Origin of the sequence: Clostridium tetani (genome assembly GCF_900167265.1) — a bacterium.
GTDB lineage: Bacteria > Bacillota > Clostridia > Clostridiales > Clostridiaceae > Clostridium_G > Clostridium_G tetani.
On the sequence record NZ_FUWT01000007.1, the window covers coordinates 1 to 115,343 of the forward strand.

Here is a 115,343-nt window from a genome sequence, read left to right on the forward strand (position 1 = left end):
AATGCTGCACGCCATCTTTTTCCACATGATTGAACACGCTTTAAACCTAAAATATCTATATTAAATCCACATTCTTCGAATATTTTTCGTGGAAATTTTCCATTTTTATTTTCCATAATAAATAATCTTTTAAATTCATCAGTATATGTAATTCCTTTACAACTAACCTTTTTTACAAATTTATTTTCAGATAGTATCGCTATTTCATTTTCAGTAAATATTTTTTTACTCATTACAGTTCTCCTAATATCAATTATTCTTTATTTAATTATACACAAAAGTACCCTACGGGATAGACTTTTTTTAGAGTGTCTATTCTATAGGGTACATTTTATTTTAACATAGTCCTTCTAGCTTTTTTATATTAACTTACTAATCAAGCGGATTTATCTTCCTTCAGATGCTTGCTGAAATTCCCAAAGACGAGCATAAAGTCCTTTTAATAAAATTAAATCTTCGTGTTTTCCCTGTTCTATGACCTTTCCATCTTCTAATACAACAATAGTATCTGCTGAGCAAATAGTTTTTAATTTGTGGGCAATAACAATTACAGTTCTTCCTTTAATTAATTGGTTTATAGCCCTTTGTACATCCATTTCATTCTCTGGGTCAAGGGATGCGGTGGCTTCATCCAAAAGTACTACTGGTGAATCTTTAAGTATAGCCCTTGCAATGGATATACGTTGTTTTTCACCACCAGATAAAGTGCAACCACCTTCTCCAACTGGAGTATCATATCCCTGTGGTAATTTCATTATAAAATCATGACAACAAGCTTTTTTTGCAGCTTCTTCTACTTCTTTTTGAGTTGCATTCTCTTTTCCGAATCGGATATTGTTTCCTATAGTATCCTGAAACAAATACACATCTTGAAAAACCATGGAAATCTTTTTAAGTAAGCTTTCTGGATTCATGTCTTTCATATCTTCATTACCTAAAAGTACCTTTCCCCTTTGTGGATCATAAAATCTTGCAATCAATTTAAGTATGGTGCTTTTACCGCTACCAGAAGGTCCTACCAATGCTGTTAATGTACCTTCTTTCATTTTAATTGATACATCCTTTAGTACCTGTACATTGTTATATGCAAAGTCAACATTTTGTAGTTCAATATCATTGGATTTAGGTGGAATTTTTTCTCCTGACATAATAGGCTCTTTCATGAATTTTATAATCCTTTCACCAGCTTGGGCATCATAACGAAGTTCTGCAAAATTTATAATGGCTTCAGAAAGTGGATCAAATATTCTTGTGCCTATAACTAAAAATGTTGCCAGTGTAATAATATCAAGATTTCCATCCATTAAAAGATAACTAGCTACATAAACCATAATTGTAAGTCCTGACCTAAGTAGTGGAGTTACTGTTAATACAATAGATTGTAAAAGCCCTTCCATTTTAATACTTTTTTTCATCAGATTATAAAAAGAACCCTCTAGATGCTCAAATTGTTCTCCTGTCATGTTGCAGGATTTAATTACACGAATACCTGTTAAATACTCCTGTAGACGGTTTGATGCATCTACCTTTGCCTCTGTTAACTGTCCTCCCAATACTTTTTGTAGTTTAGAAGTACCAACAATTATAAGCAATGCTACTGGCATTGCAGCAAACATAGAAAGAGACATACGCCAATTTATAAAAGCTAGTCCTACAAAAGCTAATATTGGTGTTACTAATGCTCCTATTAAACCTGGAACTACATGACTCATACCATGCTCTACCATAGTAAAATCCCCCATCATCATATTTCCAAGCATTCCAGCATCTTGACAAAATAAATATCCTAGTGGTAATTTTCTCATATGTTCTGCAAGATTTGCCCTTCCATTGGCTGCTGTCATATAGGCATCCCTATAGGCATGTCTATAAGCTGGAATTTCTGCTATAAACATAATTGTCATGGATAAAACAAGTCCTAATACAATCATCCATAACTTTGATATATCAAGGCTCTCTTCCGGATTTACAAAGGGTTTAAAAATAACTTGTATAGCTACTATGGAAAAACCAAAGGGTAACATACCTATGATATTTGCCAAGATTGTATACATAACAGGTTTTATAAGTTTTTTTGGATGTCCCGCTGTAATGTTCGTAAAAATTTTCATGCTAAAGCCTCCCCTTTCTTTATACCCCAATCTGATGACACAGTGTATGCATCCCAAAGCTTTTTATATAATCCTTCTTTTTTCACAAGAAAATCATGAGTTCCCTTCTCTACAATACTTCCATCTTTTAAAACAATTATATTTTCAGCATCTTTAATAGTTGTTAATCTATGTGCAATCATAATAACAGTTTTATTTTTCATAAGTTCTCTTAAGGCAAGTTGCATATGGTGCTCATTTTCTGGATCTGAAAAGGCAGTAGCCTCATCTAAAACTAATATAGGAGAATTTTTTAGGATTGCTCTTGCCACACAAATTCGTTGCTCTTCGCCACCAGAAAGATGAACACCTCCCTCTCCAACAATGGTATTGTATCCTTTTTCAAGGCTTGTAATAAACTCATGGCATTGAGCTGCTTTTGCAGCTTTGTATATTTCTTCCTTTGTAGCGCCTGGTCTACCTACACGAATATTTTCATATAGGGTATCATGGAATAAAAAGGTATCTTGAAAAACAAAGGAAACCAAATTCATCAAATCCTCTGTGGAAATTTCTCTAATATCTACACCACCAATTCTAATATGTCCCTTTTGAATATCCCAAAAACGTGGAATAAGGTTGGCAACTGTAGATTTCCCTGAACCTGATGGCCCTACAAGGGCTGTAAGTGAATCTTTTTTTGCTTTAAAACTAATATTAGATAGTGCCTCTTTTCTTGTGGATGCATCTAAAGCATTATAAGAAAATGACACATTGTTAAATTCAATATCATAAGATGAAGGAGCTTTAGGATTTTTTGATTCACAAATAGTTTCTTCTTCTAAAATATTATCAATACGTAAAACTCCTTCAGAAATATCCCCTAAGGAAGATGCAAAGGTCATAAAACGTGTCATGGGTGATGCAACTCCTGGTGCTAAAATAATAAAAAATAGTAGAGTTTGTGCAAATGAAAAATCTTTTAAGTTTTGGCTCATTAGTAGAATTCCTATAGGTAATATAAATGTTAAAGTTGAATTTAATAATATCTTTGAACTTATATAAGTATTCTGATACTGATCTGTGTATTTCACACAATAATCCCTGTAGGAAATCATATCATCATAAAATTTACGAAAGGAATATACGGTTCTTCCAAATATCTTTACAGCGGGAACTCCCTTTACATATTGAATAGTTGATGAATTAATTTTTTCTAAGGCATTATAGTATTTTTTAGCACTTTCCTCCGCCGCTTTACCACTTCTTTTCTTCATTTGTATTAAGAATCCTAACATAAGTGGTATCATAGCTCCTAGTGTAAGCCATGGATTTAAGCTAAGCATTATAATTATTGTTACAATCATTGTTACAAACACATTTACCATGTCTGGCAATTGATGAGCAACAAAGGCTTCAATCTTTTCTACATTTTGCTCAAAGGTTTTCTTTACTATACCTGTTGATGTGTTGCTTAAATAACCTAAAGGTAGTTTCCCTATATGCTCTGACATACGAACTCTTAGACTATATAAAATTCTATAGGCCGCCATGTGGGACATTAATCCAGATATATACATTGCAACAATTCCTCCTATAAGTCCTATAAGAGCAATAGTTCCCCAGTATAACATCTGTGTAGAATCAACATTTTGGGGACTTGCAGCATTTTTTAAAAGCTCAGCTATTATAAAATAAACTGCTATATATGGTAATAACATAAAAATTGCACTAATAGCTGATAATATAGATGATGCTATAAGTAATCCTCGTTTTTCTCCAGCTATTTCTAAAAGTCTTGGAATGCCTGTTTTTTTCTTATTCATTTATCTCTCCTTCTTTCCTTTGTATTTCCATAATAATACCTCCAAATTAAAAATAAAAACTTATAATTGATTACTATTATCAATTATAAGTTTTTATTTATAGCTTCTCTACTCAAATTAGGATTGTATTAGCTCAGATCAGGATTTTTTTATTTTATGAATTCACTGGGGTTTACCCCATATTTTTTTCGAAAGGCTGTTGCAAAGTGACTCATGTTTCCGTAACCAACAAGGCTTGCCACCTCACTAACACGAAGTTCTTTCTTTTCTAAATATAATCTTGCAAGTTCTAATCGTTTATCTAATAAATAAGTATATACAGGCACTCCAAATAATTCTTTAAATCCTTTTTTTAGTTTAAATTCATTAAGACAAACTTCCTTTGAAAGATAACTTAATGTAACTTTTTGGTTAATACTTTTATCTAGTATATCCCTTGCTTTATAAATACTTTTTATATCATCTTTTGATAAATTTATGTTATTTGATCCTCTCTTAGTTTGATTCATAATCTCATTTAGATATACAGCAACAAGTTCCATAAGCTTTCCTTCCATGTATAAACACTTTAAGGATTCTTCATAGGGACATTTTAGCATTTGATGTAAAATCACATTAACGGAAGGTGTTATTTTTAAATTATCACACCATACTTTCTTTGAAAAATCGCTATGACAGCCATAATCTTCACAAATTTTATAAATGGTATCCTTCATTTTCTTTAAGGGCATTTTAATTTCAATTAATTTAATATCACACTTTGCTGGATAAACACATCTTTTTATAGTTTCTTCACTAGTACCCATATAACCTTCACCAGAAAGCATTTCAAACTTCTTACCTGTTTGGGGCAACTCCCACTGTATATCATCACCAAGACAAAAGAGCATGTCTATATGAGGCGTCTTTGAAGTCCCATTAATTTCTATCTCTTTTAATAAGTTGATGTCAAATTCCATAATACGAGCATTTTGAGAACTGAATAATTGTTTTAAATGTCCATTGCCAAACTCCCGTGGGATTTGATAATTGTATTCATCATAGATTCCATTGTAGGTTTTATTAAATCCATCGCAAATACAAGAATTATTAGATTTTAAACTTTTTATTTCATATTGTTTATCCCTACACAAATTCATCCAATTACTCCTCTCTTATTTATTTTATCTATAACTTATTTTAATTACTTCAATATTGAATTTCATTTTCAATTATATGGTTGTAGGGATTACTTGTCAATCCATAAATACTTATACAGTAGTAATTTATGCATTTGCTAAGAATAAAATAGCTAAGAATATAATCATCAATACAGTAGCTAGAGCTGCACAAATAGTAATGAACTTTAGTGTTTTTTCCTCAGTTTTAAATATTTTACTCATGATGATGTAAACACCTATTCCTATAATTCCTCCTAAAGTGTTTTCTATAACATCTGTTATATCTGAACGACCAATGGCTAGTATAAATTGAAATACTTCATAAAATAGACTAATACCTATAAAAACTAATAGTTTTTTTAAAAAAGACCAGTTCTTAAATAATGAACAAAAATAAATACCACAAGGTATAAAAATAAGTGCATTCCAGATTATTTCACTTATATCAACATGTCCATTTATTATAACGGAATCATGAAATGGAATTAAATTAATACTTCTCCCGTTATCCATAGTGTTAATTGAAAATTGCATTTTAAACAAAATAATCCATGTCATTGCTAATAAATATACCACAAACAAAATCATTAATGGCTTATGATACTTTGTTTTTTTTATATTCATTTTTCTCCTCCTTAAATATATACTTCCACTATTATACAAATACTTTCTAAAGAATCCCTTATTCCTTTATTAATAAATTCTTAAATATATACTTTTCTAATTATTCATTTTAAAAATATAGTATTATATATATAAGATAAATAATGAATATTGGGAGGTACGCCAAATGAATAGCATATATTCCTACCAAACTGAAATAGGCAAAATTTATATAGTTGAAAATGGCATTGCAATTACCCATTTATATTTTAATGAATGTCCTATATTAGATAATTTTAAGAAAAAGGAAACTGAATTGATTAAAAAAGCTTATAACCAACTAAAGGAGTATTTTTTAGGAAAGAGAAAAGAATTTGATCTTCCCCTTTTGCCTAAAGGTACAGATTTTCAACAAAAGGTTTGGAAAGCATTAAGAGAAATTCCCTTTGGAGAAACTAAAAGTTATGGAGAAATTGCTAAAAATATTGGGAACCCTAAAGCTGCACGTGCAGTTGGTATGGCTAATAATAAAAACCCTATCTCCATTTTTATTCCCTGTCATAGAGTAATTGGTTCAAATGGAAAATTAGTAGGATATGGTGGTGGACTAAAAATTAAAGAATACTTATTAAAAATTGAAAAAAATATAAATAGTTAATAAAAAGGAGATAAACATTGAATAAAAAAATTAGAGAGGAAATTTTTGAATTAATAGATGAAGATTATAAGAAGTTTTCTTCTTCTCTTTTACCTAATATAGATAACATTTTAGGAGTTAGATTACCTGAACTTCGTAAGCTTGCAAAGAAAGTAGCAAAGGATGATTGGCGGAAATTCATAGACACTGCTGATAACCAGTATTTTGAACAAATTATGCTTCAAGGAATGGTTTTAGGTTATATAAAAACAAACATTGAAGAAATTCTTCTATATGTTGCTGAATTTATACCGAAAATTGATAACTGGTCTGTGTGTGATAGCTTTTGTGGTGGTTTGAAATTTACTAATAATAATATGGAACAGGTTTGGAACTTTATACAACCATTTTTATCTTCTAAAAAAGAATATGAGGTTCGTTTTGCCGTTGTAATGCTACTTGATTTCTATATTAACGATGAATATATAGATAAAGTACTTAAATTATTAGATAATGTAAATCATCCTGGCTACTATGCAAAAATGGCAGTTGCTTGGGCAGTTTCTATTTGTTATATAAAATTTCCGGAAAAAACAATGGATTATTTAAAAAATAATAATTTAGATTATTTTACATATAATAAATCACTTCAAAAAATTTGTGAGTCTTTACGGGTGGATAAAGAAACAAAAAAAATTATTAAAGCTATGAGGCGAAAATTATAAATTATTTTATAAAACATTAATAGTGCAACAACTTGTTGCACTATTAAAAGTAATCTTATTTAAAACTTATATATATCTATTTTTTTGATATATAGCTTCATCTTTGATTTCACTTCTCATACCCTTAAGTGCTTCTCTTCTTCTTTCATTTTTTTCTTCTAGTGTTTCTTTCATTTTTTCATCGCTTGTTTTTGCAATCATTTCATTGGCACGATGACAATTTTCAATAGTTTTATCAATATTATATTGGATTTTATCTACATTATCTCTTCTATCATCTGGCTTATTTTTCATAGTATCTATCTCCTTTTTAAACTTTTTTTAATGCCTTATTTTAGAAGAATGTCGCTTTTCTTTCTGCTTTCTTTTTTAGTATGGCGGGAAATAGAGCTTGCTATACAACCAGATTTTTATAATGATTTTTCCTATTTTAACATTGAATATAGAATTTTCAGATATTATATGTTATAATTTTCTAGTACAATTCAATATAGTTCATTGTGGGCTACTGGTATCACATTATCCCTTTTGAAGGGAGGTGATGCCTATGGGTAACGATGTTTTAATGTTACTATTTCAGGCAGGAGTATTCTTGGTTGCACTATTAACATTTATAGTGCTTCTTATAGAGAAAATGTCAAAAAAATAGTAGCCCCACTCGCAATTGGATAGCTACTATTTTTAATTTAATATTAAATAGTGATGCCAGTTGCCTAAGCAACTAGAATTGTATACTATAGGGTGCTACCAACACCCTATTTTTATTTCTCATATCTTACTTATATTATATCAAATAATCAGTAAAAATAAACATGTATTTTTATAACTATTTAATTTATTATATGATATTCTGATGTTTTTATTCAATTAACAGTTATTCACTAAGTATAATTGTATAAAAAATTAATAATTGTTATACTAAATATACAAAAACTATTTAGGTAGGTGATACAATTTTGTTAGATGACAAATTAAAAACTCAGCTAGAAAAAATCTTTGCAAAGTATCCCCAAGTTGAAAAAGTAGTATTATTTGGCTCACGTGCTAGAGGAGATAATAAGTATAATTCGGATATAGATTTATGTATATTTGGTGAAGAACTAAGCCATTTAACATTAGCTAAAATTACTTTTTATATAGAGGATTTAGATACATGCTTAATGTTTGATATATTAGCATTCAACGAATTAACTAAAAAAGATTTAATAAAAAATATATTAAATGAAGGAGTTGTTATTTATCGTGGCAAAGAGGTTGAATGAAAGAATAAGTGATTTTGCAAATGCATTCTCTAGACTACAAGAAGCTTTTAAAAAAGATATTGATGATGATATAATAATAGATGGTATTATCCAAAGGTTTGAATTTACATTTGAACAAAGTTGGAAGGTTATGAAGTTATATCTAGAAGATCAAGGTATATTAGATGAAGCCTTGTCTCCTAGAAGCACTATCCGATTAGCTTTTAAATATAAAATAATTTCTGATGGAGATATATGGATTCAAATGATGTTAGATAGAAATAGGACATCTCATATGTATGATGAAACTATAGCTAAGAATATAGTTAAAAGAATTAAGGATACTTATATGAAAGAATTTACAAAATTACAAGATTTTTTACAAAGGTAATATTTCATACACATCCAAGTTCTACAAAGCTATTTTTATGTAATGAAGAGGACGTAGAGTAATAGGGATATCAACCCCTATTACTCTTTACTTTCCCATCTCCACACTAAAACAGCATTACACTTATTATCCTCTGATATCCACAAAGATAATGTTGCCTTATCTTCTTTAACTAATTTTTCCAACCATTCTTTTGTAGTTTTTCCATATGTGACGAAAGTTTTTTGCACATTACCATTTGGAGAATATTGAGCTCCTATGGTTTTAGTAAAAAATTGTGTATCCTCATCTACCATAAATTTAAGCTCCTTTGGATTGTCAGTATTAACAGTTTGAGTAAATAAAATGTTATCCTTTATATCTTTGCACAATACTTTAATATCAGGCTTATCTGTATTTATGCCTCCCATAACTTCCTGATTGATAACTTTTATTTGAGGTGGTAGTATGTTGGGTTGATATAGCCATAAAGACAATACTCCAGTTATTCCAAATATAGAAAGAAAACTTAATGAGGCGATACTTGCTTTGGCTTTATTATCAATCTTTTTTAATAACTTAAAATATAGTAATACACCAACTGCACCACCCAATGTATTAAGTATTAAATCATCAATATCTGTTATGCCAAATCCCACAATATATTGAGCAACTTCAATAGTTAAACTTATAAAAAAGCATATGAAAACTACCTTTTTCCCATGGATGTTTTTAACTAGTGCTGGCAAAAGAATTCCCATTGGAATAAATATTGCAAAGTTACCAAAACAATTTTTTAAAAGAACGTCAATGGATGTATCCATGGTAAAAAAATCTGAAATAAATTCAAATGGTATAAGACTAAGTGATCTAATCTCTGTATTAAAACCATTTTTTAATACCACTATCTTTGCTAATGCTAATATATATAGCACTGCAACACACCACAACCCAATTGAAACAATAACTGAAAATCTATCTTTCTTCTGAGATTTTCTTTTTATTACATTCTTCTCCATTACTCTGCCCCTCTAATATTCTCAATTATATTTTCCTTATTTATTTTTCTTAATGGTATATAAGTAGATATAAGAGAAATAATTATAGCTCCAATTACAGCTATTAAAATTTCTTTTATAGGAAATACCCATTGAAAATCTCTAAAATTTGTCATTATTTTAAACAATTCATAAGATAGTGCCGTTCCAATAATTCCTCCATATATAGACGCTATTATTCCATAATATATTCCTTCAATACAAATCATTTTGCTCATTTTGCCCCTGTCCATACCTACTGCCCTAATCATAGCTAATTCTCTTTTTCTAAGTATTAAGTTTGTGCTTATGGTATTTACAATATTTAAACATCCTATTAAAGTTATTACTCCTACAAAACCATATAAAAATATATTAATTGCTATAGCCTTATCTCTGTTTCGTTTTGAATCCTCTTGAAAATCAAAATATTGATATCCAGGATCTTTTTTACTTAAATTCTTAAAATACTCTGCTAAATTATCCTTATTACTACCTTCTTTTAGCTGAATGAACATTCTTCTAATATCATTATTTCCAGTAATATTTGTGTATACTTTTTCTGAAGTTATTAAAGTCACTGATTCACTAACGTTATACTCATTATCCAAAATACCTTTATCCAAAATACCTACAACTTTAACCCTTTTAATATTACCTTCACCAATATATTCATTATCTTTCAGTTTCTTCTTATCAATAATTTTAATTTCATCTCCAACTTTATAATCTGCTATATCAAATACAGAGGACTTTTTGGTTTCTTCATTGTGTAAACTATTTGTTTTTATAAGGATTACTCCATTTTCGTTATTTAATTTTTCTTTATTTATACTACCTTCCCTAAGATATTTTTTAAGCTCAGGTAATATATTATCTCCATAGGAAATTACTCCATTACTACGAAGAACTAATTGTTCATCTTTTATTCTTTCTTTTAAATTTGGTCTTAACTGAAATATTTTAGGATTTACTTTTTCCTTAGGGATTAAAATAGCTCTACCATCATACATAACTTTATATACTTTTTCTACATCTTTAAAATTTGTAATTTCATTATAAATAGAAAGACTTATTCCTATATTTGAATTTCCCTTTTTCCAAAGCATAAAATCTTTCATATCTTTTTCTTTTACTACTCCCATTTTAAATACAAGACTTGCAAAACTACCAAAAACTATATAAAGTACTATACTTATAGTCAATGAAAATACAGTAATTCTAAACTTTTTTCTATTCCTTTTAAGATTTTTATAGGCAATTTCTCCTTCTATTCCAAAAACCTTATTAATTATTCTAAATCTTTTCCTCTTTTTAAATTTTTCCTTCTTTAAACTTCCAGTATTTCTTACTGCCTCTAATGGTGAAACCTTAGAAGCCTTTCTGGCTGGCCCTATTGCAGATAGATAAATTGTAATTAATCCTATTATCGCACTTATTATGAATACAACTGGTGATATAACTACCTTTATCTCATCTTTTAATAAAACTTTAACCACACTAATTACTATTTTCATAGCTAGTACTCCATTAGCGAGTCCTAATGGAATACCTATGAAACTTAAAATTAATGCTTCCTTTAAGACTAATTTTTTTATTTGATTTGGTGCAGCTCCTGTACATCTAAGTATCCCAAATTGTGAAACTCTCTCTAAAACTGATATGTTAAATATGTTATATATAACTGCTATAGTACTTATAATAATTAATCCTACTATAAATGCCACTAAAGCTGTTAACCCTTCATTTATAGACTTATCTAAACTTTGAGCGTATAATCTTAAAAGCTGCTCATTATACTCAATGTTATACCCATAGATACCTTTTGATGTTTTTTCTTTTTCCATTCCTAAATTTTTAGCTATATTCTCACACTTTTTATAAACATCTTTCGCAGAATTCAATTTTACATAAACATTGTATTTTTTATCACTTGCTAGTTTGTTTTCATCTAAAAAAGTTATTCCCTGGGTAATGTATACACCTGGCCATGAAAATTTAGGAGCTGTAACACCCACTATTGTATATTCCCTTTTTCCTGTTTTATTAAAAGTTTCCTTAGTTTCTCCTTCTCCATCTTTACTACCCTTTTCTTTAACTATTCTTTTTCCAATATCTAATTTAATTTTATCTCCAATCTTAGGTTTTCCAGATAAATAATCAGGTACCCAATACTCTAATACTATTTCATTTTCTTTTTGTGGAAGCCGTCCTTCTTTTACGTTAATAGGAATCATACTTAGTGCACTGCTACCATAAGCTTTTATATTTAAATATCTATGCAAAGGAGCTGAAGGGTTGGCGTCTCTTTCCTCCTTACTTATATTTGATATTATTGCTGTTGTATCGTTGCTAGTAACAGATATATTATCTACATCCACATTGTTATTTATTTTGTTAACATCTTTCTTATTGATTCCCACAAATTCCCCATGATAATGTCCCTTGTCTTTTATACAATCACTTATAAATTTTGTTTTTATGCTTACAAGCATTGTTCCTATAGCAGTTACAAGTGCAACAGAAAGTACTATACCTAATATTGTAAGTATAGTTCTTTTCTTTTGCTCCTTTAAATATCTATATGTTAGATGACCATACTTTTTCATGCTCTCATCACCTCATCTTTAACTACAGATCCATCCTCTATCGTTATTATTCTGTCTGCCTGAGATGCAATATTTAAATCATGGGTTATAATTATTAATGTTTGATGATATTTTTGCACTGAAAATCTAAGTAGCTCTATTATTTCCTTACTATTTTTACTATCTAAATTCCCTGTAGGTTCATCTGCTAATATTATTGAAGGTTTATAAGCTAATGCTCTCCCTATAGACACCCTTTGTTGCTGTCCCCCTGAAAGTTCTGAGGGAAGGTGATTTCTTCTATTTTGTAATCCTAAAATATTAATTAATTCCTCCTCATATTTTTTATCAACCTTCTTATTATCTAAAAGTATTGGAAGAGTTATATTTTCTTCTGCTGTTAATACAGGTATTAAATTATAAAATTGAAATATAAAACCTATCTTTCTTCTTCTAAATACAGCAAGTTCTTTTTCGCTTAAGGCATATATATCTGCTCCATCAACTATTACCTTTCCTGATGTAGGTTTGTCCACTCCTCCTAATAGGTGTAATAATGTACTCTTTCCAGAGCCGCTAGCCCCTACTACAGCTACAAACTCCCCTTCATTTATAGATATATTTATATTTTTTAGTGCGTTAACCTTAGTATCTCCTAAACCATAACTTTTACTTAAATCAATGGTCTTTAAAACTTCCATTATATCTTCCTCCCTATTTTGTACTATTACTTCATATTTTTTATTTGTTGTGTGTTTCTATTATCATTATAAAATTTGAAACTTACAGGAAGGTGATTTTTATCTTACTAAATAGTAAGTTTTCTATATTATTCCTTTTAAAAAAGTAATAGTAAACTTACTTCCTATTCCCTTTTTACTGTTTACTAATATAGTTCCTCCTTGTCTTTCTATAATCACTTTAGTTAAAGCAAGTCCAATACCTACACTTTCTGCATTAACAGAATTGCTTCCTTTATAAAATCTTTCAAATATATGTGGTAAATCCTTTTTATCTATGCCTTCTCCATTATCCTCGATTAAAATTCTACTAAACAAAGGAGTTTCAGAAATATGTACTTTTATTTCTCCTCCTTCTTTTGTATGTTCAATACAATTTTTTATAATGTTTAATATTGCTTCAATTGTCCACTGTTCATCCACATAAAAATATACATTATCCAAATTACCACTTACCATTATCTTTTGATGCTTTGCATCACTCTTAAATTTTAAACTGCTTAAAGCATCTTGGATGAAGTTTATTCCAAGAGTATTTCTCTTTTCAAAATTTATAGCTTGGGCTTCTAACCTAGCTATTTTTAATAGACTTATAATTAACCATTCCATCCTATTTAATTGGGATCCACTTTTTTGTAAAAAATCTATTCTTACATCGTCTTTCATTTCCTTACGAGTTAGTAAAAGCTCATTAATTGTAAGTAAAGATGTTAGTGGAGTTTTTAATTGATGGGATATATCTGAAATTATATTTTTTAGAAAAATTTTATCTTCTTTTAGTTTATGTAAACTTAGTTTTAATATATTGGACATTAAATTAAAATTATGTGCTAATATTGCAAAGTCTCCTTCTCTATCCTCCCTTAGTATTAAGCTATAATCCCCTTCTATAACTTTTTCAGAAGCATGGGATATTTCTTTTACTTTTTTAAATATGTTTTTATATTCTAATAAAACTATACCTATTAAAGGTATTAGTCCTAATATAAATGCTAAAATAAACTTTACTTGGAAACTTTCATAAAAACTTTTAAGTAATGGCTGAGAGGTTATTTTCATATCTTCATAGTATCCATACTGTTTTAGTATTTCTTTTCCTTTAATTATCTGTTCTTTTGTAGCTTCTTTTGTTACATATTTTATAATGTTATTTTCTAATTCAGGATGGTCATATAATACTTTTCCAATTATCATAGAATTTTGATTTACTATATTTTCATTTAATTTATGAAACTGATGATTAAAGAAAAAATATATACTTCCTGCAAATATACTGTGGACTATTAAAAGCTTTATAATTATGCTCTTTATCTCAGGATTTTTTAAAATTGAATCCATAATACGCCTCCTATTTATTAATTTCGTAGTTCCACCTATATCCTAGTCCTCTATGAGTGGTAATATATTTAGGTTCTCCTGCATTATCCTCAATTTTTTCTCTAAGTCTTCTTATATATACAGAAAGAGTATTATCATCTACAAATTCACCTTCAGCATCCCATAATTCTTCTAATATAATATTTCTACTTAATATCTGCTTAGGATGATTTATAAAAATTAGAAGCAATCTATATTCTAATGCTGTAAGTATTATTTCCTTGTCATTTTTCTCAATTTTCCCCTGTAAAGTTTGCACTTTTATATCTCCAGAAATTAACAAATCTAAATCCTTTGAAAATGTTTTGCTACGTCTAAGTATAGCTCTAATTCTTGATATCAACTCTTTTATTCTAAAGGGCTTAGTGATATAATCATCTGCCCCTATATCTAATCCTATAACCACATTAGCCTCTTCATCACAGGCAGTCAAAAAAATTACAGGAACTTCTGATGCCTTTCTTATTTCTTTACAAAAATCATATCCATTTCCATCTGGAAGCATTACATCTAAAATTATTAAATCAAAACTATTTTCTTTAAAATTATCCCTAGCTTTTTTTATACTATCTGCACACTTTAAATTAAAACCTTCACCATTTAGTGTGTATTCAATGCTATATGCTAATATACTGTCATCTTCAACTAACAATATGTTGTTCACAAAATCTCCCCCTTACCTAGGTTTAATTTTACCATAAAATACAGATGGTAATTAAAAAATCAGTTTATACCTTTATTACCTACATATAACTCAATCTGTGTATAAAAAACACCTTATTTCATATCCAATTTAATTTGGTATTATAAAATAAGGTGTTCTATTTTATTTAATCACTTATATATTTGCTTTATAGCCAAAGCATTCAGTTACTGGTATTACGAACATAAAACCTATACCTGGTTTGTCACATATACCTAATTCTTCTACTAATCTTTTAGCTATCTTATTCTTTTTCTCTTCGGTTTTTACAACCCCTACTATGGTTTTATTGTAAGGATTATCCCCTTCTACAAACTTTCTAATGCCTGCAAAGAATGGTACATCTGAGTTATTTTCAAGAAGTATTTTACCAAGTCCTCTACTATTTACGTTAGTTGCACCACAATTTTCTTCGTAAAAAATTTCATTAACATGGTTAAGTTTTTTTAGGTCATTAAGTATTAACACAATGGCATACATAAAAAATTCCCCCTTTATATATTATATATTTGCTTCCTTAGCTTTTATTATAGCTTGTTTTGTAAAAATCGGCCCTATTATTTCTGTAATAATTGTAGTTGCTAAAAGAATGGTTATAACTTTTAAATCAAGTCCTGTACCTTTAAATTCTCTGCCTACTACAATGGCAAGACCTATGGCTACACCGATTTGTGAGAATAGTCCATATCCTATATACTTTTTAACAGTTTTAGGTGCTTTTGAAATTATTCCTCCCACATAGGCTCCTGATATTTTACCTATTATTCTAAATATTAGATAGCATATACCAAGTAATCCTATTTTAGGAATTAGACTTATATCAAGTTTTGCACCTGCTAAAACAAAGAATGCTGTTATAATTGGAGCATCAAATTTTTCTATAGTAGCAAAAACATCATTACTATGAGCACATAGATTTGATACAGCTACACCTAAACTCATACAAGATAATAGTGGAGATAAATGATATTTCATGGATAATCCTGTAAGAGTTATAATAAATCCTAATGCTACAATTTGAATTTCCGATTCTTTATGAAGTTTATTGACTATATATACAAGTATAATTCCTAATACAAAACCTGATAATATAGAAAGAACTATTTCTTTAATTGGTAAATATATTAAAGAATATACATTGATAGATGTATGCTTAATGAAAACTTTTGCCAAAGATGAGGCTATTGCATATATCATAAGACATATAGCATCATCCACTGCTACTACTCCAAGTAGGGTTGAAGTTAAAGGTCCTTTTGCCTTAAGCTCGTTAAGTACCATTACTGTAGCTGCTGGAGCTGTTGCTGATGCTACGGCTCCTAATATTAAAGCTGTATATATTTTTTCTCCTAATAATATTGTAACTAAAGTAACTAAAATAAATGCAAAGGTAGCTTCAAAGAATGCAATTATAAAAATAGGTTTACCTAATTTTTTAAGAACGGAATATTCTAACTCACTACCTATATTAAATGCTATAATACCTAAAGCAAAATCTCCTATAAAGGATAGCTTTTCTGACATTTCACCGCTTATTACATTAACGCCAGAAATACCTAAAACAAGTCCTGCAATAACATACCCTGCTACTGCGGGTATTTTAAATTTGTTCATTATTTTACCAAAAAGTACGCCTATAATAATAGCCATACCAACACTTATAAATGGATTCATAAACATCACTCCGATTGTATTTTTTTTACTTAGTGTAATAAAAAACATTACATCAAATAATTACATTTCTTATTATAAAACCTAAAAGTTTACAAAGTCAAATGACTATATATTTACACATTTCATAAAATACATTATAATGAATTGCAAATAATAAAAAAGGCAGTCCTAAAATTTAGGACTGCCTCCACTTAGTGATATAATGGTTATACAGTAAGAATATGAAACTACTATATTTTTATATTTAGAAGATAGATATAAATCTTCTATACTTTTATACTATACACTTAATCCTTAATTCGTTCTTTTTCTACTGAAAAATTAATCAATACAACAATTATTAGCGGTTCTTATGGCCTCTTCTAATGTTTTTATAAATCTTCTTTCCCCTAGTCTTGATACCATGCCCATGTTTTTCATAACTTTCATAGGCTGCTTTTGTACTTCAGACATAATTAATTTTATTTCTTCATCCATACATAATTTTTCTATTTTCTTTAATTCACCGTAGGCTGTAACATCTAGTACAGGCATATTTTTCATTCTAAGTATTACTACTTTTGATTCTGTATTTAAGCTTTCTATTGAGGATATAAAGCTATCTATACCTGCAAAAAATAGTGGCCCCTTTATGTCATATATTAATATTTCATCACCTATTTTATTTGTGTGAATTCCCTCTAGTCTTAATTTTTTAGAGCAATAACTTCCATCCAATTCATTAACTTCTATAGCTAAAGCCATTCTTCTCATAAATAAGCACATGGATATTATTATTCCTACTTCTATGGCTATTACTAAATCAAATATAACTGTTATAAAAAATGTAGCTAACAATATTAGAACATCACTTTTTGGTGCCCTTAGCATATCTCTAAAGGTTCTCCATCCGCTCATATTATAAGATACAACTATTAACACAGCTGCTAGAGTAGTTAATGGTATATACTTTGCAAGAGGCATTAGAACTTTCATTATTAAAAGTAATGTTATAGCATGTACCATTCCAGCAATTGGTGTTCTTCCACCACTTTTAACATTAGCTGCTGTTCTTGCAATGGCTCCTGTAGCTGGTATTCCTCCAAATAAAGCTGATGTAATGTTTCCAACGCCTTGTGCTACAAGTTCCATATTTGAATCATGTTTTTCTCCTATCATTCCATCTGCTACCACTGCGGATAACAAAGATTCTATAGCTGCTAAAATGGCTATGGTAAAGGCTGGTTTTATTAATTTTTGTAAAGTAATAATATCTACAATTGGAAGTTTGGGCACTGGTATTTTTGATGATATTTCCCCAAATTGTGTTCCTATAGTTGCTACATTTAATTTGAAAAAATAAGCTATAAAGGTAGAAAGTATTAATGCAACTAAAGCTCCTGGTATTTTTTCATTAAATTTAGGCCAGACTATTATAACTGCTAGGGAAAAAATACCCAATGCTAAAGTTACCCAATTTATCGTCCCCATATTTGATATATACATTGACCATTTAGGTAAAAATTCTGATGGTACTTTGTTTATAGAAAGTCCCAAGAAATCCTTTACTTGAGTAGAAAATAAAGTAACAGCTATTCCCGCTGTAAATCCAACTGTTATGGGATAGGAAATATATTTAATTAAGGAACCGAACTTTAATAATCCAAAAATAACAAGCATTATTCCTGCCATTAATGTGGCAACTATAAGTCCATCTATACCGTATTTTTCTATAATACCATATATAATAACAACAAAGGCCCCTGTAGGTCCTCCTATTTGAACCCTACTTCCTCCTAGAAAAGAAATAAAAAATCCTGCTATTATAGCTGTAATAAGTCCTTTTTCTGGGGAAACTCCTGAAGCTATTCCTAAAGCTACCGATAGCGGTAGAGCAATTATTGCAACTATTATACCTGCAATAAAATCTTTTATTAGCCCCTCCTTAGTTAAATTCCCTTTTTCATTTTTTAATATGGATAAAAATTCTGGTTTTAACATTTTATGACCTCCTTATGTGCAATTACTATTATACTTCTTTAGCATAATAAAATCCTTTTTATAAAATGTCGTATTTTAGTAAAAAATTGAGCATACAGGAGGTATTTAAGGCTATTCAATTTTGTTAACAATCTATTAATTTTTTATTCGATGGTAAATTTATGCGGATTCATTTTATTATATGGGACATTTGTCAGTTACTTTTTAAAAAACATATGATAGAATAATATCTAAAACTACTAATTACTAAAGGAGAACGCTATGGAATATATTGATTTTAATAATTGGGCAAGAAAAGAACACTTCGAATTTTTTAAAGGTGCTAATAATCCTCAATTTAATATTTGCATGAATCTAGATATTACACACTTTCTAAAGTTTGTAAAAGACAATGATTTATCCTTTTATTTTAGTATGGTTTATGCATCTACATATGTTATGAATGAAATGGAAGATTTTCGATATAAGATTAGAAAAGATGGTATAGTTCTTCATGACTATTTAATACCATCCTTTACTGATATGAGTAATAGGGATAATTTATATAAAATTATTACATTACCTTTAAGCGATGATATAAAAAGCTTTTCAACTATTGCAAAGAAAACTTCTAAATCTCAACAGAAGTTTTTTCCTAAAATAGATTTTGATCAAGACAAATTAATTTATTTTTCATGTATACCTTGGATTTCATTTACTAGTGTTTCAAATGAAATGGTTATGGACGAGAATGATTCTATTCCTAGAATATCCTTTGGAAAATACTTTACTAAAGATAATAAAGTGTTACTACCATATTCTATACAGGTAAATCATAAGCTTTTAGATGGGTACCATGTTGGATATTTTATAGAAAAATTACAAGAGTATATTAATAAAATAAAATAAAAAGGGTAGATTAAATTTACTCTTGATAAATTTAATCTACCCTTTTTATTTCCTACGCATTACTCTTCTATTTTCCTTTATTAAACCTTTTACAAATCTTTTAGAACCTACTATCTCTAAGCTATTTTCATATATATTTACAACTAAATATTCTCTCCTAAATGTTTTGAACAAAGGAACTTTAAAAATCATTTGTTCCTCACTAATTTTTTCCGCATCCCAATTCTCATTTTGCATTATTTCCTGAATTTGCCCTATTATATCTTCCTTTGATAAATTATTATACATAATTTCTTTTGAACATTCTACATAATCTCTAATACTTAATAAACCATAAAAAGTTGCAAACATTAGTATACCTTTAGAATCCATAGGAAAACTTATATTAAATAAATTATAGATTAACTTTAATATCATAGTAGCTATAATTGTTTTACCAAATATGCAACAAAATATCTTGAAATATATTAAAAGTTTATTTGACTCTATGTTAATCATTCTCCTCACTCCCCATTAAATATTTAATTTATTTTTGCATTAGGTTCATAATCTACATTTACCAATACATCAGGTAGCTTTTCATTTAAAAATTTTATTATTTTATCACTGTCTTCATTTTTAAAATACATGCTATTGCTAAAGCTACTTCCAGAATAGATTATCTTTGTACTTTTTCCTATATTTATTTGAACCTTATCTATTTTATTCCAAGAAACAAATTTTGCACCTCTATACAAAGATGCAATTCCACTTGAGGTTATACCAGTTGTTAAATAACTAACCACATATAAAGTTATTCCTAATACTCCTAATAAATAATGTATTGGAGTTTGGGCATATTTATAAGTAATATAAAAAAGAACTCCTATTCCCGCTATAAGAAATATTATTTCCATGGCGGTTTTCTTTGTTTTTATTACAAGTTTTATTAAAATTCTAATCTCTTTTATAATCATTATAATCATTAAAATAAATAGAATCCAATTCTTCATGGGTCATATCCTCCTAAGTTGGCATATTTACTTTTGCTTTTGTTTTTTATATTCCTTAGTAAATAGGAATGGTAAATAAACTATACACATACAAATTAAGCTTCCTAATACTAATTGTATGCTAAGAACAATATCTGATCCAGTACTGCCATAAATTATAAAAGCAAGACTATTATTTAGGAAATGAATCATGGAAACTGTCCATACATTTTCTGTTTTCATATACACAAATCCAAAGAATATGGCATAGGCAGTACAAACAATTAATTGGTTTAGAATGGAATAAAAGGATGTTTTGGGACTATAAAAAAACATATTCAATGGTAAATGCCATATACCCCATATAAATCCTAAAAATATTACTCCACCTTTTTTACCTATACGCTCTTGAAGAGCTGTTTGGAGAAAATATCTCCATCCATATTCCTCTCCTAAAAATGCAAGGAAAGACAGTGGAAATAAAAGAGGTAGCCAGAATATATTAATTAATGTTTTTAAATTTTTAAACGGTGCTATACTTTCTTTAAAGCCACCAAAAATAAGTGATTCTAAAAGGATTGTACATATATACAGAATAAGAAATAAGAAAATATAAGCAATGGATTTCTTTACATTTTTTCCACCTCTTAATCCAAAGTTATCTATTCTCTCTTTCTTCTCTGTAAAATACATAAGAGCTACAATAATACTTCCAAACATGGTCCAGTATTGTATGCCCATATCTGCATCTTTGTGAAATACAAATATACTTACCAAAAGATATATAATTGAGGTTATAGTAAAAAACAAAAACGACACATAAAATTTTATTGGTAACTCCTTTCGCTTTTCACTGTTTAAAAGTAAGGCTATCATTACACCTATTGATGGATAATACATTTGTATCAAGGCAAAATTACCCATTGTATCAATACCAAATCCATAGGATGAAGCTATTGCCATGACAATTCCCATGGATATTGTAAGTCCAAAGGTTATTATAAAAAATAGAGTAAGATCTTTGCTTGAAATATTATATTTATTCATTTTTCCTCCCTCCCTACTTATAATAAGTGTATCATATTTTTATGGAAAGTTATGAACAGTAAATCACTTTATACTATCTTTCTAATATTATTAAACATATATTTATCTGAGTATTTGTTTTCTATCTCTACACATCCCATTGCTTCAAGTTCCTTAATTCTCCATACAATAAACCATTTAGATAAACATGGTTTATCCAGTCCAATAATTTCACCAACTACCCTCACTATTTTCACACTTTCTTTTGGAACTATTTTTAGAATTAAATCATCATAATAACTTTCATGAACCGTTTTAATTCCTTTAGATATTTTAGCACGTAATAGTCCATTTTCATAAACCAAATTATTCCAATGATAACTCAAATTTAAATACTATTACAGCACTTCCTGAAATTTTAACTTCTACAGGTTCATTATTTTCTATAATTACTTCAAGTTTCAATAATACCTGAACGTTTTATAGCTTCCCCTTGTTTAGCCTTAAATTTAAATAAAAAATTATTATGATTAATCAATTTATGATGAACCAAATATGCACCCAAAGGACCGTTTGCATTGCCAGTTACAGGATCTTCATTGATCCCTATTACAGGAGCAAACATTCTACCATTGAAGTGTTAAGTTTATTTTCAATAGTACAGGCATAGTGAGCAGCAATAGTAGCATGTCCACAAATTGGTACTTCATTTGTTGCCGTAAAGAACCTGATATGAACATCATACTCATTATTATTGGAAGAAAAGATAAACGCTATTTCAAAATTATTAAGTTCTCTGGCTATTTTCTGCATTTCATCTGGAGTTAATCCATCAGCATTTGTTACAATTCCAGCTGGATTTCCAAGAAATTCTTCCTTAGTAAATGAGTCTATTTGATATAAATTATATTTTCTTGCCATGCTTTTTTCCCTTAATCAATTATAAATTTGTAGATTGTAATCTATTCTTTTCATATATAATACCGCTTTTCTTTATTATTCACAATACGCTTTTAACGCCCTGTCAATAAAATTATATGCTCCTTTACCATATCTTTTATCGGTTGCTTCTATAACTACAAGTTTTGATTACATAATATTCTGATTAGTTTTTACATTATGATAATTAATGTTATAATAGAGTTGTGTTGGAAATAAATTGAAAGGGGGTTTTATCTGTGATAGTTTCTTTATATCTTCATAAATAGCTAGCTGTTTAAAGGAGGTCTATTTTATGAAAAAGACTAAAAGAAGAAACTACATTGTTAAAAATTGCAGAATAATAATAAAAAAATTTACAAATAATGTGACTAAATATATTGTTCCCACTATAAGTAGCTTGATAAGTAATATATTAACTGCTTTAATAACCAAAAGAGTATTTTCAAAAAATACTCTTTTTAAACCAATGGGAAGTAATATCAAAAAATCTACGGACATATATTTTTTGATTTTATCAGCAATGCTTCTTCTTACTTATTATTATTTGCATAAATGTTAAAATAATTAGAGTTTTTAATTCCAACACAAAATTCTAATTATATTACTTTCAAAATAAAAGCCTGATAATTCTTTTATCAGGCTTTTGCCATTTTCACCATATCACTATTTTATAATATTCTATTGCATTTTAGAACACCTAATAACTCACTTCCATTAAATTTACTAATAACCTTGCTATTATACTTATTTTTCCTCATCACGTTTAAATGAAATTTGTTCAAAAGAAACAGCAAATTCTATTAAATCCTTATTCTTATTTTGAAGTAGAACATGATATTCATATATTACCATGAATTAATTATAATGGGTAGTTTTATGAATTCAAATAAATATTTTTTTATGCTATTGACGAAATAGAATCTAAGTGATATATTTATCTCATGAAGAGATAAATATATCACTTAGAAAGGGGATTTATAATGATAAAAAAACAGTTTTATATGGGTTTTATAGGCTTCTTGGGGTTTATGAGCATTCGTTACTTTTATTCTGGTAATTTATTAGATTTATCGTATTTTGGATGGTTTGCCTTCTTTGCAAACTTTATTATTTCAAAAATTAGTGGAAGCAAGGAAGATGAACGATATATTGAAGATAAAAAAGCAGCATTAGCGTTTATTGGTCAATTTGCTATTATTGAACTGTTTATTATATGGTGTGCCACAATGATTATGAAAAATATTAACTTTATTTGCGTATTGCTCTCATTTGCATATGCAATTACGCTAAATGCATATGCTATAAAACTATATATATTAGAGGAAAAATAATATGGCTGAATTTATTTGTAATCTAAAAAAATATAGACAATTGAAAGAACTTACACAAGAACAGCTTGCAGAAATTGTTGGTGTACGAAGAGAAACAATAATGAGACTTGAAGCTGGAAAATATAACCCTTCATTAAAACTTGCTGTAGATATTTCGAGAGCGTTAAATACTCCTATTGAAGAAATATTTATATTTGATTAGATTAACTTTAGTGTAATAATACGGTGTTAACACTCTTGAAGATATGCTATGATTATTTCAGAAGTGTAACACCTTGTTGCTACTAATTTTTTGGTTTAATTATTATCCATATCACTTTTGGAGGTGCAACAAATGGACTTAACAAAATGTAACCAATATTTAAGATATATTGAATTATGCAGAGAAAAAATACAGTCATTTTCTCAATATCCATATTGCTTATCAGCAATAAAAAATTTATCTAAAATAGAGTTTCATCCTAAAGTAACATATATTGTAGGTGAAAATGGTACTGGCAAATCAACAATACTTGAAGCCATTGCAATAGCTTGTGGATTTAATCCAGAAGGTGGAACTAGAAATATTAACTTTTCAACAAATGATACCCATTCAGATTTACATAAAAATCTTAAATTGGTTAGAGGAGTTAAAAGACCATATGATGGATTTTTTCTAAGAGCAGAAAGCTTCTATAATGTAGCCACAAATATAGACGAAGTGGATGCTTTGGGCTCCTATGGAGGAGTATCACTACATTCACAGTCTCATGGAGAATCTTTTTTATCAGTTATTAGAAATAGATTTAACGGAAATGGTTTATATATTTTGGATGAGCCAGAAGCAGCATTATCGCCATCAAGGCAAATGTCTATGCTTGTTATAATGCATGAATTAATACAGAAAAATTGTCAATTTATAATAGCTACTCATTCTCCTATAATAATGTCTTATCCTAATTCAATCATTTATGAATTAGGCAATGGTATAAAAGAGGTTATGTACAAGGATACTGAACATTATACAATTACGAGAAATTTTCTTGATAAACTTGAAAAAATGCTAAAAATACTTTTATCTGAAGATTAAACAATATCACCAAAATTCATTAATATACATTTAAATAAGATGATGTATACAAATGTGAACTTTTAATATGATGATGACCTTGATGGCTTTCTTTATAAGGGATGAGTTCCCCGAAGTTGATATGGATAAGGTTATCAGAATGTGCATTATTCACGACTTGGGAGAATGTTTTATTGCAGATTATATTAATTATAACATGTTATTATATTACTAAATTACCATTAGTTGGGGTTAACATTACTCTTATTATTTTGCATAAAAAAGATAGCTCAAAGCCTAAGCTAAGAGCTATCTCTGGGGAATTTATTTAAAATATAATGAGATTACCATCTTTTATGACAACAACACTTTATATCTAAATAAACATTTTTAGCGAATATATTAACTTTACCACAGTTCTTACATTTATCGTGTTTGTCTTTTTTTCTTTCACCGTCTTCAATACACTCTTTCATTTTTATTAATTCTTCTATATTAATATTATCCATTTCCATTAATCATTCACCCCCCATCATGTGGAAGTAAAAATCTATACACAGCAATTTAAATGCGCATTTTGTAAATATTCTTTTATTGATGGTGTATACTTTTATAATATGCAGCTACTCCTTATTCCGTTCCCATTTTTATATAATTTTCTATGTTTTTCTACATATTATTACAGATTATCTGCAAGTATATCAATTTTAGATAATCCCTTTAATATAGCATTTATTTATAAAGAGTACGGTTAAGATTTTATTTTTATATGATTTAGTTAGTTATAAAGAAAGTCTTATAATAGGCTTGCTCTCTTTATATTTAACAATGTAAAGGAAGCTTGACAAAAAAGTTATCTCAAGTTATAATAAACGTAAAGTAAGCTTTACAAATAACTTTTGGAGGTGTTAAGCATTTGAAAAATAGAGTTGAAGAGTTGCGGAAAAAGCTGAATATAAATCAAGAGGAATTAGCAAAAACACTAAGAGTATCAAGGCAGACCATTAGTTCAATTGAAAATGGAAGATATAATCCTTCCCTAGAGTTAGCTTTTCAAATTGCCGAATTTTTCCAAAAGACCATTGAAGAAATATTTTTATATAAGGAGTGAAAAATATGAAAAATAAATTAAAAGGTTATGTATTATCTATTTGTGGGTTAATTTCCTTGGGAGCCTCTATTTTTTTAATTGGAGATAGTAATAAAGGAGCCTCTGGATTATTGCTAGGTTTGGGAGTGGTGTTGTTAATATTTGGCATTTATAGAATATTTGAGTCCCTTATATATACCAAGGAAGAAATTTTTCATCGAAAGGATCAGGCTTTCGTAGAAGAAAATGATGAAAGAAATCAAGCTATATTAAACCAGGCTTCTTTTATCACATCTAAGATTATCACAGGAATTGCAATTCTTTTGATTGTAATACTATCAGTATTAGGATATGACACTAGGTTTATTATGATACTTGCTGGAGTTATAATAATTAAAGTTCTTTTATTAATCTTTTTTGCAGACTATTACTCCAAAAGAATGTGAGGTGTATTTAAGTGATTAAAATATCAAATGTAGTTTTTTACTACATTTTCATATGATATAATAAACCTATAATGGATATTTTAACATTTTAAGGAGATGTTTTTAATGTTAATTGCTTGGATTGTAGTTGGAATATTCGCCATATTATCAATTACTTTACTTTTAGGAAAAGGAAGCTTTCTAATTGCTGGATACAATACTTCAAGCAAAGAAGAGAAAGAACAATATAATGAGAAAAAGCTATGTAGAGCTATGGGAGTTATGTTATTGTCCCTTACCATTGCAACTATTCTTCTAATTACGAATAAAATTATGTCTTCATACTATGGAATTTTTGTAGTAATATCCTCTATAGTTGTTACAATTTATATAAACACAAAATGTAAAAAATAAAAGATTTTCTGTAGCAAAGCGAGGGAAAACCTTCCTAAATTATTCATTGTTAGTTATTCACTAAATAAAGCCCTCACCCAAAAGTGAGAGCTTTATTTTTAAGCTTTATAAACTTCATTAACTTTTCTTTCTACTATTTGAGCAGAATCCTTTAAAACTAATGCATCCTCCAATTTAAAAGCAGTCTTTTTAGCTAATATAACATCCATAAGATCTTCTATTTCTTCAGAAGTTAAATCATCCTTTATTTCGCTTACAGACATGTTTACTTTTTTACCTTTTTCATCTATAAATTTCATAGTCAGTGTCTTTTCCATTTATATTCCTCCCCTTTTATCCTAATATTAAATTCTTATTTACCCTAGATATAGATATCATGGGATATTTTAAAACCTTTGATACAGCTTCCCCTATAGCATATAAATCCTCATTGCCTGCAAGTACATCAATTTTAAATACTGCCTTGTTTTTCCTCTTTTGCTTCCCTTTTTCGTCTACTCCTAAGTCCAGTTCTAAAACCAGATTGGTTGCGTAAGTATCTGTTGTTACAGCCATTTTTTATTACCCCCTTTTATTTGTTTTTCACTTATATATATGACATGCTAGTAAAATTTGTAGTAGAAATTGAAAAATAATTAATATTTAGCAAAACAGGCACAGTTTCGCCTCAAAGTTGTTGTTATAATAAAATTACCATACTAAGAAAAATCAGGTGGAGGTAAACATTGAATTATAGGAAAGATATTGAAAAGTGTATTAAATTCATTGAAGACCATATCAAAGAAAATATTACTATTAAAGAAATTGCTAATGAATCTGGGTACTCTCTTTATCATTTTTGTAGAGTTTTTAGTTTATGCAAGGGTATGTCCCTTATGGAATACATTAGAGATCGCAGATTGTCTTTAGCAGCTACAGAATTATTAAAAGGCAGAAAAGTTATTGATATTGCCTTAGACTATGGATTTGAAACACCCAGTGGCTTTACCAAGGCTTTTCGTAAAATTTTTGGTTATAGCCCCACACAGTATATGGCACGAATGGCTGGATATGCTGATACAAAAAAAGCATTTAAAATTGGAGGTTATATTATGAATCCTGTTATTATAAATAGACCTGCGTTTAAGGTTGCAGGTTATGGAATTAAAACCAATATTACTGATGGCACATATACAAAGGATATTGCGTCCTTCTGGAGCAATTATAATGGTGAAAATTTAGAAAGCAAAATGTACAAAATTTTAAATCCACCTAAGCATGGTGAAGTGGGATTGTGTGTTCCATTATCTGAAGATGGAAATGCAATATATCTTTTAGGTGTAATTGTTGACGACTTTTCAAAGGTAGAGGAAAATATGCTAACAGTAGAAGTTCCAGCAGCAGAGTACGCAGTTTTTACAACCACTCCTGTTGATACTACAAATGACAAAGAACAAAAGGAGTTTGCAAAGATTATTAAAGGTACATGGAAATATATTTTTGAAGATTGGTTTAAAGACAGTGGATATGTTTATGATGAAAATAAACTTGATTTTGAATTTTACGATGAACGCTGTCATTACAGACAAGACACTGTCATGGAGATTTATGTTCCTGTTAAAAAAGTAAAATGATGATATCTTATGAAATTGGGGAGGATCACTTTTTAAAGTTTTCCTCCCTTTCTTAATGTTCTAAGGCAGCTTCTACAACTCTTGTAAGTTCAATAAAGGCTTTGGTTAATTCCTCAAATTGCAATAAAAACTGTCATTCCTATCATAATATTATTTCCCGAAGAAGTATGGTTAGTTTTATTTTTTTTAGTGACATGTTATACTTAGTTTACAATGGTAAAATTTATAAAACTAATAAGTATTTGTAAAGGAGTTTTTAAATGATACTAAATAGAAACAAAAATAAGGATAAATCAAAACGCTTTAACCAGTTAATCTCTATGATATGGCCAGATGTCGTTAAATATATATTTTCTATTACCAGAAACGAAACATTAACAGAAGATGTCCTTCAAAATACTTTAATTATTGCTTACAAAAATTTTTCAAAATTAAAAGATATAGATAAGTTTAAATCATGGGTTTTTACCATAGCTAGAAGAGAATCTATTACTCTTATAAAAAAATACAAAAGAGAAGTAACCATAAAGAATAATATAATTCAGATTATGCCAGATGAAAATTTTTCACTGCCTGAACAGTGTATTTTAAAAGAAGAATTAATTAATTATGTTATAAAAGCTATTAATACATTAAGAAGTGAATATAGACAAGTTATAACATTGAGATATTATAATAATTTATCTTTTTATGAAATAGCAACTATATTAAATATTAAAGAAAGTACAGTGCGGGTGTGGCATATGAGAGCTAAAAAAGAAATTTATAATTGGATAAATTATAATTACTTTCAAATAAACACTAATAAAATGCACACTTAAAAGGTATAGTCTATAAAAAAGATACCATAAATAAATTATTTAAATGCATATTCTTCTTTTAGAGTTTTATAATATAAGGGTAAACTTTAGAAAAACATTTCAAAAAATATAAAAAATAATCATTTTTTTATACTTTTTGAAACATTTTCAATACCTGTCCCCTCTTATATAGTGTAAAGCATGTGATCACATGTTAAAATTAATAAACTATGAAGGGGGAATTATAAATGAATAAAAAATTAAAAATTATGTCAACAATATTATGTGGAGTTTTAATAAGCTCTGGTTTAGTGACAACAGGTGTTCATGCAAAAACTATAACAAATAATAATTCTAATCAAATTAGTGAAAGTGTCAAAAATCAAACTGAATTCCAAGCTAAAATTTATCAAGAAAAAGATGGAGAATTTATAGAGCTAACAGATGAAGATTTAGCAAAAATGAATTTAAAAATTGATAGAAAAACTCTTGAGGTTAGGAAAATAAGACAAAAAAGAGATATAGAACCAGGTTCTTATTTTGAAGATTGGAAGGAATTAAATCATAATCAAGTTAATGAATTAATTGATATATTAAATATATCCAATGTTCAATTATCACAAATACAAAGTTATTTGACTGCTTGCGGATTTGGTTCTACAAGACCAGTATTTATGGCAGCTAAAGTTATAATGTCCTTAGGCAAAACAGGATTAAGAACAGCAGATAAAGGTAATGGAGTAATCATTAGAAGGCTAAATACTAACTACCAGGTAATTACAATAGTTCCTAGATAATATAGTATTATTTAAAAGGATGGATAATAATGCTTTACAAATATATAAAAAAACATTTTAATATATTATTTTTTATAACTATAACTTTAATTAGTATGGCAATAAGTTTTAATTTCCATGATTTGCGAGCAGTTTTTATATCTTTAGAAATGATTTATTTAATAGTATATTTTGTGCTAGGACAACTAACTGAGAAAGTGCATATGAGCGAAATATTATGTGTCAACGGCATAACATTAGGTGTATTAATAGTTTACTTTTTAAGACTTATGAATTCACCTGATAGAGATTTAAAACTATTAAATAAATTAGATGCATTGAAGATAGCTTCCATTCCTTATATTATACTATTTATTATAATACTTTTCATAGTAAAGCCTCTGTATGCTAAAACTAAAAATAAAACTGTTTTCAAGATAACCTTTTCAATATTTTTAATGGTATTTCTTTTTTGTACTTTAAGATTCTATTTTTATATGATTTAGTTAGTTGTAAAGCAATTCTTATAATGGGATTGCTTTTTTTATATTTTATCATCATTGCTAACCTAATTCCTTTTTTATGTCCATAAAAAAATAAGATAAAATCTTAATGATAGGATTTTTAATAATTATATTTTCTTAGAATATCTACATTGTAACATTAAATTCCATAGAATGTGTATAATCATATAAGTATCTGTTCTCTAAACTCTTGAAAGTTATTTCATTATCATTTAAACTTAAACTATATACAACAGATTTAAGGTGGAGTGCTATGAATATTGAAAAGCTTATTGAGGAACTTGGAAAGTCAATTGGAAAAACTATTTTAAACAAAAAAGAGGAAAGTAGTAAAAAGATTAATATTGACCAAATGGATTCAACAGATATATTCAAAATAATTTTTAATAAATTATTTCGTGAAGGTAATTATAATAAAGCAGAAGATTTGCTCTTTGATGAATTAGAAAAGAATAATTCATCTGAAGTTTATGAAATTGCAATTGAGTTTTATAATTCATTACTGAAAAAAACTGATGAAGAATTGAATAAAAGAAATTTCTCAAGGGAAGAAATTTATAAAGGATTAGAAGATATACAAAAGTTTAAAGTTAATTAAACCCTGGATTAATCCAGGGTTTTGTTTTAAGGGTTACATATTCCACATGATCCATAACCTCTATTTATTGCATCATTTTTATTTATAGGTGCTTTATTTTTTTCTTAAACTTCTACATCCATTCCTATGATATTTCTTTCCAGTATTCGTTATATGTATAGTTTTAGAATTTGGTTGAGATTTAACAACTGGTGGTGGTGTTGGTTGCGGTTTTGGCTGTGGCTGTGGTTTTGATATCGGCTTTGGAATTGCTTTAGGAGCAAGTTTTGGCCGTACCTTCGGAGTTGGTTTTGTTGTTGATTTTGTGTTATCCCTATTTATTTCATCATTTTTATTTATAGGTGCTTTACTTTTTCTTAAACTTCTACATCCATTCCTATGATATTTCTTTCCAGTATTCGTTTTATATACAGTTTTAGAATTTGGTTGAGATTTAACAACTGGTGGTGTTGGTTGCGGTTTTGGCTGCGGTTTTGCTATCGGCTTTGGAGTTGCTTTAGGAACAGGTTTTGGCTGTACCTTCGAAGTTGGTTTTCTTGTTGATTTTGTGTTATCAACTCCTTTATAACTGCCGGATTTAGTATTAAAAGTTATATTATTTCCATCAGATGTGGCTATTACGTTACTGCACTCATCTGTTCTATATACTTTTATACCTTTGTTCTTTAATTTATTTAAAGTTTCTTGCGTAGGATGTCCATATTTATTTCCTTTTCCACAACTAATTACTGCATATTTAGGATTAATTTTATCTAAAAAGTTTTGCGTTGTTGAAGTTCTGCTTCCATGATGTCCAATATTTATTACATCTGAGGATATATCCAATTGTTTTTGGAGAATTTCTCCTTCACTTAAACTTTCAGCATCTCCCGTAAATGTAAAACTATTGTTTCCAAATTTTAATTTAGTTACAATAGAGTAATTATTTAAATTATCATAAGATGCACTTACTGGTGCTAGTATCTGCCATCTAGCATTACCTAAACCATAACTGTTTCCTACTTTAGGCGTACTTATTTTTAATCCCTTATTTTTTATTGAAGTCACAACATTTTTAAAGGTTTGTGTAGTATGGTTAATTTCAGGCATAAATACCTTATCTACTTGAAAAGTGTCGATTACTTTTTCTAATCCACCTATATAATCTTCGTGTGGGTGTGTTCCTATAACATAATCTAATTTTGTTACACCTTGATGTTTTAAATAACTCACTACTGCTGTTTCTGTTGCATTGGTTCCAGCATCTATAAGCATATTATGTCCATCTTGTTGTATTAAAATTGAATCCCCTTGGTTGACATCTATGTAGTGTACCTTTAAGTTACCAGCTACCTCATTATTCTTTATTTCCTTGGTTTCCTTATTATCTTTAACTTCTTTATTTATAGGTGTTGCACTATCTATATTTTCTTTAATATTATTTTTGTCTACGTTGTCAGTTTTTACAGTAGCTACTTGTTTCCACTTATTATCTTCTTCTCCAAATTCAGAAAAAACTCCTCCAATTCCTGTGGTTGAAACTAATATTAAAAAGAAACTAATTAACCCCTTTAGTAAAAAATTATAATTCTTAAACTTAGGTCCTTTCTTGAATAGATAGATTAAATATATTATTGGAACTATTGTAAATACTATAGACCCAAGCTTTGGTGATATAGCAATTATGACGGATAAAATTATTAATATTACAAGTATTTTACCTATCTTAGTCAAAGCTTTCATTTAAATCCCCCCATACTTAATAATATTATTTACATTATAGTACAATATAGGACTAAATGTAAATATTTATTATATTATTATACATTTTACAACAATAAAAAAGAGGTAGCTCCTAGCAGCCTAAGCTAAAAACTACCTCTAACATTACTCTGCTATAAATCCATCATATCCTTTTACTGTTATACTGAACTGCCCGGTGATAAGACGCTGATAGAATAAGATATTTGGAAAGAATTGGGGTATACATCCTATGTTAAGGTTCAACTACTGTAAAATCAAGGTTTCTTAAAATTAAGAATACCACAAACCCATTGATATTTCAAGGTTTCATTAAAAATTTACCAGGCGATTTGACTTTTGGAAAATCACATTAAAAAACAGGGTATAAACCCTTTTAAATCAATACCTTAGGCTACATTCTTATTTAAAATTACCTGGGAAAACTTTTGTCTATATTTTATCACATAACATTATAAATATATGATTATTTTTATAAATAGAGTTTTAAGCTTTAGAGAAAGTTTTTACTCCATCTAAAGCTTAGAAATCGTTATCCGGAGACGTAAATGCTCTTTACTCCAACTTTAAAGATAGAGCAGGTAGTCATCGAAGAAACTATTGTAAAATTCCCTTCAAGCATTAAAACTAAATTGTCCTCTGCATCTAAAATATTATATTTGTAGTAAATGCCTGAAAACTTCCGTTGTTTATCTCGAAGGTTTTCGGGCATTAATTTAAGGTGGTTCGATATTAAATTAAAATTACACTAACTTCTGATTTGAAATATACTTTTTAATTGTTTCAGCACTTACAGTTCCAGATCTACTGATATAATATCCTCTACTCTATTACACAGATTCTGATATCATTTTTTTGAATCAGATTTCCCGCATTTCTCAATGATTATTCAGGTATATGTACTAATTATTGTAAACTTCCATTTCATCATTAATATATGCTTCGCAAGAACGCATAGCTAAAATTGTTTCTTCAAATAATTTATTTAACTCCCATCCAAGCATTTCTGCACCTTTTTTAATTACATCTCGTGAGCATCCCGCTGCAAATTTCTTATCCTTGAACTTTTTCTTAAGGCTTGAAATTTCCATATCCATAACGCTCTTAGATGGGCGCATTCTTGCCGCTGCACCAATAAGACCTGTAAGTTCATCTACTGCAAATAATACTTTTTCCATCTGATGCTCCGGTTTAGGAAGTTCTCCTTGGCAAAGTCCATAGCCATGACTAGCTGCTGCCCTTATTAATTTTTCATCAAGCCCTCGCTGTCTCATAATTTCTTGAGTCTTGATGCAATGCTCTTCTGGATAGATTTCAAAATCTAAATCATGAAGTAACCCAACCATAGACCAAAATTCTACTTCATCTTCATATCCCAATTTCTCTGCAAAATATTTCATAGTTCCTTCAACTGTTAAAGCATGTTGAATATGAAATGCCTCTTTATTGTATTCATTAAGTAAATCCCACGCTTCTTTCCTTGTTATCATAATAATATCCTCCTTTAAAAATCACAAAATATGAATAAAAATGAATCTTTACTAAAATACTTAAGTTCACTATACTTAGATGCAAAACAAAATTTTTCTATTTATTCTCGTTTTTCTTGTTTCATTTAAGCAATTACTATATAATAGTTTACGAACGTTAAATATATTTAATGTTAACTTTATTTTACTTTCGTTAGTTATAATTGTCAATACCATTATAGGAGGTTATACCATAATGAATATAAATTCTATTATTGCAGAAAATCTTAAAACACTTCGTACTGAAAGAAATTTAAGTTTAGGTCAACTTGCTGAATTATCTGGTATCAGTAAAGTCATGCTATCTCAAATTGAAAAAGGTGACACTAATCCTACTATAAATACTTTATGGAAAATAGCTAAAGGATTGAAAGTGCCTTATACATCATTACTTGAGCAAAAAAAACATGATACATATGTTATAAAGAAAAGAAATATTGAAGCTCAATTTACTGAAGAAGGTCATTATCGAGTATATTGCTACTATACTAGTACACCTTATCGTAATTTTGAACTTTTTCAAATTGAAATTGATGAGGGTTGTTCATATAAGTCTATAGGTCATTCTAAAAAATGCCAAGAATATATTATGGTTTTAGAAGGTGAATTAACATTAGAAATAAACAATAAAATTTATAAACTAACTTCTGATGATTCAATAAGCTTTTCTGCCTCTAGTCAGCATATATATATTAATAGTGGAAATGGGACTTTAAAAGCTACAATAACAAATTTTTATCCTGCCTAATAATTAGGCAGGATATTTTAATGATATCTTAATGGGAGCTAGTAAAGCTTAAAGTATAATCTCTTCCTTCATTTCTTAATAAATATTTACTTCTTAACATCCCTAAAAAATCTAAAAAAAGTTGATTATTACTACTTTTATCAACTTCATCTATTATTAAAACTACTTTTTTTCTGAAAACTCAACTAAATATGATTTAGTCTTTTCTCTAACAAATATAAAGTAGTGGTTTTCCCATACTGTCTTGGTCTATTTATAATAAAATATTCTTCATTATTTACCAATTTTAATATACTATCTAGTTTATTAGATATATCTACCATATAGTGTCTTTCTGGTATACAGGTTTCAGTTACATTAAATCTCTTTTTCATATAACTTTCACTCTCCTTACCCTATTATATTACCATAGAATAAGATGTTTAAACAGAATAATTATGGGTTTAAAAGACATGTCTATGGTTTTCTTAATGTAGATTTAAATACATCCTATGTTAAGGTTCAACTTTCGACAAATTGTGACAATTATAGTATTATTTCTAATTTAAATACATCCTATGTTAAGGTTCAACCACTGTAAAATCAAGGTTTCTTAAAATTAAGAATACCATAAACATATTGATATTTCAAGGTTTCATTGAAAATTTACCAGGTGATTTTAAAATTTTATAAATCATATAAAAACCTACCTTAAACTCTTATATATCAACGATTAAGCTAGATTCTAAAATTCTTTTCGGCTGGTAAAATTCATATGTTAATTATATCAATAATTCTATATAATTTAAAAGGCTCTGCATATTTAAATACTTATTTCATTAACCATTATATTTTCAAAAATAAAAACGTCACTAAAAAATTTTAGCGACGTTTTTTACTTTACACTATAATTAAAATATTATTTTGCAGTTTCTTTAGCTGATGGAAGAATTACTTCAACTTCAGAATGTGGACGTGGTATAACGTGAACTGACACTAATTCTCCAACACGTTGTGCAGCAGCAGCTCCAGCATCTGTAGCAGCCTTAACAGCTCCAACATCTCCTCTAACCATAACAGTTACAAGTCCGCCTCCTACATATTCTTTACCTATTAAATATACGTTTGCTGCCTTAACCATAGCATCTGCTGCCTCTATTGATCCTACCAATCCTTTTGTTTCTATCATTCCTAATGCATCATATTTCATTTTAAAATCCTCCTATTATCTTTTTTATTTATTTAAATTTTTATTTATAAACACTATTTTTTATTTCTTATTTTACAATTGTTACCTTTGATTTTGATGTAATACCCATTGCGTTAGCTTCTTCAATATCAATATGACATTCAAGTTTTGAGGTATTATTAGCTCTAATAGCTACATTATTATATATTCCACCTCTTAAATCCTCAAACTTTATTGATACTATTTCTCCATCATGTACTCCTAAATATTTAGCATCTTCAGGTGTCATGTGAATATGTCTTTGGGCAACTATTAGCCCTTCCTCAACTTGAATAGAACCCTTTGGTCCAACTATTGTAATTCTAGATGTATCTTTTAAATCTCCAGATAATCTTACATGTGGAACTACTCCAAGTTTAATACAATCTCCAGTTAATACTTCCACTTGAGTCTTACCTCTTACAGGTCCTAGTATTCTAACCTTTTCTATAGCACCTTTTGGACCACAAATTGTAACAGTTTCATTACAAGCATATTGTCCAGGTTGACTTAAATCTTTAATTTTTACAAGTTCATAACCATTACCAAATAAAATATCCAAATCTCTTTGAGAAAGATGTATGTGTCTATTGGAAATACCTACTGGAATTTCAGAAGAATTTTTATTAACCTCAGTATTTAATCCTTGTGATTTAACAGCTTCTAGTAAAAGTTTTAATAATTCTTCGCAATTGTCCATTAGTTTGCCCCTTTCATAGCAGCAACTATTTGATTAACCAAGCTTAAAAGCTCTTCATTATTAGCGTCTTTTTCCTTACTTTCATTACTGCAACCAGTATTTTTAGCATAATCATTACATTTATTTAAAACTTCTGCAGCAGCAGCAATTTGAGCAGGACTCATATTCATAAATTGATTCTTAACTCCACGACAATTTGAAGCAGTTTTTATGCAATTAAAAGTTGGGTCATTTTGTACTAAAGTTGCACAATCTTTTAATCCATAAGCAACTCTTTTTTTGTTTATAAGATGTTCTGGGGTAACATTTTCAGATACTGAACTTCCTCCCCATGTACCACATCCTAAAGTAAATGCAGGTTTAAGACCTGTGCTTGCACCTGTTCCACCTTGAGATCCTCCTGTATTAACAAGAATACGTGAAGCAGGTTTTTTTGCAAATTCCATAACAATATCGTCATTTTGAGTATGTATACTCATTGTATGTCCAATTCCATTTTGAAGTAATTCAATACTTAATTCACAAGCCTCATGCCAATCTTTTACTGTATAGAATGCAAGAACTGTTGTAAGTTTTTCAAAGGATAGTGGATTACCATTACCCACACCATTTTGCTTTCCTATAAGTACTTTAATATCTTCTGAAACTGTAAACCCTGCAGCATTTGCAATGACTTGTGGACTTCTTCCAACAAATTTAGCGTTCATAGTATGTCCATTTTTAAATAACAACTTACAAACTTTTTCAGTTTCTTCTGCTGTCATAAAATATCCACCTTGTTTTTTCAATTCTTCTACAACTGCATCGTGATTACATTCTTCACAAATTATTGATTGTTCTGAAGCACAAATTGTACCATAATCAAAACTCTTACTTGAGATAATATCTCTAATAGCTTTTTCTACATTAGCAGTTCTTTCAATGTATGCAGGAGAGTTTCCAGCACCTACACCAATAGCTGGTTTTCCTGAACTATAAGCTGCTTTAACCATTCCAGGTCCACCTGTAGCTATTATTAATGAAACATTTTCATTTTTCATTAATTCATTTGTAGCTTCCATTGTTAAATTAGTTAAAGAAGCTATAATATCTTCTGGAGCACCTGCTTCTATTGCTGCATCTCTCATTAATTCAACTGCCCTAATTGTACATTTCGCAGCAGCTGGATGTGGAGAAAACACAATAGCATTACGTGATTTAATTGCAATTATGGATTTAAAAATTGCAGTAGATGTTGGATTAGTTGAAGGCACTATACCCATAATTAAACCAACTGGTTCGGCAATTTCTATCATCTTATTTACCTTATCTTCACTAATTACACCTATAGTTTTCATATCTTTAATTGAATCATATAATATGGTAGCTGCTAAATGATTTTTGTAAGTTTTATCTTCTACTTTACCAAAGCCTGTTTCCTCAACTGCCATTTGTGCTAAAGATACAGCATTTTCTTCTGCAACTCTTACCATATTACGTAGAATTTTGTCAATTTGTTCTTCTGTATAGTTAGCAATTTTATTTGCCGCTACTTTTCCAAGTCTAGCAAGATTTCTTGCTTGTTGTATTGAATACAAATCCTTATCATATTTTTCCATTATATCTTACTTCCTTTCATGAACTTTAATCTAGCTAATTTTTCTCGTAATATAATTTGAACTTTTTAATTAGTAAATTTTTATCTGCCTTTGAAATTTCGCTAACCTTAATTCCAAAATCCTTATATTCTCCAGCTAAACTTCTAAGGCTTGCAACTTTTAGCTTATTTAATATTGAAATAGTTTTTTCCAAACCATTTTTACTTACTAAATTATCCACATTATTTTTATGTAGCTTTTCTAAATTTACTTTGTCTAAATCTTCATCTAATTTTTCTTGATTTTCTTTAATTTTATTTTCAGTATCTACATCCTTCAAATTCTTTGAATCATATATATCCTCTACAATTTGTTCTTCTTCTAGAGCCTCTGTAGTTTCTACAACTTCTGCCTTTTCTACATTCTCTACACTACTTGTATCTTCATTAGATGATGAATCTTCTTGTAGGTTATTAGATCCTATTATGCTTTCCAATTCCTCATGAGGTCGTGGAATTACATGTTCTGAAACTAAAAATTCTTCATTTAAGTTTTTAACAGCTGCAGCCCCTGCCTCTATAGATGCTTTTACTGCACCTACATCACCTGTAACTGAAATTGTAACAAGACCGCCACCTACATAAGTTTTTTCAATAATACTTACATCTGCTGATTTCACCATTACATCAGCTGCCTCAACAGCTGCAAGTAATCCCTTTGTTTCTATTAAACCAAGAGCTTGCATGGTTAATCCTCCTAATTTTTTATAAAAGTTCTATAGACTTTCTGGATATTTTACATAAAACACTTTAGTTTTTGCAAAAGATTTTAAAAGCACTGTAGAATCTTTTGGTAAAAACAATACATCTCCAGCATGGGCTGTATATGTTTTTCCATTGATTTCAACTGTTAAAGTTCCCTCAATAACATAATTCATTTCTTCACAATTTAGTTTCAAATGGAATTTTGAGTCTTCTATAGTTAGAAAACCAGCACCGATTTTTGACCCTTTTTTACTAAAAAGTTCTTGAAAATAAACCTTTGCATCTGGATTACCAGTGTCAAACACATCCATTTTTACTGTGTTTCCTCTAATAACTTTAAGCCCACTAGGGTCACACTCAGCTTCAAATGGGAGACTTTTTTGCTTTAAACATTTAAGAATTTCTTCTAATATACCTTTGTCCATCATTTTTTTAAAGAAATTAATCATCATTTCACTATCAAATTCATCCATATTTAAAGCTTTATTATTTTCTAAAGATTGTACTTTGATTTCACAAGGTTTTGTAGTAAATTCTATTCCATTATTTTTTACAAGATCTCTAGCTGATGGTGTAATTATTTCAGTGCCATCTATATAAAATATTTTTTCTCCCTTTGATATTAATTCTTCTACATCTTTGGCACAGATTAGTTTTTTCATGTTTTCACATCCTTTCAATTAAAAAGACTGTGTTTTAACTTAAATTGCAATCACTATCAATTATTCCAATAACAACTGCATCTATTGGAATATTATCATCACCAAGCATTCTGCGAGCTCCGGATCCGGTACTAACAATAACTCTATCACCAATACCAGCACCGATAGTATCAGCAACAATAAATCTGCGTCCTTTATATGTTCCACTAGCCTCTTCTGCTAGCATAAATTTAAGTCCACTAAGGGATTCTGCTTTTCTAGTTGCCCATACAGTATCTATAAGTTTTGCTAGTATCATATTGCCCCTACCTCTTTCATTTTTAGTTTGATCTCATTTAATGCGGCTTCAACTGATGATGTATCACCCAAAACACTTATTAAAACCATATGTTGAGGACAAGTTCCTCTAATATCTTCAACGGTAACCCCTACAGCTTTTTCTGCAATATCTGAAGCATAAATCATATCTATAAATTTACCTTGAACAAGTCCTATTGCATCAGCATTTTCCAAATCTGTTATAGAGTTTTTGCTCATTCGCTTTTTTAGAATATCTTTAGTGCTATTTGAAGGTGATTTTATAATTCTAAAATCCACTTTTAAACACTCCCCTTATTCCTCTATAATATCTTGCGTACAACTTAATGCTATTCCAAGTGGTGTAACGAACATAGGATTTTTAGGTTTGTGAGTATATATTTTTGTCTGTTTTTCAATAATTTCTTCAATTCCTGTTAAACAACAGGTACCACCTACTAAAGAAATTTCACAAACATCATGGTTCTTAATATAATTATTAATAATTGATGATACTTTTTCTATTACTGGCTTTAATATTGGTAAAATCTCCTTGTGGTTTTTACTATCTCTTTTAAATTTATCTGCTTCTTTAAAGGACATTCCATATGCACCTGAGATAACTAATGAAAAATGTGTACCACCTGTAGCCTCATCCACAACATAAACAACTTTTCCATCTTTTAAAATTGATATTCCAGTTGTTCCTCCACCAATATCTACAACTGCACCATTTTCAATTTTAAGTAGAGCATTTGCAGCAGTAGGTTCATCTAAAATACGTGTTAATTCAAATCCCGCTGCTTGAACTACGTTTTTAATTGCTCCAGAATCTAACTCATCTGTTCCAGGTGGAATTGCAGCAGCTGCATAAATAAGTTCTGTATTAAGTTTTTCTTCTATTTCCTCTTTAAGTTCTCTTACAATCTTTACTGCTCCAATATAGTCAACAATCATACCATCACGAACTACATCAGCATATCTAAATGCGCCTGCAACTGGTTCATAGTTTTCATCTAAAACAGCTAATACCACACAAGCAGTTCCTAAATCCACACCTGTATAGTAAACAGATGATTCATTAAGAATTGGTTTTTTTATAACTTCTTCAAACTTTTGAACCATGTTATCACAATATTCAAAAGTTAAATTTCCCTTTGACATTCCTTCCCTCCTACTGCTAAACAAATTAACTGAGATAATGAATTAATTATTAAATTAACATTATCTAGAATTCTATTTTTTAAACTGTCATCATCACTTTTATACATCTTGTTTATTTCAAACTGTAGTTCCCTCATAGCACAGCGAAGTGTATGGATTTTTAAAATTGAATTACTTTTTTTAAGTTGCATATGAAATTCTGTTATTTCAAAACAATCATCCAGCTCTGTTGTGAAATTTAATGAATTCATCTTGCAACATTCTTTTAAGTAAATTGGCTCAAGTATTGCTTTTTTATTTATAACATTTCTGATATTTGATATTTTCTTACCTAAATTTACAATATTTTGTGCTAAGATAATATCTTCTTTTAATATTTCACTACTAGTAACAAGAAATGCTGCCTCCATAGATTTTAACTTTAAACATACCATCTTATTTAAATTTATATTGCTATTTTCCGCTACTTTTTTCACTTCTTTTTCCACTTCTTTTGTTGTTTTTGATCCATCCTTTATTGTTATTCTCTTATCGGATAAATACTGAGCTGCCCCGGGGGTAAGACGCTGTCCTTGTTGTAACCTATAGGTATTAAAAGGTTCTTTTTTATATAAATCTCTCAAACACTCTTCAGTAATAAATTTCACCATTGCCCTTTACTCCTTACATTTTTTTAATAAATATTTTTTCAAGGCATCAATTCCTGTTTTAAGGCTAATATGAAAATATGGTTCCACCACACCTATATCTTTTAGTTGGCCTAAACATTTTTCCTTATTTTCAGGCATTAAGTCACATTTTGTTACAACTCCAATTACTGGGCACCTAAAGGATTTTGCAAATCCATGGGGGTATACTTCAGTACAATTAGATTGGTCAACTAATATAACTATACAGGAGGCACTATTTTGTGCTAATGCAATTATATGTTTATACATCCATGGATTTTCTATATAGGCACCTGGAACATCAATGGTGTTTTTACCATAAATCAAATCCGGTGTTCGCCTTAATGGGCCATTATAATCATTTAATGCATTTACTATTGTGGTTTTACCAGACCCTGATGAACCAATTACCATTATGCGTTTTTTTATCATGTTCTTGTAATTAAAGCTGGAGTAAATCCTAGCATATTCTTTAGTGTATTATTAACTGCATTAAGTGCTGTTTCAACACTTTGAACATCCCCACTTATTACAACAGAACCTGTAAAACGATCTAAAAATCCAATTTCAACATCAGAAGCTTTTGTAGCAATATCTGCGGCAATTATTGCAGTTTCAAAGGGTGAAAGAGTTAAAATACCTATGGCTCCACACTCATCAATTCCAAGACGTTCATATATATCAGCCATTGGTGATGCAATAACGTGAGCTATAGTAATTTGTTTTCCTGGCACCGATTCTTGTATAACACGTTGTATTTGTCTGTTTTCAAAATCCCCCATAAATCTAACCTTCCATCTTATTATCTATTTAAAAATTATTTAATGACGGATTACTTTTACATGTAAATCATATTTCTTAATCCATTCTTCTATTCTATCTAACTCTTCATCATTTAAGCTTGGGTCACCTTTTATAGGATATTCAATTCCCAATTGGTTATATTTATTTACCCCCATCTTATGATATGGAAGCAAATCAATTCCTTTAAAATTTTTATAATCTTTATATGGTGTTAAAAACTCCATAGTTGCCTCTATTTCCTCTTTTGAATTATTTATATCTTTAAGTAAAGGCATACGAATCTTCACATTATATTTTCTACGAAGCAATTCTTGAAGATTTTCTAAAATCTGTTCATTTCTTACTCCAGTTAATTCAAAGTGTCTATCGGGATTAATATGTTTAATATCAAATAAAAATAAGTCTACAGATTCCGCAACTTTAAGTATTGTTTCCAAATTTGTATATCCACAAGTTTCAATTGCAGTATTTATGCCCTCTTGCTTACATGCCATTAATAAACTAGAAGCTGCTTTTGGCTGCATTAAAACTTCTCCACCACCTAATGTAACTCCACCACCAGACATTTCATAAAAAACTCTATCTTCTTCTACAATTTTTAAAAGTTCAGAAATAGTTTTTTCTTCTCCAACTATTGATATGGCGGATTTGAGGCAAGCATCTTTACACTTGCCGCATCCAATACAATCAATGTTACGATTAATTTCATGCTTTAAAGTTTCATTAGAAAGTGTGTGTATGGAAACAGGACAAACAGAAACACAAGCCCCACAATTAACACATAAGTTACTTTTAAACATAACTCTATGTTTTTTAATTAACCCTTCAGGATTTGAACACCATTTACATCGAAGGGGACAACCTTGAAAAAATACTAAAGTTCTTATTCCATCTCCGTCATAAATACTATATTTTTGTATATTAAAAACTGTGGCTTTTTCTTTAATTACACCTAAATTTCCATTACTCATATTCTTCATTCTCCAGTTTCATTAAAAATGTGTTAGCATTGTTCTACTGATAATTTCATCTTGTACATCTTTACATAATTCAACAAAGAATGCACTATATCCAGCAACACGAACAATTAAATCACGATATTGTTCTGGGTGTTTTTGTGCTTCTATTAAAGTCTCATTATCTAAATAGTTAAATTGAATCTCTCCTAATTGAAGGGCACATGCACTACGTAATAATGCAATAATTCCTTGTTCACCCTCTGGTGTATCAAGAAGACCTGACATTAACTTAAAGTTATGAACCATACCTATATTCATGTCTTCACAAGATATTTTTGAAACAGATTTTATTATAGAAGTAGGACCTTTAAAGTCAGATCCTTGTGATGGACTTATACCATCAGATAAAGGCATCCATGCTCTACGTCCATTTGCTGTAGCTCCAGTCATTTGTCCAAATGGGGTATTATTTGATATTGATAAAGTACCATGACTAAGTACTGAATATAATGTTTTATATTTACGATGTTCTTGTTCTGTAAAATTAACTAAATCAGCAGCAATATAATCTGCATAATCATCATCATTACCATACTTAGGTGCTTCTAAGCAATCTTTTCTTAATCTTTCATATCCAACAAAGTCAGCTTTTAGTGCTTCACTTAATTCTTCTAATGTATATTTTTTCTCTTCAAATACTAGTTTCTTTATAGCTGCCATGGAATCTGTGTAAGTTGCAAGACCACTCCATACTACTCCAGGTCCAAAATTATACATAGCTCCTCCAGCTTCTACCCCTCTACCCTTTTCCATACAACCTTCATACATCATAGACATAAGTGGTTTTGGTGCAAGTTCTCTGTGAACACGTTGAGAAATTGTTGTAGCAACAGCTGTCCATTTGGTAATGTATTTAATTTGTTCCCTAACAGCTCCTTCAAATTGTTCATAAGTTTTAAACTGACTTAAATCCCCCATATCTGGGCATACTTGCTTACCATACCATAATGGTACTCCATGATTAAGAACAAGTTCTATACATATAGGCCATTGAGTGTATCCAGTAGAAGTCCATTGATATAATCTTCCTGATTTTTGTGGTTCAACACATCCCATTAAGCAGTAATCTCTTGCATCTTCTATAGAAACACCTTTAGCTAACATCATTTTTATATGAACATCATCAAAGTGACATGCTGGGAATCCCATACCTGCACGGATAACGTCAACTATCTTTTTAAGATATTTTTGAGGTGATCCTTTGTGTATACGACAAGCTAGAGATGGTTGATATATCTTAACATGACGAACTGCATCCATTAAAAGGTATGTTAATTCGTTTGTAGCATCTCGTCCCTCTCTTGTAACACCACCTACACACATATTTACAAATGGTTGATAACCTGCAAAGAATTTTGAACCGCCTTCACTTGTTATCCACATCATTTCAGACATTTTTATAAGCATACAACCAGCCAGTTCAAAGGCTTCGAAGTCAGTCATACGTCCTGATTCAATGTCGGATTTGTAGAATGGATACATGTATTGGTCAACACGTCCTATAGACATACCTGTTTGGTTCTCTTCAACTACAAGTAATGACTCTATAGTCCAAACTGCTTGTATAGCTTCCCAGAAGGTACTTGGTTTGTGAGCTGGAACTCTGGCATTTACCTTAGAAATTTTTTGAAGTTCTGCCTTACGTTTAGGATCAGTTTCCTTTGCCGCAAGCTCTGCTGCATAATCTGACATACGTTTAGCATATATCATAACCCCTTCAGCAGTATCAATTATTGATTTATAAAAATAAATTTTTTCTATATCTTCTGGTCTCTCATAGCTAAGACTTGCTAATTTTTCTTCTGCTTCTCTTTTTATGTCGAGCATACCTTTTTTCATTAGGATAACATCATATCCTGGGTTAGAGTCTCCTCCACCATTTACTGCGTGGTATGAACAATCAGAAACAAAGGATTCTCCTGAAAGTTCCCATACTCCTGCTTCACGATACTGGTCTTCACAGTATTCATCTACAGATTTTCCCTTCCAATATGGGAATAATTCCTCACGCATAATTTTTTTATCTTCTTCTGAGATGTAGAATGGATCTTGTGGACGATTTGCTATGGTATCAATTTCATCTTCCATCCATCTCCAAGCTATATCAGGAGAAAAAGCTCCTGCACGTGGTTTTCCATTTGGTGCTCCAACTATAAGTTCATTATCTTGAATTACAAGTGGTGCAGTTTCGCAACAATATTTAAAACATTTACCACGTAAAACTGATTTAGGCACACCAGGGTTTTCTTTAGCTATTTTAGTAATAGCCCTTGCCCTATGAGTTGTTATTGATGGAACTTGTTTCATATAGTTTTCCTTTAACTTAATTAGACGCTCTGTCATTCCATCTGGAATTTCACCATTATTATTAAATACAACATTTGATGTAACTTTTTCTTCCTTTTTTATTTCCTTGGAAATACTTTGAAACATATTCATTAAACCATTACGTTCTTCATCAGACATATTTTTAGTAGCTTCCATAAGCATATTTGAAAATTCACGAATATCCAATTTACTCCCTCACATTCTTTAGTGTATTTTATATATTAAATTAATATAATTTCTTATTTAAAGCCCTACAGGACTTTTTTGGAATACTCTCCAATAGTTTATATTTATCTATGCCATTCAAATTAAGTATTTATTTTATTATTCTGGTATAAGAGTTGTAATAGAATATCGTTTTATTATTTTTTCAAGTTCTTCATGTGGACTTGGGATAACAATTGAACTATAAAGGTTTCCACCTTCCATTCCATTAACTGCTGCAACACCTGCATCTACTGCTGACCTACAAGCACCAACATCTCCACTAACTAATACAGATATATAACCTGATGCCACATTTTCATATCCTATAAGTTCTACATTTGCCGCTTTGCACATAGCATCTGCTGCTTCTAGTGCAAAAACCAAACCAAAAGTTTCAATTAATCCTAAAGCTCTATATCTTGCCAATGTATTCTATCTCCCTTCTATTTATAAATCGATATCATGTACTGAAACAATATCTCCTACTTCTCTAATAGGACGTGGCATAACATTGTGTGCTGTTAATTTACCAATAGCAGCTGCGGCTTTAGCACCTGCTTCTACTGATGCTTTTACTGCTGCAACATCTCCTTTTACCATAATAGTTACAAGGGTTGAACCAATATTTTCATATGAAATTAATTCAACATTAGCTGCCTTAAGCATTTTATCAGCAGCCTCAAGTGCTGGAACTAATCCTATTGTTTCTACAAGACCTAAAGCCTCATCGCCATAGTATCTCATTTTTAATTTCTCCTTCCCATCTTAAAACTCAGTATAATTTTTTCTACATTATAAATTCTATTACTTATAGTCTCTTTTATTTTTCTATGTGAATTAATTTTAAAAATTAATCTGGAATATATTTATTAATTGTATCTGCACCTTCTTTGTGTGCATGATAATAAACTCTTAATTGCTTGTTTTCATCTAAATCAAATCTTACCTCTTCAATAAGACCATTTGCTTCTGCTGTCATTAAAGCATTGGTTACGGCTTTTCTATTTAAAGCTTTGAAATGTCCGTATTCTCCTTTTAATGCTTCTATAACATCATCAACACAGGCTTCTGGAACTTTTGTAAAGTGTTTTAAAATTGCATAATTAAGCGGTTTCATCTACATCTACCTCCATCTTTTTTCTTTTAAATAAATCAAGTGGATTCATAGATATTATAAGAATACCAATAATCATTACTACAGCTCCAATCCAAGCAACAGTAGGTAATGCCCATCCATCCATTCCACCATATACTCCTAATACTAATAAGCAAAATAGTGGTCCAAAGAAAGAATATGTACCATTACATGCAGTTCCAAGACCTGCTCCACACATACTGTTTCCAGCATACCATGTCATAAATGTCATAAATGTTAAAAGTCCGCTTAAAGTAAACCAAATCATTGCAGGTGCACTTGTAAATGCTTGCATAGTAAGGTCAACTGAAATGTTAATTCCACCTGCCATCATTCCTAAAACAGGAAGTAATATACATAAATCTGCAATTCCTGCTGTTACTTGACGAATACAAATACCAATTTCAGGATCAATCATTGCTGTACCATATCCAGCTACACATCCTTCAAATCCCCATCCTAAGGCTGCAATAATAGCTATTAATAAACCTAAAAGGGTATTTCTTGAAATACCATCAGATGTAAAACCTGTACTACCAATTAAAAAACTTGCACATACACATATTACAATACCAAAAGCCATACGTTTGTTTAATTCTTGCTTGTACAAAACTTTACCTAGTATAGCTGCAATTGCAGGGCAAAGTGCTGATATTGGAACAACTATAGACCCTGCCATTTGAAGTGCTATAACATAAGCTGTACTAGCTATAGGTCCTCCAATAAGAGCTGCAAGTATCATAATACGGCCTGGTTTTGTGTTAATACATCTTAAAAAGTCTCCAAATTTTCCTTTAACTACTGCATACAAAAGTGACCAGATGGCACTGCATGTATCATTTATGGCGTTGCCTAATGCTGCAAGCAAATATGCTATAACAAATACTGATAAGCCTGCTGTATTATCGCCATACCAATCTCCCCAAACTCCTTTAGTCATACCCATAGTTAGAAATGCTGTGTACAATCCATAGGCAAGACCTGAAAATAAAGCTAGGGATATACCCTTTTTGAAGAAATCACTGGATAATTTCTTCTTTGCAGCAATTGCTTCTAAGCTTACTGTCTTTGAATTTTCACTCATAAAAATAAGACTCCTTTCAGTTATAAATTAATATTAAATGTATACTAAGATTGTTATAATTTTGTACATTTTACATTTAAGCTGTGGAATACCTTTTCATCCTTTATCTTGTAGGTTTTATTTTCAATTAGATTATATTCCCTACCCCATAGGGTAAGGTCAATATATATTTCACAAGAATATTCAAACAAATTTAAAGTTTTTACATTTATAAAGAAAAATCACCCTTTAACAAGTGCTTGAAAACACTATGTTAGAGGATGATTTAAAATATCAATTCCATATAACAACTATGGTATTATTTGTATAATAATCTACATAAATTTAATTTTCTGAATAGATTAAATACACTTTTTATTTACTATTATTGTGTTTTTTTTAACAAAAATGTGTTATTAGATCTCCTTACTCTACCCTAAGGGCAAGGTTTTACTTTATAACAGTTACCTTTCTCTACTAATTTTAATTAAAATCTCTGTTACAAACTTATCTGTATTTTTAGTAGTCCAATAATCTGTTACATATCTTTCGTAGCATTCTTCAAAACATATGTAACCATGTTCCTTTGTCCACTCTTTTATTTTTTTATATGTATCGCTAATTGTTTCATGAGGTCCTATATGATAACAGGCAGCTGCCATCCATCCACCAAACTCCACACTTAACTCCTCTTTACACTTTAAAATTGTCTCTTGCATTATTCTCATTTTAGTGCATTTTCCATTCATTTTATCTTCATGACATGGAAAACGTATAATTACAGGACCTGTTATTGCATTTTCTATGCTATCTATATAATTTGTAAATTCTATATTAATTATAGAATCCATATAGTCATATTTAAATTCCTGGTCTAAAAAGGTTAATGTTTTATTATCTATATATTTTATAGCCACATCACACACGTTGTTTTCAATTACATTTTGTGCCTCAACTATAAGGTCGTCCCAATCTTTAACGGATCTTATTTTTAGATTTATTTCCTTTTCAAGTTCTTTTAATTCATCAATCTTATTTCTAAAGCTTTTATGAAAAAAGTCATAGGTTTCTCCTTCTAAAAAAACCTTCATTTCTTCAAGTTTAAAACCACTTTGTTTGTAATATTTTATCATTGGCACCGATAATAAAGTTTTTTTACTATAATATCTATATCCACTTTCATCAGATACCTTATCAGGAGATAGTATATCCATTTTGTCATAATATCTCAGTGCTTTTTTTGTTATCTTACATATCTCCCCAACCTTTCCAATTGAGTATAATTCCTCTTTCACATTAAGCACCACCTATATTTTAAAATTTTCTGAAAAGTATTTTGAAAAAACCACCCTTTAATGGGTGGTTTAGAATACAATATTATCCTAAAACCTTATCTAGAATTTTTAGAAAATCTTCTTTTTTAGTTTCTCTAGGATTTGATGTTGTGCATACATCCCTAAGAGCTGCATTAATAATTTCTTCTTTTGATGTTTCATCCAAATTTATATCCTCACGTTGTTGTTTTAATGTTTGGGGAATCATCAATGTATTTTGAAGTTTTACAATGCTCTTAATTAAATTATTAACACCAATAGTTACATTTGGTGCATGTAGCTTTAATAATTTAGCAAGCCTTTGATATTTTTTAGCTGCTATGCTATATTCTGCATTGAAAGATTCTTTGTTTAAATTAGCATTGTATTCAACTACATACGGAAGTATTATTGCATTACTTCTTCCGTGAGAGATATGTAATTTTCCACCTACAGCATGGGCTAAACTATGGGTAATTCCAAGTCCAGCTGCATTAAATGCCATACCAGCAAGACAGGATGCATTATGAAGTTTTTCTCTTGCTATTATATCCTCTCCATCAGCATAGGCTTGTGGTAAAAATCTAAATGCTAAAGTAAAAGCTTTTTCTGCAAGGGCATCTGAAAAATCCGTAGCATTTTTTGAAACGTAAGCTTCCAAGGCATGTGTGATTACATCCATTCCTGTATCAGCAGTTATAGCTTTAGGTACTGATTTTACCAACTGAGGATCTAGAATGGCAACTGTTGGAAGAAGGGATTTATCTGTGATTGCATACTTTAATCCTTCTTGTTTATTTGTAATTACTGCATATTCAGTTACTTCAGAGCCTGTACCACTTGTAGTAGGTATAGCATAAAACTCTTCTATATTGATAGTTTTTCCAGTAACTTTTTTTGAATATTCTTTTATAGCTTTAGCTCCATCAATTGATGAACCTCCGCCAAGGGCTATTATAATCTGTGCATTACAACTCTGTAATTTTTGAATACCAGATGCAATAACTTCTACAGATGGGTCAGGAACAATATCACTGTATATGGTTACTTCACAGTCAGTAAGCTTTTGTTGTACTTTTGTAACCATACCTGAAGTTTCCATAAACTTATCGCATACAATTAGTACTCTTTTATTTTTAATTTCATTTAGTCTATCTAAAGAGCCTTCTCCAAAATAAACATCTGTATTAATACTAAATTCTTTCATATACACATTCTCCTATTTTAAAAGTATTAAGATATGAATGAATTAGTAATTCTTTAGCTTAAATATAAAATTAACCCACAATTATAACAATCAAAGTAAGTTTATAACAAACTTTACTTGAGTGTATTATACCAATAATATTTCAATATTACAATATTATTATAAAGGAGTTTTTTTGAAATTAAGAATTGGCAGTAAATTCAAGTACCACATTTTTCCACTTCCTGTTTTTAATAGTTTCGCTTAGTTTATTAAATACAACTCTTGTTATTGTTCAACGTTTTTGCTGCTTCTTCTGGTTGGTATTCATTATCTTATTTAAATACAACTCTTGTTATTGTTCAACAGATAAATGAATTGTTTAGTTACTTAGAGGAAGGCAATTTAAATACAACTCTTGTTATTGTTCAACGCTTAGGCTAGGAGCTACCTCTTTTTTTATTTTTATTTAAATACAACTCTTGTTATTGTTCAACGTTTTGCAGAGGTTCGAGAAAAACTTAAATATTAATTTAAATACAACTCTTGTTATTGTTCAACTGGTGCTAAATTAACAACTGTTAATCCAAATATAAAATTTAAATACAACTCTTGTTATTGTTCAACTTTCTTGCAACCATAGCACATAGTTGCAGCATAACATTTAAATACAACTCTTGTTATTGTTCAACAGGTTGGGACTGTTGGGGAAATGAAGTAAATCTTAAATTTAAATACAACTCTTGTTATTGTTCAACACCCTAATTGTAGAACTACAATAGTTCCGTATTTATTTAAATACAACTCTTGTTATTGTTCAACACAGTAACATGAATACACTCATGTTACTGTTTTTCAATTTAAATACAACTCTTGTTATTGTTCAACCACTGTAAAATCAAGGTTTCTTAAAATTAAGAATATCATAAACCCATTGATATTTCAAGGTTTCATTAAAAATTTACCAGGCGATTTAGCTTTTTTAAAATGCTTCCTTTAAACATTAATCAATCCCTGTTAAATCAATGCTTTAAAGCATGTAATCAATTAAAATCACCTGGTAAATAATATTACTTTATATATAAGATTTATTCAATTATTTTTCTCTAGTAAACCCATATTATGCCCATTAATAGAATTGTAATTAAGATCTATGCCTTTTTTAGAATCTACTTTCACATCACATTTTCCACTAGAGTTTTTAGCTAAAATCCTAACAAGATAGCATCCTTCTTCAGGAGTTACAAATGTTATTTTGTCTTGCTTTTCTTTATCAAAAGCAATAATCTCATTCTCAGAATTTAAAACTCCAATATAGAATTTGCCCTCATCTATTTTAGAGTTATTAATTATTGTTATTTCATCGTCTTTTTTAGAGTCCAATAGTAAAAGCTGCCATACACCATTAAGTTTTTTAAAAGAAAAGCTCACATTATTATCATTAAACTTTTCATCCTTTATTCTTTCAATACAACTTATAGATGTTTTTTTGCTCTTTAATCTATTAGCATCAATCCTCCTATAGATATTTACTCCCGAAAACATCACTATAACCGCTAATAAAATAATTATTGGCAATTTCTTAGTCTTGTTCACCTCATTAACCCTTCCCCATTCAAAATAAAATACCAACCTATTTATATTCTGGATCTTATGATTTTATGTCTAAAAATGTATCCCAACTTTTTTATTCAACAATGAGCTTAAATTTCCTTTTTTAGTATGTATAATGAAAATAGTATAATATATATAATAAATAAATTAAAAGTTTACTTAGGGAAGGGTACGGCATGACATAACGTGAGAAAAAGTTCAGAATATTTTCAGCAAGACCATAGAAGGTTTCGAAAGCCTCAAGTAGAACCTAAATATAAGTACAAATTAAATTTTATTTACAAAGGTGGTGTTAATTATAATAAATTTTAATAGAACTGTATTATATAGAATAATTGCAAGTTTTATAGATGATTCTGCTTTATTATTACTTTACATGTTCTTTACAAATATAATTAATAAAAATAATTCTAGTTTTGTTTATGTATTATTATTACTTGTATCCTTCATTTCTATTGAAATATGCTTTTTCATAAAAAGCACTTCTTTAGGTAAATTTATTATGGGTTTAAAGGTTATTGATAAGACTTCTTCCTTAGAACTAGGATTTATAAAAATGCTTATAAGAGAAACATTTGGGAAGGTATTATCTAATATACTATTTATAGGTAATATATATATATTATTTAATGATAGTAATCAAGGATTTCATGATAAACTAGTAAATTCTATAGTAATTGAAAATGACTAGCTTTTAATCTTAAGATATTACAATAATTTAACCTTTAATGAAATCGCAACTTCATTAAAGGTTAATTCAAATAAAGTGTACGTGTGGCATATGAGAGCAAAGACCTATATTTAGGATTGGCTAAATACCAATTATTATAAATAGCTGTAAAATACATTTAGCAAGGCTCTCATATAATAAAACATCAATAAATATAAAATATAATTATTTTATAAAACTTATTTTTCCTAAGAAAGTAATACTCTATTTTATATAAATATGCATAAAAATTTTAAAATTACCCACTATCAGGACAAATATTATATGTTAATGGAGAGGAATAAACTATTCTCATATATGTAGTTGAGGGTATGACCAAAACATTTCACCATTTCTTTTATTTTAGGGCTAAAATTTTATAGTCACATTATAAATGTATATTCTCAAAATGATTTATTTAAAAACATCCTATGTTATTGTTCAACTTAATCCAGATAAAATATATTCTCTTACAGCAATATTTAAATACAACTCTTGTTATTGTTCAACGTGTGTTCCGTATCAATCTAGGTCGGCAAACTTCATTTAAATACAACTCTTGTTATTGTTCAACAGATGTTTTAACAACGATAATGAATGCTTACAAAAATTTAAATACAACTCTTGTTATTGTTCAACTATTAATTCTCCTTTTGAGCTATGCTCATATATATTTATTTAAATACAACTCTTGTTATTGTTCAACGAGCTACAAGATAAATACAAAGATGTGGATTTAGTATTTAAATACAACTCTTGTTATTGTTCAACATATGCAATAGCCATATTTCAAAGATATTCAAAGGAATTTAAATACAACTCTTGTTATTGTTCAACCACTGTAAAATCAAGGTTTCTTAAAATTAAGAATATCATAAACCTATTGATATTTCAAGGTTTCATTAAAAATTTACCAGGCGATTTAGCTTTTTTAAAATGCTTCCTTTAAACATTAATCAATCCCTGTTAAATCAATGCCTTAAAGCATGTAATCAATTAAAATCACCTGGTAAATAATATTACTTTATATATAAGTATTAAAAGAAACTTTATTCAATTATTCCTCCGCCTATTAATAAATCACCTTTATAAAAAACTACAGATTGCCCTTTAGTTATGGCTCTTTGCTTTTCAGTAAAGTTCACCTTTACTTTATCATTTTCCATAGGTGTTATTACTGCCTTTGAAGGAATTTGAGAATATCTTATTTTAGCTTCAACTTCCATTGGCTCTTTTAAATTATCAAAAGGTATATAATTTACATCTTTAGCTATAAGTTCTGTATTTAAAAGATCATCTAGATTTCCTAAAACCACTTCATTTCTAAAAGGGTTTATATCCACTACATACATAGGCTTACCTAAGGCTATATCAAGTCCTTTTCTTTGTCCTATGGTATAATACACTATTCCTTTATGTGTACCTAAAACATTTCCGCTCTTATCTACAAAATTTCCCTGTCTAACCTTACTTGGGAACCTGTTTTTAATATATTTCCCATGATCATTATCTGGTATAAAGCATATTTCTTGACTATCTTTTTTATTATGAACTCTAAGACCTATCTTTTTAGCTATTTCTCTAATTTCACTTTTTTTATACCTTCCACAGGGCATTAGGGTTCTTTCCAATTGAAACTGTGTTAAATTATACAGAGCATAGGTTTGATCTTTTTTATCATCCTCTGATTTTCTTACTATATATCTATTATTTTGCTTTTCTATAATGGCATAATGACCTGTAGCTACATAATCTATTCCTAAAGTCATAGCTTTATCTAAGAATGAAGAAAATTTTATAAATTTATTACATGCTACACAAGGGTTTGGTGTTCTTCCTTCCATATATTCATCTACGAAATAATCAATAACATTTTTTTTAAAAGCATCTTTAAAATTCATAACATAAAAAGGTATTCCTATTTTATTTGCCACCCTTCTAGCATCTGCTACTGCACTTAAAGAACAACATCCACCTTCTCTTTCTATAAATTCCTTATCATCTTGCCAAATCTGCATAGTTGCTCCTATAACTTCATATCCTTGTTCCTTTAAAAGATAGGCAGCCACAGAACTGTCTACTCCTCCACTCATACCAACTAAAACTTTCTTTTTCAAAATATTCACCTTCTTTATTTTAATACTTATAGTTCATTTTTATCATATCTTTTTTATTAATTGATTTAATTTTTCTAATACAAAATCTACTTCTTCCTCTGTATTTCTAGCTCCTAGGGTAAATCTTATAGTACCTTTTAAAAACTCATCTTCTAACCCTAAAGCTACAAGCACATGGGATGCATCTATTGATCCTGCTGAACAAGCACTTCCCGCTGAAGCATATATGCCTTCTCTATCTAAAAGCATAAGTAAAAGCTCCCCATCTATATTTTTAAAACTTACATTTACATTTCCCTTCAATCTCTCTTTTCCCATGGCACCATTTATTTTAGTATTTTCTATTTGTAAAAGTCCCTTTATAAATTTATCCCTAAGTTTTTCTATTCTCTTGCTTTCTTCTAATCCATTTTCTTTAAGTAGTGAAACTGCTTTTTTAAAGCCAACTATAGCCGCTGTGTTTTCCGTTCCTGGTCTTTTCCCTCTTTCTTGGCTACCACCATGTAAAATATTTTCTATTTTTGTCCCTTTTTTTATATATAATGCTCCAATACCCTTAGGTCCATATATTTTATGTGCTGCTATAGTCATTAAATCTATATCCATTTCTTCTGCATTAATTGGTATATGCCCCAAAGCTTGAACTGCATCTGTATGAAATAAAACTTTATGTCTTTTACAAATTTCTCCTATAGACTTTATATGCTGTATAGTACCTATCTCATTATTAGCAGCCATAATGGAAACTAGTATAGTATCATTTCTTATACTTTTTTCTAATTTTTCTAAATCCACTTTTCCATAGCTATCTACAGGTAAAAATGTTATTTCAAATCCTTTTTCTTTTAGATATTTACAACTATTTAAAACTGCTGGATGCTCTATAGAGGAAGTTATTATATGTTTTCCTTTTTCTTCATTTGCATAAGCTATTCCTTTTATAGCCCAATTATTCCCCTCTGTACCACCTGATGTAAAAAACACTTCTTCTGGGGTTGCTCCTATGAAATCTGCAATTTCCTCTTTAGCTTCATCTATAACAATCTTTAAATTATTACTCATATTATATACAGAAGATGGATTAGCATAATATTCAGTTAAGTAAGGCATCATAGCCTCTATTACTTCTTTTTTTATATAGGTAGTTGCTGCATAATCCATATATATATTCTTTTTCATATAATCACCACAATTTTTTATTTTTATATCTTTATATAGGTTTACCTTTAATAATGAAAATATTTATACTTTGCATTTCATAGTATTCCTATATGTTTGGTATGATTATATTGTTTTAATCAATTCATGTCAATATTTTATAAACCAAAACCTATTGCCACCTATTGCTAGTAAACTAAGTATACAAATTTTTATACATTATCAGTGTGTAAAATATGTTGAAATATGGTAAAATAGATTTTATGATAATATACATTTTACATCTAAGTTACGCACATATAAAACTTAGATATAATAAATTATTAAGTAAAGTAGCTTAACAGTTAGCTCTACTTAAAAATATCAATTTAAAAATAATAAAGGGAGATGGATGCTATGTTTAAAAGTTTAAGTAAAAAAGTTATTATATCTGTGGTAATACTTATAGTAGTCTTATTAGGTGTATTGGGAATGAAAAATTATAACAAGTCAAAGGATTATAAAAATCTAGTTACTACTGCTAATGAATATATGAATGAAAAAGATTATGATAAGGCTATGGACAAATTCAAAGAATCTTTAGATTATAAAAAAGATCAGAAAGCAGAAGAAAAACTAGAAGAATGTAAGAATGAATTGATTAATCTTTCCAAGGAAGCTTTAAAAAACAAGGAATACGAAAAGGCAGATAATTATTTAAATGTATTACTCAAACATGATGGTAAAAATGAAGAAGCAATAAAAATGAAAAATACTATAAAAGATGAAATACAAAAATCTAAAGAAGAGGAAGAAATAAAAAAGGCAATAGAAAAGGAAAAAAGAGAGCAAGAACTAAAAAAACAAATGGACAAAGAAGAACAAGCTAAGAAAAAAACTGGAATAACTGAACAAAACAAGAAAAAAGAAGTTAAGGAAAACAATAAAATTACAAAAGAAAAAGCAGAAAGTTTAGTTCAACCTCTTAAAAATAAAAATGAGGAGATAAGATATTTAGGAACTAGACAAGTTCCAGAAATCCCAGCAAAATCTACTCCGTATAAAAAGTTTCCTAAAGAAATTGAAAATAAAAAAGTATACATTTTTGATATTGCAGTAGTATATAATAGTGATTCTAAAGCAACTATAGGAAGATACTATGTAGATTTTAGCGGAAATATTTATAAGGATACCTATCCATCTAATCTAGAATGTGTTAAAGTTAAATAATTTATAAGGGAAGTCATTAGACTTCCCTTTAACTATCTCATTTTCTTGTTCCATTCTTATCAAACATCATTCTTAAATGTATTTCGGTATATACAATACCTATAATTATAATAATCAACAAGCTCAATGACGATATTCCCATTGATAAATTTAAATTATTGCTATATAAATATTTTATTAATATTGAAAATGGTATAAAAATAATACTACTTATTAAAAGTATTGTCCCGCAGAAACGATTCCCCTCATACCATGTGTCTTTATTTTTTATAGAAAATGGTGTTCTATATCCAAGACTATTATTTATATGCTGCGGTGGATATGCCCTTAATACCAATCCAATTACAATAAAAATAAAACCAATAATACAATTTGTTAAGATATTCATAAAATATCACTCCCACAAATTTATGGTAATGCCATTATACCATATTTTTCCTTACATTTCTATTAAGAGCATTTGCATACTATCTATGTACTCCACTAAAAAGAAAGGAACTTAATTTAAATACATCCTATGTTAAGGTTCAACTTAAAGCTTCTACTAATTCTTTTTTATTCATTGTATTTAAATACATCCTATGTTAAGGTTCAACGTACAAAACTTACCTCAAAACCATCTACCAGATTTAGAATTTAAATACATCCTATGTTAAGGTTCAACCACTGTAAAATCAAGGTTTCTTAAAATTAAGAATACCATAAAACCATTGATATTTCAACATTTCCATAAAAATTTACCAGGCGATTTAACTTTTGAAAAATCACATTTAAAAATAGTATGTAACCCCTTATAAATCAAGACTCTAAGCTATATTTTCATTTGAAGTCACCTGGGAAAACTTTTATTTATATTTTATCTCATAACACTATAAGTATATACTTATTTTTATAAGTTAAAAAACTAAAAACTCCCATCATGTGAGAGCTTTTAGTTTATCCGATGACGATAAGCTCTAATACTTCCATTTTCTTTAAAGCGGGAGTAAAGAGTAGCTAAGTCCCTGGATAACGATTTCTAAGCTTTATGGGGAGTAAAAACTCCCTCTAAAACCAAGAACTCTGTTTATTATTCTATTTCTTTTTTATATAACTAATCTTAGCAATAAACCCCTATTATCTTTTTAATATTATCTTCTGCATTTATATGGGTTTCTTCCACTTGACCTATTAAATTTGTAGCTTTTCTGAAATCAAATATTAAAAGATAACCTTCTTCTAATCCATACTGATTTAAGTATTCTACAAGCTGTTTTAGTCCTTTTTTGTGGTATTCTTCTCCTCTCCATATTTTAAGTTCTAGTATATACATTTTTTTATTATAGGTTATAACTATGTCAAATCTTTTTTCTTCTCCGCCCTGCACCTCTTTAAATGCAAAGCCTGCTCCATTTATAATAGGACTTAAAAAGGCTAAGAAAACTAATCTCCCATCTTCCTCTAAAAAGCCTTCTCTCTTTTGTGAATATTCATGTTTCATAAATTCTTGGAATTTTTTTAGTACCTTTTTAATATCTAAATCTCCATTAGGCTTTAAGTATCTTTCTCTTTCGGTATAAAAACCCAGGTTTATTTTAGTTTCTATTAAAGAAATCATATAATTATATATTCTTTGTTCATATATTCTATTGTGTATTTTAACCTTTCCATGAGAGTTTTTAAATATTCCATATGTTACTCCCATAGTTATTAGTGGATTATCTTCATTATAAGTAATTTCATATCCATCTAAAATTATTTTTCTTACTAGTTCTTGTAAATCTTTATTATTTTCTATATTTTTAATTAAACTATCAAAGTTAGTATTACTTTCTTTTAAAAGTTCTTTTACAGCTATCTGCAAATACTCTTTTTCCCATTTTAATTCATCTTTAACCATTATCTTTTCATCTACTATTTTACAAAGCTTACTTACTAAAAAAGGGTATCCTGAGGTATAAAAATAAATCTTTTCTGCAAAGTATTCTTTATCTAAATTAACTTCTTTATTTTCCACATAATCATCTAGCATGGTTTTTATTTCATCTATAGAAAAACTCATATCCACATCAAAATCTGATGCTATATTCCATGGACTGTTATACTTATGTTCTTCATCTGGTCTTATTTTTAATTTTAAGCTTTTCACATCGTGTACTCCTGCTAATATAACATTGTGAAAAGTATAGTCTTTACCTACATTTCTTAATAAATATTTATTTCTAAGTAATCCTAAAAAGCTTAAAAACAATTGATTATTACTGCTTTTATCAACTTCATCTATCATTAGCACTACTTTTCTCTTAGCTTTCACAATAAACTTGGTTATAACTCTTGATAAGTCAATAAAGTTTTCTACATGTGGCTTTTGTTCCTCTAAACACTCAGACAATGCCTGGCTATTTAGTAAAAGAGAATCAGACATTATCTGTAAAAATTCCTTTGAAAATACCTTCTCATCTTGAAAAATTAAATCACCAATCCCTTCAAAACTTATAGAAATGACTAAATAATCCTTAAACTTATTTAAATATCTTTCAAGCATGTATAAAGTAGTGGTTTTTCCATACTGCCTTGGTCTATTTATAATAAAATATTCTTCATTATTTACTAATTTTAATATGCTATCTAATTTATTAGATATATCTACCATATAGTGTCTTTCTGGTATACAGGTTCCAGTTACATTAAATCTTTTTTTCATATAACTTTCACTCTCCTCACCCTATTATATTAGCATAGAATAAGATATTTAGACAGAATAATCATGGGTTTAAAAGACATGGCTAAGTTTTTTTAATGTATATTTTAAATACAACTCTTGTTATTGTTCAACGGATGCACTTTCTTTAAATATAAATAAAAAATCTAAATTTAAATACAACTCTTGTTATTGTTCAACAACATCAAATTCCTACTTCACAATAATTTCATGTTGATTTAAATACAACTCTTGTTATTGTTCAACAAGAGTTGCACTTTTTTATATAATCTCTTTTAGGATTTAAATACAACTCTTGTTATTGTTCAACTTGGAGATTTAAAGGAAGCTTATAAATATTTCTAATTTAAATACAACTCTTGTTATTGTTCAACCACTGTAAAATCAAGGTTTCTTAAAATTAAGAATACCATAAAACCATTGATATTTCAACATTTCCATAAAAATTTACCAGGCGATTTAACTTTTGAAAAACTACATTTCAAAATAGGATATAAACCCTTATAAATCAATATCTTACAGCATATTCCTATTTAAAATCACCTGGTAAAACTTTTATTTATAATATCAAGTCTTCCCCTGTACAACTGTGTGGATTTCCTAATATTTCTTCATCATAAACTTTATTATTCATAAGTTTTATTATACATATAAAATCTTCATCTTCATTTATTACTTTATTTAAATCTTTTTTTAATAATATAAAATTTGCTGGTGTAAGTTCTCCCCTAAATACAGATTTTTGAAAATGTGACAAATACTTTTTACAGGTTTTGAACACTCTATTTACTCTTTTTTCATTAACATCATAAAAAACAAATGCATAATTATAATTAAAATTTTTACTCATCTACATTCTCTCCTTTAAACTAAAGGGTTTAAATTCTTTGTTTTCCAATATAAATTTAATAAGCTTATAGCAATCTAATTTTATAGCTGTTTTATAGCTTATTTTTCTTTTAAGTTTTTCATTTAGAAATATACTTTCCATCCTTTCCTCAAAGGCAGTTATAAATATATTTCTTCCCTCATCATTTAAAAGACAATAATTTAATTTTTTATCAAAGTGCTTTGACACTTGTATTCTTTTATTATTTACTAAATCAAATATAGTCTTAAACACTATAACAGGTTTAAAAGCCTCACTTATATCTAAACTAAGTGAAAATCTTCCCTCTGAAGGTTCATGTAAAAAACTTATTCTTTGATCTAAATGAGTATTATATATTGCCGTTATTGTTTTTCCATATAATAATGTATTTCCAAAAGAAATAAGAGCATTTATAGGATTATCTGGTGGTCTTTTAACTCTCTTGTTCATAACGAATTCCTCTGGAAGTATATTTTTAAATTCGCCATAAAATCTTTGCCAAGTTTCCCCTTCCACTTGCATTATTTGTTTTATATCATTGGCTTTTTTCAAGTTTATTTTGCTATGATTTTTTATCCAATCAAGAGTTTCTTTTACTTCTTTTTTATCATGTTTATAATAATGATATAACAGCTCGTATATATTATCTCCAATAGCCTCCACTATACTTTTTGCAACTTCTAATCTTCTATTTTCATAAGTTTCAACTTGTTTAACAAGTAATTTTCCACTATTATAATGCTCTCTTGGGTAAAATGTTCCACTATACCCTTCATAATAATTAAAAAAATGCATTATTATATTGTTTTGTGACAAGAAATCTAAAAGTTTGCTATTTATATTTACCTCTGACATACAATAAATTTCTTTGGTATTCTCCACTGGTATATAAACATTTTTATTATTTTTTCTAAAACACAAAGAATTATCTTTTCTTTTTAACTCTCCTACTGATGTTATATATCTAGTACTCCCCATAATTCCCTCCTATATATAGCAATATTCAAAATAAGCACATTTCTTACATTTTGATTCATTTATAACTTCTGGTGGATTCTCTTGTATAAGTAAATTTTCAATATTTTTAATTACATCTTCTAATTCAGATAGATTATTCTCATCTAATTCAATAATAATTGTACTTTTACTTTTATTTTTTTCTATAAATTCAAGTTTACCTTTTCTTTCGATGCCTTTATCTTTTAAAACCTTTAAATACAGTAATAATTGCCACTTAGCCGCTTCTATATCTGAATCAGACTTCTTTACTTCTGTTAAATAATCTTTTGTAATTTTATCTATTTTTATATTATCAATACTTATCTCTGTTTGTTTCCCTTTTTCTTTTTTAACCTCATGAATAGCCTTACCTATCTTTACATCCTGGCTATTGTCTTCTAAATTTATTCTATTTCCATGTAACCAACATTGTCTTTTGCAATGAAAATAATAATTTACTAATGTACCATTAACTTTCATAATACCCCCTATATTATATCAGCTACAATGCTTTTAAACTTCTTTCTATCGAATTTACCATCTTCAAAATATTTTTCTCCATCTCCAATATAATATATATCCCCTACCCTATCTTCATATATAAAATCATCGCTAGAAATTTGATATATAAAATAGTTTAATTTAGCTGTAACTTGAGATAATTTTATCTTCTTTTCTGCATAATCCAATTTATTATTTTTTAAAATAGCAATATATTCATTCCAAACATCTTCTCCACATAATTCCTCTTCATTTTCAAGTGTTATATTTCTATTTAAAAATACATTATTTTCATAGAGCTCATCTATTAGTTTCATTCTTTCCTCAATTTCTTTAAAGTTTAACATTTTTACTTTATCTAAAAAAAATGTTTGGAAACTAGAATTATTATATTCTCCTGCTTTTTTATTTAGTTCTTTTATAACGTAATCATAAAATTCTTGAAAATTTTTATTTATAAGGATTTCTCTTATTTTAGGACAAGTTAAGTTTATATTTTTTTGTTTTCTAATATCCCTTTTATAAACATGTGAAGCTAAATCCAAATCAAAAAAGTATACTATTCCTTGTTCATCATTTTTGCAAGAACGATTAATTCTTCCTAAAAACTGTTCCTCTGAATCTAACATTGATATATCCTTATATCCTATATCCATATCTATATCAACGCCAGCCTCTATCACTTGAGTTGCCACTAGTATAATATTTTTTTGACTTTTTATTTTATCTATAATTCTATTTCTTTCTACCCTGTTATCATCTCCAGTTATAAGTTCTATTTCCCTTTTTTCACTTTCTTGCAAGTATTTATTATAATCTTTTAACTTTTCATAAAAATCCATGGCTGATTCTTTTGTTATAAACTCCACCAATATGTTTTTATTTGGTGCCTTAGTATTTTTAATGACATTATTAAATAAAACTTCTTTAATATTTTCTTTTTCCTCTAATAGAGAAAAATCTACCATTACCCTATTTTTAAATATAGGATTTTCAAAGTATTTTTTTCTATTTTCTATTAAATTTACTGTTTTTATTTCTCCATCTACAAGTTTATTTAAATTAGGTAGTGTAGCTGACATTATTATAATTTTTATATTCAAAAGTCTTGAATAGCAGGCTAAAAATGTTATTATTTCTTTCCATATTCTATTTTTATAACTTTGTATTTCATCTAGAACTATAATACTATTTGCTATTTGACATAATGGAAATAAATTATCTTTTGAAGTTCCAAATAAATAATTGAATATACTTACATGAGTTGTTAAAACTATAGGATAATGTAAAAATTGCCTATCTAAAAGGGCTCTTTCATAATCTTCATTTAAAATATCACTTTCTTCATTTGTATCTATTTCTTTTATTTTATTATCTTTACTAGATTTTATTTTTATAGGAACTACAGAATTTATTATGGCAATATCCTTCATAATTTCATTATTTTTAAATATTTTTTCCAGTGTTTTTATATTCTGTTCCACCAATGTATTAAATGGATATACATAAAATATCTTATTTATTTCTTTAAATCTTTCTACCATTTTAAAACTTAGATTAAAGCTAACATTACTTTTACCACTTCCCGTAGGTGCTTCTAAATAAAAAATATCTTTATCTATATTACTTACCATAGTTTTCTCTGCATCCAAAAACAATTCATTTCTTAACACATTAATATCATCTATATTACTAAAATCATCTGTTTTACCATAATCATTTTTTTCATATTTCCTTATCCAATTATAAACCTCTGTACTTTTAAAACTTTTATAGAATTTTTCTATATTTTTTATTTCACCAAATTCTTCTACCTCTTTTTGGTTTTTAAATTCGGAAGTTGAATAATAATCACAGGAAAGAAGTAGTGATGCTAAAAATCTTTCGTATATGTATAATTCCACTGGAAAGTCTTTATTCTCTTCTGTTTTTTCTTGTATTGTAGATTTGTACATATCAAATAAATCTTCTTTAATTAAACTTTCATTAATTATAATTTCTTCCTTATAAACCTTATCGAAAATATACATATATTTGGTATATAAGTCTTTTCCTTCTTCTCCATCATATACTAATTTTTCTTTAAACTTATTAACACTATTGAATGCACCATGATGCTTCGATATTACATAAGAATTAAGTAATAAAAAAGCAATCAATAATTTTATATGTTCTCCATTTTCTATACTTGCTATTTCTTTTAAAAAATGATTTATATATATTATAGAAGACAGCATAGAATGATTTGTACTGCTCATTTTTTCCTCTTTAAATATCTTATTTGCCATCTTTTTTCTCTGAAAATTACAATTTATTTTTCCTAAATCATGCATATATATTGTATTTAAAAGCATTTTTCTATAAACCATCTTTTCTTCATTGCTACATTTTTCTAAAAAATTATTCTCTATTTTTAAAAATACATTATCTAAGGATTTTCTTTCACTAATTTTATATAAATACTTTAATGCTAAATCCGAATGTTCTTTTAGAGTTTCTTTTCTTCCATTATGAATATGAGCATATATTTTATCATTGTTTTCTATAATATTTTCTAAATTAACTTTTTCTATATTATTAAAATACATATTTCCTCCAAAATTTTTAATTTTAATTAAGTTAATGGAGGGTTTCCCCTCCTAATTTAAAAGAAAAATATATTCTTATCTCCACATTTATAAGTTTTTGTATCCGCTAAAGGTTTTAAATTTGAATTGGTATAAATAAAAGTTTCTAAATTGTATTTATTAGTGGTTTCTTCTAATGATATTGGAAGCATTTCTTCATATTTAAATTCCTGTATTTTACTACTTGATTTTTTAATTATATTCTTTAAATCATTAAAATTTTTACTTTCCTTTTGAATTTCATATTTGTCTTTTATAAATATACTATCTAGCTTGTTAGTATTATCTAATTTCTCAATATTCTCTAGGTATTCTACATCTGTAATATTAGCCATGTGATCATTTTTGCCTAAATAAGGTATATATTTAAATTTAAAATTTAATAATCTATCTTTTAAATCCTTTGGTACATTTTCATCCATTAGAATGTATATAGCCCACTTAGGATTTTCAAGCCATTGTTCTTTAACTATAAGATTTCCACCTAATTCTTTTGAAGCATATCCTACAGAGTTATTAAATACTTGAATCTTTTTGTCTATATATCCTTTTTCATTTTTAGGAACTACACCTATATTAATATCTTTAAGTTTTTCATAAAACTCAGGATATATTTGTTCTTTATTTAAACACTGACTATTATATCCGCCATATCCACAAATGGCCCCTAATATTCCAAGTAAGGCTACTTTATGAACATTTCCATAGGTAAAATAGAAAAAACTGTTTACATCAGGCTTTTTAAAAAAGGCTGTCCTTCCACTTAAACTGAATTTTAAAGCATCCATATTTTATACCTCTTTTTTAGTGAAGATATTAAATTTCTTTGCTTTCTTTATTTCATCTGATTTTATTTCTGTAGTATACGAATTATAATATATTTCTATATTTTCTATTTCATTTTCAAAGCTATTTAAAAGTTCTGAACAGGATAATATTATTATATTTTTATCTTCAACTTTTTCAAAATCTACATATTGAGATAAATCTGGCAAATATAAATCTTCTTTTGTTTCTACAAATAGAGCAAATTCATTTTCACAACCTATTTTTGAATTAGTATTAAAAGAAGTAGCTGCAATCATTGATGTTTCTTTAAATTTCTCATAATCTTCTTCTGTATATCCATTTGTTACCCCAATTTCTTCAAATTGGCTATATGCTGATGGATTCACTGTAAGGGGATAAAAATAATGAGCTTCATTACTAACTATTTTAGTTCCTAATGTAGATGATTTTGCTTCTTCACCATCTTTACTTTTTTCTTTTTGATTTGGATCTCTAAAAGGTGATAGAATTTGTTGTTCTTCTGCGTACGTCTCTTTATACTTATTAAAACCTTGACCAATTTGAACTGCACCAGTTATAGATATGTTATTTCCTTCTTCTGCAAAGGTTGCTCCAAAATTTTTAACATCAACTGCTGTAAATAGATTTTTTAAAACCTCTTCACTATCCTTATTTTTCTTTAAGTCTTCTACATCAAATATATACTCATATCTTTCTTTTAGGGTTCTTGGAATAAGCTCTCTTTCCTTCTTTTTATTTTCCTGAAATTTTATAGATTTTATGTATAAAACCTTTTCTCCACCATTTTCCCACATTTTTTTCATTGGATATTTAAAAGCCTTATCACTTCCAAAAACATCTCCTGAAGAAGTTGTCTTTGGATATCCTGTAAAATCAGCATTCCAATTGCTCATTCGTGAAACTATGCCTAAAACACCGTAAACTCTTTTATTCATTCCCATTTTACTTACTCCTCCTCTGATTTTTCATAAATTAAATTATTTTTAAGAAATCCTGCTATAATTAAATCTCCATTAATTTTTCCCTTTGGAACATATGATGAAATCATACTGTATAGCCTTTCAACTCTCTTGCTTCCAAATTCAATCCTATAATTATACCTTGTATATAATCTTCTAATTTCGTCTTTTATTCTTTCATTTGTTTTAGCATTAATAATTGGATTAACTAGAGAATGAGATTTATTTTTACTTTTACTTAAGGAAATTAAATAATATGCTAATTGACCTACTGCAAAATAATACTCTCTGTCATTATCTAAAGTGACATCTTCATGGTTTTTATTTTCTTTAACAGTTTTATTTATTTTTTCTCTTAAAGAATTTTTAACTTCCAATAAAACATCTGCCATGCTTATTCCTCCTTCAAAATAATTTTTTAATGAGCATCTTAAATTAAATTGTTCACCAGCTTTTAATAAGTATCTTTTATTTATTGAACCCTTTATTAAATTCAAACTACTAATATTTAGGTTATTCCATGTATTGTTATCAACTCCCTTGTAAAACCAAGTAAATAAAGTATCCCTTGAAAGTAGAATACTTCTTTTTAATGTAGCATCATTAATATTTAAATCTTCGGCCTTCGTAAAAAAGTTTCCACTTAAAAATTTATAGAAAAACACATTATCAATTAAATCTTTTAACTTTCCAATTTCATATATAAAAACATTATAATTTAGTTCTGACTTTTCAAGTTCTAAAACGTTTTCTAATTTAAAAGGCTCTATTTTCGCTCTATAATTAACTATAGTATCAAAGTTATGAATTTCAACTTCCTTGCCCTTTTGTATTCTTAAATAATATCCAGTAAAATCTTCGCCTAAGGTTTCTTTATTAGATATTCCCTTTATTCCTTTTTCATTTATATAAATATTGCTTTTGCCAATAGCTACTTGATTCATTAAATAATCAAAAAACTTTTTCTGAATTAGAACTTCCTCCTTAGATATGAGATATGGCACTTTAGACTTTCTAGTCTTATTCTCCAAGTAGGGTTTCTTTGAATTTAAACCCATATTATCATTGGGGAGACCATATATTTCCTCTTTTATTTTAACGTTATAATCATTGCTATTATATAAATTAGGGCTTATATATTTTTCACTTTCTTTTCGATATTTATCTAAATCATATTTAAAAAATATCTTTAAATATTCTTTTTCCTTACTACCTTTATCTACAAAATCATGAATCTTTTCTTTAATCCAATTTTTAATTTCATCTATAAGTTTTTCATTAACTTTTCCATGTTCTTCTTCAACTTCTTCGTATAGTTTTTCAGCTTTAGTATTTTTATATTTAATTAAAGGATCTTTTAATATTTCATAGTATCTATCTATAATCTCATCTGATAATTTTCCATTGTTTACATTTTCCTTTTTTATAAAAAAACTTAAATAATTGTTACTATGTATTATTTTTTTATGATCAATGGGTTTATTCATATCTAAAAGTCTACTCAAATAATCAGCTTCTCTTATAAAAGGAAAATATTGATTGGAATCATCTATTTTTTGAGTTTTTCTATCTTTTTTTATGATAACTTTATCTAATATTTTAAAATCATTTTCAAAAGTATCTACTATTATATATTCACCATCTGAAGGAATATAGGATTCCGTTACATATCTATCACCTATTTTTTCATATTCTCTTTTAAAAATACTTATAACATCTTTTAACACTTTCTCACCTCCTTAAAGCCATTTATAATTTACAAATCCATATCCCCTAGCATTCATCTCTCCTACTCCGGAACCCAAAGAAAAACATGCTAATTTTTGTGCCATTTCATTTTCATCAATTATTAAAGTTATTTTATCTCCTAAAATATTTATATCCTTATAACTGCAGGAAATAGGTTTATTATTTATTAAATTAATAGTCCTAAATAGAGTGAATCTTTCGTCTATTTTAGTGTTAAAAAAACTATTGTATTTCTTTATAAGGTTATTTTTTATTCTTTCTTCAAACTCTCCTAAAGACAAATTGCCTTTCCAATACCCCTTTTCAGTTTTTATAATAACTGGAGTTATAGAATAAATTTTTTCTATATATCTTTGTGGTATAACTCTACATTCTAAGGTTAATGCTTTTATATATTCTGTATATTCATTGGTAAGATTCTTCTTAAAATACTGTATTAAACTTTCATCTACAGTACGTATTTGTACAGAATAAATCTTTCCTTCATTATAGATTTTATCTTTTTCTATGGGGTAAAGTGAATTAAATGTGTAATTTTTATAAGTGTTCCTCTCGTGAAAATCTAATAATTTGCCATCTTTAGATAAAGACTTATCTATTAAATTTGATATTTTCTCTAAACTTTCATCACTTTTAATGTCTTTAAGTAAAAATACCTTTAATGTTAATTCATATATTTTCACTTTTTCACCTCCTTATATCTTCATTATAATATATATTTTACCATAATATTTTATATTATTCCATATTATAACACTAATTATATTTCTATAGTATAAAGGATTTAAAAAAAATATATCTTTTAATTTATGAATTGAAAGATTTTTAAAATTAATGTAATAACTGAAACTAATTCAATTATATAAATGATATCATCAATTTCTATCCTTTCTTTTTCTTTTAAATCTTCATAAGTTGCTGAAATAGAGAATTTTAATTTTTTCTTCATTTTTATCCATCATTTTGTTTCCATAATAGTACATTAACATTATTTTTTATATTTATTTTATTGTGATTATACATATATTATTTCTAAGAGTATTACAATTTATACTATTGAATTTAATAATTAGATCTAAAATATAAATCTCTTTTCCATAATATTATTTTATTAAACATCTCATGTTATGGTTAAGTATACTATTACAATTTAAACTATTTTTAAATACACATAATGTTAAGGTTTAACGATATCTCCTATTATAACTAGTATTGCCAATAATCCTATTTAAATACATCCTATGTTAAGGTTCAACATTAACCACAAATAACCAAAGATTTTACCTTATTTGATTTAAATACATCCTATGTTAAGGTTCAACATAAGTGGAAATGAAGGTAGAGTATGGGTTAACACATTTAAATACATCCTATGTTAAGGTTCAACCTTTCTCTGTTATTTCTTCATCTTCATATTTTAAATTTAAATACATCCTATGTTAAGGTTCAACCTTTCTCTGTTATTTCTTCATCTTCATATTTTAAATTTAAATACATCCTATGTTAAGGTTCAACCACTGTAAAATCAAGGTTTCTTAAAATTAAGAATACAATAAAACCATTGATATTTCAACATTTCCATAAAAATTTACCAGGCGATTTAACTTTTGAAAAATTACATTTAAAAATAGTATGTAAGCCCTTATAAATCAACACTCTAAGCTATACTTCCATTTGAAGTCACCTGGGAAAACTTTTATTTATATTTTATCACATAACACTATAAGTTAAAAAACTAAAAGCTCCCATCATGTGAGAGCTTTTAGTTTTTTATTCTATTTCTTTTTTATATAACTAATCTTAGCAATAAACCTCTATTATCTTTTTAATATTATCTTCTGCATTTACATGGGTTTCTTCAGTTTTACCTATTAAATTTGTAGCTTTTCTAAAATCAAATATTAAAAGATAACCTTCTTCTAATCCGTACTGATTTAAGTATTCCCCAAGCTGTTTTAGTCCTTTTTTGTGATATTCTTCCCCTCTCCATATTTTAAGTTCTAGTATATACATTTTTTCATTATAGGTTATAACTATATCAAATCTTTTTTCTTCTCCACCCTGTACCTCTTTAAATGCAAAGCCTGCTCCATTTATAATGGGACTTAAAAAAGCTAAGAAAACTAATCTGCCATCTTCTTCTAAAAAGGCATCTCTCTTTTGTGAATATTCATGTTTCATAAATTCTTGGAATTTTATTAGTACCTTTGTTATATCTAAGTCTCCGTTACATTTTATAAAGTTTTCTTTAAGATTGTAGTTTAAAAAATTAGAAGCTGTTTGAATCTTTGATATTCTATATTCATATATAAGTTGCTCGTATATTCTATTATTTATTTCTAAATTTCCTTTATTATTTTTAAATATTCCATATAAATAACCTAAATTTATATCTGGATTATGAATATTAAAATTTATTCTTGTTCCTTTTATTAAAATATTATCTATTATTTGAGATAGTTCTTTATTATTTTCTATATTTTTAATTAAACTATCAAAGTTAGTATTGCTCTCTTTTAAAAGTTCTTTTACAGCCAATTCCAAGTATTCTTTTTCCCATTTTAATTCATCTTCAACCATTATCTTTTCATCTATTATTTTACAAAGTTTACTTACTAAAAAAGGATATCCCGAAGTGTAAAAATAAATCTTTTTTGCAAAGTATTCTTTATCTAAGTTAACTTTTTTATTTTCCACATAATCATCTAGCATGGTCTTTATTTCATCTATTGAAAAGCTCATATCCACATCAAAGTCTGATGCTATGTTCCATGGACTGTTATACTTATGTTCTTCATCTGGTCTTATTTTTAATTTTAAGGTTTTCACATCATGTACTCCTGCTAAAATAACACTATGGAAAGTATAATCTTTTCCTTCATTTCTTAATAAATATTTACTTCTTAACATTCCTAAAAAATCTAAAAAAAGTTGATTATTACTGCTTTTATCAACTTCATCTATTATTAAAACTACTTTTTTTTCTGAAAACTCAACTAAATCTGTTATAAAACTATTAAAATCATTCATATTAGTAATTTGATTTTCACAATTTTTTATGAATTTATACATTTCTTTATTGGTTGAAAATCTAAAATAGTTCACTATTTGCATCATTATACTACTTAAAAATTTTTCAACTTTACTATATCCCTCTGTATCTATAGCTTCAAAACTTATTTTTATAGGCAAGTATTCTTTCATATGATTTAGTCTTTTCTCTAACAAATATAAAGTAGTGGTTTTCCCATACTGTCTTGGTCTATTTATAATAAAATATTCTTCATTATTTACTAATTTTAATATGCTATCTAGTTTATTAGATATATCTACCATATAGTGTCTTTCTGGTATACAGGTTCCAGTTACATTAAATCTTTTTTTCATATAACTTTCACTCTCCTTACCCTATTATATTACCATAGAATAAGATGTTTAAACAGAATAATCATGGGTTTAAACGACATGGCTAAGGTTTTTTAATGTATATTTTAAATACAACTCTTGTTATTGTTCAACGTGCTGCACTTCTAGAACTTAAATTACATTCCTTTATTTAAATACAACTCTTGTTATTGTTCAACATATAGAGAAATCACTTAAAATAATAGAATTTGCATTTAAATACAACTCTTGTTATTGTTCAACAAAATAAAAGGAAGTGGTAATATAGTGAAAACATATTTAAATACAACTCTTGTTATTGTTCAACATCGACTAAAGATTATATTTGGGGGTAAGATAAAATTTAAATACAACTCTTGTTATTGTTCAACGAATGCTACACAATTTGCTAACAATGCTATGAATGAATTTAAATACAACTCTTGTTATTGTTCAACCACTGTAAAATCAAGGTTTCTTAAAATTAAGAATACCATAAAACCATTGATATTTCAACATTTCCATAAAAATTTACCAGGCGATTTAACTTTTGAAAAACTACATTTCAAAATAGGATATAAACCCTTATAAATCAATATATTAGAGCATATTCCTATTTAAAATCACCTGGTAAAACTTTTATTTATAATATCAAGTTTTCCCCTGTACAACTGTATGGATTTCCTAATATTTCTTCATCATAAACTTTATTATTCATAACGAATTCCTCTGGAAGTATATTTTTAAATTCGCCATAAAATCTTTGCCAAGTTTCCCCTTCCACTTGCATTATTTGTTTTATATCATTGGCTTTTTTCAAGTTTATTTTGCTATGATTTTTTATCATGTTTATAATAATGATATAACAGCTCGTATATATTACCTCCAATAGCCTCCACTATACTTTTTGCAACTTCTAGTCTTCTACTTTGATAAGTTTCAACTTGTTTAACAAGTAGTTTTCCACTATTATAATACTCTCTTGGATAAAATGTTCCACTATACCCTTCATAATAATTAAAAAAATGCATTATTATATTGTTTTGTGACAAGAAATCTAAAAGTTTACTATTTATACTTACCTCCTACATACAATAAATTTCTTTGGTATTTTCCACTGGTATATAAACATTTTTATTATTTTTTCTAAAACATAAAGAATTATCTTTTCTTTTTAACTCTCCTACTGATGTTATATATCTAGTACTCCCCATAATTTCCTCCTATATATAGCAATATTCAAAATAAGCACATTTCTTACATTTTGATTCATTTATAACTTCTGGTGGATTCTCCTGTGTAAGTAAATTTTCAATATTTTTAGACATTTTACAATAATAAAAAAGAGTAAAAACAAAATTGTTCTTACTCTTGGGTTACTGTATTTAATTTAATTATATTAAGTTGGCAAGTGCCCATGTTTATAGATAAATAATTAACAGCTTAGTGTGTAACAAATTAGTTTATATGTTTTTTATCTTTTAGGTCTTGATTCTAAATCTAAAACTTCTTTAGCATCAAAAAACTTTAAAAAGGCTTCTCTCCTATTTCTCATACTTAGTCCATCTATAGGCATCCTTCCTCCTTCAACTACTAAATCATTCTCGGATATTCTTTCTCCTAAATAACTATCTACCGAATAAAATATTTTAAACCCTTTTGATTGTAAATACTTAAACTTTTCACTATTAGTTTTTATAGCCGTTCCATGAGGATATACATATATTGACGTATGTCCTATAATAGGTTTAACCAGTTGTTCCCACTTATCCGCATCTCTTTTTAAAGTTTGAAAAGGTATTTTAGCATTATCTAGATGCCCATAACTATGGCTTGCAAACTTCCAACCATTTTCCTTAAGTTTATTTGCTATAACTTTTGCTTTCTTAGCTTCTTCTTCACGATTTTTTGAATCTAAGTTTGTTCTATAACCAAAAACCCCTTCATAACCAGTTAATGCTATTACACCTTTTGCACCATTTAAAGAAAAATCAGGATGTTCTTTTACAAATCGATCTAAAATCATAACTATCTCATCATATCCTATAATTTCTTTTCCATTTTGATCTTTCCTGTAGGTAGCTAAATTTCCATTCTCATCTAAAATCAGTTTAAGTGCTGTAGCTTTTCTCATACCCTCATTATATGACAAATCATCTATAGATAAAATTAATGGTTTTTTTCCTTTTGGCACTTTTAATGGCTTTTTTCTAAATAATTTTTTACCATCACTTTCATACTCTTCATATAAACTGTTGGGATCTATTAAAATATACCCTTTAGAGTACAGTGAGTTTATAACTTTCTTACTTTCTTCTACAGTAACAAGCCAGTTATCCATATTATCAGTATGCCACTTAGGGCCAGTAAATGCTGCCTTCTTATCTAATATTAATGGATGAAAAAATAGATGTTCTATTTCTCCATTATAAAATTCCATTTCCCCATTATATTTTTCACTTTTAATCTTTTTCTTATTTTTCTCATTTTTAGAAGCCATATTTTCTGATTTCTGTGATTTTATAAACTGCCTACTCCCTCTACTGTCACTAAGAATTATACTTAAAGCAGTTATAATAATCATCAGAAACAATATAACTCCAAATTTATTTTTTCTTCTCATTTCTATCCCCCTATTACTCATTTATTATTTTATGGTTAGATATTATAATAATTTATTGTGCTAAATAAAACCCTTCTAATTAATATTCATATTTTATTGATTTGTGAATAAAAAAGCTTAAAATCTAAATTTTTATTTACCTAATCCCTATATATTAACTATATGATAAATTATTGTAGAAGTGCTTGTAAATTAAAAAAGATAGCTCCTAGCCTAAGCTAAGAACTACCTCTTTCTTTTACTCTATTATAAATCCATCATAGCCTTTCTTTTTTAATGCTTCCTTTAAATTTTCTACATTTTATTTATTTCTAAAAGCTCCTACCTGAACCCTATATAAATTATCTTTTGTATTTGTTTGTGGCTTTTCTGCTAATTTATCTACTAATCCTTTTACAATTGCACCTGACATTTTCTCTGCATCAAATTTAGCCATGTCTGCTTTATTATCACAAAAACAACATTTCATAAGCATAGACTTCATTTTCGTGTTTCTTAATATATAAATACTAAAACCATCTCTAATATGTATATTATTACCTAACTTACATCTACTTGCATAACCCCAATTTGCTAAATTATTTAATACTCTAATAGCTTCTGGCAATTCCTTTCATCCATAAGTAAACACTTCTGTTCCATATGCACTACCATTTAAAGCGTTAAAATGTATGCCTACAAATAAATCTACATTGTTATTGTTTGCCTTATCCAAAAACTCAATTAATGTTAATGTATTATCAACAATATTATTAAATTCAGCTTGTTTATAACTATCTTTTGTCTTTTTTGAAATATCACTTCATAACTTTATACGTTCAACCAAGTCATTCATTAACATATATGTCGCATCATTTGATAAGGATTCTGTACAATTAAGCTCAGAAATAAACTTAATTATACTATCTGCATGTTTATCTAATTTAACCAATTTATGAAAATATTCTTGATTAGCTTTAGCATTTAATTCTTTTTCAATATCTACAACATTTCCTTCTAGTGCGTTAATACTACTACATACAACTTGTGTTGGGTTTAACTGCAATAGAAGAACTAACAAATTTACTTGGATTCCTTATAGTCTTACCTGTAACTACGTTTAAATAATAAATACTATCTTTAGTAAATAAATTTTTACCTCTACTTAAAACTTGTATTTTACCACTTTCACCTGCGGACTTAATTCCTTCAAAGCATTGTGGAATTTCTTTATTATTCCAATCCCCTTCTAAAATCATAAATTTTAAAGAACTCGTATCTTCTGAACCTATGCCACTAGAGTCATGGATAGCTGCCGTTATAATTTCTGAAATTTCACTATCAGCAGTGTTAAACACTACTACTTTATCATTAGTTGATTTAAATACAACTCTTGTTATTGTTCAACGTACCTGTGCCAAGACTATTAAATTTTTTTGCTAAATTTAAATACAACTCTTGTTATTGTTCAACCACTGTAAAATCAAGGTTTCTTAAAATTAAGAATACCATGAAACCATTGATACTTCAACATTTCCATAAAAATTTACCAGGCGATTTAATTTTTGAAAAATCACATTTTAAAATAACATCCAAGCCCTTATAAATCAATATCTTAAGCTATATTCCTATTTAAACTCACCTGGTAAATCTTATAACTTTTAATCTAATAGATTTCTATAAATTTTCTCTAACTATCTATTGTTAGCTTATCATTATGAAATGATGCTTTACGAATATCGGTGGTTACTAGCCATTTATTTTTACGTTTTACTACTGTAATAACTTCATAATAAATTCCTGAATCTACAGGTGTAGCCACATTTTCTTTAAATTTAATATCATACTTTATCATATAATATCGCACATTGTCTTTTTCATCTGCATATTTATAATTTAATTCCTTTTCAAGTAAAGGATGTTCATTTACATTTAGTTTTTTTAACTCTAAAATATCTCTCTTCTCAACTATATCGGGTATCCCCTCCAAATTTTTTAACCTTTCATCTTCTATAACTAATTTATTATATTTACCTACATCCTGTTGACTATCTATAACCTTATAATACTCTTTTATTATAGATTCTGCACTATTACTATAGATAAGTTTTACACCAAATAGTATTGAAATCATTATTATCATCATATATGATTTTTTCATGATTATCCCCTCCTAATTTGGATAAAATAAATTAATTACAATTGGAACATGATACCACAAATATTATAATATCACTAATACACTAAACTTATAAGTATTAATTTTCAAAATTTATTTAGCCAAATACAATATTTCTAACTAGTTAATATTAAATATCTTCTATCTGTTGTATAAGTAGATAATGCCCTATTAACATAATCCCCTGTATGACATGATACAAAGAGTTCTCCATTACTTGAATTTTTATAGGTTACAATTAAACTATGATACCAGTATCCTCCGCTATTTCTTAATTGAATTAAATCCCCTTTTTTAGCATTATCTTGTACAGTTAATTCCCTTGCATACCCTTTTTTTAGTAACCAACTTCTTAATTCAACAACTCTTATCCAAGCATGACTGTCCTTATACCATACATTATCTGTAGGTATACCTCCTGCATATATACATTGTGAAATAAAATTAGTACAATCTCCACCTCTGCCATTATAATCTTGATATTCAGGATTATAATTTATTGCATATTTAACAGCATATTTTGCAGCTGCAATGCCATCATAACCTGGATATTTTCTTTCTTGTATATTATTTATTTGTAAAGTATTGTGTAAATTCCTCTTATATTGTTTTACCAACTTGTCAATTTTCTTTATATTTTTATTAATCTCTAATGTTTTCTTTTCCAATTTTTTATTAATACTTTTAACCTTTTTATTAGTTTTAAATTCCCTATCAGATACCAAAAACATTTCATCTGCTAATTCATCATTATAGTAATCATGTATAATTACTAATTTACTTCCTACATTTTTTGCTAAAATTTTATGTTCTTGATTTCTAATCTTTTGAACAATATCTGAACTGGATTTTAATATTAAGTCCTCTCCATAAATAACATTAATGTATATTATATTCCCGTTAATATCTACATCATTAATTTCAGTGTATATCTTATAGTCTTTTATTTCTTCATCCTTTTTACCGTACCAATTAATAAGCCATTTTAACTTTGATTTTTTAAATTCCGCAAGTTTATTATTTCCTACTATGTTTTGTAGCTCACCTATAGTATTGTTGATAAGATTTTCATAAATCCAATTAAAATAATTATCAATTAATGCATTAATATCTTCATTAGTAATCTCATCACCTTTTATGATATAAGCATTTTTCAATGACCCATAATCCAATTTTGATTTTAATTTCATTAACTTCTTTTTCATATCTTTCTCTCCTTAATTAGTCCTATACTTATATATATGATAATCTATAACTAATTCTATATTTTTTATTTAGAATACTGTGAAGTCATATAATTACATAGTTTGAAACAAATTAATTATCATAGTATAATAGTAATTAATTACAATTATAGGGGGGATTTCTAATGATTAAAACTAAAAAGAAAGTGTTTGCAAATGTATCTTTCACAGTTCTATTATTGGTACTAATTAATACAAGTGTATTTGCAGCATATCCATCTAAAGCAACAATGGACAATACTTGGGGTTTTGAAAAAGGAGACAGCACAGAAAAACAATTAATATACCATCAACATGGTGATCTTGATTGGAAAGGTCATGTGGATTTTGCAATGAATGAAATAAATATTAATCCAGCTGATATATCTTGTTATTATGGAACTTCTGAGGATTTAGCTAATATAGTTGTTACATCTAATTATTGGCCTGATGCTACATGGTCTGGTTCTACTTATGCACCTATAGGTTTAGAACCAAAAACTATTGAATTAAATTCATCTGCAGAGCTTACAGATTGGCAAAGAGATGCCGTTACAACTCATGAATTTGTTCACATATGGGGAATAAATGATTCCAGGAACAAAAATAGCATATCTTATGGATTTACTCCAGTAAATTATAGAACCATTACTGATGATGTTACTACTTTACTTAAAAATAGATATAATGAAGAGGTGAAATAAATGATTAAAAAAATTAGTGTAATACTAGCCCTAACAGGTGTTATTAATACTAATAGTGCACTATCAACACCACCAAGTAAAGTTAATGAACCTATAAAACCCAAAGCATCAGCTTCATATATGGAGATAGATGGATTAAAAGAATTAAAAGCTAAATCAGATATCATAGTTGAAGTAGAAGGAACAGATAAGTTTGAATTAATAGATTATAAAGGTATAAAAATGAGAAAAACTACTGTGAAAATATTAGATGTTATGAAAGGAAATCCAACCCTTAAAGAAATAACAGTAGTACAAACAGAAGGGTTGGAAAGTGAAGAACCTCCAATGAAAAATGAAAAACTATTGATGTTTTTAAGAAAAGGAATAGATATAACAGATTCCTATGTACCTATAGGAGGTAACCAAGGAATATACAAAATAATAACTAAAAAAACTAAGAAAAATAGTATGACACCTAAAAAATTACCACATCTTAATGCTCCAAAGGACGATGCCATAAAAATTGTTACACCAACTTCATTAATAAACAATAAAATTTTAAGAGATTTAAATGGAAATTATGATGATATAAAAAAGAAATTAATTGAATAAAACAACAAACCTATAACTTTTTCTCAAGAATTACTCTCTTAAAAGTATCCAAAGGTTCTTCATTTTCTTTACTTACAATATCTGGAGGTAGTCCAAATTCAGTATTACAAGTTCCATCTGGATTCAATTTATAATCTATTTGATACGAAAGCATCAATCCACTGTTAGGAAGCACATCATAAACAGGACTCATAGCAGGGCTATTTCCTCCAGTAGTTGTACCAATTAATGTTGCAAATTTTGTATTTTTACAATATTCAACAAAGTCTTCACCTGATGATTGAACCTGTTCACTAACTAAAACATAAATCTTTCCTTTAAATAATTTTTCCTTTGATGATGGTTTAACATTATATGGAATTGATTTAGAAATTTCAAGATATTTTAAATCCTTTAAATCTTCTTTTCTTATTTTAGAAAGCTTTAACACCTCTGAAAAATCTTTAGTTATCTCTCTATACTCATTATTTCCATGTTTCTTCACCCATTGATCATTTACTATATCCCCATTTTTATATAGTGCATATTGATTATATAATTTTAACTCTTTATCAATATTAGGTGCCACTATACTAGTCATCCAATAACTATCTGCCCCCCCTCTATTTTCAGTTAAATCTATTACTAAATTCTTCTTATCAGAATTCTTTCTATAGAAATTTATAAGCTTATCTTTATCATTTGCTATATTATAATGATAAAAGTTATTGATTTTTATATATGCCGTGTCCTTATCAATTTCTTTAAAAGATAGGTTTTTATTATCATATAATTTATTAGATATATTGGTGAAATTTAAATTCTTTAATATTTTCTTTCCATAACTTATATTATAAATATGTTTATAGGTTTCCTCAGTTTTTTTGTTGATTGCCATTTCAAAATTATTTTTAACAATTCCACCAATTTCATTTTTACCTATAGCGTCAAAAGTGCCCCGTAACATTATATAGAAATTAAAATCCATTACATATAAATGCCCTACATTTGAAAATTTATTAATAGATTTATTTAGTATCATATTAAAATATTTAAAATCTACATTTTCTCTATTTTCTATTCTTTTACGATATCCATTTTTTATATCCTTTATAGTAACCCCATGTTTTCTCTCTATTACATTAAAGCATGGATAATTTCTTTCAAGCACATTCCACATATAATCATAATCTTCTAAAGCCTCTTTTTTGGAAAAGTTTTTTATATGCTCTGGTGCATTTTTCTTATAATAAGCCTTACCAATAAAAGATTTAGATAGAATTAGTATAATTAGTACAACCGCAAGAATTGTAATCTTTTTAAATCTTTTCATTTTCACTCCCCCACCTTACACAAAAATATTGAGATATGTTCCATTAAATGGTATCATAAAATTATATAAATTGTAATTATTATAAATATTAAATTTCTTTAAGGAGAATACTTGAATATGATTTTATTATTAATAAGCATGCTATCTTCTAAAATCTTTGATATTATATTTTTTAATTTATTGGGAGAGACAACCGGTACTCTTGGATCAATAATAGGATTTGTTTTACCTTATTCCATAGCCCTTGAAATCATTCTTAAAAAGCTTTTCTTTGAACCCAGCAGTAAAGATAGCAAATAAACTACGCTAAAAATCTTACTTCAAATTGTACAAGCTTATTAAAACTAGAGTAATATCAAATACAAAACATTCATATGTATATAGGGTGTAAACCTTTTAAACGTAAAACAAGTAGTTTTTACACTACTTACCAATATACTTATAGAAAGGGTGATTTAAAATGAAAAATCCAATGACACAACCTACAAAAGATCCTAATACAGTTTATCCAAAAGTTCCAGGAATAGATTATGATAAATTCAAACTTTCGGAAGATAAGATGACTTCAAAACAAATTAATGATGCTTTAGAAGAATTACACAATTATATATCTAATCAACAAATAAATTTTCTAGGGTATCAAATTAATCAAAGCTTTAATTATATGAAGGATTTAAAAGAATATTTAAATGTTCATATGAATAATATAGGAGACCCATTTGTATCAGGAAACTTCACGGTAAACACAAAGTTTTTAGAACGTGCTGTTCTTGATTATTTCGCTTCTCTTTGGAATGCACAATGGCCCCATGAATCCAAGGGTGATTCTAATACAAATGATTGGAAAAATAGCTACTGGGGATATGTAGTTTCCATGGGAAGTACAGAAGCTAACTTCTTTGGGATATGGAATGCTCGTGATTATTTATCTGGAAAAGCACTCTTACTTGACACAAGTACACATAAGCGAGCAAAGTCTGCAAGTATTAATGGAAATCCTCAATCTGTAGAACCAAGAGTTTTAAACTATCAGGCAAAATCCTTAGAAGATAATCCTAATATGTATACACCTATTGCCTTTTACTCACAGGATACTCATTATTCTATTATAAAAGGAATGAGAATTCTTAACTTCACAACCTTTAATGAGGCTGGAAGTGGTAAATTTGAATGCCCATTAAAATATCCAGAGGATTACCCAAAGGGGTTTTCAATTAATTACTTAGATGAAAATGGATGGCCCTTTGAAGTTCCCTCAAATAATGATGGATCAGTTTTCATACCTGCTTTGAAGAAACTAGTAGAAGCATTTGCAAGTAAAGGATATCCTATATTCGTAAACTTCAACTATGGAACTACCTTTAAAGGTTCTTATGATAATGTTGAAAAAGCTATTGATGAATTAGTGCCTATATTAAAAAAATATAACTTATACGAAAGAGAAATTATTTTTGACAAAAATAATAAAAATTCAGATACTAGAACAGGTTTCTGGTTTCATGTAGATGGAGCATTGGGAGCTGCTTACATGCCATTTTTAGAAATGACTACTGACAATGAAGATTTCCCAGTTTTTGATTTTAGATTAAAAGATGTTCATTCTATATCAATGAGTGGTCATAAATGGATTGGAGTACCTTGGCCTTGTGGAATATATATGTCTAAAATAAAGTATCAACTTCTTCCACCAGATAATCCAAACTACATTGGATCTCCAGATAGCACCTTCGCAGGTTCTAGAAATGCTTTCTCTTCCCTTATTTTATGGTACTATATAGCTACTCATTCCTATGAGGATTGCAAAAACATGATACTTGATTGTCAGGATACTGCAAAATATACAGTAGAAAAACTAAATGAGCTTTCTAAAAAGTTAGGTATAGATTTATGGGTAGAATATTCATCTAAATCTCTAACAATTAGATTTAAAGAAGCTAATCCCGACATTGTATTTAAATACTCACTATCAGGAGAAATATTATATGTTAATGGAGAAAAAAGAGCATATTCGCACATATATATTATGCCTCATGTTACAAAGGATCTTATTGATAAATTCATAAAAGATTTGAGTAAACCTGGAGCATTTCCAGAACAGGTTTCACATTTAGAAAAGGATGGTGTGAATTTTAATTCAAATTCCCATAAAGGTATTTATGTCCCTCAAATAGGACGTGGATTTAAATAAAATTTAATAATGAAAAAGAAACCCTCCTTGTGTTTAAATGAAAGTGACCAAACAACCATGAACAAGAAGGGTTTCCTTTTTAAACATTCCATATAAATGGTTATTTAATAAAATTTTATAATTTTATTTATCTTGTCCTATTATTTCATCAATTTTTCGGTTAATCTCTTCAATTCTTTTCGGACTATTTATTACCCCTTCAATTGCTTCCCCTACTATTTCTCCTTTACTATTTATCAGAAATGTTGTAGGAAACGCTGAAATTTTAGACAAAAATTCATCAATCTCTTTATCGGATTTAAGCATCAAATTTTGGTATGTCACACCTTTTGCTTTTAAAAGTTTTTTTACTTCTTCTTTATCGTCAGTTGAATCTATATCTATCCCTAACATCTTCACATTTTTTTTCTGAAATTCAGCACTCATTTTTTCAAGGTCAGGCATTTCATCCACACAAGCCTTACAACCGGCAAACCACAAATTTACCACTGTTACAGGATGTTTACTAAAAACTTTTTCATCTACAGTATTTCCTTCAAAATCTTCCCCTTGAAACTTAGGAAAAACCTTTGCATTCGATGTGGATTGAATTGATTTGCTATTTTGGGATGTATTGTCTTTCTTGTCAGAACTACATCCCACTAAAGATATAATTGTAATCACAAAAACTGCCAATAAAATTATTTTCTTCATTCTCTTTTTCATATTATTCTTCCTTTCATTTCACTTAGTCATAAGCTGTTGCTAAAACAACTAACTTCAAGTGTTTTTAAATATTTTTGTATTTTCCAATAATTTTTGTTGAGCTATTTCTTTTTTCATAACCCCAAAAGGTACTGATGGCCTTTGTAGGACAAACCTTTATACATTCTCCGCAACGTATACACTCATTGTGAGTGGTGCTTTTAGTAATATCCACGTCCATCTTGCAGACTCTTCTACATTTACCACAATTCACACAATTATCTTTATTAAAGTCATAGCTGTACAAGGATATCTTGTTGAAAAACGAATAAAATGCTCCTAATGGACATATCCATTTGCAAAAGGGCCTATAAAACATGATACTTAGCAGTATAACCATTACTAAAATAATGCTTTTTAATGCAAACAACGCTCCTAAGGAACTTCTAATTCCTTTGTTTGCTATGGATAACGGAATTCCACCTTCCAATATTCCTTGGGGACAAACATATTTACAAAAGAACGGCGAACCCATACCCACATTATTGGTTATCAAAATAGGTAAAAGCCCTACGCCCACAAATAACATCAGATACTTCAGATAAGTTAATAGTTTCAATTTTTTAGTACTGAATTTCTTAAAGGGTATCTTGTACAACAAATCCTGAAACCACCCAAACGGACAGAAAAAACCACATATAAATCTGCCCAAAAGGACGCCGAACAGTATCAATATTCCTGTTATATAGTAGGAAAAACTGAATTTTGAAGAACCTACTACAGCCTGAAAGGAGCCTATAGGGCAAGCCCCCGTAGCTGCCGGACAGGAATAACAATTTAATCCCGGTACGCACACTCGCTTTATTTGACCATTATACAAAACCCCTTTCAAAAAATTCGGAAAGTGTATATTGGTAATGAAGGTTGAAAAGGCCTGTATAATATTTCTTTTCCTATCCAATTCCAACACACTCCAAACACAATCTAATGGCTTTTGCAAAAACCGTATTCACTTCACCTCTATGCACTCCGATTATGATGAATGTTATGGCAACCAACAATGCACTGGGTGTTATTATCTTTTTATTTTTCGTTATTATCATCTTTCATTCCCCTCCTTTCCGAAACTAGTATATCATTATCAATATAAAATTTATGTAAAGAAAATTTATTTTTGATAAAAGTTGATGTAATTAGTTTAAACTTCCACTGTACATTTTGCTATCTATATTCTGAAAACTTAACACAAATATCGTACCTTGTGGCTTATTATCTCTGATAAATATTTTTCCTCCAAGAACTTTTACGATACTTTCAACCAAAGCAAGTCCAATTCCATATCCACCCAAAGCTCGATTTCTCGACTGCTCAACCCTATAAAATATGTCAAAAACTTTTTCTTTATGTTCATCGGTAATTCCAATTCCCGTATCCGCTATTTCAATTATTGTATCCGTATCATTTTTTGATAAATTTATATTGACTTTTCCATTATTTACATTGTATTTGATAGCATTTTCTATGAGATTAAACAAGACCCTTTGAATCAATCCATCATCGGTACACATACTGATGTTGTCACCAGTTATGGTTGCAGTTACACTTTTTTCCTCAGCTATTCCCTCAAGGTCAAATACAATCTCTTCTACTATGTCCTTTAGACATACATTTATCAACTTAATATTGTTACTTTTTTTAGTAAGAAGCAAAATTTTACTCACCAGGTCTGCCAATCTCTCAATGTTGAATTTCAAAGATGTGATAAGTTCTTCATATTCTTCTATATTTCTCTCACTTTTTTTGCCAAATACATCGATCTTTGAGTAAAGCACTGCCAATGGAGTTCTCAGTTCATGTGCAACGTTGGAGCTGAATTTTTTCTGACTTTCGTAATCTAAATACAATTTTTTCAGTGTCACATTGAAAGTATGGGCAAGATCTTCAATTTCATATCCGCCTTTTATTGCTACTATCTCCTGGTTTAAATCTTCAATATTGTGGATGTCTATTTCTGAAACCTGTTCCGCCAAGCTTTTCAAAGGCTTCATCATATGTGAAATGATAAAATATAAAAAGAAACATCCAATGAGTACCGTGAACAACATGATCAAAATAATGTATAATCTAAACTCTAGTGTAGATTTAACTTGTGCTTCATTAATCAGTAAATATAAATCATCATGATTAGCCGTCTGAAAAATATTCTCTATTTCTACATCAAATTCTTGAAAATAATTATTTACACATATATTGATCATAAAATTCGATAACGTCATCATACCTATAAATATGATGATAATGGTAACCATAAGTTTTACAACAATAGAATTTTTTATTTTCTTTGAAAAACTTCCATCATAGGATTTATTCTCATAATTATTTTTATTCATCAATGATATATCCCTCTCCAATTACGTTCTTGATAATATTACAACCTGCCTTATCTTTGAGTTTTCTTCGTAAGGTCGACATATGCACCCTTACTGTATTGCTTAAAAAATCTACACTATCACCCCACACATGATCCAATATTTCCTCTTGACTGACTATCCTGCTTTTATTAAGTATCAAATACTCCAAAATAGTGGTTTCTTTTTTAGTCAATTTGAAATTTTCATCATGAATTTGAACAGTTCTGCTATTGGTGTCAAACTTTATAGGCCCGCATACAATGACTGCATCTTGCTGTACGGTTTTTCGTCGGAGTAAGGACCTGATTCTAGCTTCCAATTCTTCAAAATGAAAAGGTTTGATCATATAATCATTAGCACCCAAATCCAGCCCGAGAACTCTATCCTCAACATCGCTTTTTGCCGTCAGCATAATTATATTTACTGTCTTATTGTGTTCTCTAATACTTTTTAAAACGGAAAATCCATCCATTAGAGGTAAATTGATATCCAATATTACTAAATCATAATCTTCAACAAAGCACATCTCCTCAGCTTCTTTTCCATTTTCGGCTATATCCACAACATATCCGGATAACCGTAGTCCTTCCGCTATGGATTCCAAAAGCTGTTTTTCATCTTCTACTATCAATAACTTCATTTGCTCATCTCCTTATTTTTTAAGCATTCCTCTACAAGGATTCCAATTGTTTAGCTTACTGCAAAATCAATAGTACTTAAAACTAAAAATATCATAAACCCATTGATATTTCAATGGGTTCTTACATTCTTATTGTATCATTTATAATATAATAGAAACTGATTTTTATGAACCTATGGTTCAATAATATATTCTTTATAAGAATCTAATATTGTTGGATGCTTCTTTCTTTCCACTAATTGGGTAATTATATTTTACCACTAACATTCAAATAAAATATAATATTAAAAGGAGTTGTATCAAAATTCTATTTTGATACAACCCTCTTTATCTTTAAATATTCTACTACGATTACTATTCTTTCCTACTGTACGTACCAAAAGAATTGGTATAAGCATGAGTTTCCCCATTCTTATAATTTACTTCAAGCTTTTGTCCACAAGAATAACTTTTTATGTTCTCGATTTCATCCCATTCTAAATCTTTTCCAAACATTTCTTTTAAAATTGCAGTGTCCATTTTTTGACACATTTCTCCATCTATCCAATCTATTGTTCTTACTTCATTACTCATGTTTTTATTTCCCCCTTTGTTTTTTATGGTTTCCTTATCTCTAGTTATATTATACCACTTTCTTTCAATCTATAGGTGTAGAATCTAATCCCCAAGCTACCAAAACTAAAAAAGATACAAAATAAATACTGTAAGTATATTATAAATTTTTTGAAATAAAAAGAGGTAACTAACTGCTACCTCTGAATAATTTATTTAAACTATAATGAGATTAACGTCTATTTGAACAACAATTTATATCTAGATAAACATTCTTAGTGAATATATTAACTTTACCACAGTTTGGACATTTATCATTCTTATCTTTTCTTCTGTCACTACATTCAACAGAATTGTTCATTTCCATTAACTCTTCCATATTCATATTATTCGTTTCCATTAATTCTTCACCTCTTTTTTATTTTTAAGCAAAAGTTTATAAATGAGAATTCAAATATACATTTTGAGCATATATATTAATTCTATTACATTCTTTATTATCTTTGTCCATAAAACTTTTTATAAATATTTTTCTATATTTATGGTGTATACTTTTACGTTATGCACCTACTCCTTAGTCTGTTCATATATTTATATAAATTGTTGAAAATTTTGCAAGTTTCATTGCTAATTCTAATGTTGGGTTATATTTGTTATTTTCATAGCACTAATGGTTTGCCTAGTTACACCCATTTCACTAGCTAAGTCTCCTTTTATTTTTATTTACTATACTTTTCTCCTTCAAGAAGTTTGATAAAGCTATACCTAAAGAGCCAAAAATTAATGTAAACAAAATAATGCCTTTTATATAATCTAAATGTACATCTTGTATTTTCATATGGCATACAATTAAGCTATATCCATAGTATAATACCACTTGCACAGCAAAAATAATGCCTAAAACCCAGAACTTATTTTTAATAAAACTTTTAAGTATCAATGCAAAAATAAAAACAATAGTAGGTATTGTTATAAAAAACACCATTGCAGAGTTAAAGAGTACTTCTCCCATAAAAATTCCTCCCAACAAATTAAATTTAAAATACTATTTTGCAATGATAATCATTATATAAAAAAATAAAATTATATATATTAAATATCCTCTATTACTAAATCTTCATTCTTCCGATTTTCTTTCAACCAATTTATTAACTTACTTTTGTTTTCAGTATATAATTTATGATAATCGTCTCTATATTTTTTAACTACCTTATGGTACTTTTCTGGAAATAAATCTTTTAATGCTTCATCAAAATCCATTCCCTCCGCTGGGATACTATAATCTACAAATTTATAGTCATCACTATTTAAAATTAAGCGTACTGGAACACAATCAACAAATCTTGTTTTTATCTTGTCACCTTCAAAAGTAAAATCTGATATAAAAGATGTAAGATATATATACAATTTATCTTCTTTAGTCTCCATATCATATACTTTATGGGATTCAAATGATAAATCTCCCAAAACTTCATATGATTTGCTATATTCTACAATGCGTGAAGAAATAATTTCATCTAAATTTTTTTTAAATTCTTGGCTTTTAATTGAATATTCATCTTGGATTTTTGAGTACTCATCTTCCTTTGAAGAATTACATCCAAGTAAAGCCACTAAAAAAGAAAACATTAGGATACATATAAATAGACTTTTAATTGATTTTTTCATATATCTCCCCCCATTTAATACCATTGTAACATTAAAGCAATATAAAAAAAGTAATTTTAGTATAAAACCAAATAAATATATTTTAATATGGAATTAAATAAAATTATTTAATAGAGAAGTATATAGAGAACATAGTTCCAATTGTTTATTGTTCATTTACACTTGTTGTAACTTTAATTAATGTCTTTAAGCACAAAAAAGCTAACAAAGCAATCTAATACTTTGTTAGCTTTTATTAGTTTTATATAAATTTTATTATGTTCTAAATATAACTTCTTCTTTTGAGAACATATATCTTGCAAATGAAATAGATGCAACTATATAAAAAGCTATCCATCCAAAGGTTATTGCTATATGAGTATAATTATAAATTCCAGCTAAAAATTCTTTCATAAGACATACTCCATTTGTAAGAGGTATATTAAAATAAATAAGTCCTATGTTTTTAGGGTCTTTCATCATAACCATATAAATTAATACCATGGATACAATAGTTATAGGACTTAAATAGGTTTGAGCTTCTTTAAATGATTTTGCATAAATACTAATGGCAAGTTGCAGTGCTCCAAATACCATTGTATATAAAATAGGTAAAATCATAACAAGAACTAAAGTGGCTGGTCCTAAGTTTAATCCTGCATCTCCAAACATTCCATTAGGTTGCTTCATTGTCATCATTATTCCAGTCAAATAAGCACAGGAGGTCAATATACCCATTACTGTTATTGCAAGAAATTTTCCAACAAGTAAAGACGCCCTTGAAGCTTTTGTTGTAAGAAGTGGTTCAAGGGTCCCTCTTTCTTTCTCTCCTGCTCCAAGATCTACCGCTGCTCCAATTGTACTTGTTGCACTATAGATCATTAAAAGTAATGGAATCATCATTGAAGCCATTAATTTTCCAAAACCATCTTTTTCATCTCCAATTACATTATCTACAATATTAATTGGAGTTAATAGGGACTTGTCTATATTCTTTTTTTCAAGTCGTTTTGAAACTATTTGTTTTGAATATTCATCTATATAATTTTTAATCATTGATACAGTTGTCATTGCATTATTACTTGAGTTATCATACTTTAATTCTATTTTTTCACTAGAATCCTTTGAGATGTTTTCATCAAATCCTTTTGGAATTTTAATCTGTAGATATACATCTCCTTCTTTTATATCCTCATCAATATTTTTAGAGTCTATTATCTTAACGTTTTTATGAGACTTTATGAACTCAGCAAAACTACTATTTCCTTGATCTTCTATTGCTATTTTAAGGTTATTTTCCACTTGGTCATTATCGGATTTAGCCATTTTACCAATAACAAAAGACATTACAGGTAAAAGAAGTATTGGAATTAATATACTTAATATTAGTGTTTTCTTATCTCTAAATAAATCTAAAAGTTCTTTTTTTAATACTACTCCTACTACATTTTTCATATAATCACCTTCTTTACTTTCCTATTAAATTTATAAATATTTCTTCTATGTTGTTATTATATTTATCTTCAAGTTCTTTAAGTTTTCCCTGTTCCACTATTTTACCTTTATGAATTATAACAATTCTATCACATAGCTTTTCCACTTCTGGTATTGAGTGACTTGAGAATATAATACATCTCCCATCACTTTTACATTTTAATATGAAATCTTGAACAATTTTTGCAGAAGTAACATCTAAACCTATAGTTGGCTCATCAAACAAAACAACTGATGGATTATGTACTATAGCCCTTGCAATAGCTACTTTTTGCTTCATACCTCTTGAGAATTTCCCAACTCTTCTATCAAGATATTCTGTCATTTCTAATTTTTTTGCAAGAGATTCTATACTCTTATTAATTTCTTCTTTAGACATGCCGTTAAGCTCTGCAAAATATTTTATATTCTCTCTGGCTGTAAGTCTATCATAAAGTCCAACCTCGCCACCAAATAAAATACCAATCTCTCCCCTTACTTTGTCTGGTTCCTTACTTGCATCATAACCATTTACTATAACTTCGCCCTCTGTGATTTTAAGCATAGTAGCAATCATTCTAAGAGTTGTGGTTTTACCTGCCCCATTTTCTCCAAGTAAACCAAGTATTTCTCCATCATTTGCCCTAAAATTTATTTTATCTACTGCTATTACGTCTTTTTTAAATTCTTTACTTAAGTTCTTAACTTCAATCATGGTTTTCTCTCCTTCCATTAATAATAAAAAATCTATAATTATTTATATCATATTTATAGCATAAGATATAACTTTGTATGATTTTTCAAAAGATTTAAATTCCATTGGGTGAATTATTCCTTTTAATATTTTCATTTATAGTAAGCATTATGCATTTTATGATATACTAAACTTAAATTTGTTCTATAAAAAGGAGAGAATAGCTATGAATGATAACTTTAAAACAAATGAAGAAATTTTAGAGGCTCTCAAATCAGTACTACCTTACCTTAATAGTATAACCCCTGATGATATGGTAATAGGATTAACGGATTTAGAAAAATACATAGGCTATCATAATGCAAATGAATTTGAACTAGATTTATCAGAAGGAAAACCTATAAAAGGAATTAAGACCATTGAGGATTGCATAAACAATAAAAAAGATACTAGAGATACTATTCCAGCAGAGATTTATGGACGAGCACTTAAAACCTTTTTCACACCTATATACGGCGTGAATAATGAGGTAATAGGAACCCTTAGTTCAGGAATAGATTTTGAAAATAATAAAAAACTTGTAGAAGATGTTTCTAGCTTAGTAGAGATTATAAAACAAGTTACAGAAAGTATTAATGAAGTTGCAAAATCAGCAGGTATCTTGGCAGATTCCGGTCAAAAATCTGTTGAAAAGGTAAAGGAATTAAATGATAAACAAAAGGATACAGCACAAATTCTACAACTTATACAAAACATTTCAAAGCAAACAAATTTACTAGGTTTAAATGCAGCTATAGAGGCTTCTAGAGCAGGAGAAAATGGTCGTGGTTTTGCGGTAGTGGCAACAGAAGTTAGAAAATTATCTGAACAATCTCAAAGGGCTGTAAAAAATATTGAAGCAATATTGGAAGATATGAATAACAGTGTAAGTGATATTCATAATACTATAGGAAATGTAGGTGCTATAAGCGAAGAACAAGCAGCAGCCACAGAAGAAATCTTGTCTAGTACAGAGGAAATTAATGACACTATTAATAATTTAAAATTATTTGTCCAAAGATACAAATAATTTTAAAAGGGGAACCATGAAAATAATCATGATTCCCCTATTTTATGTTTATTTTAATATGCACTTACTTTTCTTTTTATTTACCCTTTGCTGCATTCTCACCAGCAATTTTACCAAATACAGTTATATCCGCTAAAGCATTTCCTCCTAAACGGTTGCTACCATGTATACCGCCTGTTACTTCACCTGCAGCATATAATCCTGGGATTATTTTACCACTTTTATCTAATACTTCAGCATTACTATTGATTTCAATACCGCCCATAGTGTGATGAACTGTAGGCATACGAGGGCCTGCATAAAATGGTGCAGTATCAATCTTTTTATCAAATAAAGTTCTTCCAAAGGCATCCTTACCACCAGTTTCTACTGCCTTATTAAACTCCTCTACTGATTTTATAAAACTTGCAGGATCAACCTTAATCTTTTTTGCTAATTCTTCTAGGGTATCTGCCTTAAAAGCTCTACCTTGTTCTATAAGTTCTTCTATAGTTTCATTAAAGTTATTAGTTGTTTTAGCTGTTGGATAGTTTTTATGATCAAGAACTACCCACATATAGGAATCCTTTTGCTCTAATAGTGCCTTTGTCATAACATCCCTACGAGCACCTTCATCTACAAAACGTTTTCCAGATTTGTTTATAAAAATACGATTTTCAACACCTTGCTCAATATTTCCACTTAAACTTCCAGTTTTGGGATCACCCATTGGAAGTAATTGAAGGTTTTCCATACCAACAAGATTTGCTCCAACAGCTTCTGCTAAAATCATACCATCTCCTGTAGCTCCTGGGTGATTAGTAGTTTTAACTTTAGTAAGTGATGGCCAACTTTTATTATATTTATCTACCATTTTACTGTTACCAGCAAATCCTCCTGCTGCTATAACTACTCCTTTTTTAGCATGTATAGTAAGATCATCTTTTAATCCTTTTGCCTTAATTCCTACAGCTTTACCCTTTTCCATTATAATTTCTGTTGCTTCTGTATCCAATAAAACTTGAACACCTTTATTCTTATCAATGTATTTAGAATAAGTGTCTACAAATCCTGTGCCCAATGGAGTTGATGGCTTATGAGCTCTTGGCCACATTCCACCTAAAACAGTAAATACTTTATCGTTAAATTTCATACCTAAACTTTCTAACCACTCAATGGAAGGATATGCATTTTCCACAAGAGTTCTTATTAGTTTAGTATTGCCTAGCTTGTCTCCTCCTTCATAAGTTTGAGCATAGTGTTTATCAATAGAATCTTCAATTCCCTGTGCTTTTTGCCTTTTAGGATCTACTGCATTAAATGCTCCCCCTGAAAGAATTGTATTTCCACCAAGTCTTGGCATTTTTTCAACTACTATAACCTCAGAACCTTTTTGGTTGGCAGATACCGCTGCTGCAAGTCCTGCACCACCTCCACCAATTACTACAACATCAGTGGTATGTTCTACAGCTTTTCTAGCTGTTTCTTTCTTCTCTTTTTTAGTCTTTAGAGCATCAATATTTACTTCTGATTGCTTTAAAGCATTAGTAACTGCTAATATAATTGCATTACTAGTAACTGTTGCACCTGATATTGTATCTACAGCTAAACTTTGATCATCAATAATTGCCTTAGGTATTCTCTCTAGTGCTGGATCAGAAATACCAGGACTTTCTTTATGTTCAAGGATTTTGATTTCTTTAATTGATTCCTTGTCCACCGTAACCTCTAATTTAAGCTCTCCATTATGAGCCTTTGCAGTTCCTGCATATGTACCAGCCTTAAATGTTGCCACTGATTTGTCCTTAGATTGACAGCCAATTGCTGATGTCACTAGTGTAAGACAAAACAAAAAACAAAAAATTCTTTTAAATGATTTTAATTTTTTCATACATTTTCCCCCTATCTTCATAATTATGTAGTCCTTTACAAACTTAAGCAAATTATTCCATAAATGGATTCACATGATTATTATACTTAATTGTTAATATTTTGTCAATTTTCTTTTAACTTAACTAAAGATTTTTATTAGTAATAAATAATAAAAAAAGGTAGCTCTAATTAAGAACTACCTCTAATTAAATTATTTAATTAATTTACATACATCATTTGCAAATTGTACAGGATCTTCTATAGGAAGTCCTTCAATAAGTAAAGCTTGATTGTACAATAAACTTGAAAGCATTTTTAATTTATCTTTATCATCTTTAAAAGCACTTTTAATTGTATTAAACATATTATGATTTGTATTTATTTCTAATATTTTATCAGCCTTTATATTTTCATTATTAGGCATCATACTAAGTACTTTTTCCATTTCAATTGATATATCTGAAGCATTGGCAAGACAAACAGGATGGCTTTTTAATCTTTTAGATGCTCTAACTTCTTTTACTTTTCCATTTAAAACATCCTTCATAAATTCAAATACTTCTTTATTTTCATCATTTTCCTTTTGTTCTTCTTTTTCTTCAGCTTCAAAACCTAAATCCTTACTGTATACTGATTTAAATTCTTTTTCTTTGTAGTTCATAAGCATTTTAATTGCAAATTCATCCACTTCATCAGCAAAGTATAGTATTTCGTATCCTTTATCTCTAACAATTTCTGTTTGAGGTAATTTTTCAATTTTATCTATATTTTCTCCTGGAGCATAATATATATATTTTTGATCATCTTTCATACGAGAAACATATTCATCTAACGTTACAAGTTTCTTTTCAGTTGATGAGTAGAACATAATTAAATCTTGTAATACCTCTTTGTTAGCTCCAAAATCTGAATAGACACCATATTTTAGTTGTCTACCAAAATTATTATAGAATTTAATATAGTCCTCTCGCTTATTTTTAAGTATGGATAAAAGTTCACTTTTTATTTTTTCCTTTATATTTTTTGCAATAAGTTTAAGTTGTCTATCATGTTGCAATAATTCTCTTGAAATATTTAAAGAAAGATCTTCTGAATCAACTAATCCTTGAACAAAGCTAAAGTAATCTGGTAATAAATCTGCACATTTTTCCATTATCAACACGCCGTTTGAATAAAGTTCAAGCCCTTTTTCAAAATTTCTTGTATAAAAATCATAAGGTGTTGTAGATGGTATGAAAAGTAATGCAGTGTAAGACACTACTCCTTCCACTTTTGATCTAATTGATTTCAATGGTTTATCATACCCAAAGTGTTTATCTATATAAAATCTTTCATAGTCTTCAGTTTTAACTTCATTTTTATTCTTTTTCCAAATTGGTACCATACTATTTAAAGTTTCATCTTCAAAATAATCTTCATATTCGTCTTTAGTACCTTCTTTTAGTTTAGTTTTCTTCATATTCATTTTAATTGGATATTTTATAAAGTTAGAATACTTTTTAATTAAATTTTTTATATTATATTCTTCTAAAAATTCATCATAATTTTCATCATCAGTATTTTCTTTTATTTTTAATATGATTTCAGTACCTAATTCATCTTTTTCACATTTTTCAATTTCGTAGCCTTCTACTCCCTTTGATTCCCATTTATATGCTTCATCAGAATCTATGGAATGACTTTTTACAACAATTTTATCCGCTATCATAAATGCAGAATAGAATCCAACTCCAAATTGACCTATAATATCTATTCCCTCTTTTGATTCCATTTTATTTTTAAATGCTAAAGATCCACTTTTGGCAATGGTTCCAAGATTATTTTCCAACTCTTCTACAGACATACCAATACCTGTATCTATAATTGTAAGAGTTCTTTCTTCTTTATTTGGTATAATTCTTATGTAAAAATCTTTTTTATTAAAACTTATATTTTCGTCGGTAAGTGAACGATAATATCTTTTGTCAATAGCATCACTTGCGTTTGATATAAGTTCTCTTAAGAATATTTCTTTATTTGTATAAATTGAGTTAATCATTAAATCTAGTAGTCTTTTGGACTCTGCTTTAAACTGTTTTACTGCCATTTTATCATTTCCTTTCATCATAATTTATTAAAATATGAGAAGCCTATGCCTTTTTAAGTTCTCTGTTAGCACTCCAATTTGCTGAGTGCTAATTAAATTTTATCAATTTAGATAATTTTGTCAAGACCCTTCATTAAAAAACAAAGATTTTTATTATTAATAAGTATTTCTTTTATTAACAAAATCTTCTCTTACAGCATTTAATATAATGTAGAGTATAAAGGAGTTGTATATAATGGGAAGTTTCAACTGTGCAAGTCCTGAAGAATTATCCTTCATTGCTAATATAATAGCTATAGAATTATCTGCTGGAAAAAATGCTGATGAATTAAATGTACTTGGAAATTTTATTGTTGCAATTGGTGGCCTTATGTTGGCTATAGCAGCTCAAAAGCAAAATCTTGAAAGTTTATCTAAAGATGATGACAATAAGAAAAGAGGTAGCTCTAATTAAGAACTACCTCTAAAGCTAAGAACTCTGTTTATATTAACAGCGTTTATGGCAGCAACAATTTATATCTAAATAAACATTCTTAGTGTATATATTTACTTCACCACATTTTGGACATTTATCATGCTTATCTTTTCTTCTATCGCTACTTTCAAAAGCTTCTTTCATTTCCATTAATTCTTCCATACTCATATTATCCATTTCCATTAATGTTCACCTCTTTTTTATTTTTAAGTTAAAGTTTGGCAATTAGGAGTCAAATATATATTTTTGGTATATATATTAACTTTACCACATTCCTTATTGTCTTTATTATCTTCATCCATACAATCTAGTGGAAACTTATGATTGCATGGGTTACACATACTTTCTGATATGAATATTAATGCTAATAATATTAATATTAACCCTTTGCGACAACGCATAAATAGCACCAACTTTTTTTTTAATATTCTTTATATATTGATAATCTATACTTCTATATTATGCACCTACTTCTTAATTTGTTCTTATTTTATATAAAGTTTTATGTTTTTTTACATATTGTTACATTTACCCTCAAAAAGTGAAAAAGAGCCCTTATAAGCTCTTTAATTGCATTAATATTTTATAAAACTATATTAAGCTTTTTTACAAAGCGATGTCAGGTTTTTTTACAAAACAATGTTAAGCTTGCTTACAAAGCGATGTTAAGCTTGCTTAACGAGCCCAAAAATAAAATTAAAATTTTTCAGAGCACAGCGAAGAAAAATCTCCTTCATTGTTCATTATTCATTATTAGTTATTCATTGAATTAGGGTGTGAAAATCAAAAATTTTCACACCCTAATTCTATACCCTACGCCCCATACTGTTTCAATGTACTGTGGCTTTGATGGATTAAATTCAATTTTCTCTCTTATTCTTCTAATATGCACTGTAACTGTGGCACTATCTCCAATGGAATCAAGTCCCCAAATACTTTCAAATAATTCATCTTTTCCAAATACTCTATTAGGATACTGTGCCATATGCAGTAATAAATCGAATTCTTTTTGTGCTAAATTAACTTCTTTGTCATTTATAATTACCTGTCTAGAATCTTTATTTATTTCAAGACCTCTTATGGAAATCACATTATTATTTAGTTTATCACTAAATTTATTCTTTAATCTCTCATAATTTTGGATATGAGATTTAACTCTAGCAACTAATTCTCCGGGGCTAAAGGGTTTTGTAATATAATCATCTGCTCCAAGACTTAATCCTTTTATTTTATCAATTTCTTCTTTTTTAGCAGAAACCATTAAAACTGGCACATCTTTAGTATCATGAATAATTCTCAATATATCAAATCCATCCATTTTAGGAAGCATAACATCAAGAATTATCAAATCATATTTATTTTCCTTTATTTCATTTAATCCAGATACTCCATCTGTACAAATTTTCACTTCAAAATCGGAAATCTCTAAATAATCTTTTTGAAGTTCTGCAATGCTTAAATCATCTTCAACTATTAATATTTTTTTCATAGTTGTATCCTCCCCTCCCTTTAAATTTTACACAAGGATATCATAATGCTTGTCCCTTTGTTACCATGGCTAATTGCCCATATCCGTCCATTATGTCCTTCTACAATTTGTTTGGCAATGGAAAGTCCTAGTCCACTACCTTTTGCTCCACTTCTTGCCTTGTCAGTTCTATAGAATCTATCAAATATTTTATTTGCATCATTATTATCAATTCCAGCACCATTATCTCTTATTTCAATGATAATGTTTGAGGTTGTCTCCCTTAAGTTTACAACTATTTCACCTTGTTCTTTATTCATATATTTTTGGGAATTTCCTATAATATTTAATATAACCCTTTTTAGCCTTTCTCTATCCATCATAACAAAATTAGTTGTTTTTAGCTCATTATTTAACCATATTTTTATATTATCCTTTTTAAGCTCCGGCTCACTTTCATATATACAGTAGTTAAAATATTCAACAATATCCACCTTTTCAAAGTTAAAAGGTATTTGATTTAAGTCAAGCTTTGAATATAAAAGTAAATCATCAATCATAAGATCTACATGTTCTGCTTTAGAATAAATAGTTCTTAAATAGCTTTCTCTTTTTTGAGGAGTATTGGCAACTCCGTCTAAAATTCCTTCCACATAGCCCTTTATTGATGTTATTGGCGTTCTTAAATCATGAGAAATACTTGATATAAGTCCTTTACGATTGTCATCATATTTCATTTTCATAATTATAGAATCTTTAAGTTGTACCCTCATAGACTCAAATCCACGGCATAATTCCCTTATTTCCGTATCTCCTTCTTCGGCAATACTACAATCTAAATTTCCATTGCTAATTTCATTTGTAGCCTTCTTTAAAGATTTAATGGGTTTAATTATCTTTTTTGAAAGAATATAAGACATAATTACATTAGTTATTATAAAAGATATTATGAAAATAACAATGGCAATCATTATAAAATTAATAAGTAAATTTATTTTTTCTCCTTCTATAGGTGCTAATAATATTATAATACCATTGGATTTATCCTTAAAATTTAACTCCACAGTTTTAATTATATATGAAGTATTATTAAGAATAATCCTTTTATCTATTATTATTCCTTTGGATATATTAATACATTTTTCTATATCTATTTTATTAATATCTTCAGGCTTAGCTATGATTTTGTGAGATTTAACAATAACAAATTTACCATTTATACTTGAAAGTTTTTGTGATAAATCCTTTTGAAATTTATCTTCTTCAATATTTTTATTATCTTGTTTTAATATGTCGTCACTAATTTGAGTAAGTTCAGATGATATAATCATTCTTTTTTCAAATTCATCATGTTCTAATTTATTTCCACCAATTTTTGCAAAAACAAACAATACACAAGACATAATTATGGTTGTTATAATTATTGGCACTATAACAGTTATAGTATTAGATATTATAAGTCGCTTTTTTATATTCATTTTCTCACCTTAAAACTCTTTTTTATCAAATAAGTAATATCCTGCTGTGAAAAATAATATTCCATATCCGCACATCATCATTAATTGGCGAAAAATCTTCATAAATGGGAAATTGCTCATTGTCCATAGACCGTACCAATTAAGCATTGACGTAATAAATATTCCTGAATATCGTGAAAAAACAATTTCCATAGCCTTAAAAGCAATAAAAACCAATACAGATAAGAAAAATACCCCTGTTCCGCCTTTTAGTATATTACAAAAAACTATAATTATAAGTGATAAAATCATCATAGGTAGTATACTAACTATGTAGCATAAAAATATTTTTATTATTCCTTGAAATGTAAAGGAATTAGAATTAAATATAAGTCCTGTAATAATTGAAAAAATCATTACAAATAAAAGATTTGCCAAAACAAATAGCATTATTGCCACTATTTTAGCGGTAAAAAATTTTAATCTTGAAATTGGTCTTGTAATTGTAATTTTCATGGTATTTTGAGAAAATTCTCCTGAAAAACTATCTATAGTAACAAGAGCTGTAAACAATGGCAAAATACTATTTATTACTATAGAAAGAACTAATATAGGAAACTCTGCACTAGAAGTTCCTCTTATGCCAAATCCACTTCTTAATCCAACAATAGTAAATTGTCCTATTACAATGAAAATTAAAGATACTATTGCTGCTACTGATATCTTTTTCTTTTTATATAATTTTTCAACTTCATTAACTACGGCTGCCTTAAATCCTTCCACTTTGTTCCACCTCACTTACGAAATAACTCTCAAGAGTTGCATGATTATTTAATATATTCTTAGTGGTATCCACATTAAGCATTTTTCCTCCATATAGAACCCCTATTTTAGTACATGTAAGTTCCACATCATGAATAAGATGACTTGATATAAAGAATGTATTTCCCTCTTCCTTTGCAAGGTTTTTTATAATATTTCTCATGTCAATCATACCTTCAACATCTAATCCATTAAAGGGCTCATCTAATATAACCACTTCTGGTTTTGATAAAATTGCCGCTGCAATTCCAAGCCTTTGCTTCATTCCAAGAGAAAACTTCCCTGCTTTCTCATTTTTAAATTTTATTATTCCTGTAAGTTCTAAAACTTCATCTATTCTTTTATCATCAACATTTTTATAATATCTTGAAAACTGTTTAAGATTTTCATAGGCAGTTAGATATTGATAGGTTTCTGCTGTTTCAATAATACATCCTACCTTTTTCATAGCTTTTTCAAAATCTTCTATAACACTATGTCCAAGTATTTTAACATCTCCACTATCTGCACTAATAAGACCTGTCATAATTTTCATAGTTGTGGTTTTTCCCGCTCCATTAGGTCCTAAAAAGCCAAATATATCTCCTCTATTTATTTCTAGATTAATATCCGTTATCCCTCTACCATTTTTATACACTTTGTTTAAATTAGTTATTTCAATAACCTTTTCCAATTTAAAATTCCCCCTACAAAAATTATAATTAACCTTTATAAGCTTCAGATAAAGGTTTAAAACTTTATCTGAAGCTAAATTTTATTTAAACATTATTATTCAAATACTCTATTAAAGGAACCACCATACAGTATATTATTTCTTCCTCTTTGAGGTATATCAAAATATACACTTGCATCATGTCTATTAATACTTATATGTCCTACACCTGATACCCCTTCGATTCTAACTGGTGCATTATACTTATCTTCACCATATTTAGCTTCAAAATTTACTTTTGATAATTTTCCTGCATAGCTTTCATAGCCTTTTAAATATTTTTCTTCGTAATTTCCAGTAACAATCTTATCATCTGATTTAGTAATATTTAATATTCTTTCTCCTATCTTTTGGAACTTACCATCCTTTTCTATGATGATATCATTTTTATATTTACCTATATATTTTTCAGGATTTGCAAATTCATCTCTGTTATTTTGTACATTTTTTTCTACTTTCTTACCTGAAAGATCTAGTTTGTTTACAACAGTAGAATTAACATTGGATAATTTAAAAAGCACTTCAAAGGTTAAATTGTGTTCTACACCTTTTTCATCTTTTCCATGGAATGTTCCCGTTCCAAGAACATTTTGTAGCAGTCCATTTTTATCTGTTATCATCTTACCTTTAACTTCTTTAATGTATATATCCTTAATTATTACAGGCATAGGATTTTTTTCGTTAGGATTTCTATTTATTGAAGCAGTGTTACTCTTTAGCATGTAAGAAGTTATTGCATTTATAAGAGTAGGTATTTGAGCTTCACTAACTGATCCATATAATTCTTTGCCACCATTGGCGTTATCTTTTACTATAACATGATCTTTTAGATTACCAACTATTGCATCTCCTATTTTTTCAAGGTCTGATGCATGATCCTCTTTAAAAGGATTATGAAATTCATATCCTTTTTCCGGTTTTTCAAATTTAGTTTCATAATACATATCTGATTCAGGATCATTAGTAATCATTAAATTTTTGTCTACATAATAGTAACTTTTGATTTTATCGTTTCCCTTAGTACGTGTATTAATATTTTCTTGAGCACCTTTAATTCTATCATATTTACTTAATGAACTGTCAGATATAATAATCTTTCCATTATCCTTTACTGCCATAGATATATCCACAGTATAGCTTGAAAGATTACTTGAAAAACTTTCTGCTGTATATTTTAATGCATCTTTTGCCTGCTCATAACCACTTTTAGATGCCACTTCTGCAAAAACAGTTGTTGTAAGCATTACCATACCTACAGCAAAACTTGTAATCATTGCAGTTTTCTTTTTAAGTTTCATTTTATATTCCTCCTTTAAATTTTCTTGAATTTTATTAGGAAAGCTTTCCCTAATACTATATTAAATGAAGTAGCTATAATTTTCCTAAACTAATTATTAAGAAATTCTAAACTTTTGTTTTTACTAAAAAAATTTGCCCTTCATCAATAGAAGGGCTATGTTAAAGTAGTATTTTAAAGTTTATCTTTAAATGATGAGAAAATACTATTTAGTTTGTGAAGATCATCCAAAAGAAACTCTTCTGCTTCTTTAATATCCATAGAACAAAACTCCATTGGAGATATATCCCTGTCTTTACAATCCAAGTTGGTATATCCTATTTGTTCTCCGTTGACTTTTAATATAATTTCTCCAATTTTTGATACATGAAATGTAAATTCTATAGGTAAATCCCAGGATAATTTATCAACTGTTTTTCTGAATAATCTTTTCTTTATTTTATAAATATTTTTATTTGTAAAAACCATAGCTTTTGTATATAAAAATGGTATTTCACCTTCTTCAAAGGAAATTTTTAAGCTTTGAATAGAATGCCAAAACCATCTGCTACCATCTAAATCATCTAATGCAGTATGCATATTTCTACTTATTGGACTAACTTCAAAGTAAGAAGCAACCCCAATTTCTCGTGCTTTTCTTAAAAAGAGTTCTTCAAATAATTCTATTGCCTGTGCTTCTTTATCTAAACTTCCACCTCCTTTAATAATTGTCTCTTCTCTTAGTGTATTAAACTTTTCAACTTCATTTCTTAATTGCAATTCTTCATCTATATCAATATATTCTTCAAGGACTTTGGTAAACTCCACTAAATTGCTATTTTCCCAGATTCCAGAAATAAGCAATGGTTTATTAGGGGATGTTACCAAACCATAAATATCACTTATGTACTCATCTGAGCCTTTTATAAAAGGACTCTTCACACCGCTATCAAACAGCATAAATTGTTTTCCTAAAATGGCACTTGCTAAAAATATTTCCCAATTTTTATAAGTGTGAATAATGTAACTTCCAATTTCATCTAACAACGGAACAGCATCCTCCACTTCTAGATAACCAACATTAACACTTTTTCCAATTATGTCCACCATTCTCGCACTATCAAAGGCTAAAAAACCAACATTTTTTGCAAAGGGCAATAGGGATTCAAATTGCTGAAAAAACTTATTTAATTGACGAAGTTGTTTTTTTCTTTTCTTAAAGAATCGGCTAACATGATTTCTTACATCTTCAACTAATTTATTTTTATCTTCTTCTGACAGTTCTATAGTTCCAGCTGCATTATATAATTGTACAGTATTTAAAATATTTTCTTCACTTAAATAGTTTTCATTAACAAAATTTGAAGTTAATGCTACAAAGTTCTCCTCATGTTCTAAATAAATTTGTATCATAAAGGACATTGCTGGTGATAATACATATCTATTGCTATCTAAATCCTCAATACAACTAAGGGCTGTTTTACCGTCCTTTATATCATAGTTACTTTTTAATCCTTTTTTTATCATGGCTTTACCTGTAACCCTATTGGTTATCTCCATGGATAAAAGTTCATTTTCTAATCTAGTTTTTGGTATCATTACTCTGTAATCTTGCATATATCGATACATACTAGCAAAAATCATATAATTATTTTTCATAATAGTCCTCCCGAAAATCAAAAAGAGCATCTACCTAGATAAATGCTCTTTTTTATTAAAATAACATTTTGAATTCTGTAATTAAGCTAATCTTGGTGCCATCTTATTATTTTCTTCTAAATTATTAATATCATTTTGTTCATATCCATTTTGAATACTATCATTTATTTCCTTATATGCATTTATAGCTGTATCTTTTATATTAGTTGCACCATTACTTATGTTATTAACTACAGTGTTACCTGCATCTTTAATTTCAGTTGCAACTGATTTTACTGCATCAACTACCTCTTTACTTACTGCTACAATGGTATTTTTAACTTCCTGTATATCAGACATTGAGTTTTTAATGGTATTTTTTATATCATTATAATCTTTTTTTATGTCATTATATCCTGTAGAAATTGTATTTGGTATTCTTTTTATAGGCTCTTTTATAGAATCTATTCCAACTTTTATAGCTCCAGCAGTTTGACCTAATTTACTTATAACTCCACTAGTTGGATTATCCCATACCGCTTTAATACCAACTGCCGCTGTTCCAACTTTTGCTACTACATTCATAACATCTGCCCCAACTGAAACAGCCGTTTTTACTACTGTTCCTACTAAAGATGTGGCTGAATCTTTAACCTCTTTGGCAGCATCTTTTAAATTGACGGCAGTAGTTTTTACTTGTTTTACGGTACTAGATATTCTTGATGCAGTATCTACTATTTTATTACTTACGGATTCTGATGCATCCTTTATAGTTTTAGCTACAACCTTAGCTGTATCTACAACAGTTTTTGAAATTTTGCTTACAGCATTAACAACACTTTTACCTACGGAAACTGCTGTTTTAACAAATTTTGTGGTTTCACTAGCTACAAAAGAAAATTTATCCGATACTGATTTAAAAAATCCTGCTACTGAACTTTTAGTTGTATTTTTTTCTTTTGGTACAACTTCTGAAGAATTTTCTTTTAAATTAACCATTGAAGCTTTATATTCGGCTTCTGTAGCCTTCATATTAATAGCTTGTACATTTGAACTGCTATTAGTATTTTTTATATTTTTGTCCTTAGCTTTGTAGTCATTTTTGTTGTTCATAACATTTGCATTTAAATTAACATTACTAGTTATTTTCATAATTTTCACATCCCTTTTTTAAATTTTATATAATCACTTTTAAGTGTTTATACCTATGGATTAACGGTATTTTCCCTGTACTGAATATGTTCTATTTTGTACTAAACTAAATTCATCTTCTAATATAAATTCACCATCTATGAAAAGCTTCATTGTCCAAGTTCCCAAAGGATAATTACGAGTGTTATCATCTAAATCCATCCAAAACCATAAACTTATTGGCCCTTCATTATTGGGTGGTGTAAATAAATTATTTTCAGTTATTTGGAATAGTTCACCCTTAGGTGTATACCATACTGTTGTAACAGCATGTAATCCTGTTACATTGGTAAATTGGAATCTTGTTACTATCTTTTTATCTAATGACATATTAAAGCTTTTCTTATTTACAATGTCTTCTTCTTCACTTATTACAGAACTTATATTGTATTTTTCTATATGTGTTGTGTATTGAGTATTATTGTACATTCTCTGATCATTTTCATTAATCATAACTATAGACCAAAGTTCCTCATTATCATCTGGGAAATATATATTGGCAGTTGAATCATTAAGTTTTAATTCACCATTAATTAAAAATTTGTATGGATGTTCCCCTGATGGTAAATTACATTTAAATATCCATTTATTATTATCTTTAACCATTAATCCTTCACTTGGATTATAGTTATTAAATTTTCCTATTACAGATATGGTTTTAATTGGCAAATACTCATTTTCTTCATATTGAAAAATTACCTCCATAATTAAGCACCTCCTGTCAAATATTACTTCTTATACTTATTTTCGTCATTTTTATAATAATGTTTAATTTTTTTTAAATAATAATTAAATTTAAATTTATATAAGATTATTTTTGACTTTTTATATAATAAATAATAGCTTAATCTAAAGCAATATAATAAAAAAAGGAAGATTATTCATCTTCCTTTTTTTCATCAACAGTATCTATTTCATTATCATTATTGTTTTCTTCATCAGGGTTAATCATCAAATGACTAAAATCTGTCCTGTCTTTATTCTTTTTTCTAGTTCCACGTGCCAAGTAATCACCTCTTTTCTATAGTATACCACTAATACGTTATTATATATAGTATAAAACTAAATTCATTTACTTAGTTGCCTTTTCTGCTCTAAGCTTTTTTCCCTTTATAGTTGTAGATTTTAATCCTTCTAATACAAGTTTTCCTTTCCCATTTAATATATCTACATAGGAACAAACATCTTGTATATCTATTATACCTATATCTTCTGGAGTAACACCAGAAATATTTGTAATTCCTCCAACTATATCTCCTGGTCTTATTTTTTTCTTTTTACCTGCACTAAGGTATATTTTTGTTATGTCCTTATCTAATTTATCAGCCTTTTGCTTTTTAATTTTTGGCATAGCTTTAATTTTTTCAATAAATGCTTTTTCTCCATTTTCTACACTTTCTTTTGTAATTTCATCTCCTAATTTTATTTTAAAGCCTATGTACTCTTCAATTTGCTTAAAGAACCTATCTTCATAAGGTGTAACTAAACTTATTGCACAACCTTCCCTTCCAGCTCTTCCTGTTCTGCCAGTTCTATGAACATAATTTTCCTTTTCCATAGGGATATCATAGTTTATTATATGCGTTACATTTTCTACATCTATGCCTCTCGCTGCAAGATCCGTTGCTACTAAAAACATAAATTCTCCTCTTTTAAATCTATTCATAATATCTATTCTTTTATCTTGCATCATTCCACCATGAAGAGCCTTACATGGATAATCTTTATTTTCCATTAGCTTTGCAAGCTTATTTACATTTTCTTGAGTTCTACAAAATATAATTGAGCTATCAGGATTTTCAGTAATTAATATTTTGTTTAGAAGATCAAACTTATTTTTATCTTCAATTTCATAATATATATGCTGTATTTTTTCCTCTGTAAATTCTTCTGGATTAACTTCTATCATAATAGGAGATTTCATATATTTTTCACATAGTTTTTCGATCTTTTCTGGTATTGTAGCAGAGAAAAGCATATTAACTCTTTTTTTAGGTAACTTTCTCATAATACTTTCAACTTGATCTATAAACCCCATATTAAACATTTCATCCCCTTCATCTACAATGAAATATTTAATTTTGTCAAGGTCTATTGTTCCTCTTTCTATGTGATCCAATGTTCTACCCGGTGTTCCAACTACCACGTGAGTTCTTTGTTTTAGCTCCAGAGCTTGAGTTTTAAAGGGTTGCTTTCCAAAGATTGCAGAACATTTTATTCTTTTAAACCTTCCAATATTTTTTATATCTTCTTTTACTTGAATACAAAGTTCCCTTGTAGGTGTAAGCACTAGTGCCTGAGGCTTTCTCTCTTCTAAATTAACATTTTCACATATTGGAATTCCAAATGACGCTGTTTTACCACTTCCAGTTTTTGATTTTACTATTATATCTTTATTCTTAATAGCTACTGGAATAACTTTTTGTTGTACCTTTGAAGGATTTTTATACCCTAATTTTAATAGTGCCTCTAGTATATCTTCACTTATTCCAAAACTTTTAAAACTTAACTTTTCCATTTAATTTCAACCTCTCACCTTTAAATTTATATATATATTTTTAGTTACTTTATAAAAAATATCCGCTAAAAACAAGGTTCTTAGAATTCAGATAGGTTTTAAACTATATCTGATTCTAAGAACCACTTATCTAGTAAAAACTATTCACCTTTAACCTTCACTGCTGTTCCTGATACTATTACGGCTAGTGTAGAGCCTTGAGACATTGATGTCATAGCATATCTAATATTTATAACTGCGTCTGCTCCTAAGTTTTTAGCCTCTTCAACCATTTTTTTAACTGCTGTATCTTTTACATCCCTAACCATTTCAGAATAGCTTTTTATTTCTCCACCAACTACATTTTTAAAGGATGCCATTATATCTTTTCCTACATTCTTAGAAAAAACACATACTCCTTCTACAATATTTATAGTTTCTAATTCTTTATTATCAATATAGCTTAGATTTGATAGTATCATATTTATCTCTCCTTAATCATTATTTAATTACCTTTTCTAGTTTACATTACTTTTCTTATACTGTAAATATATACATGATTAAATATATTAATATGTTATAATTTAATTAATCATAATTTTTAGTTAAATATAGTGAATAATAATTCATAAGTGTTAAAGGGGGATTATAAATATATGTTTAATAAGGATATTATATCAGCCTTAAAGAGTGATGTAATTGGGTTGATTGTTTTGTTTATATTTATTTTTGTCCTAGGTGGCACAAAAGCATTTAAAGATTTAAATTGGATTACAATTATAGGTATTTTTATATTTAACTTTTTTTATACCTTATATGAATTAAAAAAGAATCCTGAATAAAATAAAAAGGGGTCGTCTCAAAATTTTATTTTGAGACGACCCCTTTTTATTCTATATGTTTAATCTAGTAATCTTTAAATTTGTATTTATCATATTAAAAGCCTCTTGCTTTTCTTCTCCACCACCAAAAATACTTGTAAAGAAATTTTTAATAGCTTCAAAAAGTTTTGCAAAAAATCCTTTAGCTTCCTCACTAGTTAGCGTTCCTTTTAATTGTTTTGTTACATCATTTAATTGACTTTTTATTTTATTGAAATCTAAATCCAACTTATTTATCTTGTCCATTAAAGCAGTTATCTTTTTAATATCATCTTGATTTAAACTTTGATTAAAGTTGTTTACTATATTTACTACTATTTTTTCGATTTCCTTTTGAGTTCCAGGCTTTTCTTTAATAACTTCTTTTTTTATTTCATTTATTAAACTTGCTGCTTCATCTTGTCCTATTTTATCTCCAAGCTTACCTGTAACCACCATTTCTTCATTGGCAGCTTTCTTTTTATTTTCGTCTATTTTTTTACCACCCTTACTATTTTCAAAGCCCTTTAGTATTCCTGTAAGAGCTGCTGTACCAGATACATTGAAAGGAGCTGCTGCTTTAACTTCAGCGTTTTCTATACCAGCAGTTATTAGAGCATTTTTTATCATACTTTCAGTTACCCAATATATGTTATGTGTTGTTACATTTATTCCACCCTTATTTGTAGGTTCTACATAGGAACAGGATATGGATCTCGTACCTATTTCCTTTTGAGTTGCTATACCATTTAAATACTTATCTTCTTCTTTTTTAGTAACTTCTAATAAATTTACTTCTTTTTTATTTACCTTAAAATATTTTAGCATATCTTCCTTTTGACCTTGAGTTAAGTCTGCTCCTATAGTGACAACTTTATACGCATCAGCATAAACCTTTTTTCCTGGAGCCGCGAAAACTATAGAAAGTGCAAGAAACAAAACTAATACTTTACTTATACTTTTTTTAAATTTCATATGTTCATTCTCCTTTATTTTAAACTAATTGTTCTTATGTATTTCTTTAACCTATATATTATATTATAATTAAACATGCAAATACATAGATTCTTAGCAAAGTTTACAAATAATTATTAAATTTCCCTGTAAAAATTTTCGACTTATAGGAGGTTGAGACTAAATGATTAAAAATGATAAAACTAAAGGTTTTATTTTAGTTATTCTAGCTGCATTACTTTGGGGATATTTGGGTATCCCTACCAAAAACTTATATGACTTTAATTTTGATTCATTCTCTGTGTGTTTTTTTAGGACATCCATAGCAGGTATTTTCTATTTTTTATATTGCTTTAAAAAGGATGCTAACCTTTTGAAAATAGATAAAAAAGGTCTTTTATTTTTTATACTTTATGGCGCTATAGGTTTCGCTACTACTTTTATTTGTTATAATGTGTCAGTAAATTATACTTCTATAGCCCTTGGTACTATGTTTATGTTTACCAGTCAAGTTTGGGTCGTAATTCTTTCTTATTTTATATTTAAAGAAAAATTTACTTCTAAAAAAATTATAGCTATATTCCTAACTTTAGCTGGATGTTTTATGATGTGTAAAATGCATGATCCTAAAAATCTTAATTTAAATTTAAAAGGTGTTATATTAGGACTTATTTCTGGTATTACCTTTGCATTACAAATCATTTTTGCTAAAATAAGCTCTAAAAAATATAGTCAAAACACATTACTTGCCTATTCTTTCATATTTGCATCATTGTTTTTGATTCCTTTTATGGATGCAAAAAATACTTTGAATATACTAAGTGACACCAACAATTTATATCCTATAATACAAAACATATTCGTTATAGGGTTTTTCACTACAGTTATAGCAAATGGTGCTTATCTTAAATCTGTAGAACATATAGAAGTTGGCATAGCATCCATAATAGCTACTTTAGAAATTCCAATATCAGCTATTATAGCTTATTTTGTATTTCATCAAACTCTAGATATAATACAAATTATAGGTATGTTTTTAATTATTATATCTGTTATAATTTTAGAACTTAAAATAAAAAATCTTAGTGAAGTATTTAATTTTTCATTATCTGAAAAAGAAACTTATAAGTAAAACCAGATTTTTAATATCTGGTTTTACTTATATTTATAATTTTAAAATCTATTGAACTTTATTTATTATATAACTTAACCATACAGTATAAAATTTAGGTTTAAAGTGAATTCCATCTCCTTCATACAAATCTCTATTATTTTCATTTAACATTGATTTTATATTTAAAAAGTTTACATTTTCCTCTCTAGCCATTTTCATAAGTCCTGTATTACACTCATTTATATAGCTATTGGTCATAGTAGGTTTTCTTTTTTGAACCATAGGTAAAACTGGTAATACTGATTGAACATATATCTTTGAGTTTGGGAACTTTTCTTTTACTTTGTGTATTAGTGTCCTATAGTGATCAATAAACCACTTACTTGGTACAGTATTATCCATATCATTTACTCCATATAACATATATATATTTCTTGGGTTTTTTATACTGATTTTTCCCACTTCATTTTTTGCATTGTTGATGTTAATAGCCTTCTTTGCACAAACATTTTTTTCATCTAAAAATTCATAGTAAATTAAAGCCTCACTTATAGAATCTCCCATAAAAACGTCATTTTTAAAAAACTCCTTATAATTTTTAGTTTTAGACTTTTCTGTACTTGTACCTGATGAATTAGACTTTTTAGGTGAACTAGGTTCCTTGGGAGTAATTGGTTCAGAGGGATTATTTACTTTTTTTCTATTAGTACTACTTTTACTTATTTGGGTAGTTGTATCTATATCAATGGCTTTTCTAGATTTTTTATCTTCTTTATTATCCTTTGATTTATCCTCTTCATTTTTAATCTTAGGCGTAAATCCAGAGCTTGTACCTAATGAGCTTACATTTTTATCTCTCTCTTGCATACTAGCATATACTAAAGAATTTTTTTTATTGTTGTTCTTATGATTTATGTATATTTTTCCACCTATACCTAAGGTTATACAGGTTAATGTTAATAATCCTACTAGTCTTCTATTTATTCCTCTTCTGAATTTTCTTTTTGATCTTCTAATCATTTTACCTTCCTCTTTTTCTGTCTAATTTTAATTCCTAGTTAACTTTGGAATCCTTTAAAATTTTATTAATTTATAATTTCCATAATCACTATACATATTATATTAAATACTATTTTTTTATGATTTACGATGAAATTACAAAGGGTTTACAAAATTATTACATTGTTAATTTTATTTTGAATTTAATATTCTCTTTCTTTCCTTCCAATCTGGCATTAAATCATCTAATAAATCGTAAAAATCCTTACTATGATTAAAATGTACTAAGTGAACCAATTCATGCAAAACAACATAGTCAATACAAGTTTCTTCTGTTTTCATTAAATATAAATTTAAATTTATTTTATTTTTATACTTCATACATGAACCCCATGTACTTTTCATCTTTCTTATGGAAAAGTCAGGTTTTTCTACTTCATAGTTCTCAATAAGCAAGTACATCTTGTCCAAAGATTTACTAAAAACTTCTTTAGCTCTTTTTCTTAACCATTCTTCATATATTTCTTTTTTCTTATTACCCTCTTCTATATACTTCGTATGTAAATATATATACCTTGAATCATAAACTATATTATCTTCTTTAGAAGGTATGATTTTTAAAATATATTCATTTCCAAGATAAATAATTTCATCATTTTCTTCAAAATTATTTTCTATATTTGCATCCTGTTTATTTATAAAAAATTCTATATTTTTTATAATCCAATTACCCTTACTTTCTAAAAATTTATTTATATAATCTATTGGAACATTATGCTTTGCAGAAACAAAAACACTTCCATCTCTTTTAATTCTTAAATTGATATTCTTTACTTTTTTCCTATAAAGTGTGTACTCTATAATCTTGTTCTCATACTTTATACTGTGCTTTTCACATTTCATTTTATATTCTCCTTTATATTAGTTAAATTATAACATATAATAATTTAACTCCATATTGACATGAACCTTATAAAGTGTAAAATCTATATATAAACTTTATATTATTACAAGGAGATATTATAATGAAAAAATTTTTAAAGCTTATAAAAATATTTTTAATTATAGCTATAGTTTTAGTATCGTCTTTTGCCTTTATAAACAGAGGTAAAATCAAATTTTATATAAGTGCTGCAAAAAAATATATGAGTTTTCAGGAAAACCTTTCTACTACTTCTGTTTCTGATATGAAAAACCTAACTGGTATGAATAATATTGATGTTAAAGACCTTGTTTATAAAAATACCAATAATGTTCCTTTAACACTGGATATATATAAGGCTAAAAAAGACCTTCCTAAAGGGTCACCTGTAATTTTATATGTTCATGGTGGATCATGGGTTTATGGCGATAAAAGCATTCCCTCTGTACTTTCACCACTTTTAGATACTTTTCGTGATGAAGGCTTTACCATAGTAAGTGTGGATTATGAACTTATGAAGCCTGGAGTCTCCTTTGATAAACTTACATCCGATGTTAAAGATGCGGTAAGATGGATTTATAAAAACAAGGATACTTATAACTTTAATACTGACGAAATAGGACTTTTAGGTATCTCATCAGGAGCTCATTTATCCCTACTTTCCGCATATACTAGTGATAATGAATTTAAAGGAGATCCTAATTTAGCTAATTATCCATCTAAAGTTAAATACGTTATTGACCTTTTAGGACCTACTGATTTAAATAGCTTAGATTTTTCAAAGGCTAGTTGGGATCTTAACAATATTTTAAACTCTATTCCTAATATAAAAGAAGTAGCTTCTAAATATAGTCCTATAAATTACGTTCATAGCAATGCTCCAAAAACCTTAATGGTATATAGTAAAGAAGATTCCTTAGTTCCCTATAAAAATTGCACTGAATTATATAATAAATGTAAGGATAATGGAGTTTTTGTAAATCTTATAACCCTTGAAAATAGCGGACATGATTTTTCAAAACTAAACAAAGAAGATGTACTCTCCTTATCTAAAGGAGTCTTAAAATTCATAGTTCAAAACTCCCCACTATAAGCAGCGAACCAATTTTGAGTATAAACTCAAAATTTCGTAAGTCGCTTACTCCTACCACCTAAAAGTGTGTAGGAGTTTCTTATATCTCGAACCAATTTTAAGTATAAACTTAAAATTTCGTGAGTCGCTTACTCCTACCACCTAAAAGTGTGTAGGAGTTTCTTATATCTCGAACCAATTTTGAGTATAAATTCAAAATTTCGTGAATCGCTTACTCATAGCACCTAAAAGTGTGTAGGAGTTTCATAATATGAAAAGAGCATCTATTTTAGGATGCTCTTTTTTTATATACTCTTCTTATTTAACTTTAAATTTACTAATTTCCTCTTGAAGTTTTCCGGTTAGTTCACTTAAATCATTAGCAGTATTTGCTACTTCTTGAGAAGAAGCATTCATTTCTTCTGATGAAGCTGAAATTTCCTCTGAAGAGGCTGATACTTCCTCTGCAATAGAGGATGCTCCTTCTATATTTTCAAATACACTATTCTTTTCATTATCTATATTACTTGCTGACCCAGCTAAATAATCTATTTTAGGTACCACTTCTCCTATAGATAAAATTATATTTTCAAAGGATATTAGTGAATCATGTATAACTTCTGAAGAAGCCTCTAGCTTTTCATCTATATTTCCTGTATCTTCTACAATATTTTTAGTATCCTTTGATATGCCATCTATAAGATTACTTATATTATTTGATGAAATTTTACTCTGCTCTGCAAGCTCTCTTATTTCCTCTGCTACTACTGCGAAACCTCTGCCTGATTCCCCAGCTCTTGCCGCTTCAATAGCTGCATTTAGAGCTAAAAGATTTGTTTGTTCAGCTATACTATTTATAACTTCAGTTATTTCATCTATTTTTAATATGTTTTCTCCTAAGGTATTTATTTTTTCTATAAAACTTTTAAACGCTTGTCCTACATATCCAAAAGCTTTCTCCAAGTCTTTCATCTTACCACTACTAGCCTTTGCAGTTCCTCCTATTTCATCAGATATGCTTTTTAAATGATTTAATCCTTCAACTAAATTTTTAATTGAATATCCAAAGCTATCTAATATATTTGTTATATCAACTAAATTTTCTGCTTGCTCACCTGTTCCCTTTGCTACACCCTCTATAGCAGTAGATATATTTTCAGTTGAAGATGCCATTTCTTCAGATATAGCGCTTAAATTCTCCGAAGAACTATTTATTAAATTAATTTTAGATTTCAAGGATTTAATCATTTCTCCAAAACTA

129 protein-coding genes, 4 pseudogenes and 4 CRISPR repeat arrays (1 of these 137 running past the window's edge) are annotated in these 115,343 nt (G+C 28.2%); of the genes and pseudogenes, 32 read left to right on the forward strand and 101 right to left on the reverse strand.

Features of this window, described 5'->3' with window-relative positions; translation table 11 throughout:
• From B5D21_RS06420 to B5D21_RS06440, 5 genes are all read right to left on the reverse strand, one after another.
• On the reverse strand, positions 1-233 hold a 233-nt coding region (locus B5D21_RS06420; RefSeq protein WP_341405652.1), incomplete at its 3' end, for an HTH domain-containing protein.
• Positions 234-386: 153 nt separating this feature from the next.
• Positions 387-2,111 (reverse strand): ABC transporter ATP-binding protein, encoded by a 1,725-nt coding sequence (locus tag B5D21_RS06425; protein WP_035109775.1) that lies wholly within the window; start codon positions 2,109-2,111, stop codon positions 387-389.
• On the reverse strand, positions 2,108-3,916 hold the full coding sequence (locus B5D21_RS06430; protein WP_011099628.1) for an ABC transporter ATP-binding protein: 1,809 nt from the start codon (positions 3,914-3,916) through the stop codon (positions 2,108-2,110). Before B5D21_RS06430 ends, B5D21_RS06425 begins: the two co-directional genes overlap by 4 nt.
• Before the next feature lie 149 nt (positions 3,917-4,065).
• The gene (locus B5D21_RS06435) at positions 4,066-5,055 is read right to left on the reverse strand and encodes a helix-turn-helix domain-containing protein (RefSeq protein WP_011099629.1); all 990 of its coding nucleotides are present in this window, start codon (positions 5,053-5,055) and stop codon (positions 4,066-4,068) included.
• A 126-nt stretch (positions 5,056-5,181) separates the two neighbouring features.
• Positions 5,182-5,700 (reverse strand): VanZ family protein, encoded by a 519-nt coding sequence (locus tag B5D21_RS06440; protein ID WP_035109773.1) that lies wholly within the window; start codon positions 5,698-5,700, stop codon positions 5,182-5,184.
• A gap of 166 nt (positions 5,701-5,866) precedes the next feature.
• Here B5D21_RS06440 and B5D21_RS06445 point away from each other — a divergent pair, with 166 nt between their 5' ends.
• Together B5D21_RS06445 and B5D21_RS06450 are read left to right on the forward strand one after the other, a co-directional pair.
• Positions 5,867-6,337 (forward strand): methylated-DNA--[protein]-cysteine S-methyltransferase, encoded by a 471-nt coding sequence (locus B5D21_RS06445; RefSeq protein ID WP_011099631.1) that lies wholly within the window; start codon positions 5,867-5,869, stop codon positions 6,335-6,337.
• A 17-nt stretch (positions 6,338-6,354) separates the two neighbouring features.
• Positions 6,355-7,041 (forward strand): DNA alkylation repair protein, encoded by a 687-nt coding sequence (locus B5D21_RS06450; RefSeq protein WP_011099632.1) that lies wholly within the window; start codon positions 6,355-6,357, stop codon positions 7,039-7,041.
• A 66-nt stretch (positions 7,042-7,107) separates the two neighbouring features.
• Here B5D21_RS06450 and tlp read toward each other — a convergent pair whose 3' ends face one another.
• Entirely contained in the window at positions 7,108-7,335 is a 228-nt protein-coding gene (tlp, locus tag B5D21_RS06455; RefSeq protein ID WP_023438333.1) for a small acid-soluble spore protein Tlp, read from the reverse strand.
• A 253-nt stretch (positions 7,336-7,588) separates the two neighbouring features.
• Here tlp and B5D21_RS06460 point away from each other — a divergent pair, with 253 nt between their 5' ends.
• The 3 genes from B5D21_RS06460 (at position 7,589) to B5D21_RS06470 (ending at position 8,673) form a co-directional block, all read left to right on the forward strand.
• Positions 7,589-7,690 carry a putative holin-like toxin gene (locus B5D21_RS06460; protein WP_035109768.1) on the forward strand — a complete coding sequence of 34 codons (102 nt, stop codon included), beginning with the start codon at positions 7,589-7,591 and terminating at the stop codon, positions 7,688-7,690.
• Between the two features lie 307 nt (positions 7,691-7,997).
• Complete coding sequence (locus B5D21_RS06465) at positions 7,998-8,303, forward strand: nucleotidyltransferase family protein (RefSeq protein ID WP_011099633.1); 306 nt, start codon at positions 7,998-8,000, stop codon at positions 8,301-8,303.
• Positions 8,263-8,673: a nucleotidyltransferase substrate binding protein gene (locus tag B5D21_RS06470; RefSeq protein WP_171816087.1), complete on the forward strand. Its 411-nt coding sequence runs from the start codon at positions 8,263-8,265 to the stop codon at positions 8,671-8,673. The genes B5D21_RS06465 and B5D21_RS06470 overlap by 41 nt, the downstream gene beginning before the upstream one ends.
• 80 nt (positions 8,674-8,753) lie before the next feature.
• On the opposite strand, the gene B5D21_RS06475 is transcribed toward B5D21_RS06470, so the two are convergent.
• From B5D21_RS06475 to B5D21_RS06510, 8 genes are all read right to left on the reverse strand, one after another.
• Complete coding sequence (locus B5D21_RS06475) at positions 8,754-9,671, reverse strand: VanZ family protein (RefSeq protein WP_011099635.1); 918 nt, start codon at positions 9,669-9,671, stop codon at positions 8,754-8,756.
• Positions 9,671-12,298 (reverse strand): ABC transporter permease, encoded by a 2,628-nt coding sequence (locus B5D21_RS06480; RefSeq protein ID WP_011099636.1) that lies wholly within the window; start codon positions 12,296-12,298, stop codon positions 9,671-9,673. Before B5D21_RS06480 ends, B5D21_RS06475 begins: the two co-directional genes overlap by 1 nt.
• Positions 12,295-12,978 carry an ABC transporter ATP-binding protein gene (locus B5D21_RS06485; protein WP_011099637.1) on the reverse strand — a complete coding sequence of 228 codons (684 nt, stop codon included), beginning with the start codon at positions 12,976-12,978 and terminating at the stop codon, positions 12,295-12,297. The genes B5D21_RS06480 and B5D21_RS06485 overlap by 4 nt, the downstream gene beginning before the upstream one ends.
• Positions 12,979-13,101: 123 nt before the next feature.
• Positions 13,102-14,355 carry a HAMP domain-containing sensor histidine kinase gene (locus B5D21_RS06490; protein WP_011099638.1) on the reverse strand — a complete coding sequence of 418 codons (1,254 nt, stop codon included), beginning with the start codon at positions 14,353-14,355 and terminating at the stop codon, positions 13,102-13,104.
• A 10-nt stretch (positions 14,356-14,365) separates the two neighbouring features.
• A complete protein-coding gene (locus tag B5D21_RS06495) occupies positions 14,366-15,058 on the reverse strand; it encodes a response regulator transcription factor (protein ID WP_011099639.1) in 693 nt (230 codons plus the stop codon).
• Positions 15,059-15,232: 174 nt separating this feature from the next.
• Entirely contained in the window at positions 15,233-15,577 is a 345-nt protein-coding gene (locus tag B5D21_RS06500; protein ID WP_011099640.1) for a hypothetical protein, read from the reverse strand.
• 21 nt (positions 15,578-15,598) lie between these two features.
• The gene (locus tag B5D21_RS06505) at positions 15,599-16,771 is read right to left on the reverse strand and encodes a cation:proton antiporter (RefSeq protein ID WP_035125196.1); all 1,173 of its coding nucleotides are present in this window, start codon (positions 16,769-16,771) and stop codon (positions 15,599-15,601) included.
• A gap of 321 nt (positions 16,772-17,092) precedes the next feature.
• Positions 17,093-18,751 carry a SulP family inorganic anion transporter gene (locus B5D21_RS06510; protein ID WP_011099642.1) on the reverse strand — a complete coding sequence of 553 codons (1,659 nt, stop codon included), beginning with the start codon at positions 18,749-18,751 and terminating at the stop codon, positions 17,093-17,095.
• Between the two features lie 261 nt (positions 18,752-19,012).
• On the opposite strand from B5D21_RS06510, the gene B5D21_RS06515 reads away from it, so the two are divergent.
• Positions 19,013-19,639 carry a chloramphenicol acetyltransferase gene (locus tag B5D21_RS06515; RefSeq protein WP_011099643.1) on the forward strand — a complete coding sequence of 209 codons (627 nt, stop codon included), beginning with the start codon at positions 19,013-19,015 and terminating at the stop codon, positions 19,637-19,639.
• A 45-nt stretch (positions 19,640-19,684) separates the two neighbouring features.
• On the opposite strand, the gene B5D21_RS06520 is transcribed toward B5D21_RS06515, so the two are convergent.
• From B5D21_RS06520 to B5D21_RS06540, 5 genes and pseudogenes are all read right to left on the reverse strand, one after another.
• A complete protein-coding gene (locus tag B5D21_RS06520) occupies positions 19,685-20,137 on the reverse strand; it encodes a hypothetical protein (protein WP_035125193.1) in 453 nt (150 codons plus the stop codon).
• Positions 20,138-20,160: 23 nt separating this feature from the next.
• A complete protein-coding gene (locus B5D21_RS06525; protein WP_011099645.1) occupies positions 20,161-20,631 on the reverse strand; it encodes a hypothetical protein in 471 nt (156 codons plus the stop codon).
• 27 nt (positions 20,632-20,658) lie between these two features.
• Positions 20,659-21,657, reverse strand: a complete 999-nt coding sequence (locus B5D21_RS06530; RefSeq protein WP_011099646.1) for a CPBP family intramembrane glutamic endopeptidase — start codon at positions 21,655-21,657, stop codon at positions 20,659-20,661.
• Positions 21,658-21,725: 68 nt separating this feature from the next.
• Positions 21,726-22,022: a DUF3658 domain-containing protein gene (locus B5D21_RS06535; RefSeq protein WP_078688082.1), complete on the reverse strand. Its 297-nt coding sequence runs from the start codon at positions 22,020-22,022 to the stop codon at positions 21,726-21,728.
• Positions 22,003-22,557 (reverse strand): annotated as a pseudogene (locus B5D21_RS06540) (PhzF family phenazine biosynthesis isomerase). Before B5D21_RS06540 ends, B5D21_RS06535 begins: the two are co-directional and overlap by 20 nt.
• A 313-nt stretch (positions 22,558-22,870) precedes the next feature.
• Here B5D21_RS06540 and B5D21_RS06545 point away from each other — a divergent pair.
• The 5 genes from B5D21_RS06545 to B5D21_RS14250 all read left to right on the forward strand — a co-directional run bounded on the left by B5D21_RS06545 (position 22,871) and on the right by B5D21_RS14250 (position 25,192).
• On the forward strand, positions 22,871-23,137 hold the full coding sequence (locus B5D21_RS06545) for a hypothetical protein (RefSeq protein WP_023438351.1): 267 nt from the start codon (positions 22,871-22,873) through the stop codon (positions 23,135-23,137).
• 421 nt (positions 23,138-23,558) lie between these two features.
• Positions 23,559-23,909 (forward strand): DUF3796 domain-containing protein, encoded by a 351-nt coding sequence (locus B5D21_RS06550; protein ID WP_035109754.1) that lies wholly within the window; start codon positions 23,559-23,561, stop codon positions 23,907-23,909.
• 1 nt (position 23,910) lies between these two features.
• Positions 23,911-24,111 carry a helix-turn-helix transcriptional regulator gene (locus tag B5D21_RS06555; protein WP_035109752.1) on the forward strand — a complete coding sequence of 67 codons (201 nt, stop codon included), beginning with the start codon at positions 23,911-23,913 and terminating at the stop codon, positions 24,109-24,111.
• Positions 24,112-24,243: 132 nt separating this feature from the next.
• On the forward strand, positions 24,244-24,978 hold the full coding sequence (locus B5D21_RS06560; protein ID WP_035125191.1) for an AAA family ATPase: 735 nt from the start codon (positions 24,244-24,246) through the stop codon (positions 24,976-24,978).
• Between the two features lie 82 nt (positions 24,979-25,060).
• On the forward strand, positions 25,061-25,192 hold the full coding sequence (locus B5D21_RS14250; protein ID WP_414647326.1) for an HD domain-containing protein: 132 nt from the start codon (positions 25,061-25,063) through the stop codon (positions 25,190-25,192).
• Positions 25,193-25,301: 109 nt separating this feature from the next.
• On the opposite strand, the gene B5D21_RS14145 is transcribed toward B5D21_RS14250, so the two are convergent.
• Positions 25,302-25,472 carry a hypothetical protein gene (locus B5D21_RS14145; RefSeq protein ID WP_162827857.1) on the reverse strand — a complete coding sequence of 57 codons (171 nt, stop codon included), beginning with the start codon at positions 25,470-25,472 and terminating at the stop codon, positions 25,302-25,304.
• 401 nt (positions 25,473-25,873) lie between these two features.
• Here B5D21_RS14145 and B5D21_RS06570 point away from each other — a divergent pair, with 401 nt between their 5' ends.
• From B5D21_RS06570 to B5D21_RS06580, 3 genes are all read left to right on the forward strand, one after another.
• The gene (locus B5D21_RS06570) at positions 25,874-26,068 is read left to right on the forward strand and encodes a helix-turn-helix transcriptional regulator (RefSeq protein ID WP_035125189.1); all 195 of its coding nucleotides are present in this window, start codon (positions 25,874-25,876) and stop codon (positions 26,066-26,068) included.
• Positions 26,069-26,073: 5 nt separating this feature from the next.
• Positions 26,074-26,493: a DUF2178 domain-containing protein gene (locus B5D21_RS06575; RefSeq protein WP_023438356.1), complete on the forward strand. Its 420-nt coding sequence runs from the start codon at positions 26,074-26,076 to the stop codon at positions 26,491-26,493.
• 105 nt (positions 26,494-26,598) lie between these two features.
• Positions 26,599-26,886: a DUF3784 domain-containing protein gene (locus B5D21_RS06580; RefSeq protein WP_023438357.1), complete on the forward strand. Its 288-nt coding sequence runs from the start codon at positions 26,599-26,601 to the stop codon at positions 26,884-26,886.
• Positions 26,887-26,984: 98 nt separating this feature from the next.
• Here the strand turns inward: B5D21_RS06580 and B5D21_RS06585 are convergent, their stop codons facing one another.
• Positions 26,985-27,203 carry a DUF2922 domain-containing protein gene (locus tag B5D21_RS06585; RefSeq protein ID WP_023438358.1) on the reverse strand — a complete coding sequence of 73 codons (219 nt, stop codon included), beginning with the start codon at positions 27,201-27,203 and terminating at the stop codon, positions 26,985-26,987.
• A 16-nt stretch (positions 27,204-27,219) separates the two neighbouring features.
• Positions 27,220-27,441, reverse strand: a complete 222-nt coding sequence (locus B5D21_RS06590) for a DUF1659 domain-containing protein (protein WP_023438360.1) — start codon at positions 27,439-27,441, stop codon at positions 27,220-27,222.
• Between the two features lie 170 nt (positions 27,442-27,611).
• Between B5D21_RS06590 and B5D21_RS06595 the strand changes: the two genes are divergently transcribed.
• From B5D21_RS06595 to B5D21_RS06615, 5 genes are all read left to right on the forward strand, one after another.
• Positions 27,612-28,499, forward strand: coding sequence for an AraC family transcriptional regulator (locus B5D21_RS06595; RefSeq protein ID WP_011099650.1), 888 nt, complete (start codon positions 27,612-27,614; stop codon positions 28,497-28,499).
• 260 nt (positions 28,500-28,759) lie between these two features.
• Positions 28,760-29,320: an RNA polymerase sigma factor gene (locus B5D21_RS06600; protein ID WP_011099651.1), complete on the forward strand. Its 561-nt coding sequence runs from the start codon at positions 28,760-28,762 to the stop codon at positions 29,318-29,320.
• Between the two features lie 227 nt (positions 29,321-29,547).
• Complete coding sequence (locus B5D21_RS06605) at positions 29,548-30,096, forward strand: hypothetical protein (protein ID WP_011099652.1); 549 nt, start codon at positions 29,548-29,550, stop codon at positions 30,094-30,096.
• Positions 30,097-30,125: 29 nt separating this feature from the next.
• Positions 30,126-30,581, forward strand: a complete 456-nt coding sequence (locus tag B5D21_RS06610; protein ID WP_011099653.1) for a hypothetical protein — start codon at positions 30,126-30,128, stop codon at positions 30,579-30,581.
• A gap of 271 nt (positions 30,582-30,852) precedes the next feature.
• A complete protein-coding gene (locus B5D21_RS06615; protein ID WP_035125186.1) occupies positions 30,853-31,197 on the forward strand; it encodes a DUF6483 family protein in 345 nt (114 codons plus the stop codon).
• Between the two features lie 93 nt (positions 31,198-31,290).
• Here B5D21_RS06615 and B5D21_RS06620 read toward each other — a convergent pair whose 3' ends face one another.
• Both B5D21_RS06620 and B5D21_RS06625 read right to left on the reverse strand, forming a co-directional pair.
• Positions 31,291-32,919 carry a ComEC/Rec2 family competence protein gene (locus B5D21_RS06620; protein WP_052056113.1) on the reverse strand — a complete coding sequence of 543 codons (1,629 nt, stop codon included), beginning with the start codon at positions 32,917-32,919 and terminating at the stop codon, positions 31,291-31,293.
• 920 nt (positions 32,920-33,839) lie between these two features.
• On the reverse strand, positions 33,840-34,427 hold the full coding sequence (locus tag B5D21_RS06625; RefSeq protein ID WP_011099656.1) for an HDIG domain-containing metalloprotein: 588 nt from the start codon (positions 34,425-34,427) through the stop codon (positions 33,840-33,842).
• A 235-nt stretch (positions 34,428-34,662) separates the two neighbouring features.
• Here B5D21_RS06625 and B5D21_RS06630 point away from each other — a divergent pair, with 235 nt between their 5' ends.
• Positions 34,663-35,214: a helix-turn-helix domain-containing protein gene (locus B5D21_RS06630; protein WP_023438376.1), complete on the forward strand. Its 552-nt coding sequence runs from the start codon at positions 34,663-34,665 to the stop codon at positions 35,212-35,214.
• Between the two features lie 52 nt (positions 35,215-35,266).
• Here the strand turns inward: B5D21_RS06630 and B5D21_RS06635 are convergent.
• The 21 genes and pseudogenes from B5D21_RS06635 to B5D21_RS06735 all read right to left on the reverse strand — a co-directional run.
• Positions 35,267-35,588 (reverse strand): annotated as a pseudogene (locus tag B5D21_RS06635) (AAA family ATPase); the annotation flags it as partial.
• Between the two features lie 524 nt (positions 35,589-36,112).
• Positions 36,113-36,403: an ethanolamine utilization microcompartment protein EutM gene (gene eutM / locus B5D21_RS06640; RefSeq protein ID WP_023438379.1), complete on the reverse strand. Its 291-nt coding sequence runs from the start codon at positions 36,401-36,403 to the stop codon at positions 36,113-36,115.
• A gap of 67 nt (positions 36,404-36,470) precedes the next feature.
• A complete protein-coding gene (locus B5D21_RS06645; protein ID WP_011099658.1) occupies positions 36,471-37,121 on the reverse strand; it encodes a phosphate propanoyltransferase in 651 nt (216 codons plus the stop codon).
• The gene (locus B5D21_RS06650; RefSeq protein ID WP_011099659.1) at positions 37,121-38,719 is read right to left on the reverse strand and encodes an acetaldehyde dehydrogenase (acetylating); all 1,599 of its coding nucleotides are present in this window, start codon (positions 38,717-38,719) and stop codon (positions 37,121-37,123) included. The genes B5D21_RS06645 and B5D21_RS06650 overlap by 1 nt, the downstream gene beginning before the upstream one ends.
• Before the next feature lie 34 nt (positions 38,720-38,753).
• Positions 38,754-39,443 (reverse strand): BMC domain-containing protein, encoded by a 690-nt coding sequence (locus B5D21_RS06655; protein WP_011099660.1) that lies wholly within the window; start codon positions 39,441-39,443, stop codon positions 38,754-38,756.
• Between the two features lie 30 nt (positions 39,444-39,473).
• The gene (locus tag B5D21_RS06660; RefSeq protein ID WP_035125182.1) at positions 39,474-40,124 is read right to left on the reverse strand and encodes a cupin domain-containing protein; all 651 of its coding nucleotides are present in this window, start codon (positions 40,122-40,124) and stop codon (positions 39,474-39,476) included.
• Positions 40,125-40,158: 34 nt separating this feature from the next.
• Entirely contained in the window at positions 40,159-40,422 is a 264-nt protein-coding gene (locus tag B5D21_RS06665; RefSeq protein ID WP_023438383.1) for a EutN/CcmL family microcompartment protein, read from the reverse strand.
• Positions 40,419-40,721, reverse strand: coding sequence for a BMC domain-containing protein (locus B5D21_RS06670; RefSeq protein ID WP_023438384.1), 303 nt, complete (start codon positions 40,719-40,721; stop codon positions 40,419-40,421). The genes B5D21_RS06665 and B5D21_RS06670 overlap by 4 nt, the downstream gene beginning before the upstream one ends.
• A gap of 15 nt (positions 40,722-40,736) precedes the next feature.
• Positions 40,737-41,585 (reverse strand): ethanolamine utilization protein EutJ, encoded by an 849-nt coding sequence (gene eutJ / locus B5D21_RS06675; RefSeq protein WP_035125181.1) that lies wholly within the window; start codon positions 41,583-41,585, stop codon positions 40,737-40,739.
• Positions 41,567-42,235, reverse strand: coding sequence for a hypothetical protein (locus tag B5D21_RS06680; protein ID WP_011099663.1), 669 nt, complete (start codon positions 42,233-42,235; stop codon positions 41,567-41,569). Before B5D21_RS06680 ends, eutJ begins: the two co-directional genes overlap by 19 nt.
• Positions 42,236-42,241: 6 nt before the next feature.
• Entirely contained in the window at positions 42,242-42,685 is a 444-nt protein-coding gene (locus B5D21_RS06685) for a EutP/PduV family microcompartment system protein (RefSeq protein WP_011099664.1), read from the reverse strand.
• On the reverse strand, positions 42,682-43,035 hold the full coding sequence (locus tag B5D21_RS06690) for a BMC domain-containing protein (protein WP_011099665.1): 354 nt from the start codon (positions 43,033-43,035) through the stop codon (positions 42,682-42,684). The genes B5D21_RS06685 and B5D21_RS06690 overlap by 4 nt, the downstream gene beginning before the upstream one ends.
• A 39-nt stretch (positions 43,036-43,074) precedes the next feature.
• Positions 43,075-44,028, reverse strand: a complete 954-nt coding sequence (gene cutD / locus B5D21_RS06695) for a choline TMA-lyase-activating enzyme (RefSeq protein ID WP_023438388.1) — start codon at positions 44,026-44,028, stop codon at positions 43,075-43,077.
• Between the two features lie 21 nt (positions 44,029-44,049).
• Positions 44,050-46,590 carry a choline trimethylamine-lyase gene (gene cutC, locus B5D21_RS06700; RefSeq protein WP_011099667.1) on the reverse strand — a complete coding sequence of 847 codons (2,541 nt, stop codon included), beginning with the start codon at positions 46,588-46,590 and terminating at the stop codon, positions 44,050-44,052.
• Positions 46,591-46,728: 138 nt separating this feature from the next.
• On the reverse strand, positions 46,729-47,037 hold the full coding sequence (locus B5D21_RS06705; protein WP_035125179.1) for a BMC domain-containing protein: 309 nt from the start codon (positions 47,035-47,037) through the stop codon (positions 46,729-46,731).
• Between the two features lie 21 nt (positions 47,038-47,058).
• Positions 47,059-47,355: a BMC domain-containing protein gene (locus tag B5D21_RS06710; RefSeq protein ID WP_023438391.1), complete on the reverse strand. Its 297-nt coding sequence runs from the start codon at positions 47,353-47,355 to the stop codon at positions 47,059-47,061.
• 106 nt (positions 47,356-47,461) lie between these two features.
• Positions 47,462-47,728 carry a hypothetical protein gene (locus B5D21_RS06715; protein ID WP_023438392.1) on the reverse strand — a complete coding sequence of 89 codons (267 nt, stop codon included), beginning with the start codon at positions 47,726-47,728 and terminating at the stop codon, positions 47,462-47,464.
• Complete coding sequence (locus B5D21_RS06720; protein WP_011099669.1) at positions 47,715-48,830, reverse strand: membrane protein; 1,116 nt, start codon at positions 48,828-48,830, stop codon at positions 47,715-47,717. The genes B5D21_RS06715 and B5D21_RS06720 overlap by 14 nt, the downstream gene beginning before the upstream one ends.
• A gap of 443 nt (positions 48,831-49,273) precedes the next feature.
• Complete coding sequence (locus tag B5D21_RS06725; RefSeq protein ID WP_023438393.1) at positions 49,274-50,104, reverse strand: MerR family transcriptional regulator; 831 nt, start codon at positions 50,102-50,104, stop codon at positions 49,274-49,276.
• Positions 50,105-50,186: 82 nt separating this feature from the next.
• Positions 50,187-51,329: a 1-propanol dehydrogenase PduQ gene (locus tag B5D21_RS06730; RefSeq protein ID WP_023438394.1), complete on the reverse strand. Its 1,143-nt coding sequence runs from the start codon at positions 51,327-51,329 to the stop codon at positions 50,187-50,189.
• A 249-nt stretch (positions 51,330-51,578) separates the two neighbouring features.
• Positions 51,579-52,196: a CRISPR direct-repeat array (repeat unit 30 nt; unit sequence ATTTAAATACAACTCTTGTTATTGTTCAAC).
• A 204-nt stretch (positions 52,197-52,400) separates the two neighbouring features.
• Positions 52,401-52,904, reverse strand: a complete 504-nt coding sequence (locus tag B5D21_RS06735; RefSeq protein WP_035125177.1) for a hypothetical protein — start codon at positions 52,902-52,904, stop codon at positions 52,401-52,403.
• A 307-nt stretch (positions 52,905-53,211) separates the two neighbouring features.
• On the opposite strand from B5D21_RS06735, the gene B5D21_RS06740 reads away from it, so the two are divergent.
• A complete protein-coding gene (locus B5D21_RS06740) occupies positions 53,212-53,613 on the forward strand; it encodes an RDD family protein (RefSeq protein ID WP_052040349.1) in 402 nt (133 codons plus the stop codon).
• Positions 53,614-53,619: 6 nt separating this feature from the next.
• On the forward strand, positions 53,620-53,727 hold the full coding sequence (locus B5D21_RS14490) for a sigma-70 RNA polymerase sigma factor region 4 domain-containing protein (protein WP_396349899.1): 108 nt from the start codon (positions 53,620-53,622) through the stop codon (positions 53,725-53,727).
• A 320-nt stretch (positions 53,728-54,047) separates the two neighbouring features.
• Positions 54,048-54,468: direct repeats of the CRISPR family, unit length 30 nt; unit sequence ATTTAAATACAACTCTTGTTATTGTTCAAC.
• 212 nt (positions 54,469-54,680) lie between these two features.
• On the opposite strand, the gene mnmA is transcribed toward B5D21_RS14490, so the two are convergent.
• The gene (gene mnmA / locus B5D21_RS06745; RefSeq protein WP_011099675.1) at positions 54,681-55,757 is read right to left on the reverse strand and encodes a tRNA 2-thiouridine(34) synthase MnmA; all 1,077 of its coding nucleotides are present in this window, start codon (positions 55,755-55,757) and stop codon (positions 54,681-54,683) included.
• A gap of 33 nt (positions 55,758-55,790) precedes the next feature.
• On the reverse strand, positions 55,791-56,927 hold the full coding sequence (locus B5D21_RS06750; RefSeq protein ID WP_011099676.1) for a cysteine desulfurase family protein: 1,137 nt from the start codon (positions 56,925-56,927) through the stop codon (positions 55,791-55,793).
• A gap of 375 nt (positions 56,928-57,302) precedes the next feature.
• Between B5D21_RS06750 and B5D21_RS06755 the strand changes: the two genes are divergently transcribed.
• Entirely contained in the window at positions 57,303-58,115 is an 813-nt protein-coding gene (locus tag B5D21_RS06755) for a hypothetical protein (RefSeq protein ID WP_023438397.1), read from the forward strand.
• A 37-nt stretch (positions 58,116-58,152) separates the two neighbouring features.
• Here B5D21_RS06755 and B5D21_RS06760 read toward each other — a convergent pair whose 3' ends face one another.
• The 22 genes and pseudogenes from B5D21_RS06760 to B5D21_RS06850 form a co-directional block, all read right to left on the reverse strand.
• The gene (locus B5D21_RS06760) at positions 58,153-58,503 is read right to left on the reverse strand and encodes an SdpI family protein (RefSeq protein ID WP_035109706.1); all 351 of its coding nucleotides are present in this window, start codon (positions 58,501-58,503) and stop codon (positions 58,153-58,155) included.
• Between the two features lie 711 nt (positions 58,504-59,214).
• The gene (locus B5D21_RS06765; RefSeq protein ID WP_011099679.1) at positions 59,215-60,798 is read right to left on the reverse strand and encodes an AAA family ATPase; all 1,584 of its coding nucleotides are present in this window, start codon (positions 60,796-60,798) and stop codon (positions 59,215-59,217) included.
• 577 nt (positions 60,799-61,375) lie between these two features.
• Positions 61,376-61,666, reverse strand: coding sequence for a CRISPR-associated endonuclease Cas2 (gene cas2 / locus B5D21_RS06770; protein ID WP_023438399.1), 291 nt, complete (start codon positions 61,664-61,666; stop codon positions 61,376-61,378).
• Positions 61,667-62,665 (reverse strand): type I-B CRISPR-associated endonuclease Cas1b, encoded by a 999-nt coding sequence (gene cas1b / locus B5D21_RS06775; protein ID WP_011099680.1) that lies wholly within the window; start codon positions 62,663-62,665, stop codon positions 61,667-61,669. It lies immediately after the preceding gene.
• Between the two features lie 9 nt (positions 62,666-62,674).
• Entirely contained in the window at positions 62,675-63,166 is a 492-nt protein-coding gene (gene cas4 / locus B5D21_RS06780) for a CRISPR-associated protein Cas4 (RefSeq protein ID WP_011099681.1), read from the reverse strand.
• Positions 63,167-63,174: 8 nt separating this feature from the next.
• Complete coding sequence (locus B5D21_RS06785; protein ID WP_011099682.1) at positions 63,175-65,775, reverse strand: CRISPR-associated helicase/endonuclease Cas3; 2,601 nt, start codon at positions 65,773-65,775, stop codon at positions 63,175-63,177.
• Between the two features lie 56 nt (positions 65,776-65,831).
• Positions 65,832-66,602: a type I-B CRISPR-associated protein Cas5b gene (cas5b, locus tag B5D21_RS06790; RefSeq protein WP_011099683.1), complete on the reverse strand. Its 771-nt coding sequence runs from the start codon at positions 66,600-66,602 to the stop codon at positions 65,832-65,834.
• A 3-nt stretch (positions 66,603-66,605) separates the two neighbouring features.
• Positions 66,606-67,559, reverse strand: coding sequence for a type I CRISPR-associated protein Cas7 (locus tag B5D21_RS06795; RefSeq protein WP_035125273.1), 954 nt, complete (start codon positions 67,557-67,559; stop codon positions 66,606-66,608).
• An 11-nt stretch (positions 67,560-67,570) separates the two neighbouring features.
• Positions 67,571-69,310, reverse strand: coding sequence for a type I-B CRISPR-associated protein Cas8b/Csh1 (gene cas8b / locus B5D21_RS06800; RefSeq protein WP_011099685.1), 1,740 nt, complete (start codon positions 69,308-69,310; stop codon positions 67,571-67,573).
• 12 nt (positions 69,311-69,322) lie between these two features.
• Positions 69,323-70,015, reverse strand: a complete 693-nt coding sequence (cas6, locus tag B5D21_RS06805; protein ID WP_011099686.1) for a CRISPR-associated endoribonuclease Cas6 — start codon at positions 70,013-70,015, stop codon at positions 69,323-69,325.
• A 119-nt stretch (positions 70,016-70,134) separates the two neighbouring features.
• Positions 70,135-70,281, reverse strand: a complete 147-nt coding sequence (locus tag B5D21_RS14055) for a hypothetical protein (protein WP_155274218.1) — start codon at positions 70,279-70,281, stop codon at positions 70,135-70,137.
• 210 nt (positions 70,282-70,491) lie between these two features.
• Positions 70,492-70,847: a CRISPR direct-repeat array (repeat unit 30 nt; unit sequence ATTTAAATACATCCTATGTTAAGGTTCAAC).
• Between the two features lie 285 nt (positions 70,848-71,132).
• Positions 71,133-72,719, reverse strand: coding sequence for an AAA family ATPase (locus B5D21_RS06810; protein ID WP_011099687.1), 1,587 nt, complete (start codon positions 72,717-72,719; stop codon positions 71,133-71,135).
• 102 nt (positions 72,720-72,821) lie between these two features.
• A CRISPR array of direct repeats spans positions 72,822-73,174; the repeat unit is 30 nt; unit sequence ATTTAAATACAACTCTTGTTATTGTTCAAC.
• 185 nt (positions 73,175-73,359) lie between these two features.
• Entirely contained in the window at positions 73,360-73,563 is a 204-nt protein-coding gene (locus B5D21_RS14450; RefSeq protein WP_052040348.1) for a CRISPR-associated endonuclease Cas1, read from the reverse strand.
• The gene (locus tag B5D21_RS14455) at positions 73,547-73,768 is read right to left on the reverse strand and encodes a CRISPR-associated endonuclease Cas1 (protein WP_052040347.1); all 222 of its coding nucleotides are present in this window, start codon (positions 73,766-73,768) and stop codon (positions 73,547-73,549) included. Before B5D21_RS14455 ends, B5D21_RS14450 begins: the two co-directional genes overlap by 17 nt.
• A gap of 33 nt (positions 73,769-73,801) precedes the next feature.
• A complete protein-coding gene (locus tag B5D21_RS14460; RefSeq protein WP_317729090.1) occupies positions 73,802-73,930 on the reverse strand; it encodes a hypothetical protein in 129 nt (42 codons plus the stop codon).
• A 9-nt stretch (positions 73,931-73,939) separates the two neighbouring features.
• A complete protein-coding gene (locus B5D21_RS14385) occupies positions 73,940-74,044 on the reverse strand; it encodes a Dna2/Cas4 domain-containing protein (RefSeq protein WP_078688084.1) in 105 nt (34 codons plus the stop codon).
• A 146-nt stretch (positions 74,045-74,190) separates the two neighbouring features.
• Positions 74,191-75,339 carry a polysaccharide deacetylase family protein gene (locus B5D21_RS06825; RefSeq protein ID WP_023438413.1) on the reverse strand — a complete coding sequence of 383 codons (1,149 nt, stop codon included), beginning with the start codon at positions 75,337-75,339 and terminating at the stop codon, positions 74,191-74,193.
• A 340-nt stretch (positions 75,340-75,679) separates the two neighbouring features.
• Positions 75,680-76,087, reverse strand: a pseudogene (locus B5D21_RS06830) (N-acetylmuramoyl-L-alanine amidase); the annotation flags it as partial.
• Between the two features lie 54 nt (positions 76,088-76,141).
• Entirely contained in the window at positions 76,142-76,384 is a 243-nt protein-coding gene (locus B5D21_RS06835; protein ID WP_041744712.1) for a hypothetical protein, read from the reverse strand.
• Complete coding sequence (locus B5D21_RS06840) at positions 76,353-76,676, reverse strand: hypothetical protein (RefSeq protein ID WP_035125170.1); 324 nt, start codon at positions 76,674-76,676, stop codon at positions 76,353-76,355. The genes B5D21_RS06835 and B5D21_RS06840 overlap by 32 nt, the downstream gene beginning before the upstream one ends.
• A gap of 332 nt (positions 76,677-77,008) precedes the next feature.
• Positions 77,009-77,479 (reverse strand): DUF4829 domain-containing protein, encoded by a 471-nt coding sequence (locus B5D21_RS06845; protein ID WP_011099690.1) that lies wholly within the window; start codon positions 77,477-77,479, stop codon positions 77,009-77,011.
• 134 nt (positions 77,480-77,613) lie between these two features.
• Entirely contained in the window at positions 77,614-78,702 is a 1,089-nt protein-coding gene (locus tag B5D21_RS06850; protein WP_011099691.1) for an amidase domain-containing protein, read from the reverse strand.
• Positions 78,703-78,866: 164 nt separating this feature from the next.
• Here B5D21_RS06850 and B5D21_RS06855 point away from each other — a divergent pair, with 164 nt between their 5' ends.
• Together B5D21_RS06855 and B5D21_RS06860 are read left to right on the forward strand one after the other, a co-directional pair.
• On the forward strand, positions 78,867-79,424 hold the full coding sequence (locus tag B5D21_RS06855) for a hypothetical protein (protein WP_011099692.1): 558 nt from the start codon (positions 78,867-78,869) through the stop codon (positions 79,422-79,424).
• On the forward strand, positions 79,425-80,018 hold the full coding sequence (locus B5D21_RS06860) for a hypothetical protein (RefSeq protein ID WP_011099693.1): 594 nt from the start codon (positions 79,425-79,427) through the stop codon (positions 80,016-80,018).
• 10 nt (positions 80,019-80,028) lie between these two features.
• Here B5D21_RS06860 and B5D21_RS06865 read toward each other — a convergent pair whose 3' ends face one another.
• Positions 80,029-81,330: a S41 family peptidase gene (locus B5D21_RS06865; protein WP_035125168.1), complete on the reverse strand. Its 1,302-nt coding sequence runs from the start codon at positions 81,328-81,330 to the stop codon at positions 80,029-80,031.
• A 117-nt stretch (positions 81,331-81,447) separates the two neighbouring features.
• Between B5D21_RS06865 and B5D21_RS06870 the strand changes: the two genes are divergently transcribed.
• On the forward strand, positions 81,448-81,630 hold the full coding sequence (locus B5D21_RS06870; protein ID WP_023438420.1) for a hypothetical protein: 183 nt from the start codon (positions 81,448-81,450) through the stop codon (positions 81,628-81,630).
• Between the two features lie 160 nt (positions 81,631-81,790).
• Complete coding sequence (locus B5D21_RS06875; RefSeq protein ID WP_011099695.1) at positions 81,791-83,518, forward strand: pyridoxal-dependent decarboxylase; 1,728 nt, start codon at positions 81,791-81,793, stop codon at positions 83,516-83,518.
• Between the two features lie 123 nt (positions 83,519-83,641).
• Here B5D21_RS06875 and B5D21_RS06880 read toward each other — a convergent pair whose 3' ends face one another.
• From B5D21_RS06880 to B5D21_RS06925, 12 genes and pseudogenes are all read right to left on the reverse strand, one after another.
• A complete protein-coding gene (locus B5D21_RS06880; RefSeq protein WP_011099696.1) occupies positions 83,642-84,223 on the reverse strand; it encodes a TlpA family protein disulfide reductase in 582 nt (193 codons plus the stop codon).
• 64 nt (positions 84,224-84,287) lie between these two features.
• Positions 84,288-85,202, reverse strand: coding sequence for a 4Fe-4S binding protein (locus B5D21_RS06885; protein WP_011099697.1), 915 nt, complete (start codon positions 85,200-85,202; stop codon positions 84,288-84,290).
• Entirely contained in the window at positions 85,156-85,299 is a 144-nt protein-coding gene (locus B5D21_RS06890) for a CD1871A family CXXC motif-containing protein (protein WP_396336556.1), read from the reverse strand. Before B5D21_RS06890 ends, B5D21_RS06885 begins: the two co-directional genes overlap by 47 nt.
• Positions 85,300-85,395: 96 nt before the next feature.
• Positions 85,396-86,592, reverse strand: a complete 1,197-nt coding sequence (locus B5D21_RS06895) for a sensor histidine kinase (RefSeq protein WP_128993784.1) — start codon at positions 86,590-86,592, stop codon at positions 85,396-85,398.
• The gene (locus tag B5D21_RS06900) at positions 86,585-87,253 is read right to left on the reverse strand and encodes a response regulator transcription factor (protein ID WP_011099699.1); all 669 of its coding nucleotides are present in this window, start codon (positions 87,251-87,253) and stop codon (positions 86,585-86,587) included. Before B5D21_RS06900 ends, B5D21_RS06895 begins: the two co-directional genes overlap by 8 nt.
• A 354-nt stretch (positions 87,254-87,607) precedes the next feature.
• Entirely contained in the window at positions 87,608-87,826 is a 219-nt protein-coding gene (locus tag B5D21_RS06905) for a hypothetical protein (RefSeq protein WP_023438427.1), read from the reverse strand.
• A gap of 211 nt (positions 87,827-88,037) precedes the next feature.
• Positions 88,038-88,205, reverse strand: a complete 168-nt coding sequence (locus B5D21_RS14150; RefSeq protein ID WP_023438428.1) for a hypothetical protein — start codon at positions 88,203-88,205, stop codon at positions 88,038-88,040.
• Between the two features lie 183 nt (positions 88,206-88,388).
• A pseudogene (locus B5D21_RS14260) lies at positions 88,389-88,513 on the reverse strand (helix-turn-helix transcriptional regulator); the annotation flags it as partial.
• Positions 88,503-88,817: a hypothetical protein gene (locus B5D21_RS06910; RefSeq protein ID WP_035109682.1), complete on the reverse strand. Its 315-nt coding sequence runs from the start codon at positions 88,815-88,817 to the stop codon at positions 88,503-88,505. The pseudogene B5D21_RS14260 and the gene B5D21_RS06910, both read right to left, overlap by 11 nt.
• Positions 88,818-88,897: 80 nt before the next feature.
• Entirely contained in the window at positions 88,898-89,473 is a 576-nt protein-coding gene (locus tag B5D21_RS06915; protein WP_035125163.1) for a hypothetical protein, read from the reverse strand.
• Positions 89,474-89,728: 255 nt separating this feature from the next.
• Positions 89,729-90,907, reverse strand: a complete 1,179-nt coding sequence (locus B5D21_RS06920) for an ABC transporter permease (RefSeq protein WP_011099702.1) — start codon at positions 90,905-90,907, stop codon at positions 89,729-89,731.
• Positions 90,908-90,920: 13 nt separating this feature from the next.
• A complete protein-coding gene (locus tag B5D21_RS06925) occupies positions 90,921-91,640 on the reverse strand; it encodes an ABC transporter ATP-binding protein (protein ID WP_035109678.1) in 720 nt (239 codons plus the stop codon).
• 205 nt (positions 91,641-91,845) lie between these two features.
• Between B5D21_RS06925 and B5D21_RS06930 the strand changes: the two genes are divergently transcribed.
• Positions 91,846-92,688, forward strand: a complete 843-nt coding sequence (locus B5D21_RS06930; protein WP_035109676.1) for a methyl-accepting chemotaxis protein — start codon at positions 91,846-91,848, stop codon at positions 92,686-92,688.
• A gap of 76 nt (positions 92,689-92,764) precedes the next feature.
• Here the strand turns inward: B5D21_RS06930 and B5D21_RS06935 are convergent, their stop codons facing one another.
• Positions 92,765-94,558 (reverse strand): flavocytochrome c, encoded by a 1,794-nt coding sequence (locus B5D21_RS06935; RefSeq protein WP_052040346.1) that lies wholly within the window; start codon positions 94,556-94,558, stop codon positions 92,765-92,767.
• A gap of 192 nt (positions 94,559-94,750) precedes the next feature.
• Positions 94,751-96,625 (reverse strand): molecular chaperone HtpG, encoded by a 1,875-nt coding sequence (gene htpG / locus B5D21_RS06940; protein ID WP_035125161.1) that lies wholly within the window; start codon positions 96,623-96,625, stop codon positions 94,751-94,753.
• A gap of 235 nt (positions 96,626-96,860) precedes the next feature.
• Here htpG and B5D21_RS06945 point away from each other — a divergent pair, with 235 nt between their 5' ends.
• Positions 96,861-97,079 (forward strand): hypothetical protein, encoded by a 219-nt coding sequence (locus B5D21_RS06945; protein WP_023438435.1) that lies wholly within the window; start codon positions 96,861-96,863, stop codon positions 97,077-97,079.
• 33 nt (positions 97,080-97,112) lie between these two features.
• Here the strand turns inward: B5D21_RS06945 and B5D21_RS14155 are convergent, their stop codons facing one another.
• From B5D21_RS14155 to B5D21_RS07000, 13 genes are all read right to left on the reverse strand, one after another.
• On the reverse strand, positions 97,113-97,283 hold the full coding sequence (locus tag B5D21_RS14155) for a hypothetical protein (protein WP_023438436.1): 171 nt from the start codon (positions 97,281-97,283) through the stop codon (positions 97,113-97,115).
• A 23-nt stretch (positions 97,284-97,306) separates the two neighbouring features.
• Positions 97,307-97,501, reverse strand: coding sequence for a hypothetical protein (locus B5D21_RS06950; protein ID WP_035125157.1), 195 nt, complete (start codon positions 97,499-97,501; stop codon positions 97,307-97,309).
• A gap of 392 nt (positions 97,502-97,893) precedes the next feature.
• Positions 97,894-98,589: a response regulator transcription factor gene (locus tag B5D21_RS06955; RefSeq protein WP_011099707.1), complete on the reverse strand. Its 696-nt coding sequence runs from the start codon at positions 98,587-98,589 to the stop codon at positions 97,894-97,896.
• Positions 98,590-98,609: 20 nt separating this feature from the next.
• Positions 98,610-100,046, reverse strand: a complete 1,437-nt coding sequence (locus B5D21_RS06960) for a sensor histidine kinase (RefSeq protein ID WP_011099708.1) — start codon at positions 100,044-100,046, stop codon at positions 98,610-98,612.
• A 9-nt stretch (positions 100,047-100,055) separates the two neighbouring features.
• A complete protein-coding gene (locus B5D21_RS06965) occupies positions 100,056-100,808 on the reverse strand; it encodes an ABC transporter permease (RefSeq protein ID WP_035109670.1) in 753 nt (250 codons plus the stop codon).
• Positions 100,795-101,520, reverse strand: a complete 726-nt coding sequence (locus tag B5D21_RS06970; RefSeq protein WP_011099710.1) for an ABC transporter ATP-binding protein — start codon at positions 101,518-101,520, stop codon at positions 100,795-100,797. Before B5D21_RS06970 ends, B5D21_RS06965 begins: the two co-directional genes overlap by 14 nt.
• 95 nt (positions 101,521-101,615) lie before the next feature.
• Positions 101,616-102,857, reverse strand: a complete 1,242-nt coding sequence (locus B5D21_RS06975; protein ID WP_011099711.1) for a hypothetical protein — start codon at positions 102,855-102,857, stop codon at positions 101,616-101,618.
• 173 nt (positions 102,858-103,030) lie between these two features.
• Positions 103,031-104,494 carry a DUF1266 domain-containing protein gene (locus B5D21_RS06980; RefSeq protein ID WP_035109666.1) on the reverse strand — a complete coding sequence of 488 codons (1,464 nt, stop codon included), beginning with the start codon at positions 104,492-104,494 and terminating at the stop codon, positions 103,031-103,033.
• Between the two features lie 81 nt (positions 104,495-104,575).
• Positions 104,576-105,625: a phage tail family protein gene (locus B5D21_RS06985; RefSeq protein ID WP_035109665.1), complete on the reverse strand. Its 1,050-nt coding sequence runs from the start codon at positions 105,623-105,625 to the stop codon at positions 104,576-104,578.
• Positions 105,626-105,685: 60 nt separating this feature from the next.
• Positions 105,686-106,369, reverse strand: coding sequence for an early set domain-containing protein (locus B5D21_RS06990; protein WP_011099714.1), 684 nt, complete (start codon positions 106,367-106,369; stop codon positions 105,686-105,688).
• A gap of 172 nt (positions 106,370-106,541) precedes the next feature.
• Positions 106,542-106,670, reverse strand: a complete 129-nt coding sequence (locus B5D21_RS14390) for a hypothetical protein (protein ID WP_023438446.1) — start codon at positions 106,668-106,670, stop codon at positions 106,542-106,544.
• Positions 106,671-106,736: 66 nt separating this feature from the next.
• Positions 106,737-108,182, reverse strand: coding sequence for a DEAD/DEAH box helicase (locus B5D21_RS06995; RefSeq protein WP_011099715.1), 1,446 nt, complete (start codon positions 108,180-108,182; stop codon positions 106,737-106,739).
• A 140-nt stretch (positions 108,183-108,322) separates the two neighbouring features.
• The gene (locus B5D21_RS07000; protein ID WP_011099716.1) at positions 108,323-108,643 is read right to left on the reverse strand and encodes a YbjQ family protein; all 321 of its coding nucleotides are present in this window, start codon (positions 108,641-108,643) and stop codon (positions 108,323-108,325) included.
• Between the two features lie 174 nt (positions 108,644-108,817).
• Between B5D21_RS07000 and B5D21_RS07005 the strand changes: the two genes are divergently transcribed.
• Positions 108,818-109,003 carry a hypothetical protein gene (locus B5D21_RS07005; protein WP_035109657.1) on the forward strand — a complete coding sequence of 62 codons (186 nt, stop codon included), beginning with the start codon at positions 108,818-108,820 and terminating at the stop codon, positions 109,001-109,003.
• 51 nt (positions 109,004-109,054) lie between these two features.
• Here the strand turns inward: B5D21_RS07005 and B5D21_RS07010 are convergent, their stop codons facing one another.
• A complete protein-coding gene (locus B5D21_RS07010) occupies positions 109,055-109,996 on the reverse strand; it encodes a DUF1002 domain-containing protein (protein WP_011099717.1) in 942 nt (313 codons plus the stop codon).
• 163 nt (positions 109,997-110,159) lie between these two features.
• Between B5D21_RS07010 and B5D21_RS07015 the strand changes: the two genes are divergently transcribed.
• The gene (locus B5D21_RS07015; RefSeq protein WP_011099718.1) at positions 110,160-111,107 is read left to right on the forward strand and encodes a DMT family transporter; all 948 of its coding nucleotides are present in this window, start codon (positions 110,160-110,162) and stop codon (positions 111,105-111,107) included.
• Between the two features lie 48 nt (positions 111,108-111,155).
• Here B5D21_RS07015 and B5D21_RS07020 read toward each other — a convergent pair whose 3' ends face one another.
• Positions 111,156-112,109, reverse strand: a complete 954-nt coding sequence (locus tag B5D21_RS07020; protein ID WP_011099719.1) for an SGNH/GDSL hydrolase family protein — start codon at positions 112,107-112,109, stop codon at positions 111,156-111,158.
• 171 nt (positions 112,110-112,280) lie between these two features.
• Positions 112,281-112,991: a M48 family metallopeptidase gene (locus tag B5D21_RS07025; protein ID WP_011099720.1), complete on the reverse strand. Its 711-nt coding sequence runs from the start codon at positions 112,989-112,991 to the stop codon at positions 112,281-112,283.
• Positions 112,992-113,113: 122 nt separating this feature from the next.
• Between B5D21_RS07025 and B5D21_RS07030 the strand changes: the two genes are divergently transcribed.
• Positions 113,114-114,103 carry an alpha/beta hydrolase gene (locus tag B5D21_RS07030; RefSeq protein WP_011099721.1) on the forward strand — a complete coding sequence of 330 codons (990 nt, stop codon included), beginning with the start codon at positions 113,114-113,116 and terminating at the stop codon, positions 114,101-114,103.
• Positions 114,104-114,400: 297 nt separating this feature from the next.
• Here the strand turns inward: B5D21_RS07030 and B5D21_RS07035 are convergent, their stop codons facing one another.
• A protein-coding gene (locus tag B5D21_RS07035) for a methyl-accepting chemotaxis protein (RefSeq protein ID WP_052040345.1) crosses the window boundary here: on the reverse strand, positions 114,401-115,343 show its 3' portion. 758 nt of this gene lie beyond the right edge of the window; 943 of the gene's 1,701 nt are visible here — the last part of the coding sequence; the start codon falls outside the window, past its right edge; it ends in the stop codon at positions 114,401-114,403.

Bases quoted from the DNA above. Each gene is read 5' to 3' on its own strand.
- B5D21_RS07000 (WP_011099716.1), bottom strand. From the start codon at position 108,643: ATGATACTATCAAATCTAAGCTATATTGATAATAAAGAATTAGAAACT.
- B5D21_RS06460 (WP_035109768.1), top strand. From the start codon at position 7,589: ATGGGTAACGATGTTTTAATGTTACTATTTCAGGCAGGAGTATTCTTG.
- B5D21_RS07020 (WP_011099719.1), bottom strand. From the start codon at position 112,109: ATGATTAGAAGATCAAAAAGAAAATTCAGAAGAGGAATAAATAGAAGA.
- B5D21_RS06520 (WP_035125193.1), bottom strand. From the start codon at position 20,137: ATGATTAACATAGAGTCAAATAAACTTTTAATATATTTCAAGATATTT.
- B5D21_RS06585 (WP_023438358.1), bottom strand. From the start codon at position 27,203: ATGGAAAAGACACTGACTATGAAATTTATAGATGAAAAAGGTAAAAAA.
- B5D21_RS06930 (WP_035109676.1), top strand. From the start codon at position 91,846: ATGAATGATAACTTTAAAACAAATGAAGAAATTTTAGAGGCTCTCAAA.
- B5D21_RS14460 (WP_317729090.1), bottom strand. From the start codon at position 73,930: ATGGGGAGTACTAGATATATAACATCAGTAGGAGAGTTAAAAAGAAAA.
- B5D21_RS06440 (WP_035109773.1), bottom strand. From the start codon at position 5,700: ATGAATATAAAAAAAACAAAGTATCATAAGCCATTAATGATTTTGTTT.
- B5D21_RS06625 (WP_011099656.1), bottom strand. From the start codon at position 34,427: ATGATAACAAGGAAAGAAGCGTGGGATTTACTTAATGAATACAATAAA.
- B5D21_RS06575 (WP_023438356.1), top strand. From the start codon at position 26,074: ATGAAAAATAAATTAAAAGGTTATGTATTATCTATTTGTGGGTTAATT.
- B5D21_RS06510 (WP_011099642.1), bottom strand. From the start codon at position 18,751: ATGTTAAAACCAGAATTTTTATCCATATTAAAAAATGAAAAAGGGAAT.
- B5D21_RS07005 (WP_035109657.1), top strand. From the start codon at position 108,818: ATGTTTAATAAGGATATTATATCAGCCTTAAAGAGTGATGTAATTGGG.
- B5D21_RS06545 (WP_023438351.1), top strand. From the start codon at position 22,871: ATGAAAAAGACTAAAAGAAGAAACTACATTGTTAAAAATTGCAGAATA.
- B5D21_RS06445 (WP_011099631.1), top strand. From the start codon at position 5,867: ATGAATAGCATATATTCCTACCAAACTGAAATAGGCAAAATTTATATA.
- B5D21_RS06480 (WP_011099636.1), bottom strand. From the start codon at position 12,298: ATGAAAAAGTATGGTCATCTAACATATAGATATTTAAAGGAGCAAAAG.
- B5D21_RS07030 (WP_011099721.1), top strand. From the start codon at position 113,114: ATGAAAAAATTTTTAAAGCTTATAAAAATATTTTTAATTATAGCTATA.
- B5D21_RS14385 (WP_078688084.1), bottom strand. From the start codon at position 74,044: ATGTCTAAAAATATTGAAAATTTACTTACACAGGAGAATCCACCAGAA.
- B5D21_RS07025 (WP_011099720.1), bottom strand. From the start codon at position 112,991: ATGAAATGTGAAAAGCACAGTATAAAGTATGAGAACAAGATTATAGAG.
- B5D21_RS14150 (WP_023438428.1), bottom strand. From the start codon at position 88,205: ATGGAAACGAATAATATGAATATGGAAGAGTTAATGGAAATGAACAAT.
- cas4 (WP_011099681.1), bottom strand. From the start codon at position 63,166: ATGAAAGTTAATGGTACATTAGTAAATTATTATTTTCATTGCAAAAGA.
- B5D21_RS06995 (WP_011099715.1), bottom strand. From the start codon at position 108,182: ATGGAAAAGTTAAGTTTTAAAAGTTTTGGAATAAGTGAAGATATACTA.
- B5D21_RS06485 (WP_011099637.1), bottom strand. From the start codon at position 12,978: ATGGAAGTTTTAAAGACCATTGATTTAAGTAAAAGTTATGGTTTAGGA.
- B5D21_RS06435 (WP_011099629.1), bottom strand. From the start codon at position 5,055: ATGAATTTGTGTAGGGATAAACAATATGAAATAAAAAGTTTAAAATCT.
- cas1b (WP_011099680.1), bottom strand. From the start codon at position 62,665: ATGGGGAGTACTAGATATATAACATCAGTAGGAGAGTTAAAAAGAAAA.
- B5D21_RS06720 (WP_011099669.1), bottom strand. From the start codon at position 48,830: ATGAGTGAAAATTCAAAGACAGTAAGCTTAGAAGCAATTGCTGCAAAG.
- B5D21_RS06945 (WP_023438435.1), top strand. From the start codon at position 96,861: ATGGGAAGTTTCAACTGTGCAAGTCCTGAAGAATTATCCTTCATTGCT.
- B5D21_RS06590 (WP_023438360.1), bottom strand. From the start codon at position 27,441: ATGGCTGTAACAACAGATACTTACGCAACCAATCTGGTTTTAGAACTG.
- cas5b (WP_011099683.1), bottom strand. From the start codon at position 66,602: ATGGATGCTTTAAAATTCAGTTTAAGTGGAAGGACAGCCTTTTTTAAA.
- B5D21_RS14450 (WP_052040348.1), bottom strand. From the start codon at position 73,563: ATGATAAAAAATCATAGCAAAATAAACTTGAAAAAAGCCAATGATATA.
- B5D21_RS06925 (WP_035109678.1), bottom strand. From the start codon at position 91,640: ATGATTGAAGTTAAGAACTTAAGTAAAGAATTTAAAAAAGACGTAATA.
- B5D21_RS07015 (WP_011099718.1), top strand. From the start codon at position 110,160: ATGATTAAAAATGATAAAACTAAAGGTTTTATTTTAGTTATTCTAGCT.
- B5D21_RS06850 (WP_011099691.1), bottom strand. From the start codon at position 78,702: ATGAAAAAGAAGTTAATGAAATTAAAATCAAAATTGGATTATGGGTCA.
- B5D21_RS06845 (WP_011099690.1), bottom strand. From the start codon at position 77,479: ATGAAAAAATCATATATGATGATAATAATGATTTCAATACTATTTGGT.
- B5D21_RS06975 (WP_011099711.1), bottom strand. From the start codon at position 102,857: ATGAAACTTAAAAAGAAAACTGCAATGATTACAAGTTTTGCTGTAGGT.
- B5D21_RS06600 (WP_011099651.1), top strand. From the start codon at position 28,760: ATGATACTAAATAGAAACAAAAATAAGGATAAATCAAAACGCTTTAAC.
- eutJ (WP_035125181.1), bottom strand. From the start codon at position 41,585: ATGTCAAAGGGAAATTTAACTTTTGAATATTGTGATAACATGGTTCAA.
- B5D21_RS06865 (WP_035125168.1), bottom strand. From the start codon at position 81,330: ATGAAAAGATTTAAAAAGATTACAATTCTTGCGGTTGTACTAATTATA.
- B5D21_RS14055 (WP_155274218.1), bottom strand. From the start codon at position 70,281: ATGAAGAAAAAATTAAAATTCTCTATTTCAGCAACTTATGAAGATTTA.
- B5D21_RS06680 (WP_011099663.1), bottom strand. From the start codon at position 42,235: ATGGTGAAATTTATTACTGAAGAGTGTTTGAGAGATTTATATAAAAAA.
- cutD (WP_023438388.1), bottom strand. From the start codon at position 44,028: ATGAGTAATGGAAATTTAGGTGTAATTAAAGAAAAAGCCACAGTTTTT.
- B5D21_RS06905 (WP_023438427.1), bottom strand. From the start codon at position 87,826: ATGAGTAATGAAGTAAGAACAATAGATTGGATAGATGGAGAAATGTGT.
- B5D21_RS06730 (WP_023438394.1), bottom strand. From the start codon at position 51,329: ATGAAAGAATTTAGTATTAATACAGATGTTTATTTTGGAGAAGGCTCT.
- B5D21_RS06795 (WP_035125273.1), bottom strand. From the start codon at position 67,559: ATGAATAAAAGAGTTTACGGTGTTTTAGGCATAGTTTCACGAATGAGC.
- B5D21_RS06990 (WP_011099714.1), bottom strand. From the start codon at position 106,369: ATGGAGGTAATTTTTCAATATGAAGAAAATGAGTATTTGCCAATTAAA.
- B5D21_RS06825 (WP_023438413.1), bottom strand. From the start codon at position 75,339: ATGAGAAGAAAAAATAAATTTGGAGTTATATTGTTTCTGATGATTATT.
- B5D21_RS06755 (WP_023438397.1), top strand. From the start codon at position 57,303: ATGTTTAAAAGTTTAAGTAAAAAAGTTATTATATCTGTGGTAATACTT.
- B5D21_RS06870 (WP_023438420.1), top strand. From the start codon at position 81,448: ATGATTTTATTATTAATAAGCATGCTATCTTCTAAAATCTTTGATATT.
- B5D21_RS06920 (WP_011099702.1), bottom strand. From the start codon at position 90,907: ATGAAAAATGTAGTAGGAGTAGTATTAAAAAAAGAACTTTTAGATTTA.
- B5D21_RS06605 (WP_011099652.1), top strand. From the start codon at position 29,548: ATGAATAAAAAATTAAAAATTATGTCAACAATATTATGTGGAGTTTTA.
- B5D21_RS06630 (WP_023438376.1), top strand. From the start codon at position 34,663: ATGAATATAAATTCTATTATTGCAGAAAATCTTAAAACACTTCGTACT.
- B5D21_RS06490 (WP_011099638.1), bottom strand. From the start codon at position 14,355: ATGGATTCAATTTTAAAAAATCCTGAGATAAAGAGCATAATTATAAAG.
- eutM (WP_023438379.1), bottom strand. From the start codon at position 36,403: ATGAAATATGATGCATTAGGAATGATAGAAACAAAAGGATTGGTAGGA.
- B5D21_RS06715 (WP_023438392.1), bottom strand. From the start codon at position 47,728: ATGAAACCGCTTAATTATGCAATTTTAAAACACTTTACAAAAGTTCCA.
- B5D21_RS07010 (WP_011099717.1), bottom strand. From the start codon at position 109,996: ATGAAATTTAAAAAAAGTATAAGTAAAGTATTAGTTTTGTTTCTTGCA.
- B5D21_RS06980 (WP_035109666.1), bottom strand. From the start codon at position 104,494: ATGAAAAATAATTATATGATTTTTGCTAGTATGTATCGATATATGCAA.
- B5D21_RS06880 (WP_011099696.1), bottom strand. From the start codon at position 84,223: ATGAAAAAGAGAATGAAGAAAATAATTTTATTGGCAGTTTTTGTGATT.
- B5D21_RS06935 (WP_052040346.1), bottom strand. From the start codon at position 94,558: ATGAAAAAATTAAAATCATTTAAAAGAATTTTTTGTTTTTTGTTTTGT.
- B5D21_RS06645 (WP_011099658.1), bottom strand. From the start codon at position 37,121: ATGGACAATTGCGAAGAATTATTAAAACTTTTACTAGAAGCTGTTAAA.
- B5D21_RS06785 (WP_011099682.1), bottom strand. From the start codon at position 65,775: ATGTATTTTAATAATATAGAAAAAGTTAATTTAGAAAATATTATAGAA.
- B5D21_RS06560 (WP_035125191.1), top strand. From the start codon at position 24,244: ATGGACTTAACAAAATGTAACCAATATTTAAGATATATTGAATTATGC.
- htpG (WP_035125161.1), bottom strand. From the start codon at position 96,625: ATGGCAGTAAAACAGTTTAAAGCAGAGTCCAAAAGACTACTAGATTTA.
- B5D21_RS06650 (WP_011099659.1), bottom strand. From the start codon at position 38,719: ATGGAAAAATATGATAAGGATTTGTATTCAATACAACAAGCAAGAAAT.
- B5D21_RS06525 (WP_011099645.1), bottom strand. From the start codon at position 20,631: ATGAAGAATTGGATTCTATTTATTTTAATGATTATAATGATTATAAAA.
- B5D21_RS06555 (WP_035109752.1), top strand. From the start codon at position 23,911: ATGGCTGAATTTATTTGTAATCTAAAAAAATATAGACAATTGAAAGAA.
- B5D21_RS06960 (WP_011099708.1), bottom strand. From the start codon at position 100,046: ATGAATATAAAAAAGCGACTTATAATATCTAATACTATAACTGTTATA.
- B5D21_RS06665 (WP_023438383.1), bottom strand. From the start codon at position 40,422: ATGATACTAGCAAAACTTATAGATACTGTATGGGCAACTAGAAAAGCA.
- B5D21_RS06430 (WP_011099628.1), bottom strand. From the start codon at position 3,916: ATGAATAAGAAAAAAACAGGCATTCCAAGACTTTTAGAAATAGCTGGA.
- B5D21_RS06875 (WP_011099695.1), top strand. From the start codon at position 81,791: ATGAAAAATCCAATGACACAACCTACAAAAGATCCTAATACAGTTTAT.
- B5D21_RS06505 (WP_035125196.1), bottom strand. From the start codon at position 16,771: ATGAATCCATTTATAAGTGTTGGTATGGCTATTATTATAGGCGTACTT.
- B5D21_RS06500 (WP_011099640.1), bottom strand. From the start codon at position 15,577: ATGTATGCCATTGTGTTAATACTTAATGACCTAAAAAAACTTAACCAT.
- B5D21_RS06580 (WP_023438357.1), top strand. From the start codon at position 26,599: ATGTTAATTGCTTGGATTGTAGTTGGAATATTCGCCATATTATCAATT.
- tlp (WP_023438333.1), bottom strand. From the start codon at position 7,335: ATGAAAAATAAGCCAGATGATAGAAGAGATAATGTAGATAAAATCCAA.
- B5D21_RS06900 (WP_011099699.1), bottom strand. From the start codon at position 87,253: ATGAAGTTATTGATAGTAGAAGATGAAAAACAGCTTTTGGAATCCATA.
- B5D21_RS06985 (WP_035109665.1), bottom strand. From the start codon at position 105,625: ATGAAAATAACTAGTAATGTTAATTTAAATGCAAATGTTATGAACAAC.
- B5D21_RS06810 (WP_011099687.1), bottom strand. From the start codon at position 72,719: ATGAAAAAAAGATTTAATGTAACTGGAACCTGTATACCAGAAAGACAC.
- B5D21_RS06710 (WP_023438391.1), bottom strand. From the start codon at position 47,355: ATGAGATACTATGGCGATGAGGCTTTAGGTCTTGTAGAAACAATAGGA.
- B5D21_RS14155 (WP_023438436.1), bottom strand. From the start codon at position 97,283: ATGGAAATGGATAATATGAGTATGGAAGAATTAATGGAAATGAAAGAA.
- B5D21_RS06550 (WP_035109754.1), top strand. From the start codon at position 23,559: ATGATAAAAAAACAGTTTTATATGGGTTTTATAGGCTTCTTGGGGTTT.
- B5D21_RS06425 (WP_035109775.1), bottom strand. From the start codon at position 2,111: ATGAAAATTTTTACGAACATTACAGCGGGACATCCAAAAAAACTTATA.
- B5D21_RS06660 (WP_035125182.1), bottom strand. From the start codon at position 40,124: ATGAAAAAACTAATCTGTGCCAAAGATGTAGAAGAATTAATATCAAAG.
- B5D21_RS06910 (WP_035109682.1), bottom strand. From the start codon at position 88,817: ATGGGAGAAGTACTCTTTAACTCTGCAATGGTGTTTTTTATAACAATA.
- B5D21_RS06895 (WP_128993784.1), bottom strand. From the start codon at position 86,592: ATGAATAAAAATAATTATGAGAATAAATCCTATGATGGAAGTTTTTCA.
- B5D21_RS06475 (WP_011099635.1), bottom strand. From the start codon at position 9,671: ATGGAGAAGAATGTAATAAAAAGAAAATCTCAGAAGAAAGATAGATTT.
- B5D21_RS14145 (WP_162827857.1), bottom strand. From the start codon at position 25,472: ATGGAAATGGATAATATTAATATAGAAGAATTAATAAAAATGAAAGAG.
- B5D21_RS06610 (WP_011099653.1), top strand. From the start codon at position 30,126: ATGCTTTACAAATATATAAAAAAACATTTTAATATATTATTTTTTATA.
- cas2 (WP_023438399.1), bottom strand. From the start codon at position 61,666: ATGAGTAAAAATTTTAATTATAATTATGCATTTGTTTTTTATGATGTT.
- B5D21_RS06615 (WP_035125186.1), top strand. From the start codon at position 30,853: ATGAATATTGAAAAGCTTATTGAGGAACTTGGAAAGTCAATTGGAAAA.
- B5D21_RS06855 (WP_011099692.1), top strand. From the start codon at position 78,867: ATGATTAAAACTAAAAAGAAAGTGTTTGCAAATGTATCTTTCACAGTT.
- B5D21_RS06955 (WP_011099707.1), bottom strand. From the start codon at position 98,589: ATGAAAAAAATATTAATAGTTGAAGATGATTTAAGCATTGCAGAACTT.
- B5D21_RS06620 (WP_052056113.1), bottom strand. From the start codon at position 32,919: ATGAAAGCTTTGACTAAGATAGGTAAAATACTTGTAATATTAATAATT.
- B5D21_RS06760 (WP_035109706.1), bottom strand. From the start codon at position 58,503: ATGAATATCTTAACAAATTGTATTATTGGTTTTATTTTTATTGTAATT.
- B5D21_RS06860 (WP_011099693.1), top strand. From the start codon at position 79,425: ATGATTAAAAAAATTAGTGTAATACTAGCCCTAACAGGTGTTATTAAT.
- B5D21_RS06685 (WP_011099664.1), bottom strand. From the start codon at position 42,685: ATGATAAAAAAACGCATAATGGTAATTGGTTCATCAGGGTCTGGTAAA.
- B5D21_RS06530 (WP_011099646.1), bottom strand. From the start codon at position 21,657: ATGAATAAATATAATATTTCAAGCAAAGATCTTACTCTATTTTTTATA.
- B5D21_RS06750 (WP_011099676.1), bottom strand. From the start codon at position 56,927: ATGAAAAAGAATATATATATGGATTATGCAGCAACTACCTATATAAAA.
- B5D21_RS06690 (WP_011099665.1), bottom strand. From the start codon at position 43,035: ATGGGGGATTTTGAAAACAGACAAATACAACGTGTTATACAAGAATCG.
- B5D21_RS06950 (WP_035125157.1), bottom strand. From the start codon at position 97,501: ATGCGTTGTCGCAAAGGGTTAATATTAATATTATTAGCATTAATATTC.
- B5D21_RS06765 (WP_011099679.1), bottom strand. From the start codon at position 60,798: ATGAAAAAAAGATTTAATGTAACTGGAACCTGTATACCAGAAAGACAC.
- B5D21_RS14250 (WP_414647326.1), top strand. From the start codon at position 25,061: ATGGCTTTCTTTATAAGGGATGAGTTCCCCGAAGTTGATATGGATAAG.
- B5D21_RS06655 (WP_011099660.1), bottom strand. From the start codon at position 39,443: ATGCAAGCTCTTGGTTTAATAGAAACAAAGGGATTACTTGCAGCTGTT.
- B5D21_RS06470 (WP_171816087.1), top strand. From the start codon at position 8,263: ATGAAGGAGTTGTTATTTATCGTGGCAAAGAGGTTGAATGAAAGAATA.
- B5D21_RS06915 (WP_035125163.1), bottom strand. From the start codon at position 89,473: ATGAAAAAATCAATTAAAAGTCTATTTATATGTATCCTAATGTTTTCT.
- B5D21_RS06515 (WP_011099643.1), top strand. From the start codon at position 19,013: ATGGAATATATTGATTTTAATAATTGGGCAAGAAAAGAACACTTCGAA.